Origin of the sequence: Sulfitobacter aestuariivivens (assembly GCF_014763045.1) — a bacterium.
Taxonomy (GTDB): Bacteria; Pseudomonadota; Alphaproteobacteria; order Rhodobacterales; family Rhodobacteraceae; genus Sulfitobacter; species Sulfitobacter aestuariivivens.
On record NZ_JACTAG010000002.1, the window covers coordinates 672561 to 787539 of the forward strand.

106 protein-coding genes and 2 tRNA genes (1 of these 108 running past the window's edge) are annotated in these 114979 nt (G+C 57.5%); 61 read left to right on the top strand and 47 right to left on the bottom strand.

Features of this window, described 5'->3' with window-relative positions:
- Window positions 1–32: 32 nt before the first annotated feature.
- From H9Q16_RS13135 to H9Q16_RS13170, 8 genes are all read right to left on the bottom strand, one after another.
- Entirely contained in the window at window positions 33–2072 is a 2040-nt protein-coding gene (locus H9Q16_RS13135; protein ID WP_191075883.1) for a VWA domain-containing protein, read from the bottom strand.
- Window positions 2069–2626, bottom strand: a complete 558-nt coding sequence (locus H9Q16_RS13140; RefSeq protein ID WP_191075884.1) for an RNA polymerase sigma factor — start codon at window positions 2624–2626, stop codon at window positions 2069–2071. The genes H9Q16_RS13135 and H9Q16_RS13140 overlap by 4 nt, the downstream gene beginning before the upstream one ends.
- A gap of 122 nt (window positions 2627–2748) precedes the next feature.
- Window positions 2749–3222, bottom strand: a complete 474-nt coding sequence (locus H9Q16_RS13145; protein WP_191075885.1) for an Hsp20 family protein — start codon at window positions 3220–3222, stop codon at window positions 2749–2751.
- A 160-nt stretch (window positions 3223–3382) separates the two neighbouring features.
- Window positions 3383–4207 carry a trypsin-like serine peptidase gene (locus H9Q16_RS13150; RefSeq protein WP_191075886.1) on the bottom strand — a complete coding sequence of 275 codons (825 nt, stop codon included), beginning with the start codon at window positions 4205–4207 and terminating at the stop codon, window positions 3383–3385.
- Window positions 4207–5034, bottom strand: a complete 828-nt coding sequence (locus H9Q16_RS13155; RefSeq protein ID WP_191075887.1) for a trypsin-like serine peptidase — start codon at window positions 5032–5034, stop codon at window positions 4207–4209. The genes H9Q16_RS13150 and H9Q16_RS13155 overlap by 1 nt, the downstream gene beginning before the upstream one ends.
- A gap of 55 nt (window positions 5035–5089) precedes the next feature.
- Complete coding sequence (gene glcF / locus H9Q16_RS13160; RefSeq protein ID WP_191075888.1) at window positions 5090–6478, bottom strand: glycolate oxidase subunit GlcF; 1389 nt, start codon at window positions 6476–6478, stop codon at window positions 5090–5092.
- Window positions 6479–6659: 181 nt separating this feature from the next.
- Complete coding sequence (locus H9Q16_RS13165) at window positions 6660–7802, bottom strand: FAD-binding protein (protein WP_191075889.1); 1143 nt, start codon at window positions 7800–7802, stop codon at window positions 6660–6662.
- Between the two features lie 78 nt (window positions 7803–7880).
- Window positions 7881–9317 (bottom strand): FAD-linked oxidase C-terminal domain-containing protein, encoded by a 1437-nt coding sequence (locus H9Q16_RS13170; protein ID WP_191075890.1) that lies wholly within the window; start codon window positions 9315–9317, stop codon window positions 7881–7883.
- A 90-nt stretch (window positions 9318–9407) separates the two neighbouring features.
- On the opposite strand from H9Q16_RS13170, the gene H9Q16_RS13175 reads away from it, so the two are divergent.
- Complete coding sequence (locus H9Q16_RS13175; RefSeq protein WP_191075891.1) at window positions 9408–10100, top strand: DUF599 domain-containing protein; 693 nt, start codon at window positions 9408–9410, stop codon at window positions 10098–10100.
- Window positions 10101–10144: 44 nt separating this feature from the next.
- Window positions 10145–10498, top strand: coding sequence for a hypothetical protein (locus tag H9Q16_RS13180; protein WP_191075892.1), 354 nt, complete (start codon window positions 10145–10147; stop codon window positions 10496–10498).
- A 37-nt stretch (window positions 10499–10535) separates the two neighbouring features.
- Here the strand turns inward: H9Q16_RS13180 and rlmH are convergent, their stop codons facing one another.
- From rlmH to H9Q16_RS13200, 4 genes are all read right to left on the bottom strand, one after another.
- Window positions 10536–11006: a 23S rRNA (pseudouridine(1915)-N(3))-methyltransferase RlmH gene (rlmH, locus tag H9Q16_RS13185; protein WP_191075893.1), complete on the bottom strand. Its 471-nt coding sequence runs from the start codon at window positions 11004–11006 to the stop codon at window positions 10536–10538.
- Window positions 11007–11024: 18 nt separating this feature from the next.
- On the bottom strand, window positions 11025–11390 hold the full coding sequence (rsfS, locus tag H9Q16_RS13190) for a ribosome silencing factor (protein WP_191075894.1): 366 nt from the start codon (window positions 11388–11390) through the stop codon (window positions 11025–11027).
- A gap of 198 nt (window positions 11391–11588) precedes the next feature.
- Window positions 11589–12320 carry a hypothetical protein gene (locus H9Q16_RS13195; protein WP_191075895.1) on the bottom strand — a complete coding sequence of 244 codons (732 nt, stop codon included), beginning with the start codon at window positions 12318–12320 and terminating at the stop codon, window positions 11589–11591.
- Between the two features lie 68 nt (window positions 12321–12388).
- Window positions 12389–13738, bottom strand: a complete 1350-nt coding sequence (locus tag H9Q16_RS13200) for a mechanosensitive ion channel family protein (protein ID WP_386259849.1) — start codon at window positions 13736–13738, stop codon at window positions 12389–12391.
- A 98-nt stretch (window positions 13739–13836) separates the two neighbouring features.
- On the opposite strand from H9Q16_RS13200, the gene H9Q16_RS13205 reads away from it, so the two are divergent.
- The 18 genes from H9Q16_RS13205 to H9Q16_RS13290 all read left to right on the top strand — a co-directional run bounded on the left by H9Q16_RS13205 (window position 13837) and on the right by H9Q16_RS13290 (window position 30396).
- Window positions 13837–13959 (top strand): isopropylmalate isomerase, encoded by a 123-nt coding sequence (locus tag H9Q16_RS13205; RefSeq protein ID WP_191075896.1) that lies wholly within the window; start codon window positions 13837–13839, stop codon window positions 13957–13959.
- A gap of 60 nt (window positions 13960–14019) precedes the next feature.
- Window positions 14020–15423 carry a 3-isopropylmalate dehydratase large subunit gene (gene leuC / locus H9Q16_RS13210; RefSeq protein ID WP_191075897.1) on the top strand — a complete coding sequence of 468 codons (1404 nt, stop codon included), beginning with the start codon at window positions 14020–14022 and terminating at the stop codon, window positions 15421–15423.
- A gap of 128 nt (window positions 15424–15551) precedes the next feature.
- Window positions 15552–16157, top strand: a complete 606-nt coding sequence (gene leuD / locus H9Q16_RS13215; protein ID WP_191075898.1) for a 3-isopropylmalate dehydratase small subunit — start codon at window positions 15552–15554, stop codon at window positions 16155–16157.
- Between the two features lie 318 nt (window positions 16158–16475).
- The gene (locus tag H9Q16_RS13220) at window positions 16476–17306 is read left to right on the top strand and encodes a hypothetical protein (RefSeq protein WP_246455729.1); all 831 of its coding nucleotides are present in this window, start codon (window positions 16476–16478) and stop codon (window positions 17304–17306) included.
- Window positions 17307–17356: 50 nt separating this feature from the next.
- Window positions 17357–18292: an endonuclease/exonuclease/phosphatase family protein gene (locus tag H9Q16_RS13225; protein ID WP_246455732.1), complete on the top strand. Its 936-nt coding sequence runs from the start codon at window positions 17357–17359 to the stop codon at window positions 18290–18292.
- Window positions 18293–18373: 81 nt separating this feature from the next.
- Complete coding sequence (gene leuB / locus H9Q16_RS13230; RefSeq protein WP_191075900.1) at window positions 18374–19480, top strand: 3-isopropylmalate dehydrogenase; 1107 nt, start codon at window positions 18374–18376, stop codon at window positions 19478–19480.
- 58 nt (window positions 19481–19538) lie between these two features.
- Window positions 19539–20177, top strand: a complete 639-nt coding sequence (locus tag H9Q16_RS13235; RefSeq protein ID WP_191075901.1) for a methyl-accepting chemotaxis protein — start codon at window positions 19539–19541, stop codon at window positions 20175–20177.
- A 45-nt stretch (window positions 20178–20222) separates the two neighbouring features.
- Window positions 20223–20299, top strand: a tRNA-Pro gene (locus tag H9Q16_RS13240).
- 119 nt (window positions 20300–20418) lie between these two features.
- Window positions 20419–21060, top strand: coding sequence for a TetR/AcrR family transcriptional regulator (locus H9Q16_RS13245; RefSeq protein ID WP_191075902.1), 642 nt, complete (start codon window positions 20419–20421; stop codon window positions 21058–21060).
- Between the two features lie 59 nt (window positions 21061–21119).
- Window positions 21120–22139, top strand: coding sequence for a C4-dicarboxylate TRAP transporter substrate-binding protein (locus tag H9Q16_RS13250; RefSeq protein WP_191075903.1), 1020 nt, complete (start codon window positions 21120–21122; stop codon window positions 22137–22139).
- Window positions 22136–22666, top strand: a complete 531-nt coding sequence (locus H9Q16_RS13255; protein ID WP_191075904.1) for a TRAP transporter small permease subunit — start codon at window positions 22136–22138, stop codon at window positions 22664–22666. Before H9Q16_RS13250 ends, H9Q16_RS13255 begins: the two co-directional genes overlap by 4 nt.
- Window positions 22663–23973, top strand: a complete 1311-nt coding sequence (locus H9Q16_RS13260) for a TRAP transporter large permease (RefSeq protein WP_191075905.1) — start codon at window positions 22663–22665, stop codon at window positions 23971–23973. Before H9Q16_RS13255 ends, H9Q16_RS13260 begins: the two co-directional genes overlap by 4 nt.
- Window positions 23974–23981: 8 nt before the next feature.
- A complete protein-coding gene (locus tag H9Q16_RS13265) occupies window positions 23982–24758 on the top strand; it encodes a cyclase family protein (protein ID WP_191075906.1) in 777 nt (258 codons plus the stop codon).
- Between the two features lie 3 nt (window positions 24759–24761).
- Complete coding sequence (gene kce, locus H9Q16_RS13270; protein WP_191075907.1) at window positions 24762–25694, top strand: 3,5-dioxohexanoate:acetyl-CoA acetone transferase; 933 nt, start codon at window positions 24762–24764, stop codon at window positions 25692–25694.
- Window positions 25694–26194 (top strand): OsmC family protein, encoded by a 501-nt coding sequence (locus H9Q16_RS13275; RefSeq protein WP_191075908.1) that lies wholly within the window; start codon window positions 25694–25696, stop codon window positions 26192–26194. The genes kce and H9Q16_RS13275 overlap by 1 nt, the downstream gene beginning before the upstream one ends.
- Window positions 26195–26238: 44 nt before the next feature.
- On the top strand, window positions 26239–27837 hold the full coding sequence (gene glpD, locus H9Q16_RS13280; protein WP_191075909.1) for a glycerol-3-phosphate dehydrogenase: 1599 nt from the start codon (window positions 26239–26241) through the stop codon (window positions 27835–27837).
- Between the two features lie 52 nt (window positions 27838–27889).
- Complete coding sequence (glpK, locus tag H9Q16_RS13285; protein WP_191075910.1) at window positions 27890–29377, top strand: glycerol kinase GlpK; 1488 nt, start codon at window positions 27890–27892, stop codon at window positions 29375–29377.
- Window positions 29377–30396: an endonuclease/exonuclease/phosphatase family protein gene (locus H9Q16_RS13290; RefSeq protein WP_191075911.1), complete on the top strand. Its 1020-nt coding sequence runs from the start codon at window positions 29377–29379 to the stop codon at window positions 30394–30396. The genes glpK and H9Q16_RS13290 overlap by 1 nt, the downstream gene beginning before the upstream one ends.
- Before the next feature lie 93 nt (window positions 30397–30489).
- Here H9Q16_RS13290 and H9Q16_RS13295 read toward each other — a convergent pair whose 3' ends face one another.
- Both H9Q16_RS13295 and H9Q16_RS20655 read right to left on the bottom strand, forming a co-directional pair.
- Window positions 30490–31413, bottom strand: coding sequence for a tyrosine-type recombinase/integrase (locus H9Q16_RS13295; protein WP_343067850.1), 924 nt, complete (start codon window positions 31411–31413; stop codon window positions 30490–30492).
- A 35-nt stretch (window positions 31414–31448) separates the two neighbouring features.
- Window positions 31449–31901, bottom strand: a complete 453-nt coding sequence (locus H9Q16_RS20655; protein WP_246455734.1) for a hypothetical protein — start codon at window positions 31899–31901, stop codon at window positions 31449–31451.
- A gap of 50 nt (window positions 31902–31951) precedes the next feature.
- Between H9Q16_RS20655 and H9Q16_RS13300 the strand changes: the two genes are divergently transcribed.
- The 5 genes from H9Q16_RS13300 to H9Q16_RS13320 all read left to right on the top strand — a co-directional run bounded on the left by H9Q16_RS13300 (window position 31952) and on the right by H9Q16_RS13320 (window position 35409).
- A complete protein-coding gene (locus H9Q16_RS13300) occupies window positions 31952–32374 on the top strand; it encodes a helix-turn-helix domain-containing protein (RefSeq protein WP_191075913.1) in 423 nt (140 codons plus the stop codon).
- A gap of 4 nt (window positions 32375–32378) precedes the next feature.
- The gene (locus H9Q16_RS13305) at window positions 32379–32675 is read left to right on the top strand and encodes a hypothetical protein (protein ID WP_191075914.1); all 297 of its coding nucleotides are present in this window, start codon (window positions 32379–32381) and stop codon (window positions 32673–32675) included.
- A gap of 4 nt (window positions 32676–32679) precedes the next feature.
- The gene (locus H9Q16_RS13310) at window positions 32680–33579 is read left to right on the top strand and encodes an HNH endonuclease (RefSeq protein WP_191075915.1); all 900 of its coding nucleotides are present in this window, start codon (window positions 32680–32682) and stop codon (window positions 33577–33579) included.
- On the top strand, window positions 33579–34361 hold the full coding sequence (locus H9Q16_RS13315) for a DUF3800 domain-containing protein (RefSeq protein ID WP_191075916.1): 783 nt from the start codon (window positions 33579–33581) through the stop codon (window positions 34359–34361). Before H9Q16_RS13310 ends, H9Q16_RS13315 begins: the two co-directional genes overlap by 1 nt.
- Before the next feature lie 115 nt (window positions 34362–34476).
- Window positions 34477–35409 (top strand): DUF4365 domain-containing protein, encoded by a 933-nt coding sequence (locus tag H9Q16_RS13320; protein ID WP_191075917.1) that lies wholly within the window; start codon window positions 34477–34479, stop codon window positions 35407–35409.
- A 354-nt stretch (window positions 35410–35763) separates the two neighbouring features.
- Here the strand turns inward: H9Q16_RS13320 and H9Q16_RS13325 are convergent, their stop codons facing one another.
- The gene (locus H9Q16_RS13325; RefSeq protein WP_191075918.1) at window positions 35764–40215 is read right to left on the bottom strand and encodes an NACHT domain-containing protein; all 4452 of its coding nucleotides are present in this window, start codon (window positions 40213–40215) and stop codon (window positions 35764–35766) included.
- Between the two features lie 547 nt (window positions 40216–40762).
- Here H9Q16_RS13325 and H9Q16_RS20865 point away from each other — a divergent pair.
- The 3 genes from H9Q16_RS20865 (at window position 40763) to H9Q16_RS13340 (ending at window position 44192) form a co-directional block, all read left to right on the top strand.
- Entirely contained in the window at window positions 40763–41785 is a 1023-nt protein-coding gene (locus H9Q16_RS20865) for an SIR2 family protein (RefSeq protein WP_191075919.1), read from the top strand.
- Window positions 41786–41794: 9 nt separating this feature from the next.
- Window positions 41795–43537, top strand: a complete 1743-nt coding sequence (locus H9Q16_RS13335) for an ATP-binding protein (RefSeq protein ID WP_191075920.1) — start codon at window positions 41795–41797, stop codon at window positions 43535–43537.
- Window positions 43538–43607: 70 nt separating this feature from the next.
- On the top strand, window positions 43608–44192 hold the full coding sequence (locus H9Q16_RS13340; protein WP_191075921.1) for a poly-gamma-glutamate hydrolase family protein: 585 nt from the start codon (window positions 43608–43610) through the stop codon (window positions 44190–44192).
- Between the two features lie 306 nt (window positions 44193–44498).
- Here the strand turns inward: H9Q16_RS13340 and H9Q16_RS13345 are convergent, their stop codons facing one another.
- The 6 genes from H9Q16_RS13345 to H9Q16_RS13365 all read right to left on the bottom strand — a co-directional run bounded on the left by H9Q16_RS13345 (window position 44499) and on the right by H9Q16_RS13365 (window position 47944).
- Window positions 44499–44789 (bottom strand): hypothetical protein, encoded by a 291-nt coding sequence (locus H9Q16_RS13345; RefSeq protein ID WP_191075922.1) that lies wholly within the window; start codon window positions 44787–44789, stop codon window positions 44499–44501.
- 29 nt (window positions 44790–44818) lie between these two features.
- Window positions 44819–46387 (bottom strand): relaxase family protein, encoded by a 1569-nt coding sequence (locus H9Q16_RS13350; protein WP_191075923.1) that lies wholly within the window; start codon window positions 46385–46387, stop codon window positions 44819–44821.
- Window positions 46384–46581 (bottom strand): plasmid mobilization relaxosome protein MobC, encoded by a 198-nt coding sequence (gene mobC / locus H9Q16_RS20665; protein WP_343067851.1) that lies wholly within the window; start codon window positions 46579–46581, stop codon window positions 46384–46386. Before mobC ends, H9Q16_RS13350 begins: the two co-directional genes overlap by 4 nt.
- Window positions 46574–46858 carry a plasmid mobilization protein gene (locus H9Q16_RS20670; RefSeq protein WP_246455736.1) on the bottom strand — a complete coding sequence of 95 codons (285 nt, stop codon included), beginning with the start codon at window positions 46856–46858 and terminating at the stop codon, window positions 46574–46576. The genes mobC and H9Q16_RS20670 overlap by 8 nt, the downstream gene beginning before the upstream one ends.
- Window positions 46855–47712, bottom strand: a complete 858-nt coding sequence (locus tag H9Q16_RS13360) for a hypothetical protein (protein WP_191075924.1) — start codon at window positions 47710–47712, stop codon at window positions 46855–46857. Before H9Q16_RS13360 ends, H9Q16_RS20670 begins: the two co-directional genes overlap by 4 nt.
- A 155-nt stretch (window positions 47713–47867) precedes the next feature.
- Window positions 47868–47944, bottom strand: a tRNA-Arg gene (locus tag H9Q16_RS13365).
- 112 nt (window positions 47945–48056) lie between these two features.
- Here H9Q16_RS13365 and H9Q16_RS13370 point away from each other — a divergent pair.
- Window positions 48057–49094, top strand: coding sequence for a LacI family DNA-binding transcriptional regulator (locus H9Q16_RS13370; protein WP_191075925.1), 1038 nt, complete (start codon window positions 48057–48059; stop codon window positions 49092–49094).
- Window positions 49091–50317: a winged helix-turn-helix domain-containing protein gene (locus H9Q16_RS13375; RefSeq protein ID WP_191075926.1), complete on the top strand. Its 1227-nt coding sequence runs from the start codon at window positions 49091–49093 to the stop codon at window positions 50315–50317. The genes H9Q16_RS13370 and H9Q16_RS13375 overlap by 4 nt, the downstream gene beginning before the upstream one ends.
- On the opposite strand, the gene H9Q16_RS13380 is transcribed toward H9Q16_RS13375, so the two are convergent.
- The 4 genes from H9Q16_RS13380 to H9Q16_RS13395 form a co-directional block, all read right to left on the bottom strand.
- The gene (locus H9Q16_RS13380) at window positions 50297–51070 is read right to left on the bottom strand and encodes an IclR family transcriptional regulator (RefSeq protein WP_191075927.1); all 774 of its coding nucleotides are present in this window, start codon (window positions 51068–51070) and stop codon (window positions 50297–50299) included. The genes H9Q16_RS13375 and H9Q16_RS13380 overlap by 21 nt on opposite strands.
- Window positions 51071–51123: 53 nt before the next feature.
- Window positions 51124–52518: a TRAP transporter large permease gene (locus H9Q16_RS13385; RefSeq protein ID WP_191075928.1), complete on the bottom strand. Its 1395-nt coding sequence runs from the start codon at window positions 52516–52518 to the stop codon at window positions 51124–51126.
- Between the two features lies 1 nt (window position 52519).
- Entirely contained in the window at window positions 52520–53365 is an 846-nt protein-coding gene (locus tag H9Q16_RS13390; RefSeq protein ID WP_191075929.1) for a TRAP transporter small permease, read from the bottom strand.
- Between the two features lie 107 nt (window positions 53366–53472).
- Window positions 53473–54705: a TRAP transporter substrate-binding protein gene (locus H9Q16_RS13395; protein ID WP_191075930.1), complete on the bottom strand. Its 1233-nt coding sequence runs from the start codon at window positions 54703–54705 to the stop codon at window positions 53473–53475.
- Between the two features lie 120 nt (window positions 54706–54825).
- On the opposite strand from H9Q16_RS13395, the gene H9Q16_RS13400 reads away from it, so the two are divergent.
- The gene (locus H9Q16_RS13400) at window positions 54826–56427 is read left to right on the top strand and encodes a GMC family oxidoreductase (protein ID WP_191075931.1); all 1602 of its coding nucleotides are present in this window, start codon (window positions 54826–54828) and stop codon (window positions 56425–56427) included.
- A 26-nt stretch (window positions 56428–56453) separates the two neighbouring features.
- On the opposite strand, the gene H9Q16_RS13405 is transcribed toward H9Q16_RS13400, so the two are convergent.
- Window positions 56454–57164 (bottom strand): aspartate/glutamate racemase family protein, encoded by a 711-nt coding sequence (locus H9Q16_RS13405; protein ID WP_191075932.1) that lies wholly within the window; start codon window positions 57162–57164, stop codon window positions 56454–56456.
- 166 nt (window positions 57165–57330) lie between these two features.
- Here H9Q16_RS13405 and H9Q16_RS13410 point away from each other — a divergent pair, with 166 nt between their 5' ends.
- The 4 genes from H9Q16_RS13410 to H9Q16_RS13425 are packed head-to-tail and all read left to right on the top strand — an operon-like array spanning window position 57331 to window position 60780.
- Window positions 57331–58266: a hypothetical protein gene (locus H9Q16_RS13410; protein ID WP_191075933.1), complete on the top strand. Its 936-nt coding sequence runs from the start codon at window positions 57331–57333 to the stop codon at window positions 58264–58266.
- Window positions 58259–58996 carry a 5-oxoprolinase subunit B family protein gene (locus tag H9Q16_RS13415; protein WP_191075934.1) on the top strand — a complete coding sequence of 246 codons (738 nt, stop codon included), beginning with the start codon at window positions 58259–58261 and terminating at the stop codon, window positions 58994–58996. The genes H9Q16_RS13410 and H9Q16_RS13415 overlap by 8 nt, the downstream gene beginning before the upstream one ends.
- Window positions 58993–60021, top strand: coding sequence for a 5-oxoprolinase subunit C family protein (locus H9Q16_RS13420; RefSeq protein WP_191075935.1), 1029 nt, complete (start codon window positions 58993–58995; stop codon window positions 60019–60021). The genes H9Q16_RS13415 and H9Q16_RS13420 overlap by 4 nt, the downstream gene beginning before the upstream one ends.
- A gap of 3 nt (window positions 60022–60024) precedes the next feature.
- Window positions 60025–60780 (top strand): LamB/YcsF family protein, encoded by a 756-nt coding sequence (locus H9Q16_RS13425; RefSeq protein ID WP_191075936.1) that lies wholly within the window; start codon window positions 60025–60027, stop codon window positions 60778–60780.
- Between the two features lie 81 nt (window positions 60781–60861).
- On the opposite strand, the gene H9Q16_RS13430 is transcribed toward H9Q16_RS13425, so the two are convergent.
- From H9Q16_RS13430 to H9Q16_RS13465, 8 genes are all read right to left on the bottom strand, one after another.
- Window positions 60862–63948, bottom strand: a complete 3087-nt coding sequence (locus tag H9Q16_RS13430) for an FG-GAP-like repeat-containing protein (protein WP_191075937.1) — start codon at window positions 63946–63948, stop codon at window positions 60862–60864.
- A gap of 22 nt (window positions 63949–63970) precedes the next feature.
- Window positions 63971–64642: a methyltransferase gene (locus H9Q16_RS13435; protein WP_191075938.1), complete on the bottom strand. Its 672-nt coding sequence runs from the start codon at window positions 64640–64642 to the stop codon at window positions 63971–63973.
- A gap of 108 nt (window positions 64643–64750) precedes the next feature.
- Window positions 64751–65584 (bottom strand): sulfotransferase, encoded by an 834-nt coding sequence (locus tag H9Q16_RS13440; RefSeq protein WP_191075939.1) that lies wholly within the window; start codon window positions 65582–65584, stop codon window positions 64751–64753.
- A gap of 132 nt (window positions 65585–65716) precedes the next feature.
- The gene (locus H9Q16_RS13445; RefSeq protein WP_191075940.1) at window positions 65717–66925 is read right to left on the bottom strand and encodes a tail fiber domain-containing protein; all 1209 of its coding nucleotides are present in this window, start codon (window positions 66923–66925) and stop codon (window positions 65717–65719) included.
- A gap of 54 nt (window positions 66926–66979) precedes the next feature.
- On the bottom strand, window positions 66980–67447 hold the full coding sequence (locus H9Q16_RS13450; RefSeq protein WP_191075941.1) for a hypothetical protein: 468 nt from the start codon (window positions 67445–67447) through the stop codon (window positions 66980–66982).
- Between the two features lie 154 nt (window positions 67448–67601).
- Window positions 67602–68789 carry an SEL1-like repeat protein gene (locus tag H9Q16_RS13455; protein WP_191075942.1) on the bottom strand — a complete coding sequence of 396 codons (1188 nt, stop codon included), beginning with the start codon at window positions 68787–68789 and terminating at the stop codon, window positions 67602–67604.
- The gene (locus H9Q16_RS13460; RefSeq protein ID WP_191075943.1) at window positions 68789–70399 is read right to left on the bottom strand and encodes an SEL1-like repeat protein; all 1611 of its coding nucleotides are present in this window, start codon (window positions 70397–70399) and stop codon (window positions 68789–68791) included. Before H9Q16_RS13460 ends, H9Q16_RS13455 begins: the two co-directional genes overlap by 1 nt.
- Window positions 70400–70501: 102 nt before the next feature.
- Window positions 70502–71272, bottom strand: coding sequence for a prepilin peptidase (locus H9Q16_RS13465; protein ID WP_191075944.1), 771 nt, complete (start codon window positions 71270–71272; stop codon window positions 70502–70504).
- Between the two features lie 102 nt (window positions 71273–71374).
- On the opposite strand from H9Q16_RS13465, the gene gspG reads away from it, so the two are divergent.
- The 7 genes from gspG to gspM are packed head-to-tail and all read left to right on the top strand — an operon-like array spanning window position 71375 to window position 76009.
- Window positions 71375–71860, top strand: coding sequence for a type II secretion system major pseudopilin GspG (gspG, locus tag H9Q16_RS13470; protein WP_191075945.1), 486 nt, complete (start codon window positions 71375–71377; stop codon window positions 71858–71860).
- Entirely contained in the window at window positions 71845–72339 is a 495-nt protein-coding gene (locus tag H9Q16_RS13475) for a prepilin-type N-terminal cleavage/methylation domain-containing protein (RefSeq protein ID WP_281403134.1), read from the top strand. The genes gspG and H9Q16_RS13475 overlap by 16 nt, the downstream gene beginning before the upstream one ends.
- The gene (locus tag H9Q16_RS13480; protein ID WP_191075947.1) at window positions 72324–72701 is read left to right on the top strand and encodes a type IV pilus modification PilV family protein; all 378 of its coding nucleotides are present in this window, start codon (window positions 72324–72326) and stop codon (window positions 72699–72701) included. The genes H9Q16_RS13475 and H9Q16_RS13480 overlap by 16 nt, the downstream gene beginning before the upstream one ends.
- Window positions 72698–73363, top strand: a complete 666-nt coding sequence (locus tag H9Q16_RS13485) for a type II secretion system protein GspJ (protein ID WP_281403135.1) — start codon at window positions 72698–72700, stop codon at window positions 73361–73363. The genes H9Q16_RS13480 and H9Q16_RS13485 overlap by 4 nt, the downstream gene beginning before the upstream one ends.
- Complete coding sequence (gene gspK / locus H9Q16_RS13490) at window positions 73360–74274, top strand: type II secretion system minor pseudopilin GspK (RefSeq protein ID WP_191075948.1); 915 nt, start codon at window positions 73360–73362, stop codon at window positions 74272–74274. The genes H9Q16_RS13485 and gspK overlap by 4 nt, the downstream gene beginning before the upstream one ends.
- Window positions 74275–74330: 56 nt before the next feature.
- Window positions 74331–75521 (top strand): type II secretion system protein GspL, encoded by a 1191-nt coding sequence (gspL, locus tag H9Q16_RS13495; protein WP_191075949.1) that lies wholly within the window; start codon window positions 74331–74333, stop codon window positions 75519–75521.
- A complete protein-coding gene (gspM, locus tag H9Q16_RS13500) occupies window positions 75518–76009 on the top strand; it encodes a type II secretion system protein GspM (RefSeq protein ID WP_191075950.1) in 492 nt (163 codons plus the stop codon). Before gspL ends, gspM begins: the two co-directional genes overlap by 4 nt.
- Here the strand turns inward: gspM and H9Q16_RS13505 are convergent.
- On the bottom strand, window positions 76006–76524 hold the full coding sequence (locus tag H9Q16_RS13505; RefSeq protein WP_191075951.1) for a hypothetical protein: 519 nt from the start codon (window positions 76522–76524) through the stop codon (window positions 76006–76008). The two genes, gspM and H9Q16_RS13505, sit on opposite strands and share 4 nt — an antisense overlap.
- Before the next feature lie 98 nt (window positions 76525–76622).
- Between H9Q16_RS13505 and H9Q16_RS13510 the strand changes: the two genes are divergently transcribed.
- The 4 genes from H9Q16_RS13510 to H9Q16_RS13525 all read left to right on the top strand — a co-directional run bounded on the left by H9Q16_RS13510 (window position 76623) and on the right by H9Q16_RS13525 (window position 81905).
- The gene (locus H9Q16_RS13510) at window positions 76623–77108 is read left to right on the top strand and encodes a type II secretion system protein N (RefSeq protein ID WP_191075952.1); all 486 of its coding nucleotides are present in this window, start codon (window positions 76623–76625) and stop codon (window positions 77106–77108) included.
- A 153-nt stretch (window positions 77109–77261) separates the two neighbouring features.
- Window positions 77262–79226, top strand: coding sequence for a type II secretion system secretin GspD (gspD, locus tag H9Q16_RS13515; RefSeq protein ID WP_191075953.1), 1965 nt, complete (start codon window positions 77262–77264; stop codon window positions 79224–79226).
- Window positions 79159–80694, top strand: a complete 1536-nt coding sequence (locus H9Q16_RS13520) for a GspE/PulE family protein (protein ID WP_191075954.1) — start codon at window positions 79159–79161, stop codon at window positions 80692–80694. Before gspD ends, H9Q16_RS13520 begins: the two co-directional genes overlap by 68 nt.
- Window positions 80691–81905, top strand: a complete 1215-nt coding sequence (locus H9Q16_RS13525; RefSeq protein ID WP_191075955.1) for a type II secretion system F family protein — start codon at window positions 80691–80693, stop codon at window positions 81903–81905. The genes H9Q16_RS13520 and H9Q16_RS13525 overlap by 4 nt, the downstream gene beginning before the upstream one ends.
- 98 nt (window positions 81906–82003) lie before the next feature.
- Here the strand turns inward: H9Q16_RS13525 and cueR are convergent, their stop codons facing one another.
- From cueR to H9Q16_RS13540, 3 genes are all read right to left on the bottom strand, one after another.
- Window positions 82004–82405, bottom strand: a complete 402-nt coding sequence (gene cueR / locus H9Q16_RS13530) for a Cu(I)-responsive transcriptional regulator (RefSeq protein ID WP_191075956.1) — start codon at window positions 82403–82405, stop codon at window positions 82004–82006.
- Window positions 82402–84660: a heavy metal translocating P-type ATPase gene (locus tag H9Q16_RS13535; RefSeq protein WP_343067853.1), complete on the bottom strand. Its 2259-nt coding sequence runs from the start codon at window positions 84658–84660 to the stop codon at window positions 82402–82404. The genes cueR and H9Q16_RS13535 overlap by 4 nt, the downstream gene beginning before the upstream one ends.
- Window positions 84661–84873: 213 nt before the next feature.
- On the bottom strand, window positions 84874–86553 hold the full coding sequence (locus tag H9Q16_RS13540) for an amidohydrolase (protein ID WP_191075958.1): 1680 nt from the start codon (window positions 86551–86553) through the stop codon (window positions 84874–84876).
- A gap of 195 nt (window positions 86554–86748) precedes the next feature.
- On the opposite strand from H9Q16_RS13540, the gene H9Q16_RS13545 reads away from it, so the two are divergent.
- From H9Q16_RS13545 to H9Q16_RS13585, 9 genes are all read left to right on the top strand, one after another.
- Window positions 86749–87876, top strand: coding sequence for a cupin domain-containing protein (locus H9Q16_RS13545; protein ID WP_191075959.1), 1128 nt, complete (start codon window positions 86749–86751; stop codon window positions 87874–87876).
- A gap of 4 nt (window positions 87877–87880) precedes the next feature.
- Window positions 87881–88801 (top strand): fumarylacetoacetate hydrolase family protein, encoded by a 921-nt coding sequence (locus H9Q16_RS13550; protein ID WP_191075960.1) that lies wholly within the window; start codon window positions 87881–87883, stop codon window positions 88799–88801.
- The gene (locus H9Q16_RS13555) at window positions 88801–89442 is read left to right on the top strand and encodes a flavin reductase family protein (protein WP_191075961.1); all 642 of its coding nucleotides are present in this window, start codon (window positions 88801–88803) and stop codon (window positions 89440–89442) included. Before H9Q16_RS13550 ends, H9Q16_RS13555 begins: the two co-directional genes overlap by 1 nt.
- Before the next feature lie 93 nt (window positions 89443–89535).
- Complete coding sequence (locus tag H9Q16_RS13560) at window positions 89536–90582, top strand: 2,5-dihydroxypyridine 5,6-dioxygenase NicX family protein (protein WP_191075962.1); 1047 nt, start codon at window positions 89536–89538, stop codon at window positions 90580–90582.
- Window positions 90579–91886: an acyl-CoA dehydrogenase family protein gene (locus tag H9Q16_RS13565; RefSeq protein WP_191075963.1), complete on the top strand. Its 1308-nt coding sequence runs from the start codon at window positions 90579–90581 to the stop codon at window positions 91884–91886. Before H9Q16_RS13560 ends, H9Q16_RS13565 begins: the two co-directional genes overlap by 4 nt.
- 5 nt (window positions 91887–91891) lie before the next feature.
- Window positions 91892–93190: an alpha/beta fold hydrolase gene (locus tag H9Q16_RS13570; RefSeq protein WP_191075964.1), complete on the top strand. Its 1299-nt coding sequence runs from the start codon at window positions 91892–91894 to the stop codon at window positions 93188–93190.
- Window positions 93187–93846, top strand: coding sequence for a TetR/AcrR family transcriptional regulator (locus tag H9Q16_RS13575; RefSeq protein WP_216859416.1), 660 nt, complete (start codon window positions 93187–93189; stop codon window positions 93844–93846). The genes H9Q16_RS13570 and H9Q16_RS13575 overlap by 4 nt, the downstream gene beginning before the upstream one ends.
- Window positions 93847–93988: 142 nt before the next feature.
- A complete protein-coding gene (locus tag H9Q16_RS13580) occupies window positions 93989–94657 on the top strand; it encodes a cupin domain-containing protein (protein ID WP_191075966.1) in 669 nt (222 codons plus the stop codon).
- A gap of 12 nt (window positions 94658–94669) precedes the next feature.
- Complete coding sequence (locus H9Q16_RS13585) at window positions 94670–95722, top strand: flavin monoamine oxidase family protein (RefSeq protein ID WP_191075967.1); 1053 nt, start codon at window positions 94670–94672, stop codon at window positions 95720–95722.
- A gap of 81 nt (window positions 95723–95803) precedes the next feature.
- On the opposite strand, the gene H9Q16_RS13590 is transcribed toward H9Q16_RS13585, so the two are convergent.
- The 6 genes from H9Q16_RS13590 to H9Q16_RS13615 are packed head-to-tail and all read right to left on the bottom strand — an operon-like array spanning window position 95804 to window position 102441.
- Window positions 95804–96973, bottom strand: a complete 1170-nt coding sequence (locus tag H9Q16_RS13590; protein WP_191075968.1) for an ABC transporter substrate-binding protein — start codon at window positions 96971–96973, stop codon at window positions 95804–95806.
- Window positions 96974–97008: 35 nt separating this feature from the next.
- On the bottom strand, window positions 97009–98901 hold the full coding sequence (locus tag H9Q16_RS13595) for an AMP-dependent synthetase/ligase (protein WP_191075969.1): 1893 nt from the start codon (window positions 98899–98901) through the stop codon (window positions 97009–97011).
- 13 nt (window positions 98902–98914) lie between these two features.
- Window positions 98915–99688, bottom strand: a complete 774-nt coding sequence (locus tag H9Q16_RS13600) for an ABC transporter ATP-binding protein (protein ID WP_191075970.1) — start codon at window positions 99686–99688, stop codon at window positions 98915–98917.
- Complete coding sequence (locus H9Q16_RS13605; RefSeq protein WP_191075971.1) at window positions 99685–100464, bottom strand: ABC transporter ATP-binding protein; 780 nt, start codon at window positions 100462–100464, stop codon at window positions 99685–99687. Before H9Q16_RS13605 ends, H9Q16_RS13600 begins: the two co-directional genes overlap by 4 nt.
- Window positions 100461–101561, bottom strand: a complete 1101-nt coding sequence (locus H9Q16_RS13610; RefSeq protein ID WP_191075972.1) for a branched-chain amino acid ABC transporter permease — start codon at window positions 101559–101561, stop codon at window positions 100461–100463. The genes H9Q16_RS13605 and H9Q16_RS13610 overlap by 4 nt, the downstream gene beginning before the upstream one ends.
- A gap of 4 nt (window positions 101562–101565) precedes the next feature.
- Window positions 101566–102441, bottom strand: coding sequence for a branched-chain amino acid ABC transporter permease (locus H9Q16_RS13615; RefSeq protein ID WP_191075973.1), 876 nt, complete (start codon window positions 102439–102441; stop codon window positions 101566–101568).
- A gap of 506 nt (window positions 102442–102947) precedes the next feature.
- Between H9Q16_RS13615 and H9Q16_RS13620 the strand changes: the two genes are divergently transcribed.
- Window positions 102948–106148 carry a bifunctional cytochrome P450/NADPH--P450 reductase gene (locus H9Q16_RS13620; protein WP_191075974.1) on the top strand — a complete coding sequence of 1067 codons (3201 nt, stop codon included), beginning with the start codon at window positions 102948–102950 and terminating at the stop codon, window positions 106146–106148.
- A gap of 68 nt (window positions 106149–106216) precedes the next feature.
- Here H9Q16_RS13620 and H9Q16_RS13625 read toward each other — a convergent pair whose 3' ends face one another.
- Complete coding sequence (locus H9Q16_RS13625; protein ID WP_216859417.1) at window positions 106217–106693, bottom strand: phasin family protein; 477 nt, start codon at window positions 106691–106693, stop codon at window positions 106217–106219.
- Window positions 106694–107019: 326 nt separating this feature from the next.
- Between H9Q16_RS13625 and H9Q16_RS13630 the strand changes: the two genes are divergently transcribed.
- Both H9Q16_RS13630 and H9Q16_RS13635 read left to right on the top strand, forming a co-directional pair.
- Complete coding sequence (locus H9Q16_RS13630; RefSeq protein ID WP_246455830.1) at window positions 107020–108288, top strand: DUF445 domain-containing protein; 1269 nt, start codon at window positions 107020–107022, stop codon at window positions 108286–108288.
- 69 nt (window positions 108289–108357) lie between these two features.
- The gene (locus tag H9Q16_RS13635; RefSeq protein ID WP_191075977.1) at window positions 108358–108777 is read left to right on the top strand and encodes a phasin family protein; all 420 of its coding nucleotides are present in this window, start codon (window positions 108358–108360) and stop codon (window positions 108775–108777) included.
- An 87-nt stretch (window positions 108778–108864) separates the two neighbouring features.
- Here the strand turns inward: H9Q16_RS13635 and H9Q16_RS13640 are convergent, their stop codons facing one another.
- Window positions 108865–109638, bottom strand: coding sequence for an esterase/lipase family protein (locus H9Q16_RS13640; RefSeq protein WP_216859418.1), 774 nt, complete (start codon window positions 109636–109638; stop codon window positions 108865–108867).
- Between the two features lie 133 nt (window positions 109639–109771).
- Window positions 109772–111193, bottom strand: coding sequence for a WS/DGAT/MGAT family O-acyltransferase (locus H9Q16_RS13645; RefSeq protein ID WP_191075979.1), 1422 nt, complete (start codon window positions 111191–111193; stop codon window positions 109772–109774).
- A 152-nt stretch (window positions 111194–111345) separates the two neighbouring features.
- Between H9Q16_RS13645 and H9Q16_RS13650 the strand changes: the two genes are divergently transcribed.
- The 3 genes in view from H9Q16_RS13650 to H9Q16_RS13660 are tightly spaced (at most 21 nt apart) and all read left to right on the top strand, a layout consistent with a single transcriptional unit that may run on beyond the window.
- Window positions 111346–113037 carry a long-chain-fatty-acid--CoA ligase gene (locus H9Q16_RS13650; RefSeq protein WP_191075980.1) on the top strand — a complete coding sequence of 564 codons (1692 nt, stop codon included), beginning with the start codon at window positions 111346–111348 and terminating at the stop codon, window positions 113035–113037.
- A 13-nt stretch (window positions 113038–113050) separates the two neighbouring features.
- Window positions 113051–113521, top strand: a complete 471-nt coding sequence (locus tag H9Q16_RS13655) for a MaoC family dehydratase (RefSeq protein ID WP_191075981.1) — start codon at window positions 113051–113053, stop codon at window positions 113519–113521.
- A gap of 21 nt (window positions 113522–113542) precedes the next feature.
- Window positions 113543–114979: the 5' portion of an alpha/beta fold hydrolase gene (locus H9Q16_RS13660; RefSeq protein ID WP_216859419.1), read on the top strand. It continues 273 nt past the right edge of the window; only the first 1437 of its 1710 coding nucleotides appear in the window; the start codon lies at window positions 113543–113545; its stop codon lies beyond the right edge, outside the window.

The window sequence follows — 114979 nt, forward strand, 5'->3', positions numbered from 1 at the left end:
AACCCGACCCTCAGGGGGCCGGACCTTTCCGCCTACTCAGACAGGCTTTGCGCCAGACGCATCAACTGAATGGCTTCTGCACGGTAGCCGAATGCATCTGCGCCCTTGGTCGCATTCGCCAGCGCGATCGCATCGGCATAGGACCAGTCGCCAATGTAACTGCTGTCGCGCAGCAACTGCCCGAACCCCGCTATGGCGGCGGCAAAGCCCGCATCTGATGCCGCGTCAGCGTTGATCGGCGTCTCGATCAGCTTTGATGTGCTTTCGCCGGGCGCCTTGTACCGTAGCCGCAGAAACGCCAGTTCATCGCTCACCACGTTGACCTGCGCGCTGTCACCATAGCGCAGCGGATCATTCAGTTGCGCAGGAGAACCCACAGGTGTGACCTCGTAAAGCGCCGTCACCTGATGCCCGGCGCCGATATCGCCAGCGTCCACCTTGTCGTTGTTGAAATCCTCACGCCGCAACGCGCGCGTTTCATACCCGATCAGGCGATACTCAGACACCTGCGCCGGATTGAACTCCACCTGGATCTTGACGTCATTGGCAATCGGGAAAAGCGCTCCTGTCAGCTGATCCACCAGCACCTTCTGCGCTTCTCCCAGCGTATCGATATAGGCCGCCGTCCCGTTCCCGTTCTGGGCCAGTGCCTGCATGGTGGCATCATCCAGATTGCCGCGACCAAACCCAAGCACGCTCAGATATGTGCCGCTGTCGCGCTTGTCGGCAATAAAATCCTTTAGTCGCTCAGGATCACTCAGGCCGACGTTGAAATCACCGTCGGTGGCAAGAACAACGCGGTTCACGTCGCCCTCACGCGCCATCGACGCCGCAGTGGCATAGGCCATCTGCAGACCCATCTGACCTGCGGTGGAGCCCCCGGCCCCCAGGCGGTCCAGCGCATTCAGGATCGTCGTCCGCTCACCCGCATCAGTTGGTTCCAGCACCAAACCGGCAGAGCCCGCGTAGGTCACGATTGCCACCTGATCCTCCGGGCGCAATTGCGACAGCATCAAACGGAAGGACTGCTTGAGCAGCGGCAGCTTGTTGGGCTGGTTCATGGAACCCGAGGTGTCGATCAGGAAGACCAGATTGAGTGGCGGGCGGTCCGCCATCTCCGGCACCTCCCCCTGCAAACCGATCCGAATCAGCTGCGTGTCCGGGTTCCAGGGCGTGTCCGTCACCGAGACCGTCGGCTGAAAGGCCATCCCGTTGGTCGGCGCGGGGTAATCGTAGGTAAAGTAATTCACCATCTCCTCCACCCGCACGGCCTCCGGGTTTGGCAGATAGCCATTGGTCAGCGAATTGCGGACAACCGCATAGCTTGCCGTATCCACGTCGATGGAGAAGGTGGAGACCGGGTCATCACCAGTCACCTTCACCGGGTTCGGCGCCTCATTGGCGAAGGCTTCGGTATTGGCGGGGGCCGGTATCGCGACGCTTTCGTCCGCGACGACTACCGGAGAAACCGGCAGGCTGCGCATCGCCCTCCGGTCAGAGGGCGCGGCCTGTTGGGCCACGATGGCACCGGTTGCGAAGCTCTCTGCGGGTGCCGATTGAACCGACGGGGCTGCGGCATCAGACAACGCCTCTGCTTCTATCGCTTCCACCTGCGGCGCGGGCGCCACGGATACCTCAAGATCCTGTATCAGCGCGTCAAGATCAGACGAACTCTTGGCAAGCGGCTCTTGCACCTCTTCCTTTGTCTCGCGCCCCCCGATGACCTGCTGTCCATCGTCACGCGGCGCAACTGCCCGAACGCCACCTTCGGTCAGATCACCGGGGTTCAGCAGGTTCTGACCGATGGGGGTAAAGACCACCAATCCAACGGCAATCAATGCGGTCGAGGCAGTCAGCCCCGCGCGGGTGTTCAAAGCATCCAACATATTTCTCACTCCTGAAAAGACGCCCCTCCTTGGGCGATCAGAAGTAGGACGCAGGTCATCCCGCGATCCTTGGAGGTCCGCGAAATTTTTCTGCGCCAGCGCGATATTCAGTGCCTTGGTATCTGCATCAGGCGCGGGCGTGGCCGCGTCCATCAGCTTTTTCAGATCTTCGAGGTCGTCGGTCATGGAGCCTCCGTCGTGCCAGTGCACGCAATCTCTGCAGCGCGTATCTGCGCCAGTTGTTTCTTGGCCTCCGAGACGCGCCAACTGATGGTGCCTTCGGAAACGCCCAGCACCTCGCCCGCCTCGCGGTGCGTCATGTCATCCAGCACCAGCGCCAGCGTATCGCGCAGATCCTCCGGCAGCGCGCGCATGGCCTGCGTCAGCCAATCGACCGCTTGCGCCGTGTCCGCGTCACTCGCCCGCCGGTTTACCTCCCAGTCACCCCAACCCTCGGCAGCCCGCGTATGACTGGCGTGCCGGCGGCGGCGGTCATGTGCCGCATTCACCGCGACACGGTACAGCCACGTCGTCACCGCCGCATCGCCCCGGTAGCCCTGCAGTTTCGCGGGCAGCGCCGCGCAGATATCCTGGGTCAGATCCTCAGCCTCGTGCTGTGACCCCGTCAGGCGAAAGCACAGCCGGAACAGGCGGTCATACTGCCGCTCAAGCAGCGTCGAAAACGCCGCTGCATCCCCGCCAGCGGCGGCAAGGGCAAGGTTTCTGTCACTCGTGGCCATCAGCATCACAAGAGTATGACGCGGGCCATCGGTCAATCCTTGGCGGCAAAGCGAAATTTATTCCCGGAACGAAAAAGGCCCGGTGCATTACACCGGGCCCTCACGTCATCATCCAGTCGGACTTAGTTAACGGCTTTTGCGTCCACAACGTCCTTCTCGACCGCTTTCACATCAGATGCGATCTGGATCTGGCGCGGCTTCAGTGCTTCGGGCACCTGACGCTCCAGTTCGATGTGCAGCATGCCATCGGCATGGGCCGCACCCGTCACCTGCACGTGATCGGCCAGATGGAACCGGCGTTCAAACGCACGGGTCGCGATGCCACGGTGCAGATAGGTTTTCCCTTCGCTGTCATCCTCGGCCTTCCGGGCAGAGACAATCAGCGCCTTCTCACGCATCTCGACGCTCAGATCACCATCAGAGAAACCCGCAACGGCGATGGAAATGCGATAGGCATCATCACCCAGTTTCTCGATGTTGTAGGGCGGATAGCTTTGAGTGCTGGTATCAGACGTCAGCACCCGGTCCATCAGGTTCGCAATCTGGTCAAACCCGACGCTTGAGCGATACAGGGGGGCAAAATCAAAAGTACGCATAGTTCATCCTCTTTTCTCGAGCGATTTCACGCAAAGGCCTTCCACCATTGGACAGGCCCATGTTTTATTGGCGTCCCGGCCCTTCAGAGGCACCGGAACAGGGCTGATATGGGCACTTTTCACGGGTATTCAAGAGGCTTCGGGTCGCAAACGTGGCGCATCAGGGGCGTACGAATTTTGCCCCGGTGGTGACCTTTCCATCGCCCAGACCCAACCGACGCACCTTGGCCTTGGGGCGGGGCGCGGAACTGCGCAGACGCACCTTCAAGCCCTCAATGGCTTCGGGCAATTCCATCCCGAACGATACTTTCTCACCATAGTGATGCCCAATGCCCGAAATCACCGACAGAATGCGCCCACGCCCGTTAAGATGGGTGAACACCGGCGCCCCGCTGGAGCCATAGGTCACATCACAATCCATCGCGATCAACCGCTTGTGGCGTTGCAGCACTTTGCAACGGTTCTGGCGCGTCAACATGTCGTCGCGGCCCTTGCCGTAAGACACAACACTCACCGGGCCATCACCAATCGGGCCACGATGCACAACAAAGGGGGCCACATCCTGAACCGGGATCGGTTTTTCCAGCCGCACCAAAGCGACGTCATAAATCACATTATCCCCATTGAAACCGGCGGAAGGATCAAACCGCTCATGTGGGATCACCTGTACCACGGTGCGCTCTGCGGCCACCTTGCCGCGCGTCAGGCCGGCACGAAACCGCATCGCGCCCGGTTTGACCATTTCAGCGGTCTCAGCATCGAAAACACAATGCGCCGCCGTCAGCACAACATCGGGCGAAATCAGCGTCCCTGTGCAATACCCCCCGTTCGCGCTGTCAAGCCGTCCGACAGCCGCAAATGCGCGTGCCTCGTTCTGGGTGGAAAGACTGCGCAGCGTTGTCTCTTGCGCACCTGCAACCGCACCCAGGCACCCCAGAGCCAGCGCAAGCACCACACGGTCGAGGTTTCGTGCGACACATCCCATCAGGGTTTGACGAACTTGGCGCCAGACCCCCGCTGCGCATCAGTAACCTTGATACGTCTGCTGGCAGGTCCAGCCTCCTGAAACACACCTGCGCCCGCCACAAGCTCCGCCTGCAACAGCGCCAGCGGTGCCCCCAGCGACGTACCCAATGACACGCCCTTGCCCTGCACTTCTGCCTTGGCCGAAACCACGGATACGATATGCGCCTCGCCATCATGGAACGTGAAAATCGGCGCCCCGCTGGATCCGAAATCGACCGCACAAGAGGTCACAAGCACACCGTCCTGCTGCGCCAGTACTTTGCAGACCTCCTGCAGTGTGGGGGCCTCGGACCGGTCGCGGGCATAGCTGACGACGCCAACGGAATCGCCCGGCCGAGGCCGCGCCGCTGTGCCAAAGGGCACAATTGTCGTGTTTTGGATGGGGCGCTGCAATTCCAGCAACGCCAGATCATTGCGCACCCGGTCTGATGAGGCATCACCGTCAAACACGTAGTCAGGATGCACCACGGCCCGCCGGACATCGCGGTACGCACCTGCGCGCCCGTCGCGCCAGCCGGCAAGAAACTGGATATTGCCGTGATCAATGCGTTCTTTCGTGTGGCTGTCATATAGACAATGCGCTGCCGTCAGAACCAGACGTGGCGCAATAAGCGCTCCGGTGCAAAACCCCTTTCCCCCGATATCAAGCCGTCCGACTGCCTCCCAGGCCTTCGCCTCGATGCCGGTGCTCAGTCTCTTGAGTTGCGCATCCTGCGCAAAAGCCGTTGATGTGATGACCCCGGCCAGCAGGGTAAGGTAAATCCAACGCCGCACGAATAACCTCATAAATAATTACGTCTCGGCGATACGCACGAGTTGAGGCAAAATTAGGGCAACCGGGCTATCTCAGACGCGGAACGGCGTCATTCCGCCCAGTTTCCCGCAATGCGTGTGGCTTTGGCCCGCCAGAGGCCCAATCCAGCAATTCAACCGTGTGCACAACGGGCACTTTGGACCCAGACCCGATCTGCATCATGCACCCAATATTGCCCGCCGCGATAACGTCGGGCTGTTTGGCCTCCAATGTTCTGACTTTCCGGTCTTTCAGCTGTTTTGAAATCTCCGGCTGCATCAGATTGTACGTCCCGGCGGACCCACAACACAGATGCGAATCTGCCGGTTCCACCACCGTGAAACCCGCTTTCTTCAACAGATCCTTTGGATAGGTCTTGATCTGCTGCCCGTGCTGCAAGGAACAGGCCGCGTGATAGGCCACAACCAGTCCTTCCGGCACAGGCTCACTGCTATTGACCGCATCGATACCGGCGATGCGATCCTTTGCGGGCTGAGGTGCGTCTTGCTCTGGCGCGCCCTGCGCAATCTCGACCAACACCTCTGAAACATCCCTGGCAATGGCAGAAACGCGTGCAGCATCCTCCGCCAGGGCCTCATTGCGAAACATGTGGCCATAGTCCTTCACTGTGGTCCCGCAACCGGATGTGTTGATGACAATCGCATCCAGCCCTGCGCCGTCCATTTCCCGGCACCACGCCTTGATGTTCCTTGCAGCCGTGGCGTGGCTTTCTTTCGTCTTGCCCATGTGGTGGGTCAACGCACCGCAACACCCGGCCCCCTCAGCCACCACAACTTCGCATCCCATCCGCGTCAGTACACGGATCGTGGCGTCGTTGATGTCAGTGTTAAGCGCCTTCTGCGCGCATCCCGTCATCAAGGCGACGCGCCTGCGCTTCTCCCCCTGGGGCGCAAAGCTTTGGGGGTCGTCATTGCGACTGACCGGCGGAATGGTCTTCGGCGCCATCTCCAGCATCGCCCGCAGGCGGGCATCCGGCATCAGCCCCGCAAAAGGTCGCCCGATCTTGGCCCCCAGCAGGGCTACGCGAAACCGCATCGGATAGGGCAGAATGCGCGCCAGTAACCAGCGCAGGGCGCGATCCCCGAAGGGCCGCTTGTAGCGCTGATCGATGTATTCACGTGCGTGATCCACAAGATGCATGTAATGCACCCCCGACGGGCAGGTGGTCATGCAAGCCAGACAACTCAGACAGCGATCAATGTGCTTGACGGTCTTGGCATCGGGCTGCCGGTTGTTCTCCAGCATGTCCTTGATCAGGTAAATGCGCCCACGGGGGCTGTCCAACTCATCCCCAAGAACCTGATAGGTCGGACAGGTGGCCGTACAAAACCCGCAATGCACACAGGACCGCAAGATCTCATTGCTGCGCGCCGTGCTCGGGTCCTTCAGTTGCTCAGGCGTGAATGTCGTCTGCATGAAAACTCCGCTCTTGAATTGCAGGGGGTTGCCGCCTTGTCAGGACGGTCAGAACCGCGGCCGGTGCCGAAAAATAAAGATTAAGAAGCATATTGCGCGCACCCATTCCGGCTGTCCCGGTCAAGGCAGGCCAGAACCATCTCGCCACGATGTAAGAGCGTCAGATAAACGAGGGCTGGCATCATCCAATCGGTTCCATCAGACCTGCGTTAAGGATCCCCCGGGGATCAAACCGCGACCGCAATCCTGCGGTCAGCCGCGCCACACCAGCAGCCTCAGGCTGAAAGACGGCAAGTTCGGTCTTGGTTTTGGCGTCAGCCCGCACCAGCGTGGCATGCCCGTCGAAATCGCCCAGATCCGCCCGCAAATCGTGCCCTTCTGGCACCTGCATCCAGATCAACCCGCCGCCCCAATCAAGCTGCAGCTGGTCAGAACCCGTGCGTGCAATCAAGTGTGGCGCATCAGATGGCTTGCAACTGATCCGCCAGACGTCGCCCTGGGTCTCGGCCAGCATCTCCACGTCCCGCACCTTGCGCCAGGCCGTCTCGCTCTCTTCACCCTCAAGAACAGAGATGTCAGCCCCATGTGCCAAACGATCGCGCAATGCACCACAACGATAGCCAACTGACCCCTCGAAACCTTCCAGCCGCAACATCGTGCGAGCCCCGTCACCCGCACCATTCGGATCATGCGCAGCACCGGTCACCTCGAAAGGCGTACCAAGCGCCTGTGACATGGCGGCGACCCCCGCCCCGATGTCCAGCCCGTGCAAAACAAGCGTCGTCTGCGTCTCCGGCTGCGGCAGCACTTTGAAAGACACCTCCGTCATCACACCCAGCGTTCCAAAAGACCCCGCCATCAGCTTGACCAGATCATACCCGGTGACATTCTTCATCACCCGGCCACCATTCTTGACCACAGCACCGCTGCCATCGACAAACCGCACACCCAGCAGAAAATCCCGCGCCGCGCCCACGGCAATCCGCCGCGGACCACTCACATTGGCCCCAAAGACCCCGCCAATGGTGGGGTCCCCCTGCACACCAAGCAGGGTGCGGTGATCCATCGGCTCAAAGGCAAGCCGTTGGTTGTTCTGGCCCAGCGCACCTTCGATCTCTGAAATCGGCGTCCCGGCCCGCGCGACCATCGTCAACGCTCCGGGCTCATAAAGCGTGACACCGGACAGCCCCGAAACGGACAGAACCTCACCCGCACCCGCAAACCCTCGCGTTCCGCCGCCCTGCACCGACAACGGTGCGTCCGCATCCGCAATCAATTCCCGCACCTCTGCTTCGCTGGAAGGTGTATGTTTTTCTCTGGCCATAATATTCCCAGGATGTTTGAAGGACAGCGTCCTTCATTCCCAAATAATCGAATGCGGGGCTTGCCCCGCTCCTCTAGGTCACGCCGCGCGTCGCCGTCCCTCGGAAACCCCCAGCGGGAATACTTTCGCCGGGTTCAGCAACCAGCCCGGATCAAACACATCCTTGACCGCCATCTGCGCTTCAAGATCGGCAGGCGCATACTGCACATCCATCAGATCGCGCTTTTCGATCCCCACACCGTGCTCGCCCGTCAGACACCCGCCTGCCTCGACACAAAGCCGCAGGATGTCGGCGCCAAAGGCCTCGCACAGTTCCAGATCACCGGGTTTGTTAGCATCAAACAGGATCAGCGGATGCATGTTGCCGTCGCCCGCATGAAAGACATTGCCCACCTTGAGACCGTACTGCGCGCTCATCTCGCCGATCCTGCGCAACACCATGGGCAACGAAGAGACCGGGATCGTCCCATCCAGACACATGTAGTCGTTGATTTGCCCCATCGCACCAAAGGCCGACTTGCGCCCCAACCAGATCCGCGCACTTTCCTCATCCGACGTGCTCTCGCGCAACTCGACCGGATTGTGCCGCCTTGCGATCTGCTTGATCAGCCCCAACTGATGGTCGATTTCCGCATCTGACCCTTCGACCTCGACAATCAACAGCGCTTCGCACATCGGATATCCCGCCTGCGCGAAAGCCTCGGTTGCCTCGATGCAGGGCCGGTCCATGAACTCGATCGCAACCGGCAAGACACCCGCCTTGATGATATCGCTGACGCAGGCGCCGGCGACTTCATTGTCGTCGAACCCCATCAACACGGGCCGTGCACCTTCCGGCTTGGGCAGGATCCGCAGCGTCGCCTCAGTGACAACACCCAGTTGCCCTTCCGATCCACAGATCAGACCCAGCAGATCAAGTCCCCCGGCGTCCAGATGCCCGCCGCCGATCTCGACGACCTCGCCGTCCATCATCACCATTTTGACGCCCATCAGATTGTTGGTCGTCACACCGTACTTGAGGCAATGCGCGCCTCCTGAATTCATCGCGATATTGCCCGCAATCGCACAGGCCAGCTGTGACGACGGGTCTGGCGCATAGAAAAACCCATCTTCCTCCACCGCGCCCGTCACGCTCAGGTTGGTCCGCCCCGTCTGCACCCGGATCAACCGGTTGTCATAGTCGGTCTCGATGACGTCGTTCATCCTTGCCACTCCCAGGATGACACTGTCGGCCGTCGGCAAGGCCCCCCCGGCAAGCGATGTGCCGGAACCGCGCGGCACCACAGGCACGCCTTCCGCATGGCAGATCTTCAGAACATCGGACACCTCCTGCGTGCTGGCAGGCAGAACCGCGACCATGGGCGGGCACTTGTAAGCAGTCAGCGCATCACACTCGTACGCGCGGGTCTCCCGCTCGTCATGGATCACCGCATCCGCCGGAAGCACCTCAAGAAGCCGTGACACCACCCGCGCCTTACGAGAAAGGACCCGTGGGTCCGGGACCGGCATTTCCATGGCAGACTCCTCCGCGATTCGATATTGGTAAAATAATATTACCAATTTATCTCGCTGGCAACCGACGTGCCCGCGCAGTAAGAGCATACCATGAATTGGCTGGACCGTATCGCCCTCTTTGAACCGCTCGATTTCGCGGCAGTTGCCTTGATCTTTGCCTTCTGGGCCGTCATCGGCTGGCGGGTGGAGCATCCGGCAAAGGACCATTTGTCCGTCTCGCGGATCATGGCAGAATACCGCCGCGAATGGATGCGCCAGATGATCACCCGGGAACCGCGCATCTTTGACGCACAGACGGTGGCAACACTGCGACAGGGCACCTCGTTTCTCGCGTCAACCTGCGTCATTGCTATCGGCGGGACACTTGCTCTGATCGGAAATGCCGAACGGGTGGCGGGCGTCGCCGAAGATCTGACACTGATGATGCACCCCGCAATCTTCTGGGAAATCAAGTTGCTGTTGGTTGTCTTTTTCCTGACCAACGCCTTCCTGAAATTCATCTGGTCGAACCGACTGTTTGGCTATTGTTCTGTGGTCATGGCCGCAGTCCCGAACGACCCTGCTGATCCACAAGCATCTGTCGTCGCTGAAAAAGCGGGTGAGCTGAACATCACAGCCGCCCGCAGCTTCAATCGGGGTCTGCGGTCAATGTACTTCTCTTTGACCAGCCTGGCCTGGCTCGCCGGCGCAATCCCGCTCATTTTGGCGGCATTTGTGACCCTGATTGTGATCTGGCGTCGCGAATTTGCATCGCATTCTCGTGCGATCCTATTGGTCAAATAGGCGCAACTCCTATATAGTGTGCAATCGTATTAGGTAATGAAACCATGAAAAAACATGTATTTGCAGCTATTTTAGCATTCGCGGGCCCCGCCTTGGCGGACGCGCCGGTTATTGAAAACGTGGCAGTTAACAAGTCAGGGGACATTTGGCGCTTCGATGTCACCTTGTCCCACAAGGATACCGGATGGGAAGATTACGCCGACGGTTGGCGCGTCCTCGACCCGGAGGGTCGCGAACTTGGCGTCCGCAAACTGGCGCACCCCCACGTGGAAGAGCAACCTTTCACGCGTTCTCTCTCTGGCGTCAGAATTCCCCAGGATGTGACAGAGGTGGGCATTCAAGCCAGCGATTCACGTGGTGGCTGGTCTTCTCCGATCACGCGCATAAAGCTGCGATAGCCACGGCGTTGGGCTAAATGGCAGAAGAACGCGTGCTTTACGCCCGGTGGTATGGACCCCCGGCAAGGATTGAGGCGGACCGATAAAGCTGTTCGGCCAGCATGACCCGCACCAGCATGTGTGGCCAGACCATCTTACCAAATGACAAAGCGTGATCGGCCTTTGCGCGCAGGCTGGGGTCAATCCCATCCGCGCCGCCGATCAGCAGAGCCACATCACCGCGCCCGGTATCGCGCCAGGTGCCAAGGCGCATGGCAAAATCAGGTGACGTCTCAACTTTGCCGCGTTCATCCAACGCGCAGATCAGCGCGCCTTGCGGCACAGCCTTTTCCAGCAGCACCGCCTCGGCCGACATGCCTCCGCCCTTGCGATCTTCGACTTCGATGACGCGCGCGGGACCAAGGCCCAGCGCACGGCCCGTCCGGTCGAACCGGGTCAGATAGTCGTCAATGAGAGTTTTCTCCGGCCCGGCGCGCAGCCGTCCGACAGCAACAATATGAAGGCGCATCGCCGTTCGCAGACGTGGTTAATGCGCAGCCGAGGCCGCGTCAGGGGAAAGCCACATCTTTTCCAGCTGATAGAACTCGCGCACTTCAGGGCGGAACACATGGACGATCACATCGCCCGTGTCGATCAGAACCCAATCGCCGATATCCTTGCCTTCAAGGCGCGGGGTACGCCCTGTTTCGTCCTTGACCCGCTGCACAAGCTTTTCGGCAATCGCGGCCACCTGACGGGTCGAACGGCCCGAACAGATCACCATGTAATCGCCAATAGCCGTCTTGCCACGCAGATCGATCTCCACGATGTCTTCGGCCTTGTCGTCTTTCAGAGAGGAAAGGATAAGAGCAAGCAGCGCTTCGCTGGTTGTCTCGGTTTGGGCGGTCGTCATGACCGCACCGTGATCCGCAGCCTCAGCTGCGTGAACGTGAATTGACAGGACATTGTCCTCCTTTTCTGGCTGCACCTGAAAAATGTATAAAATCCGCCCCGGTGCCGGACACCTGCAATTTAAACACGCCTTTGCGACATTTCAATTAATCCATGACGTGCGAAACAGCAGTTATCTGCCTTAGTGACCATTTTGCAGTCACCTCTTCGCACACGCCGCTGCGTAAAGCCTGCGCCAGCGCGCATCGATATCCGCCAGCATCGCCGGATCATACTGATCTTCGCGCTTCCAGTAGCGCCCGTCCGGTGTGTCATATCCAAGCGCGGTCTCGGCCTGCCTCAGCGCATCGTAAGACGGCCTGTCTACCGCGACGCCCTGAACCCGGCCCAGATCAGCCACCGCCGCCTTGGGAAAAAGCAAAGCGGTCTGCGCTGCATCCGACAGGTTGACGCACTGACATCCCTGCGCGGCGGCCATCATCGCCAGCCGCGCCGATTTTGCACCCAAATCCCGCAGTGTTACGTCCTCGCGCAGCGGATCGGCGGACCCGGTGCCATAAAAGTGCGTCTTGCCGGTGGCAGCATAGACCATATCGCACCCCAGGAATGCCAAAACCCGCGGCCGCAACGCATCCAGCGCCCAGTAGGCCGCCGTAAACGCCATCGTACCCCCCGCAAAAACAAACCCGCCATAGCGGTTCTGTGCGGGCACATAATCACCCGCCTTTACGACTGTCTGCCGCGCGCTGATCTTGCCGGGCATGCGATCCCGGGCAAAATCCTCCGGATGGATCAGCACGTCCCAATCCGGCCGCACAGCCCAGGCGTTGTTGATGGCAACGATCTGGTCAAACGGTGCACGCGGCCAGTCACGGCAGGCCAGCACGCCCGGCGCGCTGCCAAGGATCAAAACGATGGGTTCAGATATCATCGCCCAAACCTAGCGCACACGATACACCTTACAATCAGACTTTCAGTGTCAGATGGTCGCGGGCAGGGTCAGTCCAACGCAGCCGGCGCCGCTTTTTTCAGCGCCAGCTTGCTGTCCTCCAGCATCAAAACCTCGCGCTGCGGGAACGGAATGGAAATATCGTTCTCTTTGAACGCGTCCCAAAGGGCAAGATAGACGTTCCCGCGGATATTGGTCAGCCCGCCGGTGGGGTCCTTGATCCAGAACCGCAGGATGTAATCCACACTGCTGTCACCAAACCCCACGATATGACACACGGGCGACTTGAAACTCAGCACCCGGTCCACGCTTTTGGCAGAATCGATGGCCAGTTGGCGCACCACACGCGGATCATCGCCATAGGCCGTCCCAAAGTAGATATCGAGCCGCACAAAATCATTGGTGTGCGACCAGTTGACCACCTGATTGGTGATCAGATCTTCGTTCGGGATCAGGTATTCCTTGCCATCGCGCGTAACTACCGAAGCGTAGCGGGCGCCAAGGGTCTGTATCCACCCGAATGTATCGCCCAGGCTGATCACATCGCCGGGCTTGATCGACTTGTCGATAAGGATGATTACGCCGGACACAAGGTTCGACACGACTTTTTGCAGACCAAAACCAAGGCCCACACCAATCGCACCCGACAGAACAGCAAGACCGGTCAGGTCGATCCCGACGGCACGCACGCCCATGAAAAAGGCAAAACCATACAGAAAGATCTGGATGCCCTTGACCGCCAGCACCTGCATGGACGGGCTGATGTCTTCATTCTGGCGAATACGCGATGCGGTTGTCGTGCTAACCACGCGTGCCAGCGTGAAAAGCACGCCAATCGCAACAAGTGCGGTGATGAGATCAAGCAATGACAACCGGAATTCACCCAGCCCGATCGCCAGACCGTCCAGAAACCCAGCCACCTGATCGGCCACATTGACGAAGTAAAGCGTCGCATAAATCCACAGGGCCCATGTCACCATGCGGCGCAGGAACCGGTTCCGCACCAGCTGCGCGGCAAACGCAATGCACACCCAGACCGCCGCCAGTGTCGCGGCAAGCCCGATGAAATAGGATCGTGACGGCCAGGTAAGGTTCTGCATCGCAATGTAGACGCCGCTTGCCATCAAGGCGAACCACATCAACCCCAACCGTCGTCTCAACTGCACGATCAGGCGCAACTGCCACTTTTTCCAGCCCTCACGGGACCGAACATAGTTCTGGATCAACCGCCCCGACACCCGATGCAATACCCAGGCGATCAGGATCAGCCCTATGATGATCAGCAGTTGGTTTTGCCGCCAACCCGGCAACAGCATGCTTTGCACGAACGCGACAGAGCTGGTCCAAAGTCCCTCGAGTGAACTCAGGAAATCTGCAAAGGGGTCTGTTTCTTGATTCAACCGCGTGACCTTCAAAGGTTTTGACAAAGTTGAACACAGCCGCCCCGCCACGGCAAGCGGGTTGACCCAACCGGCGCTCGCCTTACACGCCGAATCCCTTGATCGCGACCCGCTTTCGCGCTAGGGCTCTGACCATGAAATACGTCTTCAATCAGACCGACCGCGCCCGCCTGCGCGAACGCTTTTACGGGGCCCGCCGCGCTGTGCGCGCCTGCCTGTAATAGCACACCCTTTTTCTGACTGACCGATCTTATCCGAACACCGTAAAGGGAGTGGACCGAATGTCCCCCAAAACACTCTATGACAAAATCTGGGATGCCCACGTGGCCCACGAGGCCGACGATGGCACCTGCCTGCTTTATATCGACCGCCATCTGGTCCACGAAGTGACCAGCCCGCAGGCCTTTGAAGGGCTGCGCATGACGAACCGCAAGGTCCGCGCTCCGGATAAAACCATCGCCGTACCCGACCACAACGTGCCCACCACGCCGGGCCGCGAAGACCCCAAGAACATGACCGAGGATTCAGCGATTCAGGTCGCGGCGCTCGACAAGAACGCCAAGGACTTTGGCATTCACTACTATCCCGTCTCTGACGTGCGACAGGGCATCGTGCATATTGTCGGCCCCGAACAGGGCTGGACTCTGCCGGGCATGACCGTCGTTTGTGGCGACAGCCACACCGCCACCCACGGTGCGTTTGGCGCGTTGGCGCACGGTATCGGCACATCCGAAGTGGAACACGTGCTGGCCACGCAAACACTGATCCAGAAAAAATCCAAGAACATGAAGGTCGAGATCACCGGCAAACTGCGCCCCGGCGTGACCGCCAAGGACATCACCTTGTCCGTCATCGGCGCCACCGGGACTGCCGGCGGCACCGGCTATGTTATCGAATATTGTGGCGAGGCCATTCGCGATCTGTCCATGGAAGGCCGAATGACCGTTTGCAACATGGCGATCGAAGGTGGCGCACGCGCGGGCATCATCGCACCCGATGAGAAAACCTATGAATACTGCAATGGCCGTCCCCACGCCCCCAAAGGCGCACAGTGGGAAGCAGCGCTGAATTGGTGGAAAACGCTTTATTCAGACGATGACGCCCAGTGGGACAAAGTGATCACCTTGAAAGGCGAAGACATCGCACCCGTGGTCACATGGGGCACCTCCCCCGAGGACGTGCTGCCGATCACGGCAAACGTCCCTGCCGCCGAGGATTTCAAGGGTGGCAAAGTGGGCGCGGCACAACGGTCGCTCGACTACATGGGCCTGACATCCGGCACGCCCCTCAAAGACGTAGAGATCGACACAGTTTTTATCGGCTCGTGCACCAACGGCCGTATCGAAGACCTGCGCGCCGCAGCCGAGATCCTCAAGGGCAAGAAAGTCGCCGTGAAACGCGCCATGGTCGTGCCCGGCTCAGGCCTCGTGCGGGCACAGGCCGAAGAAGAGGGTCTTGCCGATATCTTCAAGGAAGCGGGCTTTGAATGGCGCCTTGCAGGGTGTTCCATGTGTCTGGCGATGAACCCCGATCAGTTGCAGCCCGAGGAACGCTGTGCCGCGACCTCGAACCGTAACTTCGAGGGCCGTCAGGGGCGTGGCGGGCGCACCCATCTGATGTCACCCGCAATGGCAGCAGCCGCAGCGATCACCGGCAAGCTGACGGATGTGCGGGACTTGATGTGACCAGGGCAAAAAGGGGGGCCAGCGCCCTCCTTAAACTCCGGTAAATCCGGCGTACGCACGCACCGACGTGATACCGACGTCATACCGACATGATACCGACAGCCTTTTTGAAGGCCAGGAGAGACCAAATGGACAAGTTTACCACCCTCACCGGAATCGCGGCCCCGATGCCCCTGATCAACATCGACACCGACATGATCATCCCCAAGCAGTTCCTGAAAACGATCAAGCGCTCGGGCCTTGGCGTGAACCTCTTTGATGAGATGCGCTATGACGACGACGGCGCTGAAATCCCGAATTTCGTTTTGAACAAAGAGGCTTACCGCGAGGCGGAAATCCTTGTGGCGGGCGACAACTTCGGCTGCGGTTCCTCGCGCGAACACGCCCCGTGGGCCATCAAGGACTTCGGCATTCGCTGCGTCATCGCGCCTTCGTTTGCCGATATCTTCTACAACAACTGCTTCAAAAATGGCATCCTGCCCATCGCCCTGCCACAAGATCAGGTCGACGTGCTGATGAAAGACGCCGAAAAAGGCGCCAACGCCCGCATGACCATCGACCTCGACACGCAGACGGTCACCACGTCAGACGGCGAGACCTTTTCGTTTGAGGTCGACAGCTTCAAAAAGCACTGCCTGATGAACGGTCTGGACGATATTGGTCTGACTATGGAAAAGGCCGCGTCTATCGATAGTTTTGAAGTCCAGGCCGAACAAGCACGTCCCTGGGTCTGAAACCCTATCAGCGGGATTTGGCTCAGCCGATTCCCGCCGACGACGGCACGCTTGTGGGCGAGTTTACTGCGCCCACAAGATGTTGCGTTATGCCGCCTTCTTGCCATGAAGGTGATGCAAGAACGCCCCACTCACACCTACAAATAGCCGCTTCATTAACGTCTGGTTAACCAACAGCCTTGAGCAATATGACGAAAGAAGGCACAAATTGGGCAAGAATGAGGCAGTCCTCGGACCCCGGGGGCGACAAGCGGGAATACGCACGCGACACAGAATCGCGGCGGGCCAGTTTGGAAGGGCAGAAATTTGCTAGGACGAATGACAGGCGCTGTGGCGCGCGGATTCCTTGTGGCGTTGCTTTTGGCAACCCCGGCGCTGATGCTGCCGGAAGTCGCGACGGATTCCAGTCAGATCACGATCCTGATCGCCATGCTGGCGGCCTTTCTGACAACTGTCGAATACAATTCAAACTTCCCAAGCATCGTGTCCTTCCGTGACGCAGCCCCCTTCAATCGCCTCCGTTTTGCTGCACTTCTGGTGATGGTCGTTGCGCTCAGCGCAATTATTCGCGAACAAACACATGCAGGGTTGATGACAGGCGGCGTGACCGCAATTGGAACGATCCTTGGCAACGCGCTGGACTTTCCCTATTCACCCATCCGGCTTTTGGTGCTGACGTTGCCGGCAGATGCTGACCCGATGGTGGTGCAAACAGTACGCATCGCCGCAGGATTGTGCTCTGTCGTCGCCATGATCGCCATCGGAAGTTTCATCATACTGGTGCGCAGGTTGCAGTGGCCGACAAGATATGGCGCCTTCAACGTTTGGGTTAATCTTCCGCTATTTGACCCAACAGCTGGCGGAGACGTTGTGGATAGGCTGAGACGGCAGTCGCGTTCCAGTGTCGTCATCGGTTTTCTGATCCCGTTCCTGATCCCAGCTGTGGCCAAATTGGCAAATGATCTGATAGACCCAATCACGCTGCACAATCCGCAGACGTTGATCTGGACGATATGCGCATGGGCCTTTTTGCCAACGACATTGATCATGCGCGGGCTTGCGATGGGCAAGGTGGCGGACCTGATCGCGAACAAGCGTCGTCGTACCTACGCCGACGCCGAAGCGGCAAATGGATATCAAACCGCCTGATCGCCGCGATTGTCGCAGTATTTTTCGCAATCCCCCTTTGGGCGGATACCTTGCGCGTCGCTACATTCAATACCGAACTGGCCCGGAAAGGCCCGGGCCTTTTGCTGCGGGACATTCTGAATGGGGATGACCCACAGGTACGTGCTGTCATCAACACGATCGTGTCAGCCAGCCCCGATATCATCACGCTACAGGGCATAGACTACGACTTTGAAGGCCGCGCTTTGAATGCTCTTGCGGATGCATTGGGCAAGGCGGGTGCACCATACCCCCACAGGTTTGCCGCCCCACCGAACGCGGGTCGCATGACCGATCTCGATCTGGATCAAAACGGCAAAACGGGCGAAGCGCGCGATGCCCAGGGGTACGGTCGGTTCTTCGGGCAAGGTGCCATGGCTTTGTTGTCGCGCCATCCCATTTTGGCCGAAGATCTGCAGGATTTCACACCCCTTCTGTGGCGTGATCTGCCAAACAACCTTTACCCCATGAAAGAAGGTGCCCCATGGGGCGGCGCGCAGGCCCACGCGATCCAACGCCTTTCATCGCACGGCCACTGGGTGGTTCCGATTGATCACGCCACTTTTGGGCCGCTTCACATTCTCACCTTCCATGCGACGCCGCCGGTATTCGATGGCCCAGAAGACCGCAACGGCCGGCGCAACCATGACGAGGCAGCCTTTTGGTCTCAGTTCATGGATGGTGCGTTTGGCACCGCCCCCGAAAGCCGATTTATCCTCATGGCTGACGCAAATGCGGATCCTGGCAGGGGTGAAAGCCGGTCGGGCGCAATCAATGGGCTCTTAGGGGATCCAAGGTTGCACGATCCTTTACCCGATATACCAACTGTCGTGTGGGACGGTCCGGGCGAAATGCGGGTGGATTATGTGCTGCCCTCTGTCGATTGGCAGGTCACAGATGCGGCAGTCCTGCCAGCTGATCCGGTCGCCAGTCGGCACCGCCTGGTCTGGGTTGACCTGACACGCTGACGCCTTGCGCAGACCCACCATCCTTGACCCTTCCGCGCGCCCGCGATACCTCGCGCGGGACAGTTTTTTCAGGAGCATCCAATGGCCAACCCTACCCTTCTCATTCTCGCAGGCGACGGCATTGGTCCCGAAGTCATGGCTCAGGTAACCCGCGTAATCGACTGGTTCGGCGCCAAGCGCGATCTGGCTTTTGACGTGGAAAACGATCTGGTAGGCGGTGCGGCGTATGATGCGCATGGCACACCCCTGCACGACGATACCATGGCCCGCGCTCTTGAGGTTGATGCCGTCTTGCTGGGGGCCGTTGGTGGCCCGAAATATGACGATCTTGATTTCTCGGTGAAGCCTGAGCGCGGACTGCTACGGCTTCGCAAGGAAATGGACCTGTTTTCGAACCTGCGGCCTGCACAATGCTTTGATGCGTTGGCGGATTTTTCGTCGCTCAAAAAGGACGTGGTCGCAGGGCTTGATATCATGATCGTGCGCGAACTGACATCGGGTGTCTATTTCGGCGAGCCGCGCGGCATCTTCGAGGAAGGCAACGAACGCGTGGGCATCAACACCCAGCGGTATACGGAATCAGAAATCGACCGTGTCGCGCGCTCTGCCTTCGAACTGGCCAAACGGCGCGGCAACAAGGTCTGTTCGATGGAAAAAGCCAATGTGATGGAAAGTGGCATCCTGTGGCGTGAAGTCGTGCAGCGGGTGCATGATGCAGATTATCCGGAGGTCGAGCTAAGCCACATGTATGCTGACAATGGTGCCATGCAACTGGTGCGTGCGCCCAAGCAGTTCGATGTGATCCTCACCGATAACCTGTTTGGCGATATCCTGAGCGATTGCGCCGCGATGCTAACAGGCTCTCTTGGCATGCTGCCATCCGCATCTTTGGGCGCACCCAATGCAGAAGGAAGGCCAAAGGCGCTTTATGAACCCGTACACGGATCTGCCCCTGACATTGCTGGTCAGGGCAAGGCCAATCCTATCGCCTGCATGCTGAGCTTTGCCATGGCGCTGCGCTATTCCTTTGATCAGGGGGATGAGGCAACGCGACTGGAGGCCGCGGTTGAAAAGGTTCTTGCGGACGGCGCCCGGACGGCGGATTTGATGGGCCCTGACGACGGCGCGCCGATTTCCACCACCGAAATGGGCGATGCCATTCTTGCCGCTCTGGACGCAAGCCTCTGAGTTAGCATTCGGTTAATCCTGTCACGATACGCTTGGCCCACCACAATGGGATGCGCGCGTGATCAATCCGGATGACTGGAAGAACGACCCGTTGGTCATCGTGCAAGACGCGCTTTGGCCGCCCTGCTGGATGGCGGCAGAGGTGCTGGCCGCCGGGTGCCCTGACAAAGCGACAGAGCAGCGTCTTTTGGCTGCGTTCGACGGGGCGACCCGGATGATGCAGCACGACGCCGCACGGCTGATGACAGCTTACGGGGTGAACATATCAGAGGAAGATCAGGCACGATTTGGCGAGGCCGCCGTTTGTCTGATTGCAAGTCGGAAACATCTGCATGCGTTTTGCAGCGCTCCTGAAGATCTGAATGTACGCGCCCGCGCCACCACATCACTTTTCCAGCACACCCAACCTTGCGTCGCTGGGGCAATTCACCATCTACGCAGGATTTTCATCTCTTTGGTCCTGCTTCGCCAGAAAGAGCAGGCACAGCAGACAAGCACGGCAATTGACGGTCTGGATCGGATCAGCAAACAGATCTTTTTCATTTCCATCAACGCCAGTGTTGAGGCCGCGCGCGCAGGTGAGGCAGGCCGTGGGTTCTTGCAGATCAGTACAGATATCCGCGCACTGTCTCAGTCAGCGCAGGCTGCGACTCGCGATCTTTCTAGTCTTGTGGCCGACAATCGGAACCAGATCTGACATCTTGCGCAAACGGGTCTTTCGCCTTAGACGCAGGCCCACGGTCGGGCTGTAGCGCAGCCTGGTAGCGCACCTGCTTCGGGAGCAGGGGGTCGGAGGTTCGAATCCTCTCAGCCCGACCAGAATTCTCCAATCATACTCACAAAAATACCAAGCCCGTCAGAAGCGACCTGTTGGCGCACACCATGGTTGATTGCATGCAGAGCTTGACTGATCGATCAGTCAGCGGCATGGTTGACGAATGAACGTAGCCTCGCGCCCTCCTACGGACACTCAACCAGACGCCCTTCAGAAGATCCTCGAGGCGGCTGAGAGAACTTTCGCCGAGCACGGTTTTGACGGCGCCGGAATGAAAGCGCTGGCAACGCGCGCGCAGGTCAGTCAGTCATTACTGCATTATCACTTCGGCTCAAAAGGCCGTCTTTACGAGGCGGTCATTCGCAACCGCTCGACGCTTATCAACGACGAACGCCGCGCCATGCTGGACACCTGCGACCTCTCGGCCCCGGATGGGCTGGCTCAGGTTTTTCGTGCACTTTATGCGCCAGCTCTTGGGCCCTCGGGCGGTGGACGGGCCTATGCGCGCATCTTTGCGGGGCTGATTGCCGGAAACGCGCGGGATCAGGCGCTGGTGCGCGACAATTATGACGAAACGGCGCGGTCCTTTATCGCGGCAATCAGGACCTGCCTGCCAAGGGTATCAGGGCTGGAGGCCGCGCAGATATATCTATGTGCGCTTGGCGTACTGGCCACCTCACTTGCAAAGGACGGCCGCGCCGAACGGCTGAGCCGTGCACCCGAAACACCACGTACGAATGAAGAGCTTGTTAACACTCTTGTCCGTTTCGCGCTTGGAGGAGCTGAGGCGTTTCAAAACGAATAAGAACCATCAGGGAGGAAAGAATGGGAAAATCACTGAAAATATGCGCGTTTGTTGCGGCGATGTCCGCCCCAGCAGTGACGCTGGCCGATGACTTTAACGCAACGGTCGCCGCAGGCCATCCGGCTGTTTTTCGCTGGGTCAAGATGATTGATGAGGCGTTCGCGCCCGGGATCGCTACCGCATTGGAGGGATCCGGCCACAGCATGACCTTGGACGGTCAGTACGGCGGTGCGATTGCAAAGGTCGGTGAAGAGCTTGAGACGGTTGAGGCCGGGTTGGCCGAGATCGGCATCTGCCAAAGCCTGTTCGACCCTGCAAAACTTGCTGTCCAGAATGTCACCTATTACACGCCCTTCGTTAGCGATGACCCAAGGCTGGTCTCCGAATTGATGGACGACCTGCACGGCAGCGATCCGCGCATGACCGAGGCATACACCCAAAACGGTGTGGTCTATCTTGGCGGGCCTGTGGGCATCGATGATTACCTGTTGATGACCACCTTTCCGGTCGAAAGCCTTGCAGACCTCGACGGCAAGAAGATTGCCGCACCGGGCCCGGCAATCAACTGGCTGTCGGGAACCGGCGCGGTCGGGGTCTCCGGCAATCTGACGACCTACTACAATGAACTGAAAGCGGGGGTTTACGATGGCGTGATTGTGTTTGCGTCTGCCGCGCTTCCCGGCAAGCTTTACGAGGTCGCACCAAACATCACGCGCGCTGGTTTGGGCGCACAATATGCGGGCGCTCTTTGCGCCAATGCCGATTGGTATGATGATCTTCCCCAAGAGGTTCAGGCGGCCCTGAATGCGGGCGCGGATGCAGCAAAGGAATGGTATCTTTCCGCACTAGAAGGCGCAGTTGAGACATCTTTCAAGGTGATGGGCGAGAACGGTGCAACCATCACAGATGCCAGCGACGAGATGCGCGCAGCCTGGGCGGCTGGAATGGACAACGCAGCCAAATCCTGGGCCGAAGGTCTTGATGCAACGGGTGTGCCAGGGACAGAGGTGCTGGCGCTTTACATGAACGCGATGCGCGATGCCGGTGCGACCCCGCTGCGTGACTGGGACAAGGAGTGAGCACAGATCAGAGCGTAGGCCGGGCCTCACAACCCGGCCACATTCTGCGCGCTCTTGATGCGATCACACTGGCCGCGAATGTGGTCGGCTCCTGCCTGATTGTCGGCCTTGTCGCCCTGATCACCTGTGACGTAATCGGCCGCAATCTTTTTGCCACACCAGTGGCAGGCGTGCCGGAAATGGTATCGCTCTCCATTGTTGCAATTGTCTTTCTGCAAGCCCCACAGGCTTTGTCAGCCGGACGGATGACCCGCAGCGATGGGGTGATTGACATCTTGCACGCCCGGCGCCCCCGCATAGCGGCGGCACTTGAAACACTCTTCGATGGTGTCGGGATTCTGGTGCTGGGGGCGATCCTTTTTGCGCACTGGCCGATCATGACCCGGTCCTGGGAGCGCGGCGACTTTATCGGCGCTGTCGGAAACTTCACGGCACCAACGTGGCCCGTCAAAGTGATGCTGGCCATTGGCGCCACGCTGCTCGCCCTGCAATTTGCAGCGCGCATCCTGCGTAGGTTTTCAAGATGACGCCTTTCGACATTGGCCTGATCGCGCTCGCCGTGATGGGATTGCTTGTGTTGCTGGGCATGTACGTGCCGATTGCCCTGATCGCGTGTTCTTTCATGGGTGTCTGGGCCATCAAAGGCTCTCCACTGCTTGCGTCCAAAATGCTTGGGCTTGCCGCGAACGATGCGATTTCTTCCTATTTTTTCGGGGTTGTTCCGCTTTTTGTCCTGATGGGGTTTCTCGTCAGTGAAAGCGGCATGGGTCGCGATGCTTTTGACGTGGCCAATGCCATGTTCCGGCGGATCAAGGGTGGCCTCGGGATCGGGACCATCGCGGCGAACACGATCTTTGCCGCCATCACGGGTATCTCCATCGCCTCCGCTGCCGTCTTTACGAAGATCGCGGTGCCTGAATTGCGTCGCCACGGCTACACGCCCCGGTTTTCGGTGGGGGTCGTCGCCGGATCGTCGGTGCTGGGCATGCTGATCCCGCCCAGTCTGCTTTTGATCCTGTATGGCTTGCTGACTGAGCAAAGCATCGGTGATCTTTTTGTCGCGGGCATTGGTCCAGGCCTGTTGTTGGCGGTGCTTTTTGGGGTCGGCACCCTGTTGATGGCAAAATTCACACCGCACCTTGTCGGTGAGGCTTTAGGCCACTCGGGTGCGCGTCTGTCACGGCGCGCTCTATTGGCAAAGGGCGGCCCGATCACCGGGCTGATCCTGATTGTACTTGGCGGCATTTATGCGGGTCTGTTCACCCCGGTTGAGGCCGGGGCGATCGGGACAGTCGGCGCGCTTGTGATTGGTCTTGCCAAAGGCACACTAGGCCCCCGTGCGCTTTGGCGGGTGCTGGTGGAAACCGGGTTGGTTACAGCCGCCGTGTGTTTCCTGATCATCGCCGCCCAGATGTATTCCCGCATGCTCTCGTTTTCCGGGCTACCCGGTACATTTGGCGAAATGGTGGCCTCTGCCGAACTGGGTTTGTACGGGCTTATCTTGATCTACATTCTCGTTGTGATCTTGTTTGGCATGATCCTCGATTCTTCGTCGATCATGCTGATCCTTGTGCCGCTGATGCTGCCCGTTGTGGTGCCGATGGGCGTTGATCTGGTTTGGTTTGGGATCGTCACGCTGATCGCGGTCGAGATCGGTTTGCTCACGCCGCCCTTCGGCATTTCGGTTTATGTGATCAAATCGACGTTGCAAGACACCGACATCACCCTTTCCGACATATTTATCGGTGCTGCCCCCTTTGTCCTGATGATGCTGATCTGCCTTGCAGCTGTCGTTGTCTTTCCTTCAATCTCAACTGGCCTTCTGAGCCGATAGGAGCCGTCATGCCCAGACGTTTCATAGACCTTTCCGTCGCGCTGGAGACGGATATTCCGTCCGATCCGGAGATCATGCTGCCAGAGATCGAATACATGGATCACAGCCAAACCGCATCGCAGGTCATGGGTTTCTTTCCCGGCCTCGCGCAAGAAGATCTGCCGGGCGGCGAAGGGTGGGCTGTCGAAAAACTCAGCATCTATACCCATAACGGCACGCATCTGGATGCACCCTATCATCATCATTCGACAATGAATGGCGGCGAACGGGCAATCACCATTGATGAGGTCCCGCTTGAATGGTGCTTCAGCGCGGGCGTAAAGCTCGATTTTCGCCAATTCGATGACGGCTATCTGGTGACACCAGACGACATCGACGCCGAACTTGCGCGCATCGGACATATCCTGCAGCCCCTGGATATCGTGCTGGTGAACACCTCAGCCGGCGCGCGCTATGGTCATCCCGACTATCTTGGCCGTGGCTGTGGAATGGGGCGCGACGCAACGCTGCATATGCTGAACCAGGGGGTGCGCCTTACCGGCACCGACGCCTGGAGCTGGGACGCCCCATTTTCGGAAACCGCCAAGCGGTACGCCGAAACAAAGGATGCATCGCTGATTTGGGAAGGCCACCGCGCCAGCATGGAAATCGGGTATTGCCATATCGAGAAGCTGGCCAACCTCGACCAGTTGCCGGGCTCTGGGTTCACCGTTTCCTGCTTTCCTTTCAAGATCAAAGGCGCCTCTGCCGGATTCACCCGCGCCGTCGCCATTTTTGAGGAGTGAACAATGCCGAAAAAGACCATCATTTCCTGCGCAATCACCGGGGCGGTCCACACACCCACCATGTCGCCCCACTTGCCCGTGCACCCCGAAACGATCGCCTCGCAAGCGATTGACGCCGCAGAGGCCGGTGCGGCAATCCTGCATCTGCATGCCCGGAATCCGGCCAACGGCGCACCCTCTGTCGATCCGGCGCATTTCGCCGACATTCTGCCGCGCATACGTGCCGAAACGGATGCTGTGATCAACATCTCAACCGGCGGCAACCCAGTCATGACGGTGGCTGAGCGTTTGCCTCCTGCCCTGACCTACAGCCCGGAAATGTGCAGCATGAACATGGGGTCTATGAATTTTGCGCTGCACCCCTTGGCGGATAAATACGACAGCTGGAATGAAGCTTGGGAAGAGGACTATCTGCGCGGGTCCGAAGGAAACATCTTTCGCAACACCTTCGCCGACATCCGTTTAATCGCAGACCAATTGGGCGGCACGGACCACAACGTGAAATTCGAGCACGAATGTTACGACGTCGGGCATCTGTACAACCTGAAATTCTGCCTCGACCGCGGGCTTTTTCAGGCGCCGATCTTTTTACAATTTGTCATGGGTATCCTTGGTGGCATTTCGGCTGAACTGGACAATCTGACGTTCATGAAACAAACCGCCGACAAGCTTTTTGGGGACCAATACGAATGGTCGGTGATCGGTGCGGGCGCCCAGCAAATGCGCATGGCCTCTGTGGGCGCGCAAATGGGGGGGCACGTCCGTGTGGGGCTAGAGGATTCGCTTTATATCTCTCGCGGCAAGCTCGCGTCTTCAAACGCCGAGCAGGTGACCAAGGTCATTCGGATTTTGCACGAACAGGGGAACGAGGCAGCCACCCCGGATGAAGCTCGGGCAATCCTGGGCCTCAAGGGTGCCGACAAGGTGCAATTCTGATGGAGGTCACTCAACCCAAAGAGCCACTGACAGTAACTTTCATTTGCAACGGGCAGGCCGTCGGAAAGATGCGTAACGAATTAGATGTCCGCATGACCGAACCAATGGAGGAACACTTTTCATTGGCCACCGACGAAGGGCCCTTTCACGGCGGTGATGCCACAGCACCGCCCCCACTTGCGTTGTTTGTCGGTGGTCTGACGGGTTGTCTGATGACGCAATTGCGCGCTTTTGCAAAGCGAATGGATGTGACGATTAATGACCTTCGGGTGGAAACACGGGTCTGCTGGCAATGGACCCCGCACGGGCGCATTTATGAAACAGCGCCCAAATCGTTCGACATCGACATATTTATCGACAGCGGGTCCTCATTTGACGACCAAATCGCTTTGATCAAAGCAGCCAAGAAGGGCTGCTTTGTCGAACAAACGCTGGGGCAGAAAAATACCATTACCCATCGTATTCGAACCGGCCAGGGCTTTGTTCGCATCGACGGCTGATTGCCCCTTGGGCTGCGCTGTACTATGTGAGCGGTAACAGTCCCATGAAACAAAAAGGCACGCTCTTGCCCGACGCCCCTGCTTCCAACGACATTCACGATCTTTTTGTAATCGGCGGCGGCATCAACGGCTGCGGAATTGCGCGCGATGCTGCCGGGCGGGGCTTGTCGGTGGTGCTGGCCGAGATGAACGATCTTGGGGGCGCGACCTCTTCTGCGTCAACCAAGCTGTTTCACGGCGGGCTGCGCTATCTGGAATATTTTGAGATCAACCTCGTTCGGCACGCGCTGCAGGAACGCGAAACGCTTCTCAAGGCGATGCCGCATATTTCTTGGCCCATGCGTTTTGTCCTGCCCTATCACCGCGATATGCGGTTTGAGACGGACACGCCTGTGTCCAAGCTTTTGTCCGCAATCATGCCATGGATGCGCGGGCGGAGGCCTGCATGGATGATCCGGCTGGGGCTTTTTGCGTACGACAACCTTGGGGGGCGCAAGATTTTGCCCGCCACGCGTACTTTGTCGCTGCAAGGCACACCAGAAGGTGCGCCGCTGCAGGAACGGTTCAAAAAGGCCTATGAGTATTCCGATTGCTGGGTCGAAGACGCGCGACTTGTTGCTCTCAATGCCCGCGACGCGGCAGAGCGCGGCGCCAAAATCATGGTACGCACCCGCGTCCGTTCCGCCTCATGCGAGGGTGATCTTTGGCGTGTCACAGTCGAAGAAAGCAATGGAACAACGCACGAAGTTCGCGCCCGCATGCTGATCAACGCAGGGGGCCCCTGGGTGGGCGACATCATCCAGAACACCGTGCGGGTCAACTCGACCGAGGGCGTTCGGTTGGTGCGTGGCAGCCATATTGTCACGCCGCGCCTGTATGAACACGACAAGTGCTATTTCTTCCAAGGCACCGACGGGCGCATCATATTTGCCATCCCCTACGAGACAGATTTCACATTGATTGGCACGACGGATGCGGACCACGAAGATCCGGACGTCAAACCCATCTGCACGCCCGAAGAGCAGCGTTATCTGCTCGACTTTGCCAATGGCTATTTCAAGCAAAAATTGACGGACGACGATGTGGTCTGGACTTATTCCGGCGTCCGCCCTCTTTACGACGATGGCGCGAGATCAGCCGCATCAGCCACCCGCGATTACATTCTCAAAGTCGAAACGCAGGGCGGTGCGCCGATACTGAACATCTTCGGGGGCAAAATCACGACCTACCGCAAGCTGGCAGAAGACGCGATGGAAAAGGTCGCGCCATTCTTTGAGAAACTTGAAGGGCATTGGACGGCAGGTGTTCCCCTGCCCGGTGGTGATTTTCCCGTCGATGGCGTGGATGCGCTGGTGGAAAGCCTGAAAACCAACCATGAGTTTCTTGACGACCGCTGGGCGCGCCGGCTGGTGCGTGCCTATGGCACCGATGCACGACTGATCCTCAAAGATGCGGTAACGCCTGCTGACCTTGGCCGCGATTTCGGCGCAACACTGACAGAGGCAGAGGTGCGTTGGTTGATGCAGCACGAATTCGCGTGTAGCGCCAAAGATGTGCTGTGGCGACGCAGCAAGCTCGGCCTGCGTCTTGAACAGGACCAAGCGCAGGCGCTGGACAACTGGATGGCCGGCCAGTCCGCTTGACAAGCTTGCCTCGGCAACAAACCATTCATCCAGTCACGACGGAGACCCCAACATGACACATATTCTCGCCATTGATCAGGGCACCACGTCTTCGCGCGCGCTGCTCTTTGATGCAGCAATGGATGTGGCAGCGACCGCGCAGGAAGAATTTGCGCAGCACTTCCCCAAAAGCGGCTGGGTTGAGCATGATCCAGCGGATCTATGGGACACAACGCTATCCACATGCCGCGCTGCTGTCGAAAACGCGGGCATCATGGCTGGTGACATCACCGCTATCGGCATCACGAACCAACGTGAAACGACTGTGGTCTGGGACGCAGCCACCGGTGACGCGATCTATAACGCGATCGTTTGGCAAGATCGCCGTACGGCAGCGTATTGTGCAGAACTACGCGCCGATGGTCATGACACGCTGATCACTCAGCAAACCGGACTGTTGGCGGATCCCTATTTCTCGGGCACCAAGCTGAAGTGGATCCTTGATCATGTAGAGGGGTCACGCGCCCGCGCAGCAGCCGGAGAGTTGCTGTTCGGAACCGTCGACAGTTTTCTGATCTGGAAACTGACCGGTGGTACCTCGCACGTGACAGATGCAACTAATGCAGCACGAACAATGCTTTACGACATCCATCAAGGATGTTGGAGTTCCGAGATCTGCTCCCTTTTCGATATCCCGATGGCGATGCTGCCCGAGGTTAAGGACTGCGCCGATGACTTCGGTATCGCGAAAGCAGAATGTCTCGGTGCAGACCTTCCGATCCTGGGTGTCGCTGGCGATCAGCAGGCGGCAACGATTGGCCAGGCATGCTTCGAACCCGGGATGCTCAAATCAACATACGGCACCGGATGTTTTGCATTGCTTAACACTGGAGACACACCAGTAACCTCACAGAACCGATTGCTGACCACCATCGCCTACCAGATAGATGGCAAGCCGACCTATGCCCTGGAGGGATCGATCTTTGTAGCCGGGGCAGTGGTGCAATGGCTACGGGATGCACTGAAAATTATCGAAAACGCCAGCGAAACCCAGTCGCTCGCTGAACAGGCCGATGCCGGACAGGAGGTTGTCATCGTTCCTGCGTTCACAGGGCTCGGCGCGCCCTACTGGAACGCGGAATGCCGTGGCGCAGTCTATGGGCTCACGCGCAGCTCGGGCGCGGCCGAATTTGCGCGCGCCGCGCTGCAAAGCGTCGGTTTCCAGACGCGGGATTTGCTGGAAGCAATGCAAGCCGACTGGCAGACTTCCGGCGCCCGGGCAACACTGCGTGTCGACGGCGGGATGAGTGCAAACAACTGGGCCATGCAGTTTTTGAGTGATATCATCGACGCCCCGGTTGATCGACCCAAGGTGCTTGAAACAACGGCGATGGGAGCGGCGTGGCTGGCGGGCCAGCGCGCGGGTCTATATCCTGATATGGCCGCCTTTGGCAAAGCCTGGGTAAAGGACCAAAGCTTTTCGCCCGATATGAAAGATGCCACCCGCAAGGATCTTTACGACCGCTGGCTGCGCGCGGTGCACGCAACGCTATCTGTCTGATGCTGGCGCTGCTTCTGGTTCTGGTTCTGGCGCTGGGATATCTCGCGCTGGTTATTCTGGGCAGTCGGTGGCGAAATCCGCGCTTTGGACCAGTGCCGCTCTCAAAAGATCCCTCTTTGCCCGATGCGGAGACCGAGATCACGGTCACGACCTGGAACATCGGTTTTGCCGCTCTGGGCGCAAAGGCCGATTTCGTGCTCGACAATGGCACGCATCTGCGGGCCTTGTCGCGAACTCAGATTGAGAATGCCGCACATCAGATCGCCAACGATCTTGCTGCGGATGTCTCAGACGTTCTCTTGCTGCAGGAGACAGCGCAGTCAGGTTTTCTGACTCGCAACGTACCTGTTCAATATCTGATAGAACGCGCACTGCCGGATCGGGCCAGCTGCTATTGGTCAGACATGGCAACCGTCGCCGCCCCACCACCTGTGCACATCGATCATGGCATGGCGACATTCGCTGCTCGACGTATCAGCGGGGCTCAGGCGATCGAACTTTCACCACAGCCGATGATCCACCGCGGGTTGCTTAAAAAGTATTACTCGGGTTTGGTCACCTGCCTGCCGATCAAAGGCCGTGACCAGAGCTGGGTCATCATCAACTTGCACCTGTCAGCTTTCGACGCCACCGCCGAGGCCAAAACTGCCCAGATTGCCGCTCTCTTTGCGTTTGCCCGCACTGAACACGCCAAAAGCAACCCTGTCATCATCGGCGGAGATTGGAATATGCTTATGTCGGACACCACCTTTCCTCATTCTGCTGAACTTGCAAATGCCGATTGGGTCTATGATTTTCCGACCCACCTGATCCCGGCCGGCTGGCAGCAGATCGCGGACCCGGAGACCCCAACAGTCCGGTCCATGCAACAGCCATACATCGAAGGGGAGAACGAAACGATGATCATCGATGGCTTTATCTTCTCTCCGGACGTTCAGTGCCTGAATGTCCACACAAGATCGACCGGCTTTGCACATACCGACCACCATCCAGTTACTGGACGCTTCGTATTGGTATGATCGAGACAGATCAGGTTGAACCACAGAGAAAGTGGCGACCCCGGCAGGATTCGAACCTGCAACCTGCCCCTTAGGAGGGAACCGTTCATAGCGTTATTCCTTCTTTGATTTCCGTTGTTTGGGTGTCTGTACAGGATCTTCCTGTACATGGTTTGTACGAAAACGGGCCCTAACATCGGCCTCATCCGTCTCTGCGTGGGCATAGATACGCATAGGCAAATTGGGGTCTGACCAACGTCCAGCCTTGGCTGCTGTGACTGGATCGACGCCTTGGCGGACGACCAGTTCAGTGAAGAACCCATGCCGCCCTGCGGGATGCGCTGACAGGTATTGGATGCCCGCACGCTTGCAGATCGTCTTCCAGCGATTGTTGTAGCCCGTCGAGCTGCCATAGCCGAAGACGCGCGGCTTCATGAACTTGCCGGTCTTTCGGTTCTTGGGTCGCTTCGCTGGCAAGGCCAGCAACTCGTCCATCATCTGAGGTGAAACAGTGATCCAGCTCTCTGGATGCCCCTTTTGGGCCTTCACCCTAACCTTTTTCTCGGCGGGCCGTAGATCGTCCGGCTCCAATGAAACGGCCTGATCAATCCGCGCCGCCGTCTCGAACATGAATCGGACCAACGCCGCGTTGTATGGGTCAGCTGCCCGACAGAACGCCTCGATCCACTCCTTATCTGCAGGGGTACGCTCAACGCGGCTGAGCTTCCCACGCCGCTTGTCCTGAGCGATCCGCTCGAACTTATCGTAAGGCTTCACGCGGATCAGCGGCGTCCCCTCCAACTCGTGCGCATTGTTGATCACTGCAGCCGCGGGCGTCACGATTTCACGCCACCAGGTATCGGTCGACGCTTTAGGTTTCAGTTTCGGCCCAAGGTTCTTCAATAACGCACCAGAAATCGCACCTAACGACAGGTCGCCGATTGCTTCGACAATCGGGATCAACTGCTTCGCTGCTTTAGGCGACGCGTTGTAGAGCATGATTGCATCAGAGAACGTCTTGCTCGGTTCGTCGCCCACGACATAGCGACGGATCTGACGTTCGGTCTCATGGTTTATCCAGTCCCGTGCACCCTCTTCTGAAGATGCCTTAGTGCTTCGCCGGTATGGGCCGGCGATTGGCCTGCCGTTGTATTCGATCCACCCCTTGGCCCAGTAAACGTGGCCCCTCTTGTAAATTTGGAGCGGCATGACTGGCCTCCTTCAAAAATCGTATCAATCTGCGCAGGCGTGATCAGCATGGTGCGCCCAAGGCGATAGAATGCGCCCGTCTCATTGGCGCGTTCGCGCAACGTGCGTTCTGAAATATCGATCCCCATCCCGGCCATGACTTCGACCCATTGCGCGGGTGTTTTCCCAAGCCCCAGGATCTGAGAGCTGTCTGAATAGTTAGTCTCTGCCATTTCAGTCGTCCTTGTCCGCTCAAGTTGAATCTGCGACACGCATGGAATCGCTTGTTCTGCACCTTCTGACGTGGTCAGATGGGTAAAATCGTAAATATGCGTCATTTTGTGCTATGTTTATACAAAATTGCGCACTCGTCAATTGGGAAACTTGCATGGTGCGAGATGATGCTGAATTGTTTGCAGAGATTGGCGCTCGCCTCGCGATCTGTCGCAATGAGATAGGCGTCTCGCAGGCTGCTATGGCCGACGCCATTGGCGTGTCGCATCGTGCCTATCACAGCTACGAAAAGGGCAAACGCGGCGTCCCGGTCGAGGCCCTCGTCAAGATGCAAAGCCGCTATGATATTGACGTCGCCTGGGTACTGCTCGGCACAAAATCCATTCGGGCTGGACATGATTTCGAAGCGCTCAAACACATTGAAAGCTCGCTGGATAAGCACCTCACCGACGAGGGCATAAAGATCAAAAGCGAAAAGCGCGGGGCCATCGTGGCTCGTTGGTATCAATCGCATGTCGAAGGCCGTGAAGTGACGGATGATGACGTGCACACATGGATCGAGTTGGTAAGGGAGTAATCTGGTGAACAAGGCAAGCAAACGCTGGAACATGTTGCGGCATTCGGTCTTGGAGCGCACTCGCCGTGAGGTGATCGAACCATTTGGGCCGCTTTACCTGATCTTCCTGGGAACCAGCGTGTTCTACCTGATTGGTTTCGGCCGACTATCATTGGCACAACAGACCGCCGAATACTCGGTTTTGGCCGCCATCATGATATTTGCCATCGCCACAGCAGGCTTGGCACTTCCATTTTTGACAGGTGCGGTGCTGACATTACGCGCGGCCGATCGAAAACTGGAACGTCTTCAACGCGGGTGATCCGATGGCCTTCGGTATTTTCATCCATCGCAGCGACTCGATCTACGACGACATTCCCTCTGAGCGGTATCAGTTTCCCAAGCAATACCTCTCTCGCGCCCAACAGTGCGAAGGGGATTGGATCGTCTACCTGGAGCCAAGCAAAGTCAAAGAGACCAAAGGTTACTTCGCTGTCGCCAAGGTCCAGGAGATCATTCCGGATCCTAGGAAGCAGGACATGTTCTTGGCGGTGATCGAGCCAGGAACGTATCTTGATTTCGGCGACCCTGTTTCATTCCGGGACGAGAACTCAATCATCGAAAGAGGATTGCTGAACGATCAAGGCAAGATATCCGGACGCGCGCAAGCCGCAGTAAGAACCCTTTCAGCTGAAGACTTTGCCCGAATAGTCGAACGTGGCCTTGGACGAGATGAGGACATCCTGCCTCGCGTAGGCGACACGATGCAGATGCCAGGGTTTCAAGATGCTCAAACACCTTTCCAACACATGCCCGCTCGAGAACGCGTCAACCAGCTGACCAACCGCGCGGTTCGCGACCGAAACTTCAGGAAGAATGTCCTGCGCGCCTACGGCGAACGCTGCGCCATCACTGGTTTACGCCTGATCAATGGCGGTGGCCGAGCTGAAGTGGAAGCCGCTCATATCAGACCTGTAGAGCATGACGGCCCCGACATCGTCAGCAACGGGCTCGCCCTGTCCGGAACTGCACATTGGATGTTTGATCGCGGCCTAGTTGGGTTAGCAGACGACCTAACTATTCTGGTTTCCCGCCAGAGCAACGATATCGAAGCCGTAACATCGATGATCAACTCGTCCGGCAAGATCTTGGTGCCGGACCGCCTCGCCAACCGACCAAGGACTGAGTTTGTAACCTGGCACAGAGAGAATTGTTTTAAGCAGTAATGGCCTATCTATTTTTAGACGACAGTAAGCACCACAGATCCGGATTTTCACTTGCAGCATTCGCCATATGTGATGCGGATCCCACAGAAGAAATGGGCGTCCTTTTCCGTAAGCATGGCTTCGATCCGAGAACGTTCGAATTCAAGTCTTCGGCAACAATGAAGGATGACGATGATCTTCAAGCGCTGCGTGACAGCTTGAAGCACTTTATCGCACGCAACTGCAAAATGGCCTTGTGCGTTGTAGATAGTGCGGAAGACACTAGGAAATTAGGCCCAGCTTCGTTGATGCTTTTGCGTAGCGCACTGAAGCATCCTCGGCTCGCTGGGCAGCAGCATGAGGTCTTCTTTGATGAAGGCCTCTTCAAACATAAAAGCGCGGCTGAGGCTTTAGTTGCAGGCGACGCGGAGCTCGCAGGCTGCAACTTCCACTTTGAGCAGGATTCAAAGGCGGTAATGGGTATCCAACTTGCGGACATCATGGCCCATACGTGTAGCATTATGCTTTTGGAAGCACTCGGTGATATTACCAAAAAGGTGATCGTCAACGCCCCAGGGGACAGCGTATATGATGGTCTCGAGGTCGAACTCGGCTTCGAGATGTGGGCCGGGATCCGCTACGCATTTCTCAGCCAAAACAAGCCGAACCCAAAAGACGATTTCGACCTAGCAAACGTCGACGTTTATCCTTGGGGATTATTCATTGATGAGAGCGTCAACGAACGAATTGCTCCTGCGGCGATGAACCGATTTGGAGAGAACTACTTAGGTTGTATTCACTAACGGCCCTTTGCGGACATTTACGATGCTCGTCAGTCGTTAGCTCCAGTTCAGCATAGCTGACATTCGAGTGACGCCGGACTAGGTTGAGCTAAAAAGTAACCGATCGGAACCACATATGAGTTTGAGAACGCAACGGCAGGGACAGTTGGGTGTAAACGCAGTTGAGAGGATCGTTCTCGGATCCTGGCAGGCACGTTGGCAACCCATCGAAGCTCATAACGACGACGCCGTTGACGGTTTGATATTTCTTGAAAGTGGAGGCGAGCTTTCTGGCCAAATCATCTTTGCACAAGTTAAGTGCGTAAAAACCACGCGCCGCAATGACGGTATGCTTGCAATACCAATAGCCGCCCAGCAACTCACTCGAAATTTAGCTGCTTGGCGCAGAGTGGTAGGAGCTGCAATAGTAATCTTGGTGGATCCAGAGGACCTGAGCGCGTGGTGGGTTAACATCAAACCTGAAGATGCCACGACATCATCCCAGATATTGGTCCCTGAAGACCAATTATTCGATGCTCGTGCAAAACTGAAAATCAGCCAACTCTGCGGAACTTTACATCAAGACTTACAGGCGCAAAGAATACATACTTTCGCAGCTGATTTCCTGCACCTGCGAAGCAAGGCGCACATTCAGGAATCGTCTCGGAGACTGTATAAAGAGCTGGAAGCGAAACCCACATTTGTCGGAACCTCCAGTCAACGTGTCCACTTTGATAGGGATGGATGGCGACATATCACTCGGCCTGACCGAAGCCAGCTTTCCAGATACCAAAGTTTTGTTCTTCTAGGGGCAGCTCGAAAAATACTAGGAAATTGTTCGAAACCGCTAGCCGATCTCTGTAGCGGCATGACCGACGACAAGCAGTTCATTTTTTTTCAGTTTGACAGTATGGTAACATTTCCGTTTCGACAAACTGGTCTCGTTCGGATTGTCTTGCGAAGATCATCGCAGGAACCATTATTTAAGCCGAAGCTGAAGTTTTGGACGATATACGAGCCGCGACGAAAGCATGATGGTCTGGGTGTGCAGGAACTACGACACCCATAAACCCGAAGGCTACTTGGGGCTAGGAGCAGTCCCTACACGATAGCAGCTTACAGGAACAATACGATACAACAAGCCGCATCGGCCTTTAGCGGCCCAAAGCAGGCCTTGACTGATCTCGGCCCATACCGCGGCTTGGCCCTTCGAAAGAGACATTAGCTGCGCCTGCAAAAATCACGCGACACGTGAACTCGCTTGGTCGGAACTTTCTGGCCATACACCGCGGGGCGAATGGCAATGGCAATGGCAATGGCAATGGCAATGGCAAAAAGGCGGTAGTCTCAGGTCTGAAAGGTGCGAAGGAATCATTCGCATAAACTCATTGTCTAAACGGATTGAATGCCGGTCTTTTGATGCTCAGCCAGAACCTTCCCCCTCCCGGCGACGATCTTCCTCGGTCTCAAGAGAGCATTTTCGAAACGTACCGTCCTCAAGGGTCCAAGTGCTGGTGAACCATCTTTGACCGAATGCATCATTTTTGTCGGAGTACAGTTCCTTTCCTCCGCCAATGACCCATATCGGTGCGAACTCCCTGTCTGACAAAAGACGCACAAAAGCGTCGCTTTTGACGAGAGCGGTACTTGGTCCATTCTTTGAAGCTGAAGGATCCTTGAATATCTCGCTGCCATTCGTGTCAGTGTAGATCAAATCGCGCCCATCTTTGAGCGACATATTCAGGTTTCGCGTCAGCCATGGACAGGGCAATATAAGGCGCAAATTCTGCTCTAGGCTATAGTTGTAGCCACTCGCTTCCTGTAAGAACTCCATCGTCGGACAAAGGCCCTCCACAGGGGCCATTGTCCAAGTTGGCGTAGGCTTATCAATCCATTTTCGAGCCCACTCGGTTATCCAGTCCTCGCCTGTGTCCGTGCGCCATCCTAACTCGCCAAGAAAGTCCTCTGAGAATGCATCGTTTGTGAAGCCTAGGTCATGATCGGCTGTCAGTATTTGGCCGTCCAGGTGCTGGAGTGCGCCTGCAAGATCGTTTCTCCGAACTAAAAAGCACGTCGACCGTCGCCATGTCTTCGTTCTTATATGCGCTGTTTCTCTGGAAGCCCCGATGCCGCTGAAGCTCTGAAAATCTCTAAGCGGCAACCATTTCAGGCCTTGTTCATCGACTTGGAAATCGAGAAATTCCTCGCCATCCAAAAAGTCTCGTTCGCTATCAAGCCATTCCCACGCTTCCTCTACCGAGCGTGGTGATAGAAGGGGAACTTTAGGCATCCAGAAGGTGGGCTCATCAAACTTCGCCCAGCCCCAATCGTGACTCTTCGTCATTAGGTGACTCGGATCCATATCGCGCAGGCGTCGAACGGTTTCCCGCAAGTGTTGTGGCCGGTCCCGTTCAACGGCTCCGCAATGGTCCGAAATACGCGCCATCAACTCCCTTAACGCGATCCACTGATATTTTTTGCCGATCCGTTCCTTCGTGTGGTTCGTTCTATCGCCGCTACAGGTGCGGTCAAAGCCAGCATGCAAATTGGCTTTCCAGCCTAAGTCATGAACTCTGCGGCAGATCCAGCGCTGCGCCCAACCCAGATCGAACTGTGCCGCACGGTCTATTGCCCAGCTATCCGAGCGGTCCATTGCCCAATGCCCTGCCCGGACGCGATAGGCCTCGTACCGTTGGTCACCGAGGAGCTTGCGGAGATTTTGTTCCATCTCTTTGTGGAGTATGCCCTGCTCCGTCCCAGGGTAGCACCAATCATGTGATGACGATCGGAGCGCGATTAGTTCATCGACAAGAGCACGTTCCTTTTCGGTGCAGGACGTTTCGAACTCGGCTCGCCATGTTTGGTAAAGATCCTCTGGTGTTGGAAGGGCGGAGCCCTCTTCGCCGGCTGCCCAGTTTTGGACAGCATACTTGATTACGTAACTTGCAAAATCACCGTGCAGGTCCGTCGAGCTGATAATGTCCCACGATGTTTCGGAGTTGCGGGGATCCTTGCCACGCTCCATGTCTGGAGCAAATTCAAGAGGCCATGGACTGTCGAACGGAGCCTGGAGCTGTGTATCCTTTGGAACGTCAAGTGCGCAGCAACGATGCCTGGAGTACTCGAGAAGTCCGACGAGATGATCGCGCCACAGCAGGTCTATAGGCGGATTGTTCTCCACAAAGTGGCGGTTCGCGGTCATCTGGGCGATTTTGGTCAGTTCCGCATCGGTCCATGCAGATTGCAAGGCCGCGCCATAGATTGCGGCGGCAAGTCTTTCGCCAATGTAGGGATCATTGATCTCGTCGAAGCGACAAAGCAGTTCCAGACCACATTTGGGAGACGCGATAAGCAGAGCAACCAGGGCTTTGGTGGCGCGGTCCCTCGCGCGCCGATATGTCGTCGAAAGACACCAAGTAAGGAGGACCGCAGCGTTCGTAGCGGCTTCGTCATCCAACGATCCAGGTCTCGCGTCCATTGCCCAATCCATAAGGTCGTGTAGTGGAGTATCGAGTTCCTCCTCACCTTCTCGTCCGTTGTCCGCGGACTCGCCAGCATAGCTCGACCATTCCGCATCCCTCTTAGGCATAGGCAAGCGCAATAGGTCATGATGGAATGTATTCAGTCCGAAAGGCCCGTCTGTCCCAAGCGCGAGCTGGACTCGTGCGTTCCAGATCTCATCTGGGTCAACCCATTCTCCCAGCAATTCGAAACTTCGCGCCGTCACACTCTCGCGCCGACGCAAAGCGATATTTTCGCGGGAGATACAATAAATCAACCAGCGGTCTGCGTCTTTGACCGCGTCCGGAAGTTCCACGCCAGTCCGTTCCGGCAATTGAATTGCGAGAGCGTCGAGGACGCCCTGTGGAGCACCTTGGCGTGAGCATGCTTTGAAAAGTGCGATGTCGTGCGAAAGCGGCGATGGAAGAGTCTCGTCGATCAGTGTCGCGTCAAGGATGGCTTGCGCGGCCACATGGTCGCCGAACCGCTCAAAGCTGAAGCGGACATATTCCCTATCTTCGCCATTCTCGCGGATCGGCTCTATTGCGAGAAGGCCTTCGTCGCTGAGCGCTTCGAGCAAATCGCTATCGAGGCTGGGATTGTTCCCGCAGATGGGTGCAAGAAGGTCTGCTGCTCGATCATAGTCAATGAGAGGATCAGTAGTTGTAGCGATCTCCTTGGCGAGGATTTCGATCGCTTTGACAGGGTATTTCCGGCGCGGAGCAAGTTTTAAGCGAGCTTCCACTGCGTCGCAGAGCGCGACTCGGTACATCTCAAAAATCTCTGTTACGCCTTGCATTCCCTTGGGAAAGCCCTTCTTGCCTTGGCGATCCAAAGCGTCGCAGCAGACTTTCAAAAACAGCGGGTTGCGGAGTTCGTTCGGTAAAAATGGTTGATCCGGCAGCAGGATATTGCGCAGAGAAAGAAATTTGCGCGCATCACGCATCGAGAACCCAGAGTGCTCGAGACGCGGCAGCTTAGCATCGTCCAAATGTGACGGCACAATCTGCGACAGATAAGTCGACCGGCAGGATAGAACGACGACCACGTTGGGATAAGCTTCTGCGTCTTTGAGAAAGGCGGCGAAACGGCTCGGCCAGACCTCGCCCCCATTGCGCTCGTTAATCGCGTCGATACAAAGCATGGTTCTGACGCCAGCAGCTTCGCCAGCGGCGTCGAGCGCCCCAAGTAATTGATCTCGCGTGTAGTGAAGGGGAAGACCAAGTTGGTTCGAAATTTGGGGCCAGATTTCCGCGTCGTTCAACTGGCCGCCAAGCAACAACACAGCGGGTCGCTTCTTGTTCAGCTGATGGCTGCAAGCATCGGCGAGAAGGTGGGACTTACCACTGCCAGCTTCGCCAGTAATAAGCATATGAGGAATGACGGCCATTTCCCAAGCTCTCGCCCGCAGCGTTGCAGAGACACGCTCCAGCTTTTCGAGCGCGTGGCGCGCGTCATACACCTGGTTCTTCTTAGTTTTTTTCTCATCACTGTTTGTGGAATATGTTTCACGGATCTCATCGTGATATTTGCGCTCAACGATATCTAACCCTTGACCCAGCACATTGCGCCAGTGGTCAACCGGCCAGGCTTGATGAGGAAGTTCATCAACATCATCCAATAATTCGCCGAGCGCAGACATCGTATCGGCGTCTTCGTCTGAAAGCACGAAAGCAGTCTGAAACTCGTTGCAGGCTTCTCGCAGGTCGTTGCGATGATTGCGCAACGAGGTTAATAGCTCAGGGTTCCGAGTGGCTCCAAGGAGCGCGCGGCGGATGGGAATTTCCACGCTGGTTTCGTGCGTATAACGATGGCCAAGAGCAGCTTTGCTACGCTCGAACTGGTCCTGAAACCAACAAGGCGAGAGGAATTGACTCTCGAACCAGTAACGGATGCGGCCAGCATGATGGCCACTTGGATTGGTCAACTTCGTCTTAAGCGCGGAAGCGTCCCAGAGATCGATTTCGAGTTGTCGGTCCTGCTTGGCTGCTTCCGCGACTTCTTTATTCCGCCACCTCTCGAACGCCTCCAGCTGCGTCTCATTGGTGGAAAAGGGATCCGACCGGTCAAAGGGGAGGCAAACAAAGATCTTGGTTAGATTGGGGTGCTTTTTAATAGCGCTCTTGACTGAACTGTGCAAGCTACGCTCCAAATTGTGATCGAACCGCCAAGAGTATTTGGCCTGCCAACCGTATTCTGTTCCGTCGGAAAAGCGTGTGAAACACTCAAGGCCACCGTCTTTTCCTGAACCCTTTCGATGAAATCGCGCGCCTTCCGGAACTGGCTCCAAAGCTGCGAGTTGGCACACGAGTTCTTCGAATCCGGTCGAGGCTTTCCCGTCTATGGTTCTGATGGCCTTGAAATCGATGTTCATGATATTTGAGATAATTCCGGTTACAATCAAGAAGAGCGACATAGCTCCAAAAACTACTATACCGTGCAGCCAACTCTCCTACCAGATTGTTCTGGTTGAATTTCTTGAGCCTTTAGAGAATGGCTTTGTGACCAGTTTCGCGTCCTGGATAGCGCAGCGCAAGGAGACAGAGGAACTCCTAATAAGGTAGTACAGTGGCAATCTTGGCGGTGTGACACACCCACAAACGCCTTTTACGCACCTGTGGCGAATTACCGGCCGGGGAGCCGCAGGCAACAGCCTCAATGAGCTTTAACGGCCTGCTGTATACCGTTGGTAGTGCTCGGGTAGAGAGCAGACATTCTGTGCTGTATCCAAGAAAGTTGGCCAAGGATAGGAAGTGCAGGCTGAATGTTTCCACTTCCAAGACGTCTCATTCGAAGTTTCAGAGGATTCCAATCAGCCTAAAGGTGAGTTGAGCTCAATAATACACTTTCCATTTTTAAGTTGTTGAGTACGATAGCGAAAATTTGGTTAAACCCTATTGATTAGGAGGAATTACCTTCTCGTGACGGAAGAACAAATTTCCAAGATCGCCCAATCTTGCTTTCATGGCTGCCCTACAATCGTCCTTGGCAGCGGAGCATCAATGCCTCATGGGCTTCCCAGCATGGGGGAGCTGAGCACGTACCTTAGCGAAAACATGAAGACAGAGGGGGACGCTGAAGGTGATGCTTGGTTGCTAGTAAAGGTAGCGCTGGCCAACGGCGATCACCTCGAGGCGGCTTTGGAGGGCAAAACACTGCCTGCATCGCTACTCTCAAAAATTGTAAGTCTAACTTGGCGTTGCGTGAACGACAAAGACATGCAGCTTTTGGAAGCTGCCGCCCAGGATGGTAACTTCGCTTTGGGCGGACTCTTGGCCAACATGTTCAGCAGTACGCATAGTGAGGTACATGTGGTCACGACAAATTATGACCGCGTTGCCGAGTTTGCCTGCAACTCCAAGAATGTGTTGTTTCAGACTGGCTTTGCGCCGGGTTACATTCAGACGTGGGAAAGTACGGGCCGTGTAAAACTGGTTCACGGGGCAAAGGCCGCCCGCGTCGTTAAGATTTGGAAGATCCACGGGTCTCTTGATTGGTTCCGCACTGCCGATGATAGGACGATAGGGTTACCAGTGTTCGAGCTGCCGTCCAAAGATCACTACACGCCGCTTATCGTAACGCCGGGGTTAAACAAATACGAAAAGACCTATGAAGATCCGTTTCGAACAACCATCAACGGAGCCGATGCAGCACTAAAGGCTGCTTCTGCCTTCCTTTGTGTGGGTTTTGGTTTTCGAGACCAGCACATCCACCCCAAACTCATCGAGCGATGCCGTGAGCGGAACGTCCCAACAGTGGTACTGGCCCGAACGTTGACGGAAGAAGCGAAGGATTTCCTGAAAAACAAGGCGGGCACGAACTACTTGGGAATCGAACTATCCGGAACCGGTAGTAAAGTTTACTCGCCTACCTGTCCGGAGGGCACCGATGTCACAACACCAGATCTTTGGTCGCTCGGCGGCTTCAACAAATTAGTCCTTTAGGTAGTGTAAATGTCCATTTTCAACTTCTCCGACACGGAATCCCTTGGCAGCGTCATTTCAGTCGATACCGCTGCGGTCACTATACGCGTTGATGATCTGGACCGGCTCAAACGTCTCCAGGTCAACCGGCTGGTTGTTCTTCAAAGCAGCAAGCCCGGCCAGCACCTAATTGGTATTGTCGTAAAGATCACCCGGAAGCCAGACACGCGTGAACTGGAGGAGGTCGATCTAGGCGACGAAGATCTCGTTCCGAACGAAAACAACTTGGTGAAAGTCACCCTCATTGGAACACTGCTCGACCGAGTCGGAACTGATCAGAACGTGTTTCGCCGTACTCTTGAGACTGTTCCCGAAATCGACGCAAACTGCTTTTCGCTGGATGGCGATCGGCTTACCAAATTCATGCAAGTCATTTCCGACGTTAGAACAGACGGCCCCAAGCTATCCCTTGGTCATTTCACCTTAGATGACGAAGCTATCGCCTACCTTAATGGGAACAAGCTATTTCAACGCCACGCGGTAATAGTCGGCAGTACGGGCTCTGGGAAGTCTTGGACCACAGCAAGGTTGCTCGATCAGATTGCCGAGTTGCCGCAAGCTAATGCCGTCTTGTTCGACATCCATGGCGAATATCGCCCGCTAAAGAGCGAAGCATTCAGGCACCTTCGGATCGCCGGACCATCAGACATAGAACATGATCGTGGTTTGGCAGATGACGTCCTTCACTTACCATATTGGCTGCTGGGCTATGAGGCTTTGTTGTCGATGTTTGTCGACCGCAGTGACCAGAATGCTCCGAACCAATCAATGATCATGACCCGTACAATCGTTGACGCAAAAAAGAGCTTACTTGACCCAGTCGAACACAAAGAAGTCCTGGAAAATTTTACGATCGACAGCCCCGTGCCCTTCGATATCAACACCGTTCTTAGGAAGCTTAAGGATCTGGACGAAGAGATGGTTCCAGGGGCAAGGGGCGATAAGCAGGGTCCCTATCATGGCAAACTCAGCCGGTTGATTGGTCGTCTGGAAGCCAAAAGACATGACCGCCGTCTGGCTTTTCTGTTCCAGCCACCACCTGAATGTATGGACATGGCTTGGCTGGAACGGATGGTCCACGCCATCTCTGCGGGACGTGGAGCACAAGACAACAAAGAAGGTGGCATTAAAATCATCGACTTTTCAGAGGTGCCGTCTGACGTGTTGCCACTGATGGTGAGCCTATTGGCTCAAATTATCTTCTCAACCAGCCTTTGGACAAAGTCCGACAAGCGCCATCCAATCGCAATAATGTGTGACGAGGCCCACCTGTACATCCCGGAACGCATGCAGGCGGACAGTTCTGACTCAGTTGCTGTTGAGATATTTGAACGGATCGCCAAAGAGGGCCGGAAGTACGGAATTGGCCTTGTTGTGATTAGCCAGCGGCCATCGGAAGTAAATCGAACTGTGCTCAGCCAATGTAATAATGTGGTGGCAATGCGCCTGACCAACAGCGACGATCAAAGCGTCATCAAACGGCTCTTGCCTGATAGCCTTGGAAGCTTTGGTGACTTGCTGCCCGTCCTGGATATTGGCGAGGCGCTCGTTGTTGGTGATGCCAGCCTGCTGCCCACACGAATTCGGATCGCTGAGCCAAAGATGAAGCCAGATAGCCAAACAGTCGCCTTCTGGGATCGTTGGAACGACGACATTCCAATATCTGATACTCAATTTTCTATTAGTTCCTGGCGCAAGCAAAGCTCGACTTGAGCTGGCGCAGGTTGCTTAGATGTAAAGCACTATCAACGAGAAGCATTCGACACTTCCTGAAAGATACTTAATGGCCGACCGTTACCAATCCTTCAAAGAACTTGCCGCCGACGCCCAGCTCGACACCGATTACTGCATTCGAGCCTCGGATCGTGGCTCAGAGGTAGTGATCCTTGCGCCTCACGGCGGATGGATCGAGCCCATGACATCTGAAATAGCCGATGCTATCGCAGGAACAGATCTTTCGTTTTACGCTTTCGAGGCTCTAAGGAATGGGTCTCACGGCGATTTCCACATAACTTCACATCGTTTCGACGAGCCTACGGCCGTCGAACTTGTCGGCAGGTCTCGGTTCGCTATTGCAATCCATGGACGGGGGAACGAAGGAACTGACGCTGTGTGGCTGGGTGGTCGCGCCACTCTTTTACGCGACGCTGTCGGCGCCTCGCTGCGCGACGCCGGCTTTGAAGCTGAGATCAACAACAAACTTCCTGGCCTGCACAAGGCAAACATATGTAACCGAACACATTCCGGCGAGGGTGTGCAGCTTGAGCTTCCGCGACGACTGCGGGATCTGTTAGCGAAGGATCACGAACTTTTACAGTCTTTTGGCGAAGCTGTTCGAAATTCGGTTCTGCCATCGTCCGCAATTTAAGCATCCAGCCAACGGCGCGCCAATCAATGTCTCCTATGGCTGGTGATGAGCAACTATACAGCGCGAGACCATTAACAGCAGCTTTGAGCCACCGGATTCGGTCAATGTGGGCTGTCCTTCGATTGGGAATTTCGCCGGTGAGTCTAGTGGTTCGAACCGTCTCTTGACCTTTAACAAACGATTGCTGCCAACTCGCTTCGTCGAAATATGTCAATCACGCAAACGCGGGCGCTCAAGGTCCGCTTACATTTGACTAACTTAGCGGCCTCGCGTCTACAGCCAGCTTCGGGTTCGCAACGACGCTAGTTAGTCATTTTCCACCACAACCACCTGCCCGACCTCCATCTCTTTCGCATTCAAATCCAACTCGCGGACGATGTACTGGTCGGCACGGCCGGTTATATGGCGACGGTAGGTTTTGCCTATTTGGTCGATGAACAGGCAGCGAATGTCATTGTAGTCGCCCCAAACGCCAGCGATTGCCATCAGGGGAACGCTTTTGGGCAAGCGGTCGACCTTATCAAAGTCGCGATAGTCAATGCCGTGATCTAGGGCTTGGCGGAAACCGAGCGTGAATTGGGTGTGGTCGAATTGCATGTGGTGCCTTTCTGCGGCTTGGAAATTCGTCAAAGCGAGTGTCCCGCGCTTCGGTGGCTATCTCTCGCATCTAGCTTTCGCTCAGCCGCTTCTCGGCGTCCTTCGCTAGCTTCCAGCTGGTCTCTAACCCCGACTGCAGCGTGTCGTAATTCTGCTCCTCGCGCAGCAAGTCGGCCAATGTGGTGACGGACGTGAGATGTGACTTCATCAATAGCGCCACGCAATGCGCCAAGCCATTCACCTTGCTTTCGATCCTGCTGGTCGAGCGTTTCTCCAAGGCGTGCAATTCCTTGGCGGAGCTCTCGCAGGCCGTCACCAACCGTTCGACGGATGCGAGCAATTCGCGCTCCAAAGCTGTCAGGGGTGTTGTAGGTGGATTGGTCATCTAAGGCTCCTTGATCTCGATACAGATGATGGATGTTTGTGCCATCGTGCAGGTCTTCAGTTCTGTCCGGTTCGGGTCCAGCGTCACCCATGTCTGCCCGGACTGTTCGATCGGGGTTAGACCCAGTTCCTTCAACTCCGAGCGCGTCATCAAACCCGTCCAAAACCAACTCGCGATCAGCACCGTCACGATCCAGGCCAAGACCATCCCCACGATCACCCACGGCGAGATCGTCAGCCAGCGCCTGATCGTCTCGCTCCGCCTCTCCAACTCGCTCTTGCTGTCGCTGAGAAAGAACCTGATATCGGTCTCGATTGTATGCAGCGCGCTGGTCGCAATGCTGCTGAAATCGCTCCTGAAGCTGTCCAGATGAGATGCCATCAAGGCGGCGTGGTCGCTCCGGATCGTCTCCAGGTCCGCGTTCAATTTCTCGGCGAGGCGGTTCGGCTTGCCAGTTGTCATGGATAATCTCTCCTTTCAAACGCCAGCGTTCGCCGGTGTCGGGGTCTTTGGCGGTGATGTAATTCTTGCTGGTGCGGGGTATCTCGAAGCCCGCGTCTGTGAGTGCGTCGATCATGCTGGCGCGGTCGGTAATGGTGCCGACGCTGATCTGATCGAGAATCCAATCGTGCAAACCCTCGCGCCCCTGCGCACGCGTCGGCGCTTCAATCGTCGCCCTCACTTCACGGGCGCGTGCTGGGTCCAAAGGGTCTGCCCAACCGTGCGTCTTGTTCATCAGATCGCGGAGGCTGGCAAAGGCGTTCTCGTGTCCAGGCGGCGCGATGTTCAGTGCCTTGCCGGTGCTGAGCTCAAGGCGTGGCGTGCAGAAGTGCAGCTCGACGTTGCCTTCATGGGAGTGGCGCACCCAGAGACAATCGTATTGATCTCTGTCCAGCCCGGCAAAGGCCAGAGCCTCAAATAGCTCAATGGCCTCTTGCTGGGCGCCGGTACTGGGATCATCGCTCTCGGCAAAGCTGATCACGCCTGCCGTGTAGCTCCACTTGTTGGCGCTCGCATCGATCAGGTCGCGGGTCTGATCGGGATTGCCGTGCAGTACCTCGGGCAGCGGGTCGCGGATCTTGGTTTGCGGCTGGCCGATGTCGTCGCGGATCAGATTGCGGTTCTCGTCGTAGGCCAGAACTTCGCGCGCGATCAGGTAGTCGACGGGTGCAGCACCGCCGCCTGTGCCGGTGGAGAAGAACGAGATGATCATTCGCAGTTCTCGCCTGTGTGCGCCGCCACGATCTGCGCCAATTGCCGCTCGATGACCACCAGCTGCGAAACGACCTTGAGCGCGTCGATCTGGCTCGCGCGGCCGGATTTGACCGCGCCGTTGATCCAGCGTGACAGCTGATTGAGGTTGCCGCCGACACGGGCAATCGCAAAGGTCAGCTTCGGGTCAAACACGGGGGACTGGCTTGCGCCGACGCGCCTCGGTCAGCCCCAAGGCCTCGCGCATCAGCGTGGCATTGGGCAGGCCAGCGGCGCGCGCCTTGGCCACAAGTGCTGCCTTTTCCGACGGGGTGCATCGAAAGATCACGCTCTCGGAGAGGCCCTCTTTGACGCCGCTTGCGCGCGTCTGGTTGGGGTTTGAAGGGGAGGCTTGCCGCCCCTCACAAGTCCCGCCGATGTAATCGGTGGGTAACCTTGCTCTCTGCTTTTTGTTAGGATCGGTCGCACTCATGCTCTGAGTCCCGCCGCTTCGATTTCAGCAGGGCTGACCAGGTTTGCTGCCAGCAAAGCGGTCACTTGGCCGGGTGTGATGTGGCGGCACAGTGGATGGCGATCTGTGACCCAGCCAGCCAAGCCTTTAAGCATCTCGGCCTCTTTGACTTTGCTTGATACTCGCGCTTCCTCAACATCGTGAAGGTATTTCAGCCAGCGGCCAGAGCTGAACCAATTGTCGGAGAAGCACACCTTGGATCGGGTGAAACCTTCGGTCTCGGTCGCATAGGTCCGAACGGCGTCCTCGAGCTCTTTGGCATCCACTCCGTCGGCCAGCGCTTGGTGGATTTGTGAGAGGCAAACCGCTTTGCCGCGAATGCGATCCTCGGGATAGGCGGACAAAATCTTTTCTGAAATCTCATCTTCCACCGCCGCCTTCGCGTGCGAAGGATTTGGTTTTTGATATGGTTTATATCTGTTCTTATAGGATTTGCCCTCTGGGGCAGATGGCTTGCCCTCAGAGGCAAATGCATCTTTTTCCCTTTCGGTCGGGTCGATTTGCCCATTTGGGCAAATGGAGTTGCCCAAGGCATACCAACAGGTCCGGTCATAGCGATCATCGCTGAAATTGCCCTTGATGATCAGCTCTGCGCTGACCAGCTTTTCGAGCGCTGTTCGGATCTGCTTTTCGCTCAGATAGGGGAACAACTCGCCAAAGGCCGAGATGGAATTGTAGGTCCAGTACCGACCGTCGCGAAAGTTACGGCGATTGGCTTGGTTCTTTTCGATCCAGAAGGCGATGTTCTGGAAAATCACCGCTGCATTGAGGCCGACACGTCCGGCGATTTCGGGATCAAAGCTATGGCGGCTCATGATTGGCCCCCGAAATACGCACAAACGTGCGAATTTTGTACAGGTTTTGTACGAGAAATCGGCCGTTTCAGCCGATTTCCCCGCGAAAGCTGATGGGACTTTCTACAGGCTTCCGCACAACGTCCTGTAAATAAGCCATATTTTTCAGGTGGTTTTGGTGACCCCGGCAGGATTCGAACCTGCAACCTGCCCCTTAGGAGGGGGCTGCTCTATCCGGTTGAGCCACGGGGCCGTTTCGGGAAATTTCTAGCTCAGTCAGCATCGGTTGTCATTGTCAGATTGATCCGCTTGAACGCAAGGCGCTGTTCGCGCTAACTGGTGGCGTAGCTATTGGGAATTGAAATTTGACCACGACCTCCAAACGGCCACTGACCCTACGGGATGTCTCTGATGCTTGCGGGGTGTCGGAGATGACGGTCAGTCGCGTCTTGCGCAATCGCGGCGATGTGTCCGCAGCAACGCGCGACCGGGTGTTGGCGGCGGCAAAGACGCTTGGGTATGTGCCCAACCAGATTGCCGGCTCGCTTGCATCGCAGCGGGTCAATCTTGTGGCAGTGATCATTCCCTCGCTTAGCAATATGGTGTTTCCCGAAGTATTGAACGGCATCAACCAGACGTTGGAGGACACCCCTCTGCAGCCGGTTGTCGGCGTGACTGACTATTTGCCGGAGAAAGAAGAGCGCGTTCTTTACGAAATGCTTTCTTGGCGGCCATCTGGCGTGATCATTGCCGGGCTAGAGCATTCGGATGCGACACGCGCCATGCTGGGCAATGCCGGTATCCCCGTAGTCGAGATCATGGATACCGATGGAAAGCCCATTGACGCGATGGTTGGCATCAGCCACCGCCGCGCAGGCCGCGAGACAGCCCGCGCAATTCTCAAGGAAGGATACGAGCACATCGGGTTCATGGGTACCAAGATGCCTCTGGATCATCGGGCGCGCAAACGCTTCGAAGGGTTCACTGAGGGGCTGGCCAAGGCCGGGGTCGAGATCGAGGACCGTGCATTCTACTCGGGCGGCTCTGCGCTTGCGAAAGGGCGCGAGATGACGCAGGAGATGCTTGAGCGATCTCCTGATCTGGATTTTCTTTATTATTCCAACGACATGATCGGGGCGGGCGGGCTGCTATGGCTTATCGATCAGGGCATTGATGTTCCCGGAACGATCGGGCTTGCAGGCTTTAACGGGGTTGAGCTGTTGCAGGGTTTGCCACGTCAGTTGGCCACAATGGATTCCTGCCGACGTCAAATCGGGCAGACTGCCGCGCGCATTGTAATGAGCGATATCGGCGACACCCAGGATGAGGGCGAGCCACGTCAGCAGACACTTACACCTACTCTGTCATACGGCGATACCTTGCGCCGTCGCCGCAAGGGATGACGCGGCCAAGACTGGACAACATTTCGGCACGCCGCTTGTTTATGGACCGGCATTTGCTGGCGGACACACCGAAGGGACCTGCCTCGGGTACCGCGCTGTTGGACATGATAGAGGCGCTGGGATTTGTGCAACTTGACAGCATCAACACCGTTGCACGGGCCCACGATCTTATCCTTTGGTCCCGCAAACCGCGTTATCGGCCGCACGACCTCAAGCGGCTCTATGAAAAGGACAAGGCACTCTTTGAGCACTGGACCCACGATGCCGCGGTGATACCGATGGAGTATTATCGGTGGTGGCATCTGCGACGTACGCGTGATGCACAGCGGTTGCGCGGCCGTTGGAGCAAGGATCGCAGAGAGGGATTTGAAGCGCAGTTTCAGTCAGTGCTGAACCATATTCGCGACCATGGTGCATGCTGTTCTTCAGATGTGGGCAAGGACGAAAAGCGGGGGTCCGGCGGCTGGTGGGATTGGCATCCTTCCAAGACCGCACTGGAATATCTTTGGCGCAGCGGGGCCTTGACCGTGGTCGGCCGGGACGGTTTCAAGAAACGCTATGACCTGACCGAGCGCGTGCTGGACGAGACCCTGACCGCGCCCGCAGCGATGCCTGATGCTGAACAAACCATCGCATGGTGCTGTGATCAGGCGCTGTCGCGGCTTGGCTTTGCAACGCATGGCGAATTGGCCGCCTTTTGGGCGCACATCAGCCCAGCCGAAGCAAAGACCTGGTGTTTGGCAGAATGTGCCGCGGGCCTTCTGATAGAAGTGGACGTCGAAGGCGAAGACGGCAGTTTCAAATCCAGCTACATCCGGCCGGAGGCCTTGGAGGATCCGGCGCTTGAAACACCGCCGACGCAACGGCTGCGTATCCTCAGCCCTTTTGATCCTGCTTTGCGAGACCGCAAGCGAGCGGAGCGGCTATTCGGTTTCACCTACCGGGTCGAGATGTTCGTGCCAGAGCCGCGGCGCATCTACGGCTATTATGTTTTTCCTATCCTTCAGGGAGACAAATTGGTGGGGCGCGTTGATATGAAAGCTTTCCGCGATCAGGATTGTCTGCGCGTCCGCGCTGTATGGCCTGAACCAAGGGTACGCTGGGGCACCGCACGACAACGCGCATTTGAAGCTGAGGTTCACAGGATCACGCGGCTGGCGGGCGTGGCAAATGTCGCGTTCGAGGACGGATGGATGCGCGATTCAGCGCAGCATCAGTTCTGACAAATCTGCGGACGCCTGTTTGAGCCGGTCAAGGTGTTGTTCAAGCGTCGACAGGCTCACGCGCTGGGTCGGCGCATGCAGCGACAGCGTGGACGTCAGGCGGCCAAGATCATCAAGAACCGGAACCGCTACAGCTACCATGCCCTCCAAGAATTCCTCAGCGTCGACAGAAAACCCACGCGCGCGAGTTTTTTCCAGTTCTTCCTGCAGGTTGGCCGGATCAGTCAGTGAAAAAGGCGTGTGCTGATCAAGAAGGGCGCTTGAAAGATATTTGGCCAGCAGATGTGGCGCGAGGGATGAAAGATACATCTTGCCACTTGCCGTACAATGAAACGGCACCACGGTTCCCACCGGGAACTGGATACGCAGGGGCCACTTGGTTTCAACCCGGTCCAGATAGACCATCCCCTCACGATCCGGCGTGGCAAGGTTGCAGGTCTCACCCACATCTTCTGTGAGGGAATTGAGGACCGCCAGCCGAACCGTGCGCAGGCGCGAAGACGACAGGACGTTCACGCTCATCCGGCGCAAGCGCTGACCTGCGGCATAGGACCGACCATCAATATCGCGCTGCAGAAAACCTTCTTCTTCGAGGCGGTGAAATAGCCGATGAATGGTGGGCTTGGGCAGCCCCAGAACCTCGTTTGCTGCGGTGGGTGTCATAGGGACACCCACCCGAGCAATTTCCTCAAGCAGCAGCAACAGGCGCATGTTGGTTGGGATCGTCTTTTCAGACCTGCTGGCATCCGCCATTAGAAGTATGTCTCCTTATGTCGGAGTTGATCTAGGGCAACATGCCAGTGGGATCAACCGCCCCCGCCGCCAGTAAGAAGCTCATAGATGCCGCCTCCGGGCAACAAGGTCTTGCTGAGTGACGGGAAGATCGCCACGCAGAACCACACCGCCACCAGCGACACAAGATACATGGTCGCATAGCGCAGCAGCCGGAAGTACGGCACGCCCGTCACGCCCGAGGCAACATAAAGGTTCAGACCATAAGGCGGCGTGATAAACCCGATAGAGGCACCCACAAGGAAGATTACCGCAAACTGGATCGGATCCACGCCAACCTCTGCCGCAATCGGCGCAAGGATAGGTGCAAGGATGATCGTCACTGGCAGCGATTCCAGGATCATGCCAGCGACAAAGACAATCGCCATCGCGGTAAAGAGCACGGGATAATAGCCACCCATCCCGGTCACAAACCCGCCAATCACCTCTTGTGCACCCAAAAGGGACAGGATCTGCTGCATCACCACAGACACCGCAATCAGCGGGGCGAGGATGCCGGAAATCTGCGCTGAGCGTACAACGATCGACGGAATCTCACGCAGGGTGAAGCCTTCGACCACAAACATGGATGTGACCGACTTTTCCTCGATCGGCGTGTCCGGGCTCATCCCCAGTACCTTGTTGGCCGGGTAGCTCAGCATGGCAACGATGATACAAAAGCCCACCGTCACACCCGCAGCTTCTGTCGGAGAGAACTTGCCGGTGTAGATGCCCCAAAGGACCAGGCCGATGGCGAAAAAGCCCAGCCATGCGCCAATACCCGTTTTCAACACACGGGAGAAAGAGAGCTTGATCAGGTAGCCCCAGCCGTTGATGGAACAAACAATGAAGCACATGACCATCATCGCGAGGACCATCAGCGAACCGGGCACCAGGCCCGCGATGAACAGATCAGAGATCGGCAAGTTCATCAGGAAACCATAGACAATGAAGATAATCGACGGTGGGATGATGATCCCAACCGTACCACCCGCCGCCGCAGTTGCCGCAGAGAAGCGTTCATCATAGCCGCCCTTGACCATCTCAGGATGGAGCATTGAGCCAATGGTCGCGGTCGTCGCTGAGTTTGAACCCGAAATCGCAGCAAAAAGACCGCACGCGCCCAAGGACGCCATCGCAAGACCGCCTCTTAACCAGCCTAGGCAGGCATAGGCAAAATCCGACAAGCGTTTCGCGATTCCCGACTTGTTGATCAGGTCACCCGTCAGAATAAAGAGCGGCATCGCCATCAGGGCAAATCCGTCTTTGAAGACATTGAGCAACTCAGCGCCCGTGTTGTCGAGCGTAAGGTCAAGCACAAAGCTGCAGCCCACCACCCAGTAGAAGATGATCAGCAGAACCGGCGTTCCCATCATGAAAAGGAACGTCACGGCTAAAGAGATAATTGTGATCCATGTTCCGTCGGTCATCTTAGGTATCCCCCCCGATCACGGCTTGCTCCATCAGCACATCGCCTCGGCGATAGCGGGCAAAGTCTTCCACAATGTTCTCAAGCGCACGTGCCGCCAGCAGCGTGAAACAGACCGGCATCGTCACAAGGAACCACCACCGCATGATGTCATCAGTACCCAGCACGATCGCAAAGTTATCATAGGTGTTTACGGTCACGCGGCTCGTCGTGGTGACGGCAATGATGCAAAAGAGAATCCAGAGGAAGTTATCGAACGTCAGCCAGAAAAGCTGGCCTTTGGGTCCGAATTTGGTGCGGAATTCCGTAAAGCTAAGGTGGGTGCGAAGACGCACGTTGAAAGCCGCCCCGTACCAAGCCATCACCATGAAAAGCAGCGGCGGGATCGTGGTCGACCATGGCACCTGCACAGAAAAGACAAAGCGCTGGATGACACCGATAAAGATGATCGCGGCCATCACGATATAGCAATAGATCACGATCGTGCGCTCAGGCGTACGCTCGATCAGCATCAACAGGATGGGGATCAAAACCACGATCAGACCCAGATTATCGCCTGTGATCGTCGACAAGACCTGTGCCACCGGCGGCAGAAACGCAGCGGAAAGACCAATCACAAGCATCAGAGCAATGATCGGGTGGGTAAACTTGGTCACCGAATAGCCGAGCCGTTCCTCGAAACGCTCAGCCCATCGTTCACGGTAGTAGAACAACACCGCGCCGACCAAAGTGATCAAACCAAAAACGTACCATGCCGCCGGAGAGCGGTAGGCTTGCACAACTTTGAAATTGATGTCGCCACTCAACGTCGCTGTGACGATAGTGACTGCGTCTGACCAGATCGACATCTGGTGTCCCTCCCTTGATGTCCCGATGTCCGGATGATGCGTTTTCGCATTCTTTGGACAAACAAACCGGCCCCGTTCGAGGCCGGCTTGAGTAGCTTAGGCGTACGTTACGCTTTCCACCAGCGACGAGGCTCGACGTTTTCAGGCAGTGTATCGCCTGGGATAGTCCGCACTTCGTCATAGATTTCCTGGTAGGTGTCGATGCCACCGGCCCAACCGTTGATCCGCTCGCGCCACTCTTCCCAGAGCTGCGGCTGATATTCGGGTGAACACATTTCCTCGGCCTTTTTGATTTCGGCGTCGGAAAGGAATGCGTTGCGCACATTGTTCTCGGCAAAGATTGTGCCGGGCAGGATCGGATCGGACAAGCCGACCGTCTTGACCAAAGCCGCTTCGTTTGCGGCCTGCACATGTGTCTGCGCCCAATAGGAGCTTTCCATCACCGCATCCTGCAGTTCACCGCCAAGGCCGTCGAACACAGAAGCGTTCATAGCTGTATGCTCAGTACCGCAGAAAAAGTTCAGGTGAACTGACTGGGACACAACAGGCGACATGTTGGCGTAAGCCACGGCAGATGCCCATGTTTCCGCACCATCGATCAGGCCCTGCTTCAGACCATCAAGGGTCTCTTCCCATGCCACCGGCACCGGGTTCAGGTTCAGCGCGGTCATCGCGATGCGACCCAGCTGTGTGCCCGTCACGCGGTTTTTGGTGCCAAAGAGCTGCTCAACAGAAGTGACAGTTTCCTTGTCTTCCCATGCCAGACCCAGCTGGATCCCGCGCAGTTCAGCGTGGCTGAACAGGAATTTCAGACCGTGACGACGCTCATAGGGTTCACGCAGCAGTTTCTGCGACGCAGGGCTGTAAAGGAAGTGATACTGGTCCGCGCGGTTACGGAACATGTACGCGTAATCCAGCACGTTCAGATACGGCGCGCCCCCGGCAGAGTTCTGTGTGGAAGCCGCATAGATATCGACGATCCCCTGCTGTGCTTTCTCGACACAGGATACCTGGCCACAGATCTGGTTGTCGCCGATGAACTCGACACGGATCTCGCCATCGGTGCGGCTTTCCAGGTCGCGGGCAAACTCCAATGCGCCAGCACGTTCGATCAGCAGGTTGCGGGCGTTAAAGCCAGCCGCACCGAATTTCAGTGTGTGCTTGGCCTCCTTGGCAAACCGTTTCTCGTAGGTCGACTCTGCCGCCGACGCGAGATTGGCAAGGCTCATCGCTCCGCCGAAAGACCCGGCCGCCAGCAGGGTCGAGGACATGCCGTACTGGCCAGCCAGTCTGAACACGTCGCGGCGTGAAATGCCTTTTAGTTTGTCTTGTACACTCATGTGGTTCCTCCCGTTTGAGTTGTATCGTCCATTATTGAGACTTTTTGTTTCAAAAAAGGCTAGTATGATTTCGGGCATCTGTATAGACTTTTCTTCATCCATCTTGGGGGAAACGGTAAAATGAACGCTGATTTCGTTGTTGTTGGTGCAGGCTCAGCGGGCTGTGTGGTCGCGAACCGGCTTAGCGCGGACCCAAAGAATAAAGTGATTCTTCTCGAAGCGGGGGGGCGCGACTGGAATCCGTGGATCCATATCCCGGTGGGTTATTTCAAGACGATCCATAATCCGAGCGTTGATTGGTGCTACAAAACGGAGCCCGATCCCGGACTAAACGGCCGGTCGATCGAATGGCCACGCGGTAAGGTTTTGGGCGGGTCTTCATCTCTGAATGGGCTGCTTTATGTCCGCGGACAGGCGCAGGACTACGATCGCTGGGCGCAGATGGGCAACCGGGGCTGGTCCTGGGACGATGTGCTGCCACTTTTCAAAAAAGCGGAAAACAATGAACGCGGGGCCGATGAATACCACGGCGACCAGGGCCCATTGTCGGTCTCAAACATGCGCATCCAACGCCCGATCACGGACGCCTGGGTCGCGGCGGCCCAATCCGCGGGATACAAGTTCAATCCCGACTACAATGGCAAAGATCAGGAGGGCGTTGGTTTCTTCCAGCTGACTTCACGCAATGGGCGCCGATGCTCGGCAGCGGTGGCATATCTCAATCCTGCCCGATCGCGCGACAATCTGGAAATCGTGACCCACGCGCAAGTGGACCGGGTCATGATCGAAGACGGACAAGCCAAGGCCGTTACCTACACAGACCGCAGCGGCACCGAACAGACCGTCCATGCAGCGCGCGAAATTATCCTGTGTGGCGGCGCCATCAACTCTCCGCAGCTGCTGATGCTTTCCGGCGTTGGTGAACCAGAGCAGTTGGGTGAACACGGCATCATGGTCAAACAGGATCTGCCCGGCGTGGGCAAAAACATGCAAGACCACCTGCAGGCCCGACTGGTCTACAAGTGCAACGAACCAACGCTCAATGATGAGGTGTCAAGCTACCTTGGCCAGGCCAAGATCGGATTGAAGTACCTCATGTTCCGCGCGGGTCCCATGACAATGGCGGCCAGCCTCGCCACCGGTTTCCTTAAAACCCGCGACGACCTCGAAACACCAGACATTCAGTTCCACGTGCAGCCGCTGTCTGCAGAAAACCCGGGCAAAGGCGCTGACAAATTCTCCGCCTTCACGATGTCGGTCTGCCAGTTGCGGCCCGAAAGCAAAGGCGAGATCAGGCTCAGTTCAGCCAAGCCGCGGGACTACCCCAAGATCATTCCCAATTACCTCAGCACCAAGACGGACTGCGACACGATCGTGGCAGGTGTGAAAATTGCGCGTACGATTGCCCGCCATGCGCCACTGAACACAAAGATCAGTAAAGAGTACCGCCCACATGCGGACCTGCCGATGGATGACTACGACCAGACATTGGATTGGGCCCGCAACAATACAGCCTCAATTTATCATCCCACAGGCACCTGCAAGATGGGCAATGGCAAGGACGCGGTTGTGGACAACCGTTTGCGAGTTCACGGGATCAAGGGCCTGCGGGTGGCCGATTGCTCTATCATGCCCGAGATCGTTTCGGGCAATACCAACGCGCCGGCGATCATGATCGGTGAAAAAGCGAGCGAGCTGATTTTGGAAGATGCGCGCGGCTGAAACGTTTCAGCTTTGATTGGCGGTTGCTAGTTGTCGAAATGCGAGGGCGCCAAAGATTGGTGAAACCAGCGCAGATAGCCGTAGATTGAATGCACCGGCAGCCCGGTTGCCGTGTGAATATCTTGGGCATAGGGAACCATATTGGTACACTCCAGCAGGATCGCACCGACATTTGGGTGCGCACTCACCAATGCCTTTGCCCCTGCCTCCATCTCCGCTCTGGCAGCGGCGACATCCAACCTTGTCTCATTACCCAGAATACACTTTGCAAAACTGCCACCGTCCACACCTTGAACCGGCGTCTTTGGCGGCACGCCGGCGGACTGCAGCAATGCAGACGATAGGGTAGACGCAGAGATCGTGAGTATCCCGACCCTCTTGTCAGCAGGAAGGCACGCGGCGATCTGGGGGGCCTGTTCAAGCGACGAGGCGGCGACAGGCACGCCCAGCGCGCTGGCAAGGCGCGACCGCAAGGGGGCCAGAAAACCACAGGTGGTCGCGATGCCGGTGCACCCCTCAGCCACAAGACCGCGCCCCGCCTCGATAAAGGCCTGCACGAACGGCTCTGAGTCTTCGCACACGACGGCGTGCGGCGTTGCGCCGGGGACGATGGCGTAGCGTACTGGAAAAGGCCATGTATCGGCATTTCCCACATCTCCCAGAATTCGGGGAAATGTGCTGTCAAGCATCAGGATCCCCAACCTTGCCCGCTCTGACGATGACGATTGTATATTCATGCCCCGACCTTGCACGAGGCGTCGGGCCGTTGGCAAGCGGCCGAACCTCCTGCCTTGCAGAGGCGCGAGTTTGTGCAAGACTGCGCACATGAGGAATCACTGCCACGCCTGCCTGACGCGCGCCGACCAGACGCTGCTTTTGTACAAGACGTGACGGGGCACACCGATGATCCGTCTCCTCTGGCTGGCCTCCACGCATGCGCGCCTGTGCCTGATCCTGGGATTATTGGCCGGTCTCTTGCTGCCACAAGTTGCAGCCGCCATGGTGCCGTGGCTGCCCTTGATGGTCGCGCTACTGCTGACCACAACGACCCTGCGTATCGGCCATCGCGCGGCCCTTGGCGCGGCGCGGGATCTGACATGGGGTGTCGGCTCAGTTGTCATGCTGCAGGTGCTGGTGCCGCTTGTCCTTTTCGCCCTGCTTTATCTGGCAGGCCTGCACAATACGCCGGCGGCCCTTGCCATCATCCTCACCGCCTCCGCACCCGCGATCACGGGCAGTGTAAACCTTGCCCTGATGATGAAGCTCGACGCTGGGCGCATGATGCAGATACTTGTCTTGGGCACCGCGGCCTTCCCGGTGACTGTCCTGCCGATCCTTTGGGTGCTGCCACAACTGGGCCCCGCAGAGCAGATTGTCATGGCAGCCCTGCGATTGCTGGGCGTAATTGTAATCGCGGCGGGTCTGGGTTTTGGACTGCGCGCGGTCTTCTTTCCGGCACCAACTGCGTCCCAGACCAAAGCGCTCGATGGATTGTCGGTGCTTGCGTTTGCCCTTGTAGTGGTTGGCCTGATGGCTGCACTAAATCCCGCCCTGCGCAGCGATCCAATGCTGGCCCTGCGCTGGGCGCTGCTTGCCTTTGCCATCGGGTATGGCCTTCAACTCGTGACGCTGCTCGTTCTGCGCCGCAGTGGTCTGCGGGACGTGGCCGGTGTGCTGGCGATTGGCGCGGGCAACCGCAACATCGCGATCTTTCTCGTGGCATTGCCGCCCGACATCATCGCCCCACTGATGATCTATATCGGCTGCTGGCAACTGCCAATGTATCTGACACCGATATTGCTGCCGCGGCTCTACGATTGGGCTTTGCGAGATGACTGAATGGCCCATCATCCGCACGGTTGGCCTCTCGGGCGTGTTGGTTACATTCGCCGAAAAAATGAGCGAGCCGGCAAACCGTGCCGCCCTCGCCTTTCGCGCGGACATAGCCGCGCAAGCTTGGCCCGAGGTGACAGAGGCCAGCACATCGCTGGTGTCCACTTTCATCGAGGTTGATCTTGCTGAGACACCAGCCGCACTCATAAAGGAGCGCGTCCAAAATCACCTTGCTACCCGTGATTGGTACGCCGCCCCCCTGCCTGAGGGGCGTACTTTGTGGCACGTCCCAACGGTCTATGGCACCGACCTCGCCCCCCAGTTGGAAGAAGCGGCAGAAGTTGCTGGCGTTGATCCGGATACGGCAATCAAGGAGCTTTCCACCTCTCGTGTTCGGGTTCTGACCATCGGCTTTGCGCCGGGCCAGCCCTACATGGGCGAACTGTCCGAGACGTGGAATATCCCGCGGCAGGAGGCGCTCACGAAATCAGTTCCGCCGGGGTCACTGGTCATCGCCATCCGGCAGTTGATCATCTTTACCAACGCCTCGCCCACAGGCTGGCGACACATCGGGCAAACGGCCTTTCAGAATTTCCGTCCGGCCAGCGACATGCCTTTTGCCCTCACGCCAGGGGACGAACTGATCTTTCCCAGTGTATCCCGCGCGGAATTACTTCGGATCAGAGAACACGACACCTCTGGAAATGGCGGCGCGGAGCGAGAGCAGATCAGATGACCCGCACCTTGCACATCCTTCAGGGCGGTCCCACCCTAAGTGTCCAAGATCTTGGTCGCCCCGGCTATCGTGCACAAGGATTGACAGTCGCTGGCGCGATGGACCCGCTGGCGCTCTACGAGGGCGCGGCATTGCTCGGTCAGCCTCCAACCTGTGCTGCGATCGAAATGGCGGGTACGGGCAGCAGCTTTCAGTGCGATGAAACCCTGCGCATCGCGCTGACCGGTGCCGCCATGAGCGCCAGCATCGATGGCGAACCGCTGGTCTGGAATGCCAGCCACATTCTGCCCGCTGGCGCGACACTCACTATCGGTGGCGCGCGGGAAGGCAGCTATGGATATCTGCACCTTGGTGGCGGCATCGCGACAGAACCTGTTCTGGGCGCGCGCGCGACACACCTTCGCGCAGGTGTGGGGCGCGCACTTGAAACCGATGACGCCCTCCCCGTTGGCCCCGACACATCACGGACCATTGCCATGACCCTGCCCCGCGACAACCGGTTTTCCGGTGGCGCGCTGCGCTGCGTGGCCTCAATGCAAACAGGATCTTTCGCATCCGAAGTGCTGGAACGGTTCTGCGAAACAACTTTCAAACGCGATCCTCGTGCCAATCGCATGGGCGTGCGCATGGACCATGTCGGCCCCGGGTTCACGACCCAAGGGGCCCTCAGCATCGTGTCCGAAGTAGTTGTTCCAGGCGACATACAGCTGACGGGTGACGGAGCGCCCTTCGTGTTGATGTGCGAATGCCAGACCACAGGCGGGTATCCGCGCATCGGGACAGTGATCCCCTGCGATCTGCCACGCGTTGCCCAAGCGCCCGCAGGCAGCGCGATCGGGTTTGAGTTTATGGATATGGACACTGCCATTGCGACCCAGCAACGGTATACCGAAATGCTGAAGGCCCTTCCCCGCAATGTCACACCGCTGGTCCGCGACCCTGCAAAGATGCGCGATCTTCTAAGCTATCAATTGGTAAGCGGTGCTATCTCTGCGCGCGCAAACCCCTTCGACAAGGAAACCTGAACAATGCCTTTCGTAGATCTCAACGCCGACATGGGTGAAAGCTTTGGCGCGTGGAAAATGGGCGATGATGAGGCCTTGCTGAACATCGTCACCTCCGCGAACATCGCCTGCGGCGGACACGCGGGCGACGCCGACGTGATGGCCGCCACAATGACATTGGCCGATCAAAATGGCGTCGGCATCGGCGCACATCCGGGCTTTATGGACATAGCGGGATTTGGACGCAATCGCATGAACGTGCCGCGTGGGACGCTGCAGAACCAGATCCGCTATCAGGTGGCTGCAAGTGTTGGGATGGCCCGCAGCGTCGGTGCGAAGGTGCGTCATATCAAGCTGCATGGAGCGATTTCAAACATGTCATCGGAAGATGAACAAATGGCATATGACCTCTACGAGGCCGCCCTCAGCGTCGACCCGAACCTGATCGTCATGGTGCTGGCCGCGACAGCGCAGCAACGGGCTGTCAAAAGACTGGGCTGCACCTGGGCAGGGGAGATTTTCGCAGATCGCGCGTACAACGACGATGCAACGCTGGTGGATCGGTCACTGCCGGGGGCGGTCATCCATGATGCGGAACTGGCAGGAAAACGCATGGTGGATATGGTGCAGGCCGGGGCAATCATAACCGAAAGCGGCAAGCACATCCCAACTCAGATCGACACGATCTGCCTGCATGGAGATACCGCAGAGGCAGTGCAGATTGCAGGATCTGTCAGGGATACCCTGAAACAGGCGGGGATAGAGCTGCGGTGTTTTTAGGGGCATCAGTAAACCGCCGCGCCGGGGTCTGACCCTGCGCAAGAGGGAATACGGTGCTCACGCCGCCTAAGGTTGGCACCTTCACTCGGGCAACCGCTGCACCGTGTAAATCAGACCAGCCTCCAACGGGCCCGTGATAACCGTTGCATCACCGGTCGCCCAGCGTACATCCAACTGAGTGGCTCGCCCTTTATCTCCAAGGCCAAAGTGCACCAATGGCGCGTCAAATGACATGAAACCACCGCCAACCTGCACTTCGCGCATCTGCGTCATTCCACCTTCATCAGTCAGCGTCAGAACCGCACCGACACCGTCGCGGTTCCCCACTTCATCAATCAGTTGAAACACGATCCCCGGCACTTGGGTATTGTTGCGGAACACCACCAAAGGACCGTTCACGGGGTGGGTCAGCATATCCAGATCGCCATCCCCGTCCATGTCAAACGTGGTCGCGGCGGCAGTCATCAGATAGTCTTCCAGACCAAAAGGGCCCGAGGCTTCCTTGAATGTTCCATCACCCTGATTGTGGAAAAACAGGTTTGAGGGCGAGACTTCGTTCGGCACCCAAGTGCCATTGACGATATATACATCCTGCCAGCCGTCGTGATCAAAATCGGCGATCTTGGTATCCCAACTCCATCCGCCGACATCAAGACCAACATCCTCGGCCCGATCGACGTACGCGGCATTTGACCAGTCCAGCAATACGTTGGACCGCAAGATCTGCGGATGTGTCAGCTCAATCTCTTCTGCCGTGGGCTGGCGTACAGGCAGGAAATGCGCGTCACAATAAGCACGCGGAATTAGTTGACCCGCAGGGATCAGCCCACAGACTTTTGGATCTTTTTTCTGGATTGCAAGATCCTTGACCAGCATGGCGCGACATTCGTCCTTGTACCGACCCTCCAAGGATTGGCAGTTCTTGGCGTAGGTCGGATCGAAATTATTGCCCGATTTGTACCAGCTCTTGATCTTCATGTTCTTTAGACAAACCGCTCGGGCATCGACGTCATTTATCCCATCGCAATAGACATCAAGCGACTGCATCTTGAGCGTCTCAGACACGCCCGACGACCGTCCGGCAATTTGAGCCAGATAAATATCAGGCGCGCCGCTATTGGATAGATCAGCAGATTTAACCGCCATGGTCGTCGTTGTTGTATGCGGTATCAGCCCCGAAGCGTGATCAATCATCTTGAATCCGCCAGCCCCGTCGCCACGATAAAAATAGTCTGGGATATCAAAATCGTTACCGACGATCAGATCCGCCGCGCCGTCAAGATCAAGGTCCGTAAACAGGATGCTCAGCGTTTCTCCCGGAAGCCCCGGCAAATCCATGGCCTGTTCGCCTGACAGCGCGCCATCATCGTTCCAGATGATCCGGTTGCGCGACTCTTCTCCGGGAATACGGCGATACCAGCCGGCAGCCCAGTTACCCAAAGCCAGATCAAGATCACCATCCCGATCTGCATCCGCAAAGCTAAGGGCCAGGGCCATGACCTCATCTCCGCGCCCCTTCACTTCCATCAGAGCGGCGGCACCAAACGTCCCTTCAACATTGGGCCAGACAAAATTCCCCTGCAGGTAAGTTCCCAGAAAAAGATCCAGCCAGCCATCGTTGTCCACATCAATCAGCACCGCCTGAAACACATGCGCGTCCTTCAGCGGGCCCAGATCGACTTCTATAGGGGTGAATTTCCCCGCCCCATCGTTCGCATAAAGATAAAGGCCGACCTCGGTTGACGCGATCGCAATATCCAAATCACCGTCACGATCGATATCTCCCGAGGTAACAGCACGCCCTTCCCAAAAGGGCGGCCACATATCCCGAAAGGAAAACTCCAGCGGTTTGTCGATCCCGATCTCGTTCGCCTCCAGGCGGGTGAAAGCAGTCTCAGACACCGGCGACAACGGGGCAAGTGGTCGTGCCTCGACTTTGATCCTGTCAGCATCAGCCGACGTGACAGCAAGACCCGACACCGTATCCGCATGCGCCGCCATGAAAAGTGGTGGGGCGCGCGGCGTGGCATCGCCCTGCAGGAGCATTTCCAAAGCCCGCGCCGATTGCCATTCATAATAGGCCTGTGCACCTGCACCAGCGAGGATCCCAAGCGCCGCAACCGCTGCAGCCAGCAGCCAGGCTGCCCGCTGGCCAATGGCCTGCGCCACGATGAAAAAGGAGTAGACCGAGAACGTCCCAAGCGTAAACAGCAGCGCCATGACATAGCCATGCGCCAGCCCTGCGCTCAGCAAAGCTCCGGTGACCACAACGTCAAAGGCAATGGGCACCGGAAGGAAAAGCCCGACCACGGCGATAATGACAAGGGCAAACAGCGAATACCCCAAACCGGTAATCAGCTCCTGTGGCAATAGCGTAGCTGCGGTGGCCCCCAACAGCCCGGCCAGCAACATGAGGGGCACTGTCAATCTGACGATATACCACAGATTGCGCAGGTACTCGCGCGCAACGGCAATAACCGCAAAGGCGGGGTTTTCACCCATACGGGCACCTTGCACAGTCTCTTGCCCGGGCGGGGAGATGTTGCAGATGATCTCTTCTTCCGGCAGTTCCACCTGCGGCAGCATCCGGCATATCAACGGCACAGCAACCAGAATAACCGCGAGGCTTAGCACGATCTTGGTGACAGCCATCCAAAACGGCAGGATAGAAAACAGCATGGTCAGCACGACGACATTCAGTGTGGGCGAGGCGATCATCGCCGACAGCGTGGTCTCAGCGCGCAGGCCCGCCGAATACATCCCCTTCGCAATCGGCGCGGCACAATTGACACAAACGCCCAGAGGGGCACCGATCACCATCCCAAGAAAGGAATTGGCAAACCCGCCGCGAAAACTTCGCCTGCGCAGATAAGGCGCGACGGTCAAAAAGGAAGCGGCAAACAGAACGCCGAAGGTCATGCCCTTTTTGTTGGTGTCAATCCAATTGAGCGTGGACCAGAAGATCCGCTGCAAAAGTGTCATATCATCCGTCAGGGGAAACGCGGCCTCGAAGCTCAGCGAATCCTCCAGTTGGATCGCCCCTGACATCATCGCTTTCTCATCAAGTGCAGGATAGCGCGAGCCCGTCCAGAAGAGATAGGCAAGGACGATTAGGATCAGGCCTGCGATGAAGAAGCGTACCTTTTGCTGGTGATGAATGATCTGCATGAAACTAGGGAAATTCCGGCGTTTAAGAAAACCTGCTGTCAAAGAGAGGTTTGCCGGTTCCAAGCGTCGCAAACATATCTTGGGTCATCCGAAGATCAGGATTAAGTGTGGCACGGAACCAGGTTTGACGAGGATGATACCACGGCAGCCGTTGCACGTGTAGCCCAGCCTTGGCACATTCAGCCTCTACATCCGACCCGCTGAAGGTCAGGCATTGTGGATAGAGCCAACCATCAAACTCCAAACCGCGCTGCATACTGGCTGCCGCAGCATCGTCAGGAAGAATGGCTGTAAACAGAAACTGGCCCGAGGGGGTCAACGATCGCGCTACGGCCTGAAAGGATGTCTCAAGCAAGTCCACCCCGGTATGGGAATAGATGGATTGGGCGATGACATAGTCAGCACTGCCATCAGCTACGCCAGTCATTCTGAAGTCTGCTTCATCCAGGAACGTTGGTTTTTTGAGCTCAACAAGGTCCGAACCAATCTCCCGCTCAATCGCTTCCTCCCAAAGCCAGCTGTTCGGTTCAATTCCTGTGTACCGGCCCGGCAAAAGATATTGCAGCAAATAACGTCCGGATCGCAAAGACCCGCAACCGATATCCACAACACTGTGTTCTTCGCGCAGCCCAAGTCCCGTCAGTAAATTGAACTGTGTCGCCCCCATAAAGTCATATTGGGCCGGGGGGCCCACGTAGGCGCGTCGGTTTTCAGAACCCGCGCGACTTTCTCGCGTAGCGAGGATTTCGATTTCCAGGTCGGTGGCGTCAACGTGGTCCGTCATCTATCAGAGCCTGACTATCTAAGTGAGAATGCAATCGTTGCATCGCTGTGCATAGGCGACATCTTCGGGGTCTAGCACAGAAATGTCATGCGCCTTATGTCTGTCTACACTGCGGGGCGGGTTGATCCAGCTAGCAAGCGTATCTTTATCTTCGGCATCCAGATGCACGCCGAGGAAATCAATCAACTGACTGATCCATGTCACTGGATCCTCGACCAAACGATCAAAGCTTAGCAAAAAGATGCGATCCGGGTGGCGGGTTTTGGCACTGGCAACACGCCGCTGAACAGCACACCAATACTTGAGAGAGTCGCGCGGGCCGATGTCGACCTCTCTATTGAGAAAAATCGGACCCCATTTGCCCAGTTGATTCTGATTTGCGCTGTACGCCATATCTAAACCGTTTCGGGAAATGTGGACATACTTCAATGTCGGATGCCACGCCATTAGTCGGTCGATCAGAACGTGCGTATAGGGCACCTTCCATCCCCAACGCTCCGCAGGTGTTCCGGTGGTACAATGATTGATGAAACCATCAAGCCACTCTGAAATTTTGTCTGGTGTGTGCTGGTGACGGGGGTAGTCTTTCAATGCGTTGAGGCGGTCAAGTTCCGACGGGGTCAGGGGTGCGGGCTCAGCCATTTGTCGGAAAAACAACTGCACCAAATCTTGCAACGAATCGTTATCGTCCAACAGCACATTTCTGCGGCCAAACAGGGCCGCGTACCAGACCGTATCCATTGTCTCTGGCAAATCAGATCCGATGAAGAAACCACAGTACTCAAGGATATGCGCAATGACCCGTGTCCCACTGCCCCCGACCCCGCCTACAGCAACCGGGGCACTAGACATGATCGGCTCTCAAGATTTCACACATGGATTCAGCTTCACACTGAGCTGCATGTCGCGTCAACGCGCATACGAGCAGTGAGGCAAAAAAACCGGCGACGCGAACGTCGCCGGTCATATCAATTTGGAACCGGATCAATCCGCCAGTTTTTGTTCCAGCGATGCCAGCCGTGACTTCAGCTCTGCATTCTCGCTGGCCAGCGCCTTGATTGCCGCAAGGGCGACGCCGCTTGTGTCAAGCGATGAGATACCCGTGTCCGACGCTCCGGTACCGAACGCTGCATAGAAGTCTTGTGCCATAGGTCCGATGTGGCGAATGCCCAGTTCAGCATTATCCTTATAGGTCCAGCTGGAAACCGGCAGCTCAGCAACCTTCTGCAGGATCGTATAGGGATCAACCGGCACGATCGCCATTTTTGCATGTTTGTCAGAGTTCTGGGTCAGCGAGCCCGAGATCGTCATATCACCGGCGGTGGTCATCGCCAGCTCGACTCCCGGACCAGTCGCATTGGTAAAGCGGAACTCGCCCGAATTGCTTTGAATATTCCAGGTTTCCCCGCCAGCGCTTTCATCAACCAGCGAGAAAAACGTGGTCCCGTTGTTGCGCATTTCCAGCAACCCGCGCGCGGCCTCTGTCCCGCTGTTTTCTTCGATCAGTACTTTGGCAGAACCGTTGGTGCGAAGGACGTGGAGCGCTTCACTCGGCGAAGCAGTACCGATGCCCACATCGCCATCTCCCGCGATATCGATCGAACTGGTTGGTGCGGTCGGTCTGATTCTGAACGGCAGCGTGCTGGAGTTCGTTACATCGCGAACAAAAAAGTTCGTCTCGTTACCCGCCACGTCCCAGGTCTGACTGCTAAAGCCGCTGCTCCCATCCTGCTCAAGTCGCAGAGTTGGTGTATCACCGTCTACCGCGTGAAGCTCAACGACCGGGCTCGCCGTACCAAAACCAACTCGTCCACCATCATCGACATACAGCGAATCGGCAGGAGCCCCACCTTCAAGTGTGAATATGAGGCTGGGTGCATCGAGATCCTGAACCGAGAATTTGTTCGCGCCGCCATTGGCGGATTCATTGAATAGCAAAACCCAATCAGTTGTCGGGAAGCCTGAACTAGCTGAGGTGTCGAGGGCCCTCAGGCGCGTATTGTTTTCCTTCATGATGATCGTGTTGAAGCCAAAGACTTCCCCGTTGACGCAGTCAAGTCCCACGCAAAGCGAACCATCGACAATCACATCATCAAAGAAAACCTGATCCGCAAATGCGGCACTGGCCGAAATTGCCAATGCTCCTGCAGCAAATGCCGTATTGCGCAACATGCGCTCTTTTAGCTTGGTCATATGTCCCTCCCTTTTGGGCATTAATAATTTAACGAAACCCGCCGAACGGCGCGTCTACTCTTCTTTGATCTCTTCGGGCGTGACGATCACACCCCGGGATACGACGAATCGACCGCTCAGTCTGAATGGCACCGCAACAGAATCGCGTGCTGCGTCGCCGCGGCCATTATCTACCTGGTTGACGATCTTCTGTGTTTTGTCAGTCGCAGCCGAGAGTTCGTATTGGTAAATACCGTCCACGACCTCACCTGCCTGCAGCTGGAATACAGGGGTGCCTGATTTAGCTTCGATGGTGGAAAATTTGCCGTTCGGATCGGTGACTTTCATGATCGCATTGCTCAGCCCCTGCCAGTTCTCGAACCACAGTGCGTTCGAATTATGCTGCTGAACGGGGGCCTGGCTGGTCTCTGCAATAGCGCCCGAGCAAGTCACGGCGGCAATGATTGTCAAACTTTTCAAAGTTAGCTTCATACGGAAAGCCCCACAGGTAAATCGTTTACTCAAGTCGATTCTGAAATGCATTCGCTTCAATTGTTAAATTCTAACACAACTACACCAATCAGAGCAACTTCCTACGCCGAAAATATCGGAAACAGTCTGCTTTTCAACGAAAAAATCCAAGTAATCCAAGTCAGAAATACATCCTGGAGGTGCACAACTCACGCGAGAATCAACCTCAATCCTTGGGCTTGTCTGCGGCACGTCTTTGGGCTTCGTTGATTTGACCAGATGTCATGACCTCCGCGATTTCCACCCGCAACGCCACGCTGCCCGGGTCACCGCCTTTTTCGGCCAAAAGCAACCACATGTGCCCGAGCACATAGTCCTGCGGGACACCAAGACCATCCAGGTAAAGCACCGCAAGATTGCGCATCGCTGTGGGGTGTCCTCGCTCTGCGGCGGCCCTGAAGAGGCGCGCTGCCGCGCGCATATCACCCGAAATCGTGTCATTTGCCCCGGTCTGCAACCACCCCATTTGGAACAGCGCAACGGGATCGCCCGCCGCAGCGGCCTTTTTGAGTGTCTCAAGACCCTCTTCCGTCAGATCCGGTGGTTGCAAGCGCGCGTCATAGGCAATTCGCGGCCCCGCCGCGTTCTGGCCTTCCGACACCGCACGCTGATTGCCGCCCATGCGGTAAAGCTCAGCAGCACGTTCTTCGTCGACAGGAACACCAAAACCATTTTCGTAAAGAACGCCTAGGTTTGTCATGGCACGCGCCAGACGCTGCTCGGCGGCGGCCTGAAAAAGCGCAGCAGCGCGCTCATAATCCTGCGCCACACCTTCCCCGCGCACATATAGCAAACCCAGATTGTTCTGCGCACGTGCATGGCCTGCCTCAGCCGCAGGCTCATAAAGTCTTCGCGCAATCGCCAGATCCTTCTTTACGCCGATGCCTTCTTGGTAGAGCACGCCCAAGCTGACCTGCGCGTCGATCATCCCTGCATCAGACGCTTGCTGATAAAGCTCTGCGGCACGGGGCGCGGTCTCAGGATCGGTCTCCAGCACTTTTGCAAGGTCAAACAGAAACTGGGGTGTGCCCGATTGTGCGGCTTTTCGAAAGAGGGTCAGCGCGCGGGCACGGTCAGCATCACCGCCAAAGCCCTCGAAAAGATAGCGTGCCAGCATATTCTGCGCAGGGGCAAAACCTTGCGACGCGGCCTTTTCAAACCACGCTGCAGCTGTCGTGTAGTTTTGCAAAACGCCCTGACCAGCGTGATACCGCAGACCAAGCTGATGGGCTGCCGCAGGATCGGCCTCCGCCTGTTCCAACAGATTCTCAAGCGACAGCTCAGACTCTTGTGACAATGCGGTGCTTGCCAGACACAGCAGCAATACCTGCAGGAGTGCGGACAATCCGCGCATCAGTCTGACGTACCCGACGAGACAACATTGCCTTCTGCGTCCCGGACGATTTGATCGGTCTGCGGCGTACGATCTCTGGCAGTTGCAAAAAACTCCCTTGCGCCGGACTGCGCCTCAGCGACCTGGTCAGGGGTCATCAGATTGGCCACGACCGCGCGCATTTCAAGCGCCTCGGAATGACCGGCGGCGCCTGCGACATTCAACCATTTATGTGCCGAAACGTAGTCAAGGGATACGCCCGTGCCCGTTGTGTAAAGCTTACCCAGCTGAAATTGCGCTTCGACATCCCCGGCCCAGGCCGCCGCGTCAAGAAGAGGCGCGGCATCTTTTGCGCCATCCTCTTGCGCCAGATACCAAAGCCCCAATTGGCGCTGCGCAGGGCGGTTTCCGGCGGTGGCCTGTTCTTGCAGCCAGTCGCGCGCGGCCTCATCCGACTCTTCTTGCAAAACGAGACCCACAAGGGGGACAGCCGTCTGCGCGGCCATGTACCCCTCTAATTCGCCCGCAACCGCCTTTCTACCAAGCAAAAGTGCTGCGCGCTTCTCGCTTTCCGAAACAGCTTTCACATAGTACTTTATCGCGGCCTCGAAATCTTTCTCCACACCGCGGCCTGCCTCCAGCAATTGTCCGTACGCCAGAGAGGAACGGCCCAGACCGGAGGTTGAAGCGCGTTCGAACCATTTGGCCGCCTTCTGGTCGTCCTGCGGCAAAACCTCACCACTGAGGTATCCGATTGCAAGGTTCTGCGCGGCGCCCGGATCGCCGCGCTCTGCCGCTGCCTCAAGCCATCGCACGGCCTCGGTCGCGTCAGGTGCAAGACTGCCATCACCTGTCAGGTATTTTGTACCCAGTGTACGCTGTGCAATTGCAAATCCACCTTCTGCCGCCCGCCGATACCAATCCACCGCCCGCCCGGCATCCCGGAATGCTTCCGGCCCATTTTCATAGGCGTTCGCGAGGAAATATTGCGCCTGCAAGTGACCGGCGCCTGCCGACTCTTCCAGCCAGCGCAGCGCTTCAGTCACGTTCTCTTTCGTTCCCTGACCGCGTGAATACGCCTTGCTCAGTTCATACTGCGCTTCCTTGTTTCCCGCTTCGCTGGCCGCCAGAAACCAGTTGAAGGCCGCAGTGACATCCTGCGGCACCCCCACCCCGGTGCTCAGCAGAACACCCAAACGATATTGCGCTTCCGCATTCCCCCGGGGCGCGGCCGCTGCCAGGAGGGATGCTGCGCGTTCAGGGCGATAAAACTCGCCCTCCGCCAGGAAAATGCGCGCCAAGAGAACGCTGGCAGGCGCATGGTTCTGCGCCACTGCCTTTTCGAGTGCGGCGATGGCGCCGACCCGGTCTGCAGGGCCACCCAGCCCCTGCACCAGCGCACGACCAAGCCGGTACTGGACAAGGGGATCGTCACTCTGAGCAGCCAAAGCCTCCAGTCCTTTGCGCACGGTCACGAAATCCCGCGCGACAAAGGCTTTTTCAATTGCTTCCATATCCAGCACCGCCTCGGCCTGCGGTGTTTGGGACGCATCCTGCGCCCCCGCGGGTGACCCGAACGCGATTGCGGCAGTTAACAAGATCACGGCAAATGGAAGGGATTGATCGGGCATGTGGCTCACTATCAGTAGGGGCGCGACGGCTGATCACGCACCGGTCAAAGGATAATCTGTTAAATCAATCAGAAACTTACTCAGCATAAAAGTGATGTCAATTCACCAGCCACCGTTGAGTGTCGGCAGGCCCAGCACCCACAGCACCGCTGCCGCTGCACATAGGGCTGCGCCGAAGGGTATCGCCCGCTGCCCAGCCAGCGCATCCGCGGCCCGCATCCGTTGGAGCACCGCGACAGACAAGGCAATGAGCGCCCCAATCAGCACCAGTAGAGGTAGATCATACAAACCTGCAAAGGCTCCCAGCCCCGCCATCAGCTTGACGTCCCCAAGCCCAAGCCCTTCGCGACCACGCATGATGCGATACCCAATACGCAAGGCAAGAAAACTACCCGCCCCAACCGCTGCCCCAAGCGCTGCGTCACTCAGCGTTAGTCCACCCGGCCGCGCCGCAATCAAAAAACCGGTCAGGACAAGGCAGCCGGTCAACACATCCGGCAGCCGAAACCAAAGCAAATCAGCCCCTGCAAGAGCAATCAGCAGCCAAAGGAAAAGTGCGTGAAGCCAGACAATCTGAATATCGCCGCCCCGCGCCAACGCGAGAACGGCACTGCCCAATGCCAGCAGTTCTACATAAAAGACCCACGACGGTATCTCGGCGCCGCAGGACGCGCAGCGCCCGCGCTGCACAATGAACGACAGCAAGGGCACCATCTGGCCGACCCGCAAAAGCGCACCGCACGTGCGGCAGGCAGATCTGGGGCGCACGACGCTTTCACCCCTCGGTAACCGGTCGATCATGACTGCCAGGAATGATCCCACCGCCGGACTGACCAGCAAAAGCAGAAGGCTCAGATAAAGGTCGCTCTGCAAAATTCCTCCAGGCGCCACCAATGCGCCGCTTGTGGAAACATCGGATAGACAAGTGCTGCATCCCGCCCATATCATGTCGTGAACTTGAGAAGGACCCTGTTGATGATCTCTTCCGCGCAGATCGCCACTGTCAATACGCCGGCATCAGACAATCGTCGGGATGCAGAAAAGGACGCCGGATTTTCCCTTTTGGAACTGATGGTTGTGGTTGTGATACTGTCCATTCTGGCGCTGGTGATCGTGCCACGTGTTATTGACCGCCCCGATCAGGCCCGCGCCGCGCGGGCGCAGTCTGATATTGCTGCTATCTCAAGTGCGGTGAACCTGTATCGCCTCGACAATTTCACCTATCCAACAACCGAACAGGGGCTTGCGGCGCTGGTCACGCAACCCACAACTGACCCCGCGCCCAAAAATTGGTCAGCCAACGGGTATATGGACCGCGTCCCCATGGACCCTTGGGGCCAACCCTATCAGTATCTGTCGCCAGGAGTGCACGGCGACTTTGATATCTTTTCATACGGAGCAGACGGCGTAGCGGGTGGTTCAGGCGCGAACGCAGACATCGGGTCATGGACACAAGGCTGACGCCTCATAAATATGATTGCGCGCACCGGGACGCTGGTGTGACCTTGATTGAACTCCTTGTTGTTACTACCGTGTTGTCCGTTCTGGCCGTCGGGGCCAGCTTGACCGCCATCCGAAACATCACCCCCGCACCAGATGCGGATATGGCATGGTTTCGCACCCAGTTTGACACCCAACGCAACCTGGCGATCCAGGGCCGCGCCACGCGCGGGCTCCGGATTACGGCGCAGGGGCTTGGGTTTGCCCGGCGAACGGCGACAGGCTGGCAAATCAACGCACCGACCCGTGCCTGGGCAGGAAAGGTTACCATTGCCAATGTGGAACCTCGCCTTGTCGCCGGTTCCCTCGCTGTTCCGGATCTGATCATGCTCGCAACCGGACAAAGCAGCGCGTTTGACGTGGTTTTTACCGATGGCGCGGCGTCCACTCGCAGATGCCGCAGCGACGGCTGGACGGGCCTGACATGCGACGCAAAGTAGACGGCGCGCCGGACAGTGGCATGACGCTGATCGAATTGGCGGTCGCAATTCTGATCCTGGCGCTGGGTACCGTCGCGACACTGCGAGCAACGGATCAGTCCCGGCTTGCCATCGGCGGCGCCGAAGACCGGATACTGGCTCAGCTTGCCGCGCGCAATCGCGCAGAAGAACTGCAATTGCTCGGGGTCAGAGGCGCCGCCACTCTGCCAGAGGTGGTCACATTGGCTGGACAGGATGTGACCCTTTCAACAACCACGAAACAGACCGAAGCCGGACTGACAGAGGCAACCATAAACGCCCGCGCCCAGCGTGGCGGCGGCGCGGTATTGGTCATCTACCTCGCGCGAGGGTCAGGATTTTGAGTATTCGAAACGACCAAAAAGGCATGAGTCTGATCGAACTGGTCGTCGCCATGGCCATTTTTGCGTTGATCGCAGTGATGGGTGTGCAAAGCCTGTCGGGCATGCTGCGCATGCGAGACCGGTTGGTGGCGATGGATGATAAGACCGCCGCATTGGGTCAGACGCTGGGGCTCTTGCGCAACGACCTTTCTGCGGTGATGCCGATGGTGTTTTTTCCGCCCGGTCGTGCGGCGCCACAATCTGCAATCCGACTTACAGATGGCAGCACACGTCTGGCATTCAGTGTCGCGGGGCAGCCCGATCTTAAAGGGGTCAGACCCGGCGGCCGGATCGAACGCGTGGAATGGCGGCTGGACCAGACCAGCGCCACCCTGCACCGCCGCGCCTGGCAGACGCTCATTCCTGCCAGTCCACAAGCCCTGTCGCCGGAAATCGCCGTGATGAACGGCGTTACTGGCATGACCGTGCGCAGCTTCTGGCCCGGCGCAGGCTGGCAGACCGGTATCGCGAGCCCTTTCTCTGCGGCTCCTGTGGGGTCTTCCGACGGTGACGTCGCGGGCGGTGCGCCCGAAGTTTATTCCGACCTGATCCCAAGTGCTATCGAAGTCACCCTTGTGACCGAAAGCCATGGGTCGCTGCGGCTGCTGGAGACGCTGAAATGACCGGCACGCGCGGATTTGTCCTGATCAATGCGCTGATCATCGTTGCGGCCCTTGCGGGGGCCGCGACCCTGCTCCTGACCCGGGCTGAGACGGGGCGCCTGCGCCTTGAAGTGGGTCAGACATCGACCCAATTGGGCTATTACCTGGATGCTTTCGACGCTCTTGCCATTACCATTTTGAACGCGGATCGCGCAAATGGCGCAGCAGATCACCCGCGCGAAGACTGGGCGCGTGCAGATTACAATGTGCCGCTGGATCGGGGCCAGATCGCCGGGCAAATCACTGATCTGCAAAGCCTGTTCAACCTGAATTGGCTGAATGATCAAAGCAATGCACACGCCTCTGACACCTTTGATCGCTTGCTGCAGCGCAAGGGGCTGTCGCCGCAAATCGGCTCTGCTGTCAGAGACTTCATGCAGCGGGGGGGCCCACCGAACCGCGCGCCCTATGACGCCCAGACCCCACCGCTTGATCCGGTGGGTGGTGCATTGCTGCTGATGGAGCAATTGCGCGATATTCCGACATTGTCGGATAACGACTTTGCCCGTCTGCACCAGATCGCCACCGTCCTTCCGGGTGACAGCGCCATCAACGTCAACACGGTCGATCCCGACATCCTGGTCGGCATGGTCCCACAGATCACTGCCGGTGCGATACTGCAAATTCTGGCACGTCGCGACACGCGCCCTTTCACATCAGTTGATGAGTTTACCTCTGAACTGCAGCTTGCGTCAGACGAAGACATTGAAGAGACCCTCGATTTTGGGCGGTTCGCGGTGGGATCGGTCTGGTTTCGTGTGAACAGCACCGCTGTGCTTGGTGGCAACACCGCCAACCGCACCACCGTCTTGCTGCGCCTTGGCCCGCCCTCGGGCACATCAGTTTATTGGCGTACCAGCCTCTACCCTTGATGCGCGCCCCCTTTCCCGGCATCGTGTGCGCAGACCATGCAAAACGCGGGAAAGCTGTGGCAAATCAAAAGGGAGAGGGCTTGGGCGACAGGTTTGTCAGCCTCATTGAAAGCGGCCCGCCCCCCGGTGCGCAGCAGGTTGCCCTCGTGCCCGGCGCCGAAGTACCCGTGCTGTCCCTTGATCTGCCCCCCGGCCTGCGCGGACAATCCCGCGAGCAAGTCGCAAGACGCCAATTGCTGGACCGCGCCGGGCTGGATGCAAACGCCGAAATGCGCCCGATCCATGCCCCCAAAATGGGGGACGCCTGGTCGAAGGTGATGATTGTTGACAGCGGTCAACTTGAAGGCTGGAAGACAGCAGCTGGCGCAAACTGTCGTGCGCTGTTGCCGGACTATCTTGCATTACCGACAGCGGCCGGTCTTTGGACCATCGCCCGCAAGGGCGACACCGTGATGGCGCGTCTGGGACCGGACGATGGGTTTACCGCCCCGGTTGAAGTCGCGCGCGCGATGCTTGATCTACATTTGAAGGAAACGGACAACGTACCCAAGGCGATCTGGCTGCAGCATCCCGATGTGATCGGCTTGGTGGCCCTTGCCGAAGAGCACGGCGTCGCCGTGGTCGAGGATGCCGAGGCGCTGAAGGCACTCGACCTGCCTGATCCCAAGGTGCTGGGCCACGGAGAGCTGGCTTTTGACCTGCGACGTGATCCGCAACTTGCCCGTGCGCGGATGCGTAAACGGGTATTGCCGTGGCGCTGGCCGGTATTGCTGGGGCTTTTTGCCATTGGTCTGTGGGCAGCAACCCAAATGGTCGAAACGCGCCGACTGCAAAATATGACAGCGGCGTTGAACGCGCAGACAGCCGATCTGGTGCGCGCGCATTTCGTACCCTCGGGCCCGTTGCTGGATATCCGCATACAGGTCAGCCAGACGCTGGCCGAGCGCCGTCTTGCCGCCACGGGTTGGCAGTCTCAGGTCACGGCACTTGATCTTTTTGCCACCGCATCAGGTGTCCTGACCCAGACAGGGGCAACGACGCAAACCGCCCTGGCGGGCGCCGACCAGGAACTGGCGTTAAGCGTGACGGTGGCGGATTTTGCCGCCGTTGACGCCCTTGCCGCCGCGCTGAGAGGCGCAGGCCTTCGGGTGAATGTGGTGGAATCTCGAGTCACCGAAGGCGCATCAAATGTGCGCGCAGATCTCCGGCTGACACCGCCGGAGCCTGCTGAGGGGGCAAAACAATGAGCGCGCGGTTAATTGACTTCCTGCTCAGCCGCACCGCGCGCGAACGCGTGCTGTTGGGCGCGCTTATGCTGATCTGCCTGCCACTCCTATTGGCATTCGCCGTGGTGATCCCCCTGCAGGAAGCGCGCGCTCAGGCCCAATCCGAACACCAAGAGGCGCGCGCTCTGGGGATCTGGGTCAGCGAAAGGGTGGCTGAGCTCAATACGTTTGGCGATGCGCCCGATGTGGTGCGGAGCGCGCCCATCGGCTCGAGCGGGTTGGAACAAAGCCTGATTGACGCGGGACTGCGCGACCAGATCAGCGATCTGGGCGTTGGTGATGCGGGGGTGATCGAACTGCGCTTTGATCTGGTTCGGTTTGTCACGCTGGCCAACTGGATTTCGGCAAACAAACCGACCTGGGGCTATGACATCACTAGTTTTCGGTTTGAAGCAACAAATGCGTCAGGCAGGGTCAGCGCGACACTGTCGCTGGCCCCACAAAGTTAGCGCATGCCGTTCAGGCGCACCTCGATGCTTGCCATGCGACCGGCCATACCACCCAACGGATCAAGGTCGGGATGTTTCTCCAACACCTCGGTCAACGCCAGCTTGGCGCGTTCCAGATGCGTTTTTCCCGTTTCCTTGTCGCCTTTCTTGAGCGCTATCAAGCCAATCTCGTGGTCCGCCGTCGCTTGAACAGACAGGGCGGCGGCACGGCCTGTGCCTTGTTGGGCGTTGGCCAGATTACCAGCCATTTGCGCAGCCTTGTCAAAGTTTCCAGCCCGCAGATAACTGTGCGACAGCTCTAGCTTGAGGCGCGGCTCCAACGCACCGGCATCCGGCAGCATCTGCAGGTATGCGCGATTGGCCTTGTCGAACTGTCCCTTCTCAAGCGCGGTTCGGGCCGTGGTATATTGCGACTGAAATGATTTCTGACCCACTGTACCTACTTCGGCACAACTGGACATTAGTAAGATAGACAGGCCAAGTATCCCGGCCCGGGCGGTTCTGTTTGCCTGCATTTTCCTGCTCAATCTTGTTTTTTTGTTTGTTTGAACCCTACCATGCAAGCGCAAACTGCGCGACAAAAGCAAGTGTATCAAAGCCTTGGAGGCAGAGAATGCGGCTGATTGCTGCGATTATGACACTGCTGGCACTGGCGGCTTCTGGTCTCGCCGGGCAACGCTTGCATGCAACTCTCACTGAACCGTCACTCCCTGAAGAGGTGGTTTTGGTTGCTCCGGCCACCGCGTCTGATGCGCCATCGACGGTCACCGCGGAACCTCCGCGGAAATGGCCCGCGCTTTTTGGTGAGATCGAACCACCTACGCCGCAGCCCCCAGTGACTGAACCGCAGCCCCCTGCCCCAGTGGTTGAACCACAGCCGCCAAGACCCCCCATCGAAAGCCTTGGGTTTCGTCTTAGAGGTGTTGTGCGCGCGGATGATACGGTCTGGGCCATGGTATCGCATCCCACTGGCGAACAGGTGTTTCGCGTCGGTGATGAGCTGCTGGAGGGTGTCGTGATCGAACGCATCGACGAACAAGGGCTCTGGATCGATAACGGCAAGGATGACCTGACACTTCTGGGATTCGTCACAGAATAGCCGCCCCAAACGCGGCAGGATCGCCACATTACGCTGATATGACGAATCAGCAGGTGCCAAAGCCGCCAAACTGCGCTAAGCTATATTCATATTCATGGCAAAGCCCTGAAATCCGGTCAAAAGAACTGGACGGGCGCGAGGCAGAGAGCAGTCATGTCACACAGATTTTCCCTTCGGGCAGCGGTGCTGGCCCTATTAGTCGCATGCACGCAAGTGTTCGTTTTTGCGGGCCCTGCGGATGCCCAGGTCAAGCTGGATTTGCGCGATGCAGATCTGCGCAGCTTTACCGAAATCGTTTCGGAGACCACCGGAAAGAGCTTTGTCATCGACCCCGGCGTGCGCGGCACCGTCACGGTGATTGCGCCAGACACGTTGACACCTCAGGAGCTTTTCGAAGTCTTTCTCAATGTCCTTGAGCTCAACCGGCTGACCATCGTGAATGGCGGGACCGTGGATCGTATTGTGCCAATGAACGTTGCGCGCGAACTTTCGTCAGGTGCACCACGCACTGCCCCCAAGGGCTTTCAGACCCGCGTGATCGAAGTAGAGAATGTTCCGCTCAATGATATCGTAGAGGTCATTCGGCCGCTTTTGCCGGCCGAGGCAGTGCTGACACCGGTTGCGGGATCCAAGCTTCTAATCCTGTCTGATCGGGGCCAAAACCATGCCCGTATTGAAGCGCTGGTGCGCCGTCTGGATACGCCGCGCGAGCAACCGATCGAGATGATCCGCCTGCGCAACGCCAATGCCGCAGAGGTGTTGCAGGTCATTGACAGCATGGGGATCGTCCCCGAAGGGGCTGCGGTTTCAGTGGATCGCCGCTCCAACGCACTGGTTGTCTCTGGCTCAGATGATTTGCGCCGCCAGTTGCGCGCGCTATCCGCCCGCCTCGACACGCAGCGCAACAACGTATCTTCACATGCGGTTGAGCTGAATTATGCTGATGCCACCACGTTGGCAGATGTTGTCACCCGCGCAATTTCCAATGAATCCACCGAAGCAAACGCCCCGCCTATTCGCATCATTCCCGAAACCCAGACCAATACTCTTTTGATCACCGCGCCCGAAGAGCGGTTGGATGATATCGTGCAAATGATCCATTTCCTTGACCGGCGCCCCTCACAGGTGCTGGTCGAAGCGGTCATTTTCGAAATGTCCGTAAACGGGTTTGCCGATCTTTCCTCTCAATTCGGTGCGGTTCTGAACGATGCCATTGTTGGGGGGGTGGAATTCGCGCTTGATGGGCGGACAAACCTGACCAGTCTCTTGTCGTCCGTCCTTAACAGTGAAGGCACCGCCGTGCCGACGCCAGGCAATGGCGGATATATCGGGGGGGGCACGATCAATTCCTCTGGCAACGGTATCGCCGCTCTGATCAGCGCAATCGCCTCGACCACGTCGACACGGCTTTTGTCCACGCCGTCCATCATGACCCTGAACAACCAGGAGGCCGAGATCGTCGTGGCACAAAACGTACCCTTCGTGACGGGCTCTTTCGCACAGGTGGGGGAATCCACCAATGTGGACAATCCGTTCCAGACCATTGAACGACAGGACGTGGGCCTCACGCTGAAGGTGACGCCCCAGATCAACGCCGACCGCACTGTCCGGATGGAGATCGAACAGGAAGTGTCAAACCTGACGCAGAATTCGTCTTCTGCGGGTGGTGAAATCACGGCCAAGCGTTCGCTGTCTACCACAGTACTGGTACGCGACGGCAATGTAATCATGTTGGGCGGACTGCTGGAAGACGGCTCGGGATCAACCGCACAAAAGGTGCCGGGCCTGAGCAAGCTGCCACTTGTCGGAGGCCTTTTCCGCGCCAAGAACTCCAGCAAGAACCAACGGGTGCTGTTGGTCATGCTGCGCCCGCGCGTGGTCGAAAACGACCGCGAGGCCAAGCACCTGACCACGGAGCTTGCCCGCGAAGCAAAGAAGGCAGGCCTTGCCATCCAGCCGCCGGATGATGGAAGATACCCCCGCACCTCGCGCGCCGGACTGCCGTTTGATGGAGCAGACTTGAACCAACCTTTTGACGCTGGATTCGTGGATGACTTTGCACAGACCCGAAACTACCCGCCGCTCCCCAGCAGGCTCAAGTTCGACGGCAAATACTGACACCCGCACCCTGCCGTTTGTCTTTGCACGCGACCAGCAGGTTTTGCTGGATGGCACCACACTGATCCTGGGCCCCGAGGCGACTACCTTTGGTCTGCGCGAAGCGCAGCGGCGGGCGGCGCGACGTGATGACTTGCAGGTTGTGTATGAAACGGCCCAGGGGTTCGAAACGGCGCTGGCACGCGTCTATCAGTCCGATACCTCCGCTTCCGATGCCGAGGACAAGCTGCTTTTCGATCTTGAGGACACCTCGGGAACCACCGGTCAGGGCCCAGTCCGCCAGCGCGACCTTCTGGAAGACCCCGGCGAAGCACCGGTGATCCAACTGGTCAACCAATTGCTGCGCCGTGCAGTGACGGCCAACGCGTCTGACCTGCATATCGAGCCCTACGAGGGCGGTCTGCGCGCCAGGATGCGTGTGGACGGCTTTCTGCAAACGGTCCTTGATCGTGCAGATGTTCCGGTAAAGCGCGTGGTGTCGCGGCTCAAGGTCATGGCTGGTCTGGACATCGCGGAGACCCGGTTGCCACAAGACGGTCGCATCCCTCTTTCGCTGGGTGGGCGCATGATTGACACCCGCGTGTCGTCGCTGCCCGGCAACTATGGCGAACGCATCGTGCTGCGGATCCTTGACCGATCCTCAGGGCTGATGGAATTGACGGAACTTGGCCTGTCGGACAGGCAGGTCACCTTGTTGCATCGTCTCGCATCGCTGCCAAACGGCATCATCCTTGCGACGGGGCCGACCGGTGCGGGCAAGACCACAACGCTCTATTCGCTTCTGAAACTCGCCAACCGGGACGAACGCAATATTGTTACGGTGGAAGATCCCATTGAATATGATCTGCCGGGCATCTCGCAGTCCCAGATCAATGCGGACATTGGCATGACTTTCGCCAATGGTCTTCGTGCGACGTTACGCCAGGACCCTGACGTCATCCTTGTGGGAGAAATCCGCGATGGCGAAACCTCAAGCGTGGCTGCACAGGCTGCACTGACAGGTCACCTCGTCTTTTCCTCACTTCACGCCAATGGATCCGTGGGCGCGGTCGTCAGGCTGCGTGATCTGGGCCTTGATGATTATCTCATCGCGGCAACCCTGCGCGGCGTAATTGCCCAGCGCCTTTTGCGACGTCTGTGTACAGAGTGCCGTATCGCTGATGAACCGACCGGCAGCGAGACGACGCATTTCAACCGCCATGGCCTGCGCGTCCCTGACAGGATTTACCGACCTCAGGGTTGCCCGTCGTGCAACAACACCGGCTACACAGGCCGTATCGGGATCTTTGAAATGGTCGAAGTGGGCGAATCCCTGCGCGCTGCCATAGATCGCGGTGCCAGCGAAGCCGAAATGCGCGATCTGGCGCTGGACGGCGCTGAGACCCTCTTTGGGCAGGGCCTGATGGAAGTCACCGAAGGGCGCACCAGTCTGGAAGAAAACCTGCGCGTGGTAGGCGACGTGGCATGAGAGCCTATGCCTATATCGCCTACACGGACAGCGGAAAGCGCCGTAGCGGAACGGTTGTGGCAGAAACGGAGTCGCATGCGGCAGCGCAATTGACCGATAACGGTCTTTTCGTGTCGGAACTTGCCGAACGCGACGCCAAATCGCGCTCTTTTTCCCTTGGCGCCGGCCGCCGGACCGTCTTGAACGCAGACTTGCAGGCGGTGTTTACCCGGCAGATGGCGGTGCTTGTGGGCGCAGAACTGCCCATTGATGCCGCCCTCGAAGCTGTGCGGCAAGGCGGGCATCCGGCGCTTGATACCGTGGCCGCACGCACCCGCGCCCGGCTGATGGATGGTGCCAGCCTGTCGGATGCTTTGGTAGCGGCGCAAGCTGGCTTTGCGCCCTACTACATTGCCTCAGTGCGCGCAGGCGAGACGGCAGGCAACCTTGCAGGCGTCTTCTCGGAACTTGCTGACCATTTGGAAAACCAGGGCGAGGACAAGGCACAGATTTCAACCGCTCTGATCTATCCTTCTTTTGTGGCGGCTGTTGCACTGCTGGTCTGCGGCATCCTGATGGTGAACGTCGCACCTGAAATCGTGGCGATGTATGACCTGTCGGACCAACCCTTGCCGCAGATCACCACAGTGGTGCTTGGCATCAGCAACTGGATCCAGACCAATTTTCTGTTGATCGTGGTCGCCATTACCGGCCTGATCGGTCTGGCCATCGCCGCCGCACGCGTGCCCACCCTGCGCGCGCGCCGGGATACATTATTTTTGCGGCTGCCGCTGGTGGGGCGCTTCATGCGACTGTCCGCCGCTGTGCAATACCTGCGCACCCTTGCGCTGGTGCTTAGCAGTCGCAACACCGTCCCGGTTGCTGTGCAAAATGCCTCTGATGTGTTGGACATCGCGCAGTTTCGCACTGAAGGGGACGAGGTCAGTGACGCGATCGCAAAGGGGGAAACCATGTCTCAGGCTTTGCGGCACCTGTCCATCATCCCACCTGTCGCGCGCCAATTGATCCAGGCTGGCGAAACCTCCGTCCGACTGGCGGCGATGACGGATCGCAGCGCAGTGTTGGTGGAAAACGGTCTTTCAACGGAACGCAAGCGTATCGCCGCTTTGCTGGAGCCTGCCTTGATGATGGTTGTCGGGGCCATGGTGCTGATTATCGTGCTGGCTATCTTGCTGCCGATCTTCGATTTGCAGGCGGTGGTCGCAGGCTAGGTGGTTTGCCGAGCCGGCGGCGTGCGGTGGCATGCTGGGCGATCTGGCGCATTCAGAACCATTTGCGAAACGGCTTTGATCCCATTCAAGTGCCGCCGTCAGTCGCGAATATCAAGTGGCGCGTCCAGCCTCTTGAGTATCGGGCAGTCAGGTCTGTCATCGCCTGCACAGGCGTCCACGAGATCAGCCAGCGTACGGCGCATATCGTTGAGATCAGCGATCTTCATTTCTATTCGCGCAAGATGTTCGCGCGCCAGTGCGCGGACATCGCTGCTTGCGCGGGTCTGATCTTCCCAAAGCGCGAGCAGCTTGCGGCAGTCTTCTATGGTAAATCCCAAAGCACGGGCCCGGTTGAGGAACGTCAGCTTGTGCACATCTTCGTCAGCAAACTGACGGTAGCCATTCGCCCCCCTATCCGGCGCAATCAACCCGATGTCTTCATAGTACCGGATCGTTTTGGGCGGCAGCCCCGATCTGAGCGCGACCTGTGAAATATTCATGCCGGCACCGCAGGGGGCATCCAACGCAAGCGCAGGGCGTTGGACAACACAAACACGCTTGACATAGCCATCGCACCAGCCGCCAACATCGGAGACAACAATACGCCCCAGACCGGATAGAGCAGCCCCGCGGCGACCGGGATCAAGAGCACATTGTACCCAAAGGCCCAGAACAGGTTCTGACGGATATTCGCCATGGTATTGCGGCTTGCTTCGATCGCGTTGGCCACGCCGCGCAGATCACCCGCCATCAGAACCACATCCGCCGCCTCAATCGCCACGTCCGTGCCAGTTCCGATGGCAATACCGACATCTGCCGCCGCCAAGGCTGGTGCATCATTGATGCCGTCACCCACAAAGGCCACTTTGGGCCCTGCGTCTTGCAGGCGCTTGATCTCGGAAACCTTTTCGCCCGGCAGAACTTCCGCCACGACCTCAGCAATGCCCAGGGTTCTGCCAATGGCCTCTGCCGTTTGCTGGGCGTCACCGGACAGCATGACGATCCTCAGGCCCATCTCGCGGAGGGCATCCAGAGCTGCAGGCGTGGTCGGTTTGACCTGATCGGATACCGCGATAACTGCCGCAAGCTTGCCATCTATTGCCGCGAAAAGCGGCGTGCGTCCTTCGCTTTCCAGCCGGTGCGCGTGGGATGTGAACGCCGCAAGATCGATGCCTTCGCGCCGCATCAGCCGTGCCGCACCGATCAAAAGATCCTTGCCCTCGATACGTGCCTTCACGCCGAAACCTGCCTCGGCTGTGAATGCCTCTGGCTGGGTCAAGGTCACCTCGTTGTGTGCGGCCTCTGCCACCAGTGCGCGCGCGATTGGGTGTTCCGAGGACGCTTCGGCAGATGCAACAAGATGCAGAACCTCTGCGCTGTCGTATCCTTTGGCGACGTCAAAAGAAGCGACGACGGGCTTGCCGATGGTCAGTGTGCCGGTCTTGTCCAGCACGACCGTATCCACGCCCTGCAGCTTTTGCAGCGCATCACCCTGACGAAAAAGCACGCCCAGTTCCGCAGCGCGGCCCGTGCCCACCATGATAGATGTGGGCGTGGCCAACCCCATCGCGCAAGGGCAGGCAATGATCAGCACCGCAACCCCGGCCACAAGCGCATGTCCAAGGGCCGGGTCGGGGCCCAGCAGCAGCCAGACCAGCACAGTGAGCGCCGCAACAGCCATCACGGCGGGGACAAAGTAGAGCGTCACCTGACTGACGATATTCTGAATGGGCAAGCGCGCACCTTGCGCGTCTTCGACCATGCGTATGATCTGCGCCAGCGTGGTTTCCTCGCCAACGGCCTCCGCACTGTAGCGCAGCGCGCCGTTCCCGTTGAGTGTGCCGCCCACGACGTGCGCACCGGCTGTTTTCTCAACCGGCATCGGCTCGCCCGTCAGCATGCTTTCATCGACATAAGAACTGCCCGTCAATACCACGCCGTCGACAGCGATCTTTTCACCCGGTCGGACATGCAAGATGTCACCGCGCTGGACCTTATCGATCGCAAGCTCGACCTCATGACCGTCCCGTTCCACCGTTGTCGTGCGGGGTTGCAGCGCGACAAGTTTGCGAATGGCCTCTCCGGTGCGTCCCTTGGCGCGTGCCTCAAGCATCCGGCCCAGCAGGATAAGCGTGACGATCACGGCTGCAGCCTCAAAATAGAAGGCGGCGGTGCCTTCAGGCAGCACCCCCGGCAGAAAGAGAGAGACTGTCGAAAAGGCCCATGCGGCCGACGTGCCCACCGCCACGAGCGCATTCATATCCGGCGCCCCCTTGGCAAGGGCTGGCACGCCCAGCGCGAAAAACTGCCGCCCGGGCCACATGAGTACCAGTGTGGTCAGAACAAACTGGATCATCCCGCTGGTCTGCATGCCGATTGTCCGTGCCACCCAGTGGTGGAATGGCGGAAAGATGTGCCCGCCCATCTCAAGCACCACAACCGGCAGGCTAAGAACGAGTGCGATCCAGAACATTTGCCGCAGTTCGGTACGCGCTGCATCCTTGTCTGCAGTGCCCTGAGCGCGATCCTGCGCTGACTTTCGCAAAGCGATCGGATAACCGGCGTTTTGTGCGGCCGTCTTGAGCGCCTCTAGCAAGCCAGCCTGCGGTGACATTTCTACTACGGCGGTCTCAGCCGACAAATTCACCTGCGCCGACACCACACCTGGCACAGCGCCCAGCGCTCGCTCTGCACGTGCAGCGCAGGCACCACAACTGAGCCCTTGAACCGTAAATGTCAGTGTGTCGGATGACATGGTTTCTACCTTCATAGAGTGTACTGCCCTTTGGTATAAGGGTTCCCCTTACTGGAAGGTCAAGGGAGCAGTGCGCGAAACGGCAGGAAACATCAAGCTTGGGACACATTCACGCTCAGCATGCCTTGATGACGCCAGACCGAATTGGCGGGATATCGGCGGTCCAAGGCCGTTCTGGCAGGTAAGTTGCACTGGAAAGCAGTATCTGGTGGTTCAGGACGCCTGATGGGTAACTTGGCCATCACAAATCGTCGTGACTGCGCTAGCCTGCGTGATGTCAGAAGGAGGCAGGGACGTAAGATCGTGGCTCATGATCACGACATCAGCCATCATCCCGACCTTGAGCTGACCTTTTCGGTCTTCGCTGAACTCGACCCAGGCATTGTCGCGCGTGTAGCTGGCCAGCGTATCCGGCAGGCTTTGTGTCTGATCGGTCCATGGCGCACCGAGATGGTGTGGCGCAATGGCGGATTTGATATTCGGCATGACGTCAACCGGGGTGACCGGCCAGTCTGTTGAAAAGATCACTTTTGCACCTGACGCGCGGATCGCCTGCCAGGCATAGGCGCCCGGGATTTGATGATCATGCAGGTACTCTTCGGTACCGGTGGACGGAAATACGTGGCCGAACGGTGCGTGCCCGGGTTGAATAGATGCAACGATATCAAGTGCTGCCAGTCGCGGGATATCGTCGGGGTGCATGACTTCAAGATGCTCGATCCGGTGGCGTGCGTCGCGCGGTCCATTGGCGTCGCGCACAGCTTGATAGGCGTCGATGGTACGGCGTACGCCCGCGTCTCCGATGGCGTGAACTGCAATTTGGAATCCGTGACGATCAGCCTCAATGGCAGCGGCGACGAAATGCGACTGTTCGAAGACCTCATCGCCGATGTTGCCGCCCGCGCCCAAATCGCCGGGATAGGGCTGAAGCATCAGCGCGGTTCCGCTTTCAACGACCCCGTCGATGAACATCTTCATATGTCCACACCAGACCTTGTTGCCCTGAAAATCATCCCGCAGGGGCACACCCTCAGCCGCGATGCGCGCAATGTCGTCCTTGCCCTTGAAATGAAACGGAACCATGCAACGGCATTTCAGGCGGCCTTCGGCCTCCAGTTCGCTCAGCAATTCCAACTGATACCGGTTTCCGTCCATGAGGTGCAGCCCGGTAATCCCCTGGGCCGCACAATGGGCCAGGCCGCGGGAAATCACATCTTTGTCCCTGGCGCGCTGATCTGAGGTCGCTGCAGGCTGTGGATCGCGCCCGGTCACAAGCCCCAGCGCCTCGCGCCCGCCCAGCGCGGTCATTGTGATAACCGGACCATAAGCGCCGGGTTCCAGCAGTTCGCCGCTGGCCTTTCCATCGGCGCCCATCACAATTTCAGAGCCTGCCTCGACCTTCCCACCATCGAAAAGCCCCGCGGCCTTCAGCGCCTTCGTGTTGGCCCAGACGGTATGGTGATCAGGCGCAATCATCGCCAGCGGTCGATCGCAAAGGATCCGGTCCAGATCGTGGCGCGTGGGCGTCTTGCCGGTGCCCAATATCGCGTAGTCCGCCATGACACCGTACACAAGATCCGCATCCGGATTGGCATCCGCATAAGGCAGGATGGCCGCCTTCATCGCTTCCATTCCCTCAATGCCGTACAGGTTCAGGCAATCAAGCTCGAACGCACCGCCGAAAAGGTGTACATGACTGTCGATAAAACCCGGCAGCACCGTGCCACCCTTTGCGTCGATCATCCGGGTCCGGATGCCTGCCATCGCCTTGATTTCCGCATCACTGCCGACCCCGGTGATCGTCCCGTCCACCATCGCCATCGCTTGCGCGTCTGGCTGCGTCGTATCGAATGTCATCAGCTTGCCATTGTGAATGATGATGTCGGGCGTCATGAAGGATCTCCGTTCATTTTGGCGGCCCCTTGCACCGCAGGGCTACCGAAGGGGGCACGTTTAACCCCTCGCTCAAATTGCACTTAGCCTAAAGGCTCAGGGCGGCGAGGTCTCGTGAATTTGCGGTTGCACTGCACCTTTTGTCGGGCAGGCTTTTCGTGCAAGCTGTGCCTGACACCAAATGGGGGAGCATGGATGGCCACGCAGAACAATGACCACCGCGACGACGTGATCGGTCGCGCGAATGTGGAAGACACACCGGAGTTGCTGGCCTACTACGATGAGCTTGCCGAATACGAGACTGGCGCGCTGTGGACCGTGGCCAACAAGATTGAACCATGGGAGCCGCAAAGCGCAAGCGTCCCGGTGGTCTGGCGCTACAAGCAGCTGCGCGAACATGTGCTGCGGTCCGTTGAACTTGTCACGCCCGAAAAGGCCGGGCGGCGGGTGATCTATCTCAACAACCCGGGGCGGCGGGACGTCTCTGCTGCCGTTGGATGGATTTACGCAGGCCTGCAGGTGATGAACCCCGGCGAGACAGCCACGGCGCATCGCCATTCCGCCAGCGCTATCCGCTTTATCATGGAAGGCGAAGGGGCCTACACTGTCGTGGATGGCCACAAGATGACACTGGGCCACAATGATTTTGTGCTAACACCGAACGGCACATGGCATGAGCACGCAGTCGAAGCGGACGGCACGCCCTGCATCTGGCAGGACGGGCTCGACATCCCGCTGGTCAACGCCTTGGAGGCGAACTTTTTCCAGGTGCATCCGGACCTCAGCGAACCTGTCGCTTACCCCGTCGATGACATGACGAAAACATGGGGAAACCCCGGGCTGACACCGGGTGGCGGCGACTGGACAAAGGGGTACAGCCCCATGTTCAAATACGAGTGGGAACCGACATATGAGGCGCTGAGCAAGTACGCGGAGGCCACGGATGGTTCACCCTTTGACGGGGTGATGATGGACTACGTCAATCCAGTGACTAATGGCCCGGTGATGCAAACCATGGGTGCCTCAATGCAGCTGCTGCGCCCCGGCGAGCACACCAAGGCACATCGCCATACCGGCAGCTATCTGTACCATGTAGCCAAAGGCTCGGGCCATTCGGTGATCAACGGCAAGCGGTATGATTGGGAAGAAAAGGACATCTTTTGCGTGCCGTCCTGGGCATGGCACGAGCATGCCAATGGATCAGAGAACGAAGACGCAGTGCTCTTCTGCCTCAATGATCTGCCGGTGATGCGCAGTCTTGGGCTTTATCGCGAGGAAGCCCTTGGTGACAATAAAGGCAACCAACCGGTGATTGGGGCATAGACCTATGAAATTGGTGACCTACCGCGATGGTGTGGAGGGTGAGGCCCGACTGGGTGTCGTTCAGGATGATCTTGTGATCGATACCGCCGAACTTGGCCAGTCGTTCGGAGAGGCGATGCCAGACAGCATGTTGGGTCTGATTGACGCCGGGCGCCCGGGGCTGGCTGCCCTCAGGGCGTTGCTGGATCAGATCGGAAATGTGCCGCCCATCCACACGGCAACCGCGCTGAGCAGTGTCACATTGCTGGCCCCGATCCCCAAGCTGCGCAAGAACATCTTTGGCATTGGCCTGAACTACACAGATCACGTCACTGAAAGCGCCCGGGCGCTGGATACCGACGACAGCCTGCCCAAACAGCCTGTGATATTCTCCAAACCGCCTACAGCCGTAATCGGGCCCGGCGAACCTATTGAACATAACGCGAAGATCACCCAGCAAATGGATTGGGAAGTGGAATTGGCGGTTGTTCTTGGGAGCACTGCATCGCGGGTGTCGCGCGCGGAAGCGCTGCGGTACGTCTTTGGATATTCGGTGATGATCGACGTCTCGGCCCGGGATAATCGGCGCGCAGGGCAGTGGATTTATTCCAAGGGGCAGGACACTTACGCGCCATTCGGTCCCTGCATCGTCACGGCGGATGAGATCACCGATCCGCAGACACTTGAATTATGGCTCACGGTCAATGGTGTCGAAAAGCAGCGTGACACCACGGCGAAGATGCTTTTCAAGGTCGACGAGCTGATTGCCGATATCTCGCAGGGGATCACGTTGGAGCCCGGCGATGTCATCGCCACCGGGACACCCGCAGGCGTCGGCGCGGGACGCGATCCGCAGGAGTGGATGTGGCCCGGCGATACCGTGGTGGCTTGTGTCGAAGGCATCGGCACATTGCGTCACCCGATCATTGACGCAACACCGGACTGATGCGCTACGATCTGGATCAGGTCGACAGCAGCATCGCCTACAAGCTGCTGGCCGCCACCATCATGCCCCGCCCGATTGCATGGGTCGTGACGAAGGGGGCGGATGGCTGCGTGAATGCCGCGCCCTACAGCTTTTTCAACGGCATGGGGGCCAATCCGCCAACAGTCGCGATCGGACTGCTGGCCGATCCCGAGAAGGGCTTCAAGGACACGGCGCAGAATATCCTCGATCATGGTGAGTTCGTGGTGAACCTTGTCCCTGAGCGGCTGGTGGAGAAGATGAATGTCACGGCAGTCAATGCGCCCACCGGGACCCAAGAACTGGATCTCGCCGGGTTGGAGACTGTTCCATCGGTGCATATCACCCCACCCCGGATAGCGGAAAGCCCCGTTGCGTTTGAGTGCCGGTCGCTGTCAAACGTTGTGACCGGCCCCCAGCAGACAGTGGTGATCGGCCGGGTGCTTGCAGTGCATATTGACGACGATTGCCTGCTGGACGTTGAGCAGGCGTATATCGATACGCCGAAACTGGATCTGGTCGGACGATCCTATGGCAGCAGCTACGTTCGGGCGCAGGACACTTTCGATCTGGATCGCCCGACGTGGGATAATTGGGATGGGACGGTGCCACAAAAGCGGTGAGGCTGCGGGCTGCTCTGCCCCTTGATTTTGCTTGACTCTGCCGCCCTGACAATCAAAAACTTTACTCATCAGTAAAGTTTTTGAAAGAAACTCATGCTCCAGGAACGTATTGAAGGGAAATGGCTGGCGGCCTTTCGTCGTGTCTTTGCCCTGAACGGCATCACCGAAGGTACCACTGTGGCACTGATCAGCGAAACGCAGTCGCGCCCGGTGCTCATCCACTTGAGTGAACTGGCGCTTTACGATCTGGGCGCGTCCTTTTGCATGCTGCAGATGCCGACCCCCCCACAAACCGCGCCTGTGCCGGTCAAGGGCACGGGCACCTCGCTGGCGATCCAGCACAATCGCGCTGCTATCGAGGCGATGAAACAGTGCGAAGTCATCGTGGATTGCACTGTCGAAGGCATGATCCACGCCCCCGAATGGCCAGAAATCGAAGACGCCGGCGCACGCATTCTGGTGGTCACGAACGAGCATCCGGAGATTCTGGAGCGTACCGAACCAACCGCCGCTCTTGGCCCGAAGGTTGAACTGGGAATTCAGATGCTACGCGACGCGCACGAGATGCGTGTGACTTCAAGGGCAGGCACTGACCTGACTGTGGACCTGACAGATGCGCCCTGCGGCGGCACGCCGGGGTTTGGCACGACACCAGGTGCTGTGTCCCATTGGCCCGGCGGGCTTTGCCTGGCTTTTCCCGGCCCCGGCACGGTGAACGGCCGCATCGTGATGGACGTGGGCGACATGAACTTGACATTCAAAACCTACCTGTCCAGCCAGATCGACTTTGAGGTTCAGAATGACTTTGTCACCGCGATCAAGGGCGATGGTTTGGATGCTGCGCTTTTCCGTGACTACATGGAGGCCTGGGAGGATCCGCAGGCTTACGGGTTCAGCCATGTTGGCTGGGGCATGAACCCAGCCGCACGCTGGGTGTCAGGCGCGCTTTATGACAAGCGCGACATGCAGGGGGTCGAATTCCGGGCCTGGGCCGGAAATTTCCTGTGGTCCACGGGTGCCAATCAATACGCGGGCCGTTTTACACATGGCCATTTTGATTTGCCCATGCGCGGCTGCACGATCGCGCTCGACGGGCGCGAGGTTGTCATCGACGGAAAATTGCAAGGAGATCTGGCATGAGCGTCCCTGCTGACTATTACGATATGAACCGCGTACGTCCCGAAGTGGCAGCGGTGCTGGATCGGATCAACCAACTGGGCGCAATTTTTGCCGAACGCGCCTATGGCATCGACGAAGACGCAAGCTTTCCGGTTGAAAACTACAAGGATCTTGCCGCCGAGGGATTCATGACCCTGACCGTGCCAGAGGAATATGGCGGCAAGGGGTTCGACCTGGGTGAATATGCCATGGTTGGCGCGGAGATTGGCAAGTTTTGCGGCGCGACAGCGCTGACATTCAACATGCACAATTCCTCAATGATGTGGTCGCGTTTCATGTACGAAATGCCCCATCTGACGGCGCAGGAGAAAGCGGCATTTGCCCCGTTGCGTGAACGGCAGTTCCGTCGGGCCGTGAAAGAGCAAGGGATCTATTCGCAGCCAATTTCAGAGGCGGGGCAGAACTGGACTTCAAAGCCCGCACAAACAGAATGCCGCAAGGTAGAGGGTGGTTGGAAAATCACAGGCTTCAAGAAGTTCGCTTCTTTGGCGGGGTACTGCGACTATTACTCTATCGTTTGCACCGAACGCTTCGAAGGTATTGAGCCGCGCCATAAAGACACGATGATTTTCGTGGTGCACAAGGACAGTCCCGGTCTGGAGGTTAAGGGCGATTGGGACCCGTTGGGGATGCGCGGAACAAACTCGCGCGATCTGATCCTCAGGGATGTCTTCGTTACCGAAGAGGACATGATGATGCCCCGCGGTATCTTCATCAAAACGCTGCCGCATTGGCCGCATGTGATGGCCACGTTGTCGCCAACCTATATGGGCGTGGCGCAGTCAGCGTATGATTTTACCGTCGCCTACCTGCGCGGCGAGGTACCGGGAATGCCGCCCGCAGACCGGCGCATGTTCACCACCAAGCGGCTTGCAGTGGGCAAAATGTACGCCCGCCTTGCCCCTGTTCGGGCGCTTTGGTGGCAAGCATTCACCGAGGCGCAGGGCTTTCCATCTCAGGCACAAGTCATGCGCATGTATGCGGCACAGTACAACGTGATGGAGGCCGCACAGGAGATTGCCGCACTTGCCATTCGCACCTGCGGCGGGCAGGCGATGCTGAAGTCTCTGCCCTTGGAGCGGATCTATCGCGACAGCCGGTGTGGCGCGCTTATGCTGCCCTTTACGGCCGAAATCATGGAAGACTACATGTCTGTTCTTGCGCTTTACGATGAAGGCGAGATTGACGATGCGCCCGGGGACGAACACGGCGCCCGCACCTCGATCTGGCGCGGATATGACGGGCAAAAGCTGTCTGCGGAGTAAGGACGATGACGACCCGCCGCATCCGCGCAACCGCCACTTCCGGCGTCATATCACAGGACCAGGCCTGGGCAGTTGTGTGCGATTTCTGCGATCCATGGCATCCCGCGATTAATGAGATGCGGGCTGAAACGGATGATGCCGGCCATATCGTGCGCGCCTTTACCGTGGCAGGCGAGGACACGCTCTATCGCGAGAGGCTGACTTACTTCAGCAACTCAGATCACCGCATGGGCTATACCCATCTTGACGGCATCGAAGGTGCGCACCGCTATGGCGGGTGGCTCGCGATCACTGAGGCCAGAAGCGGTGATACCGTTGTGTGCATGAGCGCCACCATCGAGGCGACCGCCGCGCGCGCCGATGCGATTGCCGCAGGCACGCAAGCTGTTTTCGACGCTGGCGTCAAGGCAATCGTCGAAGCGGCCGCAGGCCACGCGGCTGGCGGCGAGACCGGTTTGTTACCACCCTCGCAGATCACCTTGGATCAAATGCAGATCGACAGCCTGCCCCGGCTGGCCATCACCATCACACCTGAGGGTTCGGATACGCTGGTTCTGTTCCTGCACGGAATTGGCGGCAATCGCGACAATTGGAACCCGCAATTGCAAGCCATCGCGCCTTATGCCCGCGCCGCAGCGTTGGATTTGCGGGGCTACGGTGGCAGCAGCCTCGGAGCGTCACAGTCAACGGTCGATGACTATTGCGCTGACATCCAGCGGGTTTGCGATGTGCTCGGGGCAAGGCGGCTAGTCCTGTGTGGATTGTCTTATGGCGCTTGGATCGCCACGTCCTTTGCGATGCGGCACCCCGAACGCCTTGCCGGGCTGGTGTTGTCAGGCGGATGCACCGGCATGTCCGAAGCAGGACCGGACGAGCGTGACGCGTTTCGCATCAGCCGTGAGGTGCCTTCGGATGAGGGGCGCGCGCCGGCCGACTTTGCAACAGCCGTCGTTGACGTGATCGCAGGACCGGACGCATCACCGGAGATGCGTGGCGCCCTGACGACCTCAATGGCTGCAATCCCGGCGCAGACCTATCGCGATGCCTTGCGCTGTTTCACGAACCCGCTTGAAACCTTCGATTTCTCACGGCTGACCATGCCGGTGCTGCTGATGACCGGTGAACACGACCGCCTTGCCCCCCCTGAGGAGATGAGGCGTGTGTCAGAAAGGATTTGGGATGCGTCACAATTCCCCGATGTGCACTTTGAAGTGATCACCGGAGCGGGCCATGTCTGCAATCTGGAAAAACCTGATCTCTACAATGCGTCCCTGACCGGCTTCATCAAAAGGGTCGTAGGGTGACGAGAGTGTCGCGGCGCGCATCTAATCGGCGGGAAAAACAGCAACGCATCCTGACCGCCGCGATACAGGTCTTTGCCGAAATGGGGTACAGCGCCGCCACAATGGAGCGTATCGCGGAAGCTGCGCACCTGAGCAAGCCAACGCTCTACCAATACTTCGACAGCAAGGACGCCCTTTTCAAGGCGATGATGTCAGCCCCCCGCGATCGGATGATGGAGGTTTTTGACACCCCGGAAAGCACCAACCACGTCGCACAACTTCTGAGTTTTGCGCGCGCCTACGCGGACATCGTCATGCGGCCCGAATATCTGTCTCTCGCACGGCTGATCATCGGCGAAGCGCAGCGCTTTCCGGATGTGGGTCGCGCCTATCAGGCATCGGGACCAGACCGTGTTCTGGACCGGTTGATCACCTTTATGGAGGCGCAAAAAGCGTGCGGCGCGCTACAGTTTGATGACGCTGAACTGGCGGCGCAAGATTTCTGGGGTCTGATACTGTCTGCCCCGCGCAACCGCGCCCTGCACGAGCCGGACAATCTGCCCAGTGCGGCGCAGACAGCGCGATACGTCGAAAATGGTGTGCGGGTGTTTCTCAAGGCTTATGGCGTAAACTCCGCCCAAGACCTCGAAGATTTGGCAAAACTTCTTAACCGCTGATAGGCTCCGACACGCCTCAATGCAGCGCGGCCATGGCAGGTGTCACAGTTAGTTGACTGCAGCCGACCTGGAAAATCTCTGGTCTAGGGCGGCTGAATGCGTATCTGTTCATACCAACCTTTCGCTACGCAGGAACGCCCCCATGGAATTGAACGCTGATTTCTCAGACCGGGTTGTCATCCACTCAGACACGTTGGACTGGCAAGCGTCCCCAATGCCGGGCGTGGACCGGCGGATGCTCGACCGGATTGGCGGCGAAGTGGCGCGGGCCACGTCCATCGTGCGCTATGCGCCGGGGAGCCAATTTTCGGCCCATACCCACACAGGCGGCGAAGAGTTTATCGTTCTGGACGGGGTTTTTCAGGACGAACACGGTGACTTTCCCGAAGGCACCTATGTGCGAAATCCACCGACGTCGAAACATACGCCCGGGTCGGCACCGGGCTGCACGATATTCGTGAAACTCTGGCAGTTTGACTTGGACGACCGCACACAATTTCGCAAATCCATGGATCAGGAGTTGGGTGCGTCGACAAACGGCATTGCGTCCGCGTTGCTGCATGAAGATCAGGGAGAGAGGGTGACCTATCATCGCTTAGATCCCGCTGCACGGCTCGAAATTACGGATGACGGGGGCATTGAAATTCTCGTCATCGCCGGCGAGGTGACCGACGGCAACGACGATCTGCGCAAGGGGTCATGGTTGCGCGTTCCCGAAGGGCAACGCGTCTTGGCTGTCGCCGGTGCGCAGGGGGCTAAAGTTTGGGTGAAATCCGGTCACCTGCCTTTCGCCAAACCGCCCGCCATCTGATCGCGCAGCAGCATGGAAACTGATGTCGCGATTGTCGGCGGCGGCCTGGCTGGGCTTGCCCTGGCAGAAGTGCTGGATCGCAGGGATATTTCCTATCAGCTGTTTGAGGCACGCGACCGCTTTGGCGGGCGGATCAAGACCGAGACCGTCGGCCACACTGTCTTTGATATGGGCCCGGCGTGGTTCTGGCCCGGTCAGCCCCGGATGGCACAGATGGTCGCGCGTTTTGATCTGAAAGTGTTCGATCAGCACGCCGAGGGCATGCTGAGCTTTGAAGATGAAAGCGGGCAGGTTCAAAGAGGCCGTAGCTACGCATCAATGGAGGGTTCGCTGCGTCTGGCAGGTGGCATGACAGAGCTTGTTGATGCGCTTGTCTCAACCTTGCCGCCTGCGCGATTGCACCGACGCGCGGCTGTGACCTCGATCGCACAAATCGCCAACGGGGTTTCACTGAGTCTCAAGACGGGCCGGTCTGTGACGGCCAAGGCTGTGGCCTTGGCCCTTCCCCCGCGCCTGATCGCCGACCAGATTACCTTTGCCCCTACGTTGGACGCGCCCGCCCATGAAGCGATGTGCGCGGTTCCGACATGGATGGCAGGTCAGGCCAAGGCAGTAGCGGTTTACCCTAGTCCGTTCTGGCGCGATGCCGGTCTATCGGGTGACGCGATGAGCCAACGTGGCCCAATGGTCGAGGTTCACGATGCGTCGCCCATAGACGGCAGTATGGGTGCGCTTTTTGGGTTCATCGGGATTGCCCCGCAGCACCGTCAGGATGAAACGGCGCTTCGCACCGCAGTAACCAGACAACTGGAAAGGCTTTTCGGGGAAGCCGCTGCGCGACCTGCGATGCTCTCCATCAAGGACTGGGCGCGCGACACATACACCGCAAGTCTGCTGGATCAGCAGCCGCTTAGCGCACATCCTGCTTATGGGTTGCCGCAGCCCCTGGACGGTCTATGGGACGGCAGGCTGGTTTTTGCAGGGACCGAAGTCGCGCCGCAGTTCGGTGGCTATCTTGAAGGGGCGCTCGAGGCTGCTGAAAACGCGACCGCGCGCTTGCTCTGATGACCGTGGTGGCCTTCATCTGGCCAAGAAAAAAGGCACCCGGTAGTCCGGGCGCCTTTCGGTCTGCTTGGTGATCGTTGATCAGTCGATCCGCGCCACTTCGGCCCAGGAACCACCTTCGACACGGCTTATCACGATGGCGTCCGCCGCCTGGTGATCATCTGCGCTGAAATCGACGGTGTTGTTGGCGATCTTGTCCTCGTAAGACAAACCTTCCATCGCCGCGATAAACCCTTCGGAAGTCAGGTCGGGCCCGGCCGCTTCAAGCGCCTTGACCAACAAGACAGCCGCCGAGTGACCCAAGAGAGCGCCAGTCCCGGGCAGTGCTTCGCCGGTCGCATCGCTGTACTTCTTGACCCATGCGCCAACCTCTGGCTCACCCAGGCGTGCCTCAAGATCGGACCAGCCTGCGGCGGCATAGAAACCTTCGGTCACGCCACCCGGCACTTTGGCAATTGCCGTGTGGAAGGACGCGGAGGCGCCAAGGAATTTGACGTCATCCCAGCCGATCTTCTTGGCCGTGGCGACCGCAGTGATCACCTGACGCACACCCAGCGCCACCGCAATCAGATCACACCCTTCGCTTTTCAGAAGCGTCAGAGACCCGACAAAATCCAGTTCGTCCGGCTTGTGCTTGGTTTCCGCGAGGAACGGGATACCCAGTTTCTCGGCGGCATCCACAGCGCCTTCCTGAATTTCGATCCCAAAGTCGGACGGAATGTACATCGCGCAAACGTTTGTGCGACCCTGTTCGGTCTTCATGTACTCGACCGCCGTCAGCATCTGATCATAGTACGAAGACGTACCGGCGAACTTGATCGGTGATGGCGGATCGATCATCTGGCGGGCGGCGGTCAGTGGGTTGATGTTCGGAACGCCCTTGTTCTCAAGAAGTGGGAAAGAAGCGATGTTCATCGGCGTGCCAAGGCTCAGCAGCATTGCGAAAACCTTGTCCGAGTTCACAAGCTTGTTGAGGCCCGACATGGCCTTGGGCATCTGATAGGCGTGATCCTCAACCACCAGACGGATCTGGCGACCGTGCACACCGCCCGCGGCATTGACCTCATCGAAGTAGAGATTGGCCGCCGTGATGGCAGGCGCGCCAAAGGCCGCAAAAGGGCCTGACATGTCCTGATTGGACCCAATGATGACTTCGCTGTCGGTCACGCCTTGCGTTTGCGCCAGACCGGCGGTGGCCAGTCCAAGCGAAAGCGCCAGACCGGTGCTTGCTGTTTTCAGCATATTTTTCATAAAGTTACTCCCTTAGTTTTGGTTAAGCGTATGACTTATTCAGCATACATGTCGTCAATCAGCACTTTGTGCTTCTTTTCGACGGTCGCCCGTTTGAGCTTCATCGTCGCAGTCAGTTCTTCGTCTTCAGCGGTCAAAAGCGTATCGATCAAACGGAATTTCTTGATTTGCTCTACACGGGCAAAATCCTTGTTCACCTCCTCTACCACCGACCCGATCAAATCGCGCACTTCGTCAGCAGCACAGAGACTTTTGAAGTTTGAGAAAGGCACGCGCTTGTCCTGCGCAAACTTTTCCACGTTTTCCTGATCAATCATGACAAGACAGCTCAGGAATTTGCGCCTGTCGCCCACAACGACGGCATCGGCAATATAGGGTGAAAATTTCAGCCTGTTCTCGATTTCGGCGGGGGTGATGTTCTTGCCGCCCGCCGTAATGATGATGTCTTTCAGACGCCCTGTGATCCGCAGGAACCCTTCGTTGTCGATCAGACCGACATCGCCGGTGCGCAGCCAGCCGTCCTCAGTAAAGGTTTCGGCGGTCTTTTCTGGCTTGTTCCAATACCCCTTGAAGACGTTACCGACCTTGTATTGGACCTCTCCATCGTCCGCAATGCGCAGATGGCCCGACTCAATCGGCTTGCCCACTGTCCCCAGCTTGTCCTCACCGGGATTTGTCACCGTGATGATGCCCGCACTTTCGGACATTCCGTATCCTTCAAAGATTTTCACGCCAACGGCCCGGAACCAAAGCAAAAGTTCCGCAGAAATAGGGGCAGCGCCAGATGTACCGCGGCGCAGTTTATCAAAACCCAGCATCCTGCGGACATTCCGGAAGACAAGCAGATCATACATCTGGTAGCGCATGTTCAGCGATGCCGGGACAGGCTTGCCCGCCAGTTCCAGTTCCGCCTTGGCCTTGCCCGTTTTCAGCGCTTGATCAAACAGCCAGCGGGCCGTGGGCGTGGCATCCTGCAACAGGATCGAAACGCGGCTATAGATCTTTTCCCAAACGCGGGGCACGCCGGTAAAAATAGAAGGCGAAACCTCCTGAATGTTCTCAAACACTGTTTCAGGGCTTTCGGCGAAGTTCACGATGGTGCGCCCGGCGATGGGCTGAACAACAGAAACCACACGTTCCAAAATATGACAGAGCGGCAGAAAGCAAACCTGCTCATCGCCGGGTTCGACTGGCAGCTTTTGCTGGCCGACCCCGATGGTTGCCATGATGTTACTGTGGGTGATCTCAACACCCTTGGGCATCCCGGTCGTCCCAGAGGTATAAACAAGGATCGCCGTTTCATCCGGTTTGCCGTTGGTGATCTCATCTTCAAAAAGGGACGCATTTGCGGCAAACACCGCTTCACCCATCTTGTAGAGATCATCGATAAAGATCACGTCCGCATCAGAGAAATCGTGCAAACCGGTGCGGTCATAGACAATGACCTTTTTCAGCCCGGGCATCTTTGCTTTGACGGAAAGGTATTTGTCGAGCTGTTCGTCATTTTCGACGAACAGGTATGAACTCGTGCTGTCGTTGACCAGATATTCCAGCTGAGCGGCAGAGTCGGTTGTGTAAACCCCCGAAACGATACCACCCATGCACTGCACGCCCATGTCGGTATAGATCCATTCCTTGTTGTCTTCCGACAGGATCGACACCACATCGCCACGGCGCATGCCCAAGTCATAAAGCCCAAGCCCGATCAGCCGCGCGCGCTCAAAATAATCGGTCCAGCTGTGTTCAAGCCAGATGCCGAAATCCTTTTCGCGGTGAGCTGTTTGCGTGGTCAGCGCACGGCAGCGGTCCATAAACATCTTGGGCAGCGTGTCAAAGCCATCCACATAGAACGGCGCGCGCGTGAGATCCTTGTTAAAGGTCAGACCCTTGATGGTCACCTGTTCCGGTATGTCGGTAATGACATTCATCTGCGTTCCCTCCCTAGCGCCAGGTCTTGCGCTTTTTCCACCGCTTTTGCGTCCGTTCCCCTGCTTCCTGTACACCCAGATAGAATTCCTGAATGTCCTTGCTGGCCGCAAGCACCGGGGCCTTGTCGTTCATCACGATACGACCGATTTCCATGACATAGCCATGGTGTGCTGTGTCCAGGGCCACCTTGGCGTTCTGTTCAACCAGCATCATCGTCACACCCTGTTCGGTATTCAGACGTTTGATGATGGTGAAAATCTCTTTTACCAGCAAGGGGGACAACCCAAGGCTGGGCTCATCCAGCAGCATGACCTTGGGTTTGGCCAGCAACCCCCGCCCGATGGCAAGCATCTGCTGTTGCCCGCCAGAAAGCGTGCCGGCAGCCTGCCGCGCTTTGTCCTTCAGGATCGGAAAATAGCCGTAAACCATCTCCAGATCATTGCGCACGCCCGCTTTGTCATTGCGGGTATAGGCGCCCATCAGCAAGTTTTCCTCGACGCTCAGCAACGGGAAAACCTCGCGCCCCTCAGGTACATGGATGACACCCCGTCGCACAATCTGGTCGGGTTCCATCCCCTGGATGCTTTCGCCTTCCAGATGGATCGTGCCCTTTTCGGGGTCCATGATCCCTGAGATGGTTTTCAATAGTGTCGTCTTTCCGGCTCCATTCGCCCCCAGCACGGTCACGATCTGGCCTTCGTGCACCTCAACGCTGACACCGCGGATCGCCATGACCGGGCCATAGTAGCTCTCGAGGTTATCCACGCGCAAAATAGGTTCGCTCATGCTGCGTCCTCCGCATCATCCGAACCGATGTAGGCTTCGATAACCTTGGGGTCCCTTTGCACTTCTTCCGGCGTGCCGATGGCCAGCATCCGACCGTCCGCTAGCGCCATGACGCGATCGGAAACCGCGCTTACCAACGACATGTCGTGCTCTACCATCAAAACAGTGATGCCCATCAGCTTTTTGATGTCTTCGATCCAGAAGGCCACGTCCTGCGTTTCCTCGACCGACAGACCAGACGCCGGTTCGTCCAGCAGCAACAGCTTGGGTTCAATTGCCAGTGCGCGGCCCATCTCGACCACCTTGCGGACACCGTATGGCAGGCCCGCGATGAACTTCTCGCGGTAGGGCTGGAGATCCAGAAAATCGATGACCTCTTCGACCGCCTTGCGATGCCGCTTTTCCTCGCGGCGCACGAAGGGGGTAAAAAACATCTCGCCAACAGGGTTCGATTTGCGATGTTTGTGGCGGCCCACCAACAGGTTTTGCAAAACGCTGGCTTGCTCGAACAATTCAATGTTCTGGAAGGTCCGAGCGATGCCAAGGCCTGCAATCTCGTACGGTTGCCGGTCCAGCAGGCTTTGACCCTGAAACCGGATATCGCCTGCAAAGGGGTCATAGATCCGGCTGATCAGATTAAAGATCGTGGACTTACCCGCACCATTCGGGCCGACAAGGGCAAAGACTTCGCCCTCTTCCACAGCAAAGCTGACGTCATCCACCGCCGTCACGCCGCCAAACTTCAGCGTGACGTTCTCAAGTTCCAGCAAACTCATCGCATCCGCTCCGTCTTGAGATAGCTTTTCTGGCGGCGGAACATGTCGCGGCGGTAAAACGGGAACAGCTCAAAATACGTACGTATCTTCAGCCATCGACCCCAAAGCCCGTTGGGTTCAAACAAGATCACGGCAACAAGGATCGCCCCGAAGACACCGCTTTCCAGCCCCGGAATGGTCATCGATGACCCACCCGTCATGCCGTTGATGATGTCACGCACAAAGCTGATCGCCTGCGGCAGGAAAACAATCACGATCGCCCCCATGAACGCGCCCTGAATGAAGCCGATCCCGCCCACAACAATCATCAGCAGCAGGGTGATCGAGATCACGATGTTGAACGTTTCGTTGTTAAACACACCCGAGAAATGGCCCATCATCGCACCGGCCACGCCCGTGATCCCACAAGAGATCGCAAAGGCCAGTGTCCGGGTTCGCGCGATATTGACGCCCATCGCCTGCGCCGAAATTTCACTGTCGCGCACGGCAGCAAACGACCGCCCCAGCGGGGACCGCAGGATATTGCGATAGCCGATCAGTATAAGCACCGTGATCGCCAGATAAAGCCAGTACATCCCCGTGATGTTCGCATATCGGTTAAAGCTGATGCCAAAGAGTTCGATATCAGGAGCAAAGATGCCTGATACGCCCCCTGTCCAAGGCTCCAAAATAACGATGATGCTTTCCGACAAAATCCCAATCGCCATCGTCGCAATCGCCAGATAAATGCCGTGCAACTTGGTTGTGGGAATGGCGATCAGCATACCTGCAAACGCGGCACACAGACCAGCCAGCGGCATCGACAGCAGGAACGGCAATCCCCAGTTTTCCATGAACAGAACATTGGTATAGGCGCCCACCGCCAAAAAAGCGGCATGGCCCAGACTGGCCTGCCCGGTATGCCCCACCAGCAGCATCAGCCCCATGCCCGCAACGGCCCAGATCAGCATTGAGGTGAATTCGCCCAGCAGGAATTCCCCCACCAGATAAGGCAGCGCAATGGCGATCACCAACAGCAACATGTACCAAAAGGCGTGAAAACCATGTTTGAACAAACCGATATCGGCGTCATAACTTTTCTTGAAGATAATGCGCATCTGATTACACCTTCTTCGCCTGAACCTGGCTTAGAATGCCATGGGGCCGGAACACCAGGATCAGAACTAGGATCAGATAGGGCATAAGCCGCGCCAGATCGCCGCCCAGATACCGGGCAGAGAAGGGTTCGACCAGACCGATGATGATGCCGCCCAGCAATGCGCCGGGCAAAGAGCCAAGCCCGCCGATCACGGCTGCCGCAAAGGCCTTGATGCCCAAAAAGCCCGTGGCCGGATCAATAGACCCTTTGGAGGCAAACAGGATGCCCGCAATTGCGGCCACCGCGCCTGACAGCGCCCAGACCAGCGAATGCACGCGCTTGACGGGGATACCCATGTAGTAAGCCGCCATCTGGTTCTGACTGGACGCTTGCATCGCCACACCCATCTTGGTGCGTGCAAAGAAGAAGTACATGCCCACGGTCAGCGCAATGGTCACGACGATCACAAACACTTCGTCCAACCCCAGCACCACACCGCCAAAGCGGATGTCGCGACCCGCAAGGGGGCTCTCGAGGCTTTGGGGCTCGTGACCCCAGATCACGCCCGCAACAAAGCGGAACACAAACCCGATCGCGATGGTCAGGATCACCACGGCAATCTGGCTTTGCCCGAACGTCCGCCGCAACAGGACCGCATCCATCAGATAGCCGACCGCCGCCATGATCAGAATCGTCAGCGGCACTGCCACGACAAATGGCAAATGTGCGTAATGTTCGTTGGTCAGCCCAAGGGCCACAAAGGCCCCCAGCATCATCATGTCGCCTTGTGCGAAATTAACAGCCTCTGTCGCCTTGTAGATGAGCACAAAGCCCATTGCGATCAGACCATAAACGCACCCATTGGCGAGCCCGCTCACCAAGAGTTGCAGTGCATCCAATGCTAAGTTCCTCCCTGAAACCTATGTGACTGCTCTTACGGCAGTTTGCCCCTTATTGGTCTTTCGACGTTGCGGCACTTTTTGAAACGTACGCTGAATACGCAAAGAGTGTCGATACCTTCACGCCTCAGCTGCTTTTTTACCTCAGTTCAGCCGAACACTCATTTCGCCGCGCGCCTCCCACGATTCGCGGCGCAGTTGTGTTGACGGTGATCCTATTCGCAAGTCTGTCCGGTAATCCACCGTTTCCGTCGAAACTCCTGTTGCGTCACTTTCCTGCCAAGGGGCACCCAACCAGAATGCCGACGCGCCGATCGCAGACAATTCCCTTGCCGCAGAAAGATTCCGCATCACATTCGTCCAGATACGGCCCCCGCCAAAGTGCCCGCCACCAGGCGTCCCGATATCGCGACGCCGGCCCATGACCCGGGGTTCAGGTTGACACATGGTCCCGTTTGCCTGTCGATTGGGGTCAGGAACACGCCAGAATAAGGAGATGTTCAATCATGTCAGACGAGGTAAAGCTTGAACGCATTCCAATGCCCGAAAAGAAGCCGGTCGTTGGGAACATGCTTTCGGTCGATAAGGATCAGCCACTTCAGAGCCTGATGGATATGACCCGAAAGCTGGGACCGATCATCCGGATGGACATGATGGGCACGCCGCTGGTCGTCGTATCCGGGCCAGACCTTGTCGACGAACTTTGTGATGAGCAACGCTTTGACAAGGCGGTGCGCGGGTCGCTCAGACGGGTGCGCGCCATCGGGGGTGACGGGCTTTTCACCGGCGACACCCAGGAACCGAACTGGAGCAAGGCGCACAACATCCTGCTGCCGACCTTCAGCAGGCAGGCGATGGGCAACTACTTTCCCATGATGCTTGATATCGCCGGACAGCTTTGTCTCAAGTGGGAACGCATGAACTCGGACGATGATATTGATGTCGTCCATGACATGACAGCTGTCGCGCTCGATACTATCGGGGTGTGCGGTTTCAACTATCGTTTCAACTCCTTCTACCGCGAGGAATATCACCCCTTCATCAACGCCCTGACGCGGACGCTGGAAACGTCAATGAACCAGCGCGGCCTGCCGTTTGAAAGCGCGCTGCTGAAAAAGCAATTGGCGCAAAAGGAAAAAGACGTCGCCTACATGAACAAACTGGTCGACGACATCATCGCCGAGCGCCGCAAGGGCGGGGAGCGGGTCGAAAACGATCTGCTGAATTACATGCTTGATGGCGTCGACAAGGAAACAGGTGAAACTCTGTCGGATGAGAACATCCGTTACCAGATCAACACATTCCTGATCGCGGGTCACGAGACGACATCGGGCCTGATGTCCTTCACCATGTATTTCCTGATGAACAATCCGGATGTGCTGGCCAAAGCCTATGAGGAGGTCGACCGCGTCCTGGGCCGCGATATTTCTGTCCAGCCGACGCTGAAGCAGGTCAACCAACTGACCTATATCAACCAGATCCTGCTGGAATCCCTGCGGCTGTGGCCCACCGCCCCCGCGTTCTCTGTCTATCCTTACGAAGACGAAGTGATCGGCGGCAAATACAAGCTGAAGAAAAACACTTTCACCACGGTTTTGATCCTCATGCTGCACCGTGACAAATCGGTCTGGGGCGAAAACGCGGAAGAGTTCAATCCCGATAACTTTGCCCCCGAAGCAGTCGCGTCGCGCCCACCGAACGCCTACAAACCGTTCGGTAACGGCCAGCGCGCATGTATCGGACGGCAGTTTGCAATGCAGGAAGCGGTTCTTGTCGTCGGCATGATCCTGCAGCGGTTCGAGTTGATCGACCACCAGAACTGGCAGTTCAAGATCAAGGAAAGCATGTCGATCAAACCAGACGGGCTTCGGATGAAAGTGCGCATGCGCAAGGATGTGCAGCGCTCGCAACTGGTGGCTGGATCAGCGACAGATGTGAGCGGCGCCACTGCAGGCCTTGCCGATGCCGCCAAACGACCTAGCCACGGGACACCGGCACTGGTTCTTTATGGCTCAAACCTGGGCAGCACCGAGGAATACGCCCGGGATCTCGCCCGCGCGGCAGATATGAACGGATTTGACGTTAAACTGGCTGATCTGGATGACTATGCAGGCAAGCTGCCCACCGATGGCGCTGTTCTGATTGCCTGCGCGTCGTACAATGGCGCGCCGCCCGACAATGCCAAAAAGTTCGTTAACTGGCTTGAAAGCGCTGAGGCCGGGGCGGCGAAAGGTGTCAAATACGCGGTCTTTGGCTGCGGTCACAGTGATTGGGCCGCCACTTTCCAGGCGACCCCCCGGATCATCGACGACGCGCTTGAGCGGCTGGGGGCAGAACGGATCATCGCCCGTGCCGAAGGGGACGCCCGCGATGATATCGACGAACAATTCGACACCTGGGCAGGTGCAGTCTGGCCCGCTGTTGTGACGTCGCTTTCGCTGGATCTGGATCTTGCAGACGCTTCAGAGGCCGCGCCCCTTTACGACGTTGAACGTCTGGGCGCCTCTGAGACCAATCCTGTCGCTCAGCAAAGCGGTGCACGTGCAGCACCCATCGTGGAAAACCGCGAATTGCAGAATGTCGACGCATCGCACAGATCAACCCGCCATCTCGTGGTCGACCTGCCCGACGGCATGAAATACCGCGCCGGCGATCACCTGAGCGTCGTCCCGGTCAATTCAGACGAACTGGTAAACCGCGTTCTCAAGCGATTTGACTTTGATCCGGGCGACCAAATCCGAATCCGATCAAGCTCTAACGATCATAGCCAGCTACCCGTTGATAGCCCAATTTCGGTCAAGCGACTGCTCTCGCAGATGCTGGAACTTCAATCTGTTGCGTCCCGTCGGGATGTAGCGACCCTCGCCCGCCACACAAGCTGCCCGCACTCCGGACCCAAGCTTAAGGCGCTGGCCGAAGACGACTATAAGGCAGAGGTGCAGAAAAAGCGCCGCACGGTGCTAGATCTGCTGGAAGAATTCGCGGCCTGCGAACTGCCCTTTGGCGTCTTCCTTGAGCTGATGCCAATGTTGTCGCCGCGCTACTATTCCATCTCGTCCTCACCAAAGCAGGACGCTGACAGGTGTTCGATCACGGTCGGGGTGGTGAATGAGCCGGCGATTTCGGGTCTTGGGCAGTTCAAAGGCGTGTGTTCCAACCATCTCGCGCGGCTTGATCAGGGGGACATGGCCGATGTGTCCATTCGCGGGGCGGACGATGGCTTTCAATTGCCCGATGATCCCGCAACACCTGTGATCATGATCGGGCCAGGTACGGGCATCGCGCCGTTTCGGGGGTTCTTGCAAGAACGCGCCGCGCTTAAGGCTGAAGGTGCCGATTTGGGTCCGGCAATGCTGTTCTTTGGCTGCCGCCATCCGGATCAGGATTATATCTACCGTGAAGAGCTGGAAGAATACGCCAAGAACGGCATCGCCGATCTGCATGTTGCCTTCTCTCGGCAGGATAAGACCAAGACCTATGTTCAGGACCTATTGCGCGAACAGCGTGATACGGTCTGGGCCCTGCTGGAGCAGGGCGCCCGGGTCTATGTCTGTGGGGATGGCAGCCGGATGGAACCGGACGTGCGCCGCGCCTTGTCGCTGATCTATTCCGAAGAAAAGGATGTGAGTGGTGAAGCAGGCGAGGCCTGGCTTGATCAGATGGCCGAGGACGGCCGCTATAACCTGGATGTTTGGGTCACGACCTGAACACAGCCTGAGACACAAAAAAGCCCGCCGTAAAGGCGGGCTTTTCCGTTGGGGTAGGAAGAAAAAGCTTAGGCAGCTTTGTTGCTCTTCCACATTTTCGCAGCGTTGTCGCGCAGTGCTTCACCGTTCTCGGTGGCAACTTCGCGCACGTAGTCATATGCGGCGCGGGCGTTGTTCATGGAGCACTCGGACTGCTCGCGGACGTATGTTGTCTGAACGTCCATCGCGTCTTTCAGAGATTTGGCCGATGCCAGTTTCTCTGCCGCGTTGATGCCGCGGTTGACGTTGACAAATGCCGCTTCGGCGATGTTGCCAAGGATGTTGGTGTAGCCTTTGGCGGCGCGAACCAGAACATCTTCGATGGTCTTGTTGTATTCCTGGGTAGTCTCGAACAGGTTCTCTGCACGATCTTTTGCAGTGGAAGTCGAGCGCATGACCATCTCACGTGCGCCGTCTGTGACGCGGTCAACGATCTTGTTTGTTTCGGCTTCAACTTTGGAAGCTGCTTTGGTTGTCTTTGCGGTTGTTGCTGTCTTCTTGGTCATTTGTTTATCCATTCTCATTAAGCCATGGGTGGGTCCGGATTGCTTATCAACTCCGGATGAGATGTATTTGGGGCTTCTCATGCTGCAGTGCAACATTTTTCTGTTGTGACGTAAGGTCAGATTTCGCAATAATTATAAATTATATTCATTTTCAATGCTTTATTAAGGCTTTAAGGAATCTAGAAATCTCGCCGCGCCGCCGCATTTCGCTCGGAATGCATAGCCAAAAAGGGTGAATCGGCCCGCATGTGCTGCGTTGCAGCATATTGAGTCTTCGGCGCCGGACTGCTAGCTTCACACTCTACTTATTAGGATCGGACCTCGTGATGCGCACCCTGCAGACACAAGAGATGGAAAAACTGCAGCAGCTCAACCGGATCAAGGTGCTGGCAACGCTGGTGCTGGTTGCCTGTTTCTGCGCCATGGTGATCGCGAAGGCGCTCGAACACCACTACCCCCCCTTCGCGATCATCGCTGCCTTTGCCGAAGCTGCGACAATCGGGGGGATTGCCGACTGGTATGCGGTGGTCGCCCTTTTCAAGAAACCTCTTAACCTGCCGTTTCCTCACACGGCCATCATTCCGAACAACCAGCACCGCATCGCCGAGAACCTGGGTGGTTTTATCGACAGCAATTTCCTGGCACGCGGTCCTGTAAGCGAGAAACTGAATGAAATCGACTTTGCCGGAGAGATGTCCAATTGGTTGTCATCGCGCGAGCGGTCCCATGGCCTTTCAAAGTTTGTTGCGCGACTGATCCCGCAACTGCTGAACTCAGTTGATGAGAAGGGACTGGTGCAATTCGCCACGAACCGGGTCAGCGGCCAGCTGGCCAAAACCGATATCTCGCCGCTGATCGGCAAGCTGATGCAGACTTTCACCAAGGATGGCCGACATCTGAAACTGATGGATGACCTGATCTCGGCTTTGCACACCTTTCTCAATGACGAAGAAACGCTTGAGCTTGTCCGCACCAAGGTGAAACGCGAACTGCCCGTCCTGTTCAATGTCGTGGGGGGGGACACACTTGTTGTCCGCCGCATTGTGCGCATCGCAACTGAATTGCTTGATGAAGTCAGAGAGCAGGAGGATCATCCCCTGCGCGGAGAGTTTGAGGCATTCCTGACATCCTACGTCAAACGCGTGCGGCGCACGAAACGTTTTTCCAAACAGATCGAGAACCTCAAGCAGGTGGTGCTGGGCCGGCCCGAACTGGAAGACGCCGCAGACCACATGTGGCACGGCCTCAAGGAATACATCCTTGCAGATGTGCAGGCCGATGACTCTGTTCTGGTCGAACGGCTGACCGACATGCTTGTCGAGGTGGGCGTGAACCTCAAGCAAGAGCCCGCTCTTCGGAACGACATCAACACCGGAATGGTGCTGGTGATCTCAAACGTGGTGGAGGACCAGCGCGGCAATATCGCGGCTTACGTCTCTGAACAGGTCAAAAGCTGGGACATGCAGCAACTTCTGACCCTGATTGAGGCCAATGTTGGTCGCGACCTGCAATTCATTCGATTTAACGGAATGATCATCGGCGGCTGTGTCGGACTGGTGCTTTTCGCTTTGGAAACTGTGCTCTTGTCATCGTGAGGCCGCGCCGCCTAGCATGTCGCAGCGTTGTCCGGATCCTCCGGGACAGCAAAATCAGGAGAGATCACTATGGCAGACGACAAGAATCCGTTCATGGACATGTTTCAGGATTTCGGAAAATCGATGAGCATCCCGGGCCCGGACATGAGCGACATGATGGATTACCATCGCAAGAACCTGCAGGCCATTCAGGCCGCCATCCAGGTCAACACCAGCAGCGCGCAAACCCTGATGGGCAAGCAACGTGAAGCACTGGAAAAGACGCTCGCGGATATCTCGGACAGCGTGCAGGATGCATCGTCGTCCGGTGACCCCGCAGGTGCGATGTCATCTTCGGTCGAACTGGCCAAGCGCACCTTTGATACGACCGTTCAGACAACCACCGAAATGGCCGAAATCATCCGTCAGGGCGGAACCGATACATATGACGTTCTCAAGAGCCGCGTCATGGAAAGCGTTGATGAACTGACGCCGAAAGATAAGTCCTGACATCTGGCAGAATCCAAAATGAGAAAACCCGCGACCGATCATATCGGGCGCGGGTTTTCTTTCGAAAATTTCAGAAAGCCGCAGCTATCAGTGCGGGTAGACAGGTTCGGGATAGAGCACGCTCTTAAACCCGGAACGGTCGAAATGCTGCCAGTCACCTTCCGGTTGGGCAAGCCGATCCGCCACGGCATAGACCGCCGCCGGATGATGACCCAAGCCACAGTGACTGCCTTTGACTTCGATGTTCTCGGCGATTTCTGAATGCGCCTCGATGCAGTTTTGCCAAGCGCAGACGCCGTCTGTCTTGCTGTAGATGGCGGTGGTCGGCACCGGCGGGGGTGCAGAGATGGCACCGCCCATATGGCGCTCTCCATCATGAGAGCTTTGACCGCTGGCCATCTCATATACACGCCATGCATTTGTGGCACGGGGACTGCCGCCAAAGGGGCTGCCCATCGAAATGACTTGCCGGATCTTGTCCGGCATCATCTTGCCCAGCTGCCGCGCATAGATGCCGCCAAGGCTCCATCCGACGATACTGACCTTGCGCCCGTGTTCTTCATGCAGACCCTCGACCAGATCGATCAACCCGCGTTCAACCCCCGGACGTGGACCCAGGTTCAGGCCCATTTTCCAGCCATAGGTCGGATACCCCTTGCTCTTCAGAAAGCGGCGCATTGCGATGGTGGACGTATCATTAGTGGTCAACCCCGGCAAAACCAGGACCGGCTGGCCATCTCCGCGCGGCGCCAGAAGGCTAAGTGTCGGCAACGCAGCGGCAAAGCCAAAGAGTTCCGGGATTGCCCGTCCTTCCATTAAAAGAAGGGCTTTTCTTGGTGCGATTGATGTCGCTTCCGCCACGGCACGTCCTTTCGATTGAGCAGGCAATGCCTGCAGTCTTGACGACTAGAGACGACCAAGCATCAAGGTGTCAACATGACCGTAAGGTAATGTTGACACAAGATGGCTACGTGATCAGCGCGATTTTGACCGCTCACTCTTTGCTTTTGGCCATTTCCTTGTCCAGCGCTTCAGACAATTCTTCGAACGAATCCACCAGCAGATTGGCGAAATCATCGACATCCGGCACCGCCTTGTGGTCAGCGGTAATGCCAAAATCGAGGTTTTCGAGATAGCTTTGCACCGTCACGTTTAGTGCGACGCCGTGCGTCGCAATCGAAACCGGATAAAGTGCGGTGACTTTTGCCCCTGCGCAATACAGCGGGAAAGGCGGCCCGGCATTGTTGGAGATACACATATTTACCGGCTGCGGGATGTGATCAGCCAATTTGGTCGTTCCGTAGAACTGCATCAGCCCGGGCAGAAGCGTGGGCGCGCCCAGAATGGTAAAGTCCGTTGGTGCCGCATCCTGCACACTGCCTGCGATGGCTTTGGTCGCCCCGGATTCCTTTGCTATTTTCTCTAGCCTCTTCAAAGGTTTACTGTAATTTGTCGCCAATGGAACGTTCATACCAAACACTTGATTGTTGGTATCCGCATTGCCCGCCTGACGCAGCGAGATCGGCACAAATGCAACCAGCGCCGCATCAGGTAGCGCCTGTTTTCGGGTCAGATAGGTGCGCGATGCACCACTTGTAATCGCCATGACAACATCGTTCAGCTTTGTACCGGTCGTCTTTGCGATCCGCTTGACCTCTTTCAGCGGGATCGACCGCGCGGCATAGCTGCGCTTGGACCCAACAGTCACGTTAAACGGCGTCCGCGGAGCCAGAAGCTGGGGCAGACCAACCTTGCCCATCAGAACGGGCGCAACCATATCCGCCATCTGGCTCATGACTTTGGGGATGCTTTCCAACAGGTTCATCTGCTGACGCAAAAAATTCGAAGCGATGTCGTTTACACTTAGAATAGCGCGTTCCAGATCACCGGGCTTGCGGCTGGGCGCCTTTTCCTTGGCAGGCTCCACATCGCGCGGGGTTTCCGTGACGTCATAGAGCGCCTGCGTGATCGCCATGCCTGCGCCACCATCCACCGCCGCATGGTGAACCTTGGAATACAGCGCCGCCTGACGCCCTTCGATCCCTTCGATAATCGTGAATTGCCAAAGCGGCTTTTTGCGGTCCAACCGCTCTGCATGCAGCTCAGCAACCTTGTCTTCCAATTGCTTTCGCGTGCCCGGCTTGGGCAGCTTGGCCGATTGGATGTGATAATCGAAATCCAGCTCACCGGCTTCGACCCAACCGGGGTGGTCAATCTCGAAGGCAGCCTTGGCCAGCTTCATTCCGAAGATCGGGACAAGGTGCACGCGGCCCTTGAAAAACTCGGTGAAATGCTTGTGAAAAGACCCTCTGAAACCTTTTGGAAGATCATAGAGCGTCAGCCCCGCAACATGCATCGGCGTCTGTTCCGTTTCCATGTAAAGAAAGGTCGCGTCGAGCCCACTGAGCTGTTTCATATATCGGTTTTCCCTTCTGAGATTGACGCTACGCGCCTGCTTGATCAGTTGACTAAACTCTATATTCTAGGTCAAGCGCGCTTTAAAACCGCCTGCGTCACGCTAAATTTGTCCGCTAGAGAGGCAAAAAGACGCATCTTGGGAGGACATGAATGGACCGTCTTTGGACGAAGAGCTACCCGAACGGTGTACCCGCGGAAGTTGATATTGATCAATATACGTCGCTGATTGACCTGCTCGAAGAGAGTTTCGAAAAGTACGCGAACGACAAAGCCTACATTCTGATGGACAAGGCGCTCACCTATGGTGATCTGGACCGGATGTCGCGCGCGGTTGGGGCCTATCTGCAAGGTCTTGGCCTCGAAAAAGGCGACCGCGTCGCGATCATGATGCCCAATGTGCTGCAATATCCTGTTGTCCTGGCAGGGATCCTGCGGGCCGGGTTCATCGCCGTGAACGTGAACCCCCTATACACCCCCCGCGAACTTGAGCATCAGTTGAAGGATTCAGGGGCCAAGGCGATCTTTATCATCGAGAACTTTGCGGAAACGCTGGACAAGGTCATCGCTAACACGCCCATCGAACATACGTTTGTCACTGGTGTCGGTGACCTTCTTGGTTTCCCAAAGGGATTGGTCACAAACTTCGTCGTCCGCAAGGTACGAAAGGCGGTGCCAGCCTATTCTCTTCCCGGCCATGTAAAACTTAGTAAAGTTTTGTCCAGAGGGGCGAGCATGACCATGACGCGGCCCCAGGTGACCGCCGATGATGTCGCAGTGTTGCAATACACCGGCGGCACTACGGGACTGTCCAAGGGCGCCACGCTGCTGCACCGGACTGTGATCGCGAACCTTCTGTCGTCTGAGGCCTGGATGCAGCCGGGGCTGGCCCGCAGACCTATCGAGGGGCAGCTGACGTTCATCTGCGCCCTGCCCCTTTATCATGTCTTTGCCTTCATTTCCTGCGCGCTGTTGTCGATGCGCGCGGGTGGCGTGAACGTTTTGATCCCGAACCCGCGCGATATGAAAGCCACCATCGCCGAAATCGGCAAATACCGCTTTCACATCTTTCCTGGTGTGAACACGCTGTTCAACGGAATGACCAACCACTCCGACTTTCCAAATCTGGATTTCGATCAGCTGCGCATTTCCATCGGTGGCGGCATGGCCGTGCAGGAAGCAGTCGCCAAGAAATGGCTCAAGATCACCGGTTGCCCAATCTGCGAGGGGTACGGTCTGTCTGAAACGTCGTCGGCTGTCACCAGCAACCCGACCGATACGGATGCCTATTCGGGTACCATCGGCATGCCGATGCCCAATGTTGATATCAAGATCCTTGATGACGACGGCAGCCCTGTTCCGCAGGGCGAACGCGGTGAGATTGCCATTCATGGCCCGCAGGTCATGTCAGGCTATTGGCAGCGTCCCGACGCCACCGAAGAGGTGATGACACCTGACGGTTTTTTCAAATCCGGCGATATCGGCGTCATGGACGAACGCGGATACATCCGTATCGTGGACCGCAAGAAAGACATGATCCTTGTGTCAGGCTTTAACGTCTACCCCAATGAGATTGAGGCGGTAGCGGTCGGATGCGAAGGTGTGGATGAGGCGGCCTGCGTGGGCGTTCCCGACAAGAACAGCGGCGAAGCGGTCATGCTTTTTGTCACCCGAAACGATCCTCATTTGACCGAGGCAATGGTGCGCAAGTTCTGCACCACGGAACTTACCGGTTACAAGAAACCTCGGCACATCCGCTTTGTCGATGAGATGCCAAAGACCAACGTAGGCAAGATCCTGCGACGCGAACTGCGCGATGCCGCCGTCGCGGAAATGAAATCCTGAGAAAGAGACCGAAATGGCTGACCTTACGTTTGAAAAGATGACCACCATGGTGGGCGAAAAACTCGGCACTTCGAGCTGGCAAACCGTGACGCAGGAAGCGGTCAATGAGTTTGCTAATTGCACCGGCGACCGCCAATGGATCCACATCGATGTGGAACGCGCCAAGAAAGAAAGCCCCTTTGGTGGGCCAGTTGCGCATGGCTATCTGACCCTGTCGATGCTGTCGGCGATGGCGATGGAAATCGGCGTTGTGCCAAAGGGCACCGCAGCGGCGCTTAACTACGGCTTGGACAAGGTCCGCTTTCTGGCACCTGTCCCGGTTGGTGCCAAAGTGCGCCTGCAGTCAACGCTGAAAGGCTTTGATCGCAAGGACAACGGGCAATATCTTATGAAATCCGAGAATACGATTGAAATCGAAGGCGCAGATAAGCCCGCACTTATCGCGGAAAGCCTCGCTATTCTGGTCCCCGGACCAGATGCGTAATTTAGTGAACGGAGGGCGACCATGAGCGACGATAAACCCAAGATGTCCAAGAACGCGCGCGATATCGCCGAGAATGCCTCGGAAAACACGCTGGCGCTGAATCCCCTTGTGAGCATGCGGGTCGAGGATATGTTCGGCGCAGGCACCAATCTGGCGCGCGCCATGGCGTCACAGCCGCAGGCGATGATGAACCAGTGGATGTCACTGGCCAACGACATGACCAAGATCATGACCCAATCATCTGAGATTGAGCCGGATCGCAAGGACCGCCGCTTTGCCGACGCCGGCTGGAGCAAAAACCCCTTCTCAAAAGGCGTGATGCAGGGCTACCTGTCCTGGGCCGATACCGTGACCAAGTCGGTCGAGGAACTGGATCTGCCCGACAAGGATGCCGCCCGTGCCCGGCTGATCACTTCCATCTTCGTTGACACGATGGCGCCTTCAAACAACTTCTTCGTCAACCCGGCGGCGATGAAGACCTTCTTTGAAACCGGCGGTCAAAGTGCCGTGAGCGGTCTGAAGAACCTGATCACGGACATGACAGAGAATGACGGTCTGCCATCCTCTGTCGATACCTCCAAATTCAAGGTAGGCGAAAATCTTGCCGTGACGCCCGGCAATGTGGTCTTCCGCAATGAAGTGATCGAACTGATCCACTACACCGCCACTACCGACAAGGTGCATCCGCGCCCGTTGCTAGTGGTGCCGCCACAGATCAACAAATATTATTCAATCGACATGGCGCCCGGCAAAAGCATGATTGAATTCCTGCTGAGCCAGGGCATCCAGCCCTACTGCATCAGCTGGCGCAATCCGACCAAGGAAATGCGCGACTGGGATATGACCACTTATATCGAGGCGCTGGACGAGGCCTGCGACGCCGCGCTTGAGATCACCGGATCGGACAGCGTGAACATCATGGGCTCGTGCTCGGGCGGGATCACCCTGTCAACCTATGCCGGCTGGCTGGCGGCACAGGACAAGTCGGAAAAGATCAACTCGGTCATTCTGGCGGTCTGTGTGCTGGATACCATGGCTTCCACCGACAATGACATGGCCGCATTGGTCACGCCCGAAACAGTGAAGGCGGCGAAACTGGCGTCAAGCAGCCGTGGAGTTCTGGACGGACAGGACATGGCCAAGATGTTCGCCTGGATGCGCCCGAATGATCTGATCTGGAACTACTGGGTCAACAATTACCTTCTGGGCAACGCACCGCCTGCGTTTGATGTGCTGTACTGGAATGCCGATACGACCCGCCTTCCCGCCGGATTGCATGGTGATTTTCTCGACATGATCTATACCAATCCGTTCCTGAACCCCGGGGAAATGGTTATCGGCGGGCACGAGATCGACATGACCAAGGTGAACTACGACACCTATGTAATTGCCGGGACGACCGATCACATCACACCGTGGAAAGCGGTCTACGAAACCGCGCGCCTATATGGGGATGAC

Bases quoted from the DNA above. Each gene is read 5' to 3' on its own strand.
- gspG (WP_191075945.1), top strand. From the start codon at position 71,375: ATGATCTCTTCCGCGCAGATCGCCACTGTCAATACGCCGGCATCAGAC.
- H9Q16_RS13595 (WP_191075969.1), bottom strand. From the start codon at position 98,901: ATGAATGTCATTACCGACATACCGGAACAGGTGACCATCAAGGGTCTG.
- glpD (WP_191075909.1), top strand. From the start codon at position 26,239: ATGAAACAAAAAGGCACGCTCTTGCCCGACGCCCCTGCTTCCAACGAC.
- H9Q16_RS13265 (WP_191075906.1), top strand. From the start codon at position 23,982: ATGCCCAGACGTTTCATAGACCTTTCCGTCGCGCTGGAGACGGATATT.
- H9Q16_RS13545 (WP_191075959.1), top strand. From the start codon at position 86,749: ATGGCCACGCAGAACAATGACCACCGCGACGACGTGATCGGTCGCGCG.
- H9Q16_RS13445 (WP_191075940.1), bottom strand. From the start codon at position 66,925: ATGACCAAGCTAAAAGAGCGCATGTTGCGCAATACGGCATTTGCTGCA.
- H9Q16_RS13405 (WP_191075932.1), bottom strand. From the start codon at position 57,164: ATGAATATACAATCGTCATCGTCAGAGCGGGCAAGGTTGGGGATCCTG.
- H9Q16_RS13320 (WP_191075917.1), top strand. From the start codon at position 34,477: ATGAGTTTGAGAACGCAACGGCAGGGACAGTTGGGTGTAAACGCAGTT.
- H9Q16_RS13560 (WP_191075962.1), top strand. From the start codon at position 89,536: ATGCTCCAGGAACGTATTGAAGGGAAATGGCTGGCGGCCTTTCGTCGT.
- H9Q16_RS13220 (WP_246455729.1), top strand. From the start codon at position 16,476: ATGACAGGCGCTGTGGCGCGCGGATTCCTTGTGGCGTTGCTTTTGGCA.
- H9Q16_RS13475 (WP_281403134.1), top strand. From the start codon at position 71,845: ATGGACACAAGGCTGACGCCTCATAAATATGATTGCGCGCACCGGGAC.
- H9Q16_RS13460 (WP_191075943.1), bottom strand. From the start codon at position 70,399: ATGCCCGATCAATCCCTTCCATTTGCCGTGATCTTGTTAACTGCCGCA.
- H9Q16_RS13455 (WP_191075942.1), bottom strand. From the start codon at position 68,789: ATGCGCGGATTGTCCGCACTCCTGCAGGTATTGCTGCTGTGTCTGGCA.
- H9Q16_RS13600 (WP_191075970.1), bottom strand. From the start codon at position 99,688: ATGAGCGAACCTATTTTGCGCGTGGATAACCTCGAGAGCTACTATGGC.
- H9Q16_RS13375 (WP_191075926.1), top strand. From the start codon at position 49,091: ATGACGCGGCCAAGACTGGACAACATTTCGGCACGCCGCTTGTTTATG.
- H9Q16_RS13380 (WP_191075927.1), bottom strand. From the start codon at position 51,070: ATGGCGGATGCCAGCAGGTCTGAAAAGACGATCCCAACCAACATGCGC.
- rlmH (WP_191075893.1), bottom strand. From the start codon at position 11,006: ATGCGCCTTCATATTGTTGCTGTCGGACGGCTGCGCGCCGGGCCGGAG.
- H9Q16_RS13315 (WP_191075916.1), top strand. From the start codon at position 33,579: ATGGCCTATCTATTTTTAGACGACAGTAAGCACCACAGATCCGGATTT.
- H9Q16_RS13645 (WP_191075979.1), bottom strand. From the start codon at position 111,193: ATGAAACAGCTCAGTGGGCTCGACGCGACCTTTCTTTACATGGAAACG.
- cueR (WP_191075956.1), bottom strand. From the start codon at position 82,405: ATGAATATTTCACAGGTCGCGCTCAGATCGGGGCTGCCGCCCAAAACG.
- H9Q16_RS13430 (WP_191075937.1), bottom strand. From the start codon at position 63,948: ATGCAGATCATTCATCACCAGCAAAAGGTACGCTTCTTCATCGCAGGC.
- H9Q16_RS13570 (WP_191075964.1), top strand. From the start codon at position 91,892: ATGACGACCCGCCGCATCCGCGCAACCGCCACTTCCGGCGTCATATCA.
- H9Q16_RS13565 (WP_191075963.1), top strand. From the start codon at position 90,579: ATGAGCGTCCCTGCTGACTATTACGATATGAACCGCGTACGTCCCGAA.
- H9Q16_RS13290 (WP_191075911.1), top strand. From the start codon at position 29,377: ATGCTGGCGCTGCTTCTGGTTCTGGTTCTGGCGCTGGGATATCTCGCG.
- H9Q16_RS13440 (WP_191075939.1), bottom strand. From the start codon at position 65,584: ATGTCTAGTGCCCCGGTTGCTGTAGGCGGGGTCGGGGGCAGTGGGACA.
- H9Q16_RS13480 (WP_191075947.1), top strand. From the start codon at position 72,324: ATGCGACGCAAAGTAGACGGCGCGCCGGACAGTGGCATGACGCTGATC.
- H9Q16_RS13415 (WP_191075934.1), top strand. From the start codon at position 58,259: ATGACTGAATGGCCCATCATCCGCACGGTTGGCCTCTCGGGCGTGTTG.
- H9Q16_RS13390 (WP_191075929.1), bottom strand. From the start codon at position 53,365: ATGTCGATCTGGTCAGACGCAGTCACTATCGTCACAGCGACGTTGAGT.
- H9Q16_RS13360 (WP_191075924.1), bottom strand. From the start codon at position 47,712: ATGAGCCGCCATAGCTTTGATCCCGAAATCGCCGGACGTGTCGGCCTC.
- glpK (WP_191075910.1), top strand. From the start codon at position 27,890: ATGACACATATTCTCGCCATTGATCAGGGCACCACGTCTTCGCGCGCG.
- leuD (WP_191075898.1), top strand. From the start codon at position 15,552: ATGGACAAGTTTACCACCCTCACCGGAATCGCGGCCCCGATGCCCCTG.
- H9Q16_RS13260 (WP_191075905.1), top strand. From the start codon at position 22,663: ATGACGCCTTTCGACATTGGCCTGATCGCGCTCGCCGTGATGGGATTG.
- H9Q16_RS13425 (WP_191075936.1), top strand. From the start codon at position 60,025: ATGCCTTTCGTAGATCTCAACGCCGACATGGGTGAAAGCTTTGGCGCG.
- H9Q16_RS13180 (WP_191075892.1), top strand. From the start codon at position 10,145: ATGAAAAAACATGTATTTGCAGCTATTTTAGCATTCGCGGGCCCCGCC.
- H9Q16_RS13635 (WP_191075977.1), top strand. From the start codon at position 108,358: ATGGCAGACGACAAGAATCCGTTCATGGACATGTTTCAGGATTTCGGA.
- H9Q16_RS13325 (WP_191075918.1), bottom strand. From the start codon at position 40,215: ATGAACATCGATTTCAAGGCCATCAGAACCATAGACGGGAAAGCCTCG.
- H9Q16_RS13620 (WP_191075974.1), top strand. From the start codon at position 102,948: ATGTCAGACGAGGTAAAGCTTGAACGCATTCCAATGCCCGAAAAGAAG.
- H9Q16_RS13310 (WP_191075915.1), top strand. From the start codon at position 32,680: ATGGCCTTCGGTATTTTCATCCATCGCAGCGACTCGATCTACGACGAC.
- H9Q16_RS13590 (WP_191075968.1), bottom strand. From the start codon at position 96,973: ATGAAAAATATGCTGAAAACAGCAAGCACCGGTCTGGCGCTTTCGCTT.
- H9Q16_RS13135 (WP_191075883.1), bottom strand. From the start codon at position 2,072: ATGACCGACGACCTCGAAGATCTGAAAAAGCTGATGGACGCGGCCACG.
- H9Q16_RS13610 (WP_191075972.1), bottom strand. From the start codon at position 101,561: ATGCGCATTATCTTCAAGAAAAGTTATGACGCCGATATCGGTTTGTTC.
- leuC (WP_191075897.1), top strand. From the start codon at position 14,020: ATGTCCCCCAAAACACTCTATGACAAAATCTGGGATGCCCACGTGGCC.
- H9Q16_RS13175 (WP_191075891.1), top strand. From the start codon at position 9,408: ATGAATTGGCTGGACCGTATCGCCCTCTTTGAACCGCTCGATTTCGCG.
- H9Q16_RS13345 (WP_191075922.1), bottom strand. From the start codon at position 44,789: ATGCAATTCGACCACACCCAATTCACGCTCGGTTTCCGCCAAGCCCTA.
- H9Q16_RS13510 (WP_191075952.1), top strand. From the start codon at position 76,623: ATGCGGCTGATTGCTGCGATTATGACACTGCTGGCACTGGCGGCTTCT.
- H9Q16_RS13395 (WP_191075930.1), bottom strand. From the start codon at position 54,705: ATGAGTGTACAAGACAAACTAAAAGGCATTTCACGCCGCGACGTGTTC.
- glcF (WP_191075888.1), bottom strand. From the start codon at position 6,478: ATGCAGACGACATTCACGCCTGAGCAACTGAAGGACCCGAGCACGGCG.
- H9Q16_RS13520 (WP_191075954.1), top strand. From the start codon at position 79,159: ATGACTTTGCACAGACCCGAAACTACCCGCCGCTCCCCAGCAGGCTCA.
- gspD (WP_191075953.1), top strand. From the start codon at position 77,262: ATGTCACACAGATTTTCCCTTCGGGCAGCGGTGCTGGCCCTATTAGTC.
- H9Q16_RS13155 (WP_191075887.1), bottom strand. From the start codon at position 5,034: ATGAGGTTATTCGTGCGGCGTTGGATTTACCTTACCCTGCTGGCCGGG.
- H9Q16_RS13580 (WP_191075966.1), top strand. From the start codon at position 93,989: ATGGAATTGAACGCTGATTTCTCAGACCGGGTTGTCATCCACTCAGAC.
- H9Q16_RS13400 (WP_191075931.1), top strand. From the start codon at position 54,826: ATGAACGCTGATTTCGTTGTTGTTGGTGCAGGCTCAGCGGGCTGTGTG.
- H9Q16_RS13350 (WP_191075923.1), bottom strand. From the start codon at position 46,387: ATGATCATCTCGTTCTTCTCCACCGGCACAGGCGGCGGTGCTGCACCC.
- H9Q16_RS13340 (WP_191075921.1), top strand. From the start codon at position 43,608: ATGGCCGACCGTTACCAATCCTTCAAAGAACTTGCCGCCGACGCCCAG.
- H9Q16_RS13420 (WP_191075935.1), top strand. From the start codon at position 58,993: ATGACCCGCACCTTGCACATCCTTCAGGGCGGTCCCACCCTAAGTGTC.
- rsfS (WP_191075894.1), bottom strand. From the start codon at position 11,390: ATGACGACCGCCCAAACCGAGACAACCAGCGAAGCGCTGCTTGCTCTT.
- H9Q16_RS13550 (WP_191075960.1), top strand. From the start codon at position 87,881: ATGAAATTGGTGACCTACCGCGATGGTGTGGAGGGTGAGGCCCGACTG.
- H9Q16_RS13145 (WP_191075885.1), bottom strand. From the start codon at position 3,222: ATGCGTACTTTTGATTTTGCCCCCCTGTATCGCTCAAGCGTCGGGTTT.
- H9Q16_RS13535 (WP_343067853.1), bottom strand. From the start codon at position 84,660: ATGTCATCCGACACACTGACATTTACGGTTCAAGGGCTCAGTTGTGGT.
- H9Q16_RS13555 (WP_191075961.1), top strand. From the start codon at position 88,801: ATGCGCTACGATCTGGATCAGGTCGACAGCAGCATCGCCTACAAGCTG.
- H9Q16_RS13165 (WP_191075889.1), bottom strand. From the start codon at position 7,802: ATGGCCAGAGAAAAACATACACCTTCCAGCGAAGCAGAGGTGCGGGAA.
- H9Q16_RS13140 (WP_191075884.1), bottom strand. From the start codon at position 2,626: ATGGCCACGAGTGACAGAAACCTTGCCCTTGCCGCCGCTGGCGGGGAT.
- H9Q16_RS13540 (WP_191075958.1), bottom strand. From the start codon at position 86,553: ATGACGCCCGACATCATCATTCACAATGGCAAGCTGATGACATTCGAT.
- leuB (WP_191075900.1), top strand. From the start codon at position 18,374: ATGGCCAACCCTACCCTTCTCATTCTCGCAGGCGACGGCATTGGTCCC.
- gspM (WP_191075950.1), top strand. From the start codon at position 75,518: ATGAGCGCGCGGTTAATTGACTTCCTGCTCAGCCGCACCGCGCGCGAA.
- H9Q16_RS13410 (WP_191075933.1), top strand. From the start codon at position 57,331: ATGATCCGTCTCCTCTGGCTGGCCTCCACGCATGCGCGCCTGTGCCTG.
- H9Q16_RS13275 (WP_191075908.1), top strand. From the start codon at position 25,694: ATGGAGGTCACTCAACCCAAAGAGCCACTGACAGTAACTTTCATTTGC.
- H9Q16_RS13250 (WP_191075903.1), top strand. From the start codon at position 21,120: ATGTCCGCCCCAGCAGTGACGCTGGCCGATGACTTTAACGCAACGGTC.
- H9Q16_RS13170 (WP_191075890.1), bottom strand. From the start codon at position 9,317: ATGGAAATGCCGGTCCCGGACCCACGGGTCCTTTCTCGTAAGGCGCGG.
- gspK (WP_191075948.1), top strand. From the start codon at position 73,360: ATGACCGGCACGCGCGGATTTGTCCTGATCAATGCGCTGATCATCGTT.
- H9Q16_RS13245 (WP_191075902.1), top strand. From the start codon at position 20,419: ATGAACGTAGCCTCGCGCCCTCCTACGGACACTCAACCAGACGCCCTT.
- H9Q16_RS13505 (WP_191075951.1), bottom strand. From the start codon at position 76,524: ATGCAGGCAAACAGAACCGCCCGGGCCGGGATACTTGGCCTGTCTATC.
- H9Q16_RS20670 (WP_246455736.1), bottom strand. From the start codon at position 46,858: ATGAGTGCGACCGATCCTAACAAAAAGCAGAGAGCAAGGTTACCCACC.
- H9Q16_RS13150 (WP_191075886.1), bottom strand. From the start codon at position 4,207: ATGGGATGTGTCGCACGAAACCTCGACCGTGTGGTGCTTGCGCTGGCT.
- H9Q16_RS13525 (WP_191075955.1), top strand. From the start codon at position 80,691: ATGAGAGCCTATGCCTATATCGCCTACACGGACAGCGGAAAGCGCCGT.
- H9Q16_RS13630 (WP_246455830.1), top strand. From the start codon at position 107,020: ATGCGCACCCTGCAGACACAAGAGATGGAAAAACTGCAGCAGCTCAAC.
- H9Q16_RS13300 (WP_191075913.1), top strand. From the start codon at position 31,952: ATGGTGCGAGATGATGCTGAATTGTTTGCAGAGATTGGCGCTCGCCTC.
- H9Q16_RS20655 (WP_246455734.1), bottom strand. From the start codon at position 31,901: ATGACGCATATTTACGATTTTACCCATCTGACCACGTCAGAAGGTGCA.
- H9Q16_RS13450 (WP_191075941.1), bottom strand. From the start codon at position 67,447: ATGCATTTCAGAATCGACTTGAGTAAACGATTTACCTGTGGGGCTTTC.
- H9Q16_RS13335 (WP_191075920.1), top strand. From the start codon at position 41,795: ATGTCCATTTTCAACTTCTCCGACACGGAATCCCTTGGCAGCGTCATT.
- H9Q16_RS13650 (WP_191075980.1), top strand. From the start codon at position 111,346: ATGGACCGTCTTTGGACGAAGAGCTACCCGAACGGTGTACCCGCGGAA.
- kce (WP_191075907.1), top strand. From the start codon at position 24,762: ATGCCGAAAAAGACCATCATTTCCTGCGCAATCACCGGGGCGGTCCAC.
- H9Q16_RS13625 (WP_216859417.1), bottom strand. From the start codon at position 106,693: ATGACCAAGAAGACAGCAACAACCGCAAAGACAACCAAAGCAGCTTCC.
- H9Q16_RS13585 (WP_191075967.1), top strand. From the start codon at position 94,670: ATGGAAACTGATGTCGCGATTGTCGGCGGCGGCCTGGCTGGGCTTGCC.
- H9Q16_RS13655 (WP_191075981.1), top strand. From the start codon at position 113,051: ATGGCTGACCTTACGTTTGAAAAGATGACCACCATGGTGGGCGAAAAA.
- H9Q16_RS13385 (WP_191075928.1), bottom strand. From the start codon at position 52,518: ATGACCGACGGAACATGGATCACAATTATCTCTTTAGCCGTGACGTTC.
- H9Q16_RS13195 (WP_191075895.1), bottom strand. From the start codon at position 12,320: ATGATATCTGAACCCATCGTTTTGATCCTTGGCAGCGCGCCGGGCGTG.
- H9Q16_RS13605 (WP_191075971.1), bottom strand. From the start codon at position 100,464: ATGAGTTTGCTGGAACTTGAGAACGTCACGCTGAAGTTTGGCGGCGTG.